This window comes from Metabacillus sp. KUDC1714 (genome assembly GCF_014217835.1).
Lineage (GTDB): Bacteria > Bacillota > Bacilli > Bacillales > Bacillaceae > Metabacillus > Metabacillus rhizosphaerae.
In genome coordinates this window covers 57672-173014 of the sequence record NZ_CP055263.1, presented here as the reverse complement: position 1 = coordinate 173014, position 115343 = coordinate 57672, and the positions used below count along the sequence as shown (strand labels likewise).

Below are 115343 nucleotides of genomic sequence, written 5' to 3'. Positions count from 1 at the left end.
CTTCTTAAAAGATATGGAACGATCATTTATATCGGGGATCGTATAGCAGATTTAGAATTAATGGAAGAAGAGATAAAACAATTGTATCAATCAACTCTAATAGAACCAAAAGACTACCAAATGGCAATTCTTCTGTTAAGACAAGAAGTACAGAGACTAAAAGGCAAAAATCAGTAAATTCGTAATCATTTGGCCAAAGTTGTTTGGGGTTTACCTCAATCGAAGGTCAGAGAAAACAGGTAAAAAACGCCTGAATGAAAACGATTACTAATTACATATATAATAGTAGAAAAAGGTGATTTTTATGAATGAGCAATGGTTAGTTGGTATTGATTTAGGTGGAACTACAATTAAAATGGCATTTATTAATTACTACGGTGAAATTGTTGAAAAATGGGAAATCCCAACAGACAAATCCGGAAAGCAAATTACAACTGATATCGCTAAAGCAATTGATGCAAAGCTTGATGATTTAGGATATCCTAAATCAAAACTTGCAGGGATAGGAATGGGTGCCCCAGGACCAGTAGACTTAGCTAATGGTCTCATTTATGAAACTGTAAACTTAGGGTGGAAAAATTACCCACTAAGAGACCATCTAGAAATGGAAACTGGTTTGCCAGCTGTTATTGATAATGATGCAAATATAGCTGCAATTGGTGAGATGTGGAAGGGCGCAGGAGATGGAGCGAAAGACTTAATTTGTGTCACGCTGGGAACAGGTGTTGGTGGTGGACTTATCTCAAACGGTGAGGTTGTTCATGGTGTTAACGGAGCAGGTGGTGAAATTGGTCATATTACTGTAGTACCAGAAGGCGGGGCTCCATGTAATTGTGGGAAAACAGGCTGTATTGAAACGATCGCATCTGCTACAGGGATTGTAAGAGTTGCTAAAGAAAAGCTTGCTTCAACTAATCAGGAGAGTATCCTACATCAATTTTTAGAAAATGATAAAGAATTAACATCAAAAGATGTTTTTGACGCAGCTGACCAAGGCGATGTCATTGCTGAGGAAATCATTGATTACATTACTTTCCACCTAGGTTTAACACTTGCCAACGTATCAAATGGATTAAATCCAGAAAAGATTGTAATTGGCGGTGGCGTTTCTAAGGCTGGAGACCGATTATTGAAGAAAGTAGACCACTATTTTAAACGCTTTTCATTTCCAAGGGTAGGTGCTGCTGCTACAATTACTGTGGCAACACTAGGAAATGATGCAGGTGTAATTGGTGGTGCATGGTTAGCGAAAACTAAGCTACTTAATAAATAAAGTCTATTTCGCATCGTTTGAAAATTTTCACATAACGTCTTTTCCAGATTTAGCCTAGAATGGCTTCAGGAGTTTAAAAAACAATAAACTTTTAGAAAAGAGTCTAAATAAACAATTTAAAATCCGGGATAATAAGGAGGAGCCTCTAAAATGGAGTGCTCTTTTTTATTGATAATGGATGAGTTTTTTGGATATACCGAGAACACGTGTGAATGTAAACATGAGTTCACTGCAAAAGAACATCTACTTCCTTTTCCTAGAGCTGAGCAGGACGCTTGTACATTCCTTAAATTAGAGAAGGATTATTCGGAATATTTAAACTTTAATATAAACGAAACTTTTTGACGTTTCATACGTCTAATAATAGGGTAAAAAGAATAAGCTAAACATTATAATTCTATCATGCTATTGTTAGTACAATATTAAAAAGGATTGATTTTTTGTAAAAGAAGTATTAAGATATGTTTTAGCTGTTTCATTTTCAACCTAATAAATGGAAAAATATTAGAGATATAAAAAGCGCGATTGTCCCAAGGGATGAGGAGGTAAATGTATGCGTAAGAAATCTTTTTCTAAAATTTCATTTTTACTTTTAGCAACGTTATTTATGTGGATAAAAACATACATTGTCTATAAAACTAGCTTTGATATCAAAATTGAAAACTTCACACAAGAAGTTATCCTATTCATTAACCCATTAAGTTTCTTGCTGCTAATTTTTGGAATCGGGTTATTTATGAAAGAAAAGAATAGAAACCGCTATATATTTGGCGCAAGTATATTTGTAACAGGCCTATTATTAGCGAATATGGTTTTCTATCGTTTCTTTAACGATTTCTTAACAATTCCCGTTTTATTTCAGACAAGCAATATGGGAGATTTAGGAAGTAGTATTAGTGGTTTATTTTTACCTACGGATATATTAATGTTTGTTGACATTGCAATATTATTCTGGTTATTAAAAAAGCCAACGTTTAAGTCTTCTTCACAATTAACACGTAAAGAAAGATCTGCATATTTCTTATTAGTTGCAGCTGTATTTTTCTTTAACTTAGGACTTGCAGAAACAGAGCGCCCACAATTATTAACACGTTCATTTGACCGTGAAATGCTAGTAAAGAATATTAGTGTATATAACTTTCATATTTATGATGCATTTTTACAATCGAAGACATCTGCTCAACGTGCTTTAGCAGATAGCAATAGCCTAACTGAAATTGAAAACTATGTGAATGCAAACCGTAAGGAACCTTCAAATGACTTAAATGGAGTTGCTGAAGGACGAAACGTCATTTTACTATCGTTAGAATCATTACAGAGCTTTGTTATTAACGAAAAATTAAATGGGGAAGAAATCACTCCGTTTTTAAATGACTTAATTAATGAAAGTTATTATTTTGAAAACTTTTATCATCAAACTGGTCAAGGAAAAACATCTGACTCAGAGTTTATCGTGGATAACTCGTTGTATCCATTAGGTCGTGGAGCTGTATATTTCACAAACAGTAGCAATGAATACACTGCAACTCCTGAGCTTTTAAAGGATTATGGATACTATTCAACAATTTTCCATGCCAATAATAAAAGTTTCTGGAACCGCGATATTATGTATAATACACTTGGTTATGATCGTTTCTTTGATGTGAATGATTATGAAGTAACTGAAGAGAACTCTATTGGTTGGGGATTAAAAGATAAAGACTTTATGGAGCAATCTGTACAGCATATTGATAATCTTCCACAACCTTTCTATACAAGACTTATTACGTTAACAAACCACTTCCCATTTGAATTAGGTGAAGAGGATAAATTGATTGATGAATTTGATTCAAACAGTAAAACATTAAATCAATATATTCCAACTGTACGTTATATGGACGAATCCATTAAACATTTCTTTGAAAAGTTAAAGGAAACAGACGTATACGAAAACTCCATTATCATCTTATATGGTGATCACTATGGAATTTCCGAGAACCATAATGTAGCTATGGAAAAATTCTTGGGTAAAGAAATTACTCCTTTTGAAACAATTCAATTACAACGAGTACCATTTATTGTTCATATTCCTGGTGTCACTGATAAAGAACCACAAACTTTCTCAAAAGTTGCTGGCCAAATTGATATCAGACCAACAATTATGAGCCTACTTGGTATTGATACTAGTGAACAAATTCAGTTTGGAACAGATGTATTCTCTGATGAAAAGCTTTCATTTACTGTATTAAGGGACGGAAGCTTTATAACAGAAAATAACGTCTACACACGTGGTGTTTGTTATGACAAGGCTACAGGTGAAGAAGCAGATCAAGCTATATGTGAACCATATATGGAGAAAGCTAAGCAAGAGCTTAACTACTCAGATGAAATAATATATGGAGACCTTCTGCGGTTCTATGGTAAAGAAACCGAAGCTGTTGATGCAGAATCAGAAAATACAACAACTGAAAAAAATTAGCTAATAAAGCTGACTCGAGAAAAGGACCATTCCCCACCTCAGGGGAATGTCTTGCCGAGTCAGCTTTTTTGATTCTAGATAATTAAATGAATCTTCGTTTCATAACAACAATCTAATTCCTTCTACATAAGCTAGTAATAAATGGGCTTGAGGAGGATAATATGATGACGATCATTCGTACAAAGAAAGAAATTTCGTTGAATTTGCTTGCAAAACATTTAGAGATTAAAAAGGAATTAATAATTGATAGCAATGTAAATAAAAAGTTCGAAACAGATATTATTGAAGCGAATACACAGTTAAGCATTCCTTATAATTGTGAGTTAGTGCTTGAAAACAGTGAATTAGTAGAACTTATGAACAAATCATTACCAAGGGTGCATGAAAACAGTCAACGTGATACAATTCTTTATACAAAGAAGCCCTATGATTCAGAGAGCTTATATAAAGACATCGATCTCTTACTTAAAATTTATCCATTTGTTAAAAAAGAGATTATTGGGCATAGTGTTCTAGGTAGCCCACTCATTGAATTAACAATCGGCAAGGGACATAAAAAAGTCCATATGAATGGTTCCTTTCATGCTAATGAATGGATCACAACTAGCATTATGATGCACTGGCTTTCAGACTACTTGGGAGCGTTAGTCAAAGGTGAACAATTTGCAGGGCATGATTGTTTATCTTTATATAAAGATACGACACTTTCATTTGTCCCAATGGTAAACCCTGATGGTGTGGATCTTGTCTTAAATGGCGTGCCAAATCACTCGGAATATAAAGCTTCTCTTTATAAAATGAATGACGAAAGTCTTGATTTTTCTCAATGGAAAGCGAATATCAGGGGAATTGATCTTAATAACCAGTATCCTGTTAATTGGGAAATTGAAAAAGAACGTAAAGAGCCAAAATCACCGGCACCTCGTGATTATCCTGGAGATGGACCTTTAACAGAACCTGAAGCTATTGCACTCGCTGAGCTTGTTAAAAAGCATGGTTTTGACCGTGTACTTGCTTTTCATACACAGGGTGAGGAAATATATTGGGGCTACCTTAGAAAGGAGCCTGAAGAGGCAGGACGCATTGTAAATGAATTTGAGAGGTTAAGTGGCTATAAGGCTGTTCGAGATATTGACAGCCATGCAGGTTTCCGTGATTGGTATGTAAACGAATGGAGAAAGCCAGGTTTTACAGTTGAATTAGGGTTTGGACAAAATCCATTACCATTTTCACAATTTGATGAGATCTATCGGAAAAGTAAAGGTATTTTTTTATCAGCATTATATATGTAACGGGAAATTCAAATAAAGGTGTTGGCATTCACCAATACCTTTCTGAAATTAGTTTTATATGAAAAATCCCCTTGAAAAGTGAAACAAAATCTTCTTTAAAAACGTATGACTAATAGAGAGTATTTTTTCAAATGATACGAATAGAATTAATATAAATAAAATAGTACATTAGAGACGGGGTGAAAAGAGAGTTGATGAGATTAACTAAAATTATATCATTACTTATGTTAAGCCTACTTCTTGGTGCAGGCTGTAATCCATCTCATCAACCAGACCAAAAAAAAGAGCTTTCATCAATGCGGGAACTTCAACCTGAAGAAAAGTCAGTAAATCAATCTTTTGAAAAAGAAGCGAAAATTCCGCTAGAAATAAACGAAAGCTTATTTCATTCTGTTGCTGATTGGAAAGATGATGAAACTCTACTTTATATCACTAATGATGTAGATGGTTCTGAAATACATACATATAACTTATTTACAGGAAAATCCTCCTTATTTTTTGAATCACAAGCACCGATTGTACAATTTGAAGCAAATGCTAATCATACCCTTTTCTTTGTACATACTAGTCCCACAAGCTATGAGGCAGAATTGACTATTTTGGATACTGATGGAAAGGTGAAATTCAGTACAAAGATAGAATCATACGAGCTACAGTACACATGGAACCAAATTAACTTTAATCAGCTTTTTATTTCTAGCTTCAGTGAAGATTGGACATTTCAAACATATATGCTCAATGTTGATGAGAATGATATCACAAAGAATCCGGTTGATTTTCCATTTATCCAATGGCTTAACGATAAGGAAATATCTTATTTGAAGTGGGATCAAGAAACTCCATCAATAACTGCTCCCCTATATATTTACAATATTGAGAACCAAAAGGAAACACAGCTTGCGAATGGTGTAGTGTCAAACTCAAATTTTAATCAGGTAATGTCAACATTTGAACTAGTAGATGATAATGGTACAGCTGTCGTACGGTTTTATGATTTGAAAAGTAAAAGTAAACTAACGGAAATGCCTACAAGATTAGTTGCGTTGTATTCAGAATGGTCTATTCCTTATCATGATATGGATAGCAAGGAAAATATATTTTATATGTTTGAAGTAAATGAAGCAAAAACATCTTTTTCTCTAATCTGTTTTAATCTTGAAACACAAGAAAAGCAAACGATTATTGAAACTATTGAAAATTTACCGTTTAAGCTTTCACCGAACGGGGAGTACGCATTATATGGTGCTAGATATGAACATATAATTCATTTAGAAGATAAAGCAATTAAAGAACTAGTTAAATTAAATTAGAAGGGAAGTATTTAAGGTGGCAATAGTAGATGTAACAGTAATCCCAGTAGGGACAAATAATCCAAGCGTTAGCGAGTATGTAGCAGACATTCAGCATATATTAAAATCATTTGAAAATGAAGGTAAAATTAAATTTCAGTTAACACCTATGAACACAATCATTGAAGGGGAGCTACCTACTCTATTTGAGGTAATAACTGCGATCCATGAAGCTCCTTTCAATAAAGGAATACAAAGAGTAGCTACAAATATCCGTATAGACGATCGACGCGATAAAAAAACAACTATGGTGGGTAAGCTTGAAAGTGTACAGAAGCATATAACAGAAGAATAATTTAAAACCCCTTAGCAATTATGCTAAGGGGTTGTTTACATTATACTTTAGTGTGCAGTTGGGAAACCGTGATGTAAGACAGTCATGACTGCAAACCATCCGAATACAGCTAAAGTACCAAACGCAAAGAAAGCACCAAGAAGGTTCTTTTCTTTAAGTGAACGAATAAAGCCAAAAATTGCAAGAATGGTAACAAGTCCGAAAATAATAACTAAGCCCATTAAAAAAGCCCCCTTACTCTATGTAGATCATTTTCATTGTATCGCTTAGTAAATGTACAAGATACAAACAAGTCCTTCTAATATTTTAATCGGTTTCAAGACGTTTGTCGAGTTTATTTTCCATATAGTGAAAGACAAAATGTAATTAATTATGGAAAATTCACGGTACTTTACTAATCAATTTGATTTTAGCATGACCATTTTGAATAAAGTTCAATCATGGATATCAAGATATCCTATTACAAAAGAATAGTGTAAAATAATAGTTATTGAATAAAACTTGGAGGTATATAGATGAAGTGGAGACAATTACCATTAGGACCTCTTCAAACAAATTGTTATATTTATTCGAATGAAGAGAAAGAGTGCTTAATAATCGACCCAGGTGGGGATGCGAACAAGCTGACAAACATCTTGCAACAGCAACACCTAAAGCCAGTAGCTATTTTACTAACACACGCTCACTTTGATCATATAGGAGCGGTCGATGATATTCGTAATAAGTGGAAGTTACCTGTATATGTACATAAAAATGAAAAGGATTGGCTAACTGATCCATCATTAAATGGCTCGCAATTTTTTATGGCAGGAGCTGTGAAAGTATCTGCAGCTGATGAATTAATTAAAAGTGAAGGTACACTAACAATTGGAAATTTTTCATTACAGGTATATGAAACCCCTGGTCATTCACCAGGAAGTATCTCGTTTTACGCTGCTGAAGCAGGAATTGTCTTTTCTGGAGACGCCTTATTTGCAGGAAGCATAGGCAGAACAGATTTACCTGGGGGGAATCATGAACAATTAATTAAAAGCATACATGATAAACTTCTTACACTTCCTGAGGACACCCTAGTATTGTCAGGTCATGGTCCTGAAACGAGTATCGAATTAGAAATGGAGAGAAATCCGTTTTTGAATGGGTTTTGATTAGAAAGAAAAAACAGGTAGTCCCAAAAAGGGGCTACCTGTTTTTTAGTAATTAGTGTCCAACGCTTTGACCAGGAATCATCATAAATGTTGTCCAATACGTAAATCCGACAAAGAAAACCGTTAAGTAAGCACCAAAGATATAAATGTACATGCGCTCGGATAATTTTAAGTAAGATAAAAAGACGAAAAACCCAGTTTGCCCGAAAAATAGTAAGGAAGTAGTCTTCATGTCACCAAGATAAAACATAACAGCGAAGATTCCTGTCCAGAAACCTAATACTCGAAACATACGATCCATATGTATCCCTCCTTTGTTGGCTTTGCCACAAGCTGTATTAATGCCCTGTCATACAGGTTCAAAATCAAAATGATGTGATTTACAAATTACATCTTCATAATGATAGCTTTTGACAAATCATACTCGTGTATACAAGTCCATCACTCTAATTATTATAATGTACCTTTTACATACTTGTAAATAGCGTTTACAGTATACCTTCCACAAAGTAATAAAGAAAAACCTCTTGTAAAGAAATATTCAATATTTGATTGATAACAACTAATGAAAAAAGTCATCTGCGAAAGCGACAGATGACTCTTTAATAGCTGGGCTAGCTGGATTCGAACCAACGCATGACGGAGTCAAAGTCCGTTGCCTTACCGCTGGCTATAGCCCATTAATAATAAGCGTACTCAGTAAAAATTAAAAATAGATAAAGAGCAAATACATATTGGAAAAGAGTCATATGTTAGCCCTTGGCAAATCAAATGCTATGTAACAACATTTAGTATTATGTACGAATATTTTCTTTTCAAAACAAAATTCATCTATTTTTCATATGAATTTTTAAAAATGTGTTAATGAAAATAGAATAACTTAAAATACAAAATTCAATTTTCCTAATGTGATTTTCTGCTGAACATTTTATACAATGTTCTTACATGAAAAGAAGTGAGGAAGGGAGAAGATGAAATGCAAACCATTGAACAGCTGAGTGAACGACTAATAGAAGAAGCTTGTGCATTACGTGCTTCAGATATACACATTGTTCCTAAAGAACAAGAAACGTTAATTCATTTTAGGGTAGATGACGACTTAATCGAAAAACACTCGATGAAAAAAGAGATATGTGAGCGAATTATTTCTCATTTGAAATTTCTTGCTTCAATGGATATTGGCGAAAGGAGACGACCACAAAACGGAGCACTATCTATCTCAACAACAAATATTAATGTGCATCTCAGGTTATCAACACTACCTACCATTCATGAGGAAAGCCTTGTTATCCGAATTTTACCTCAAGAGAAAATTCCCCCAATTACACAATTATCCTTATTTCCTGCTACAACAAACAAATTGCTCTCAATTTTAAACCATTCTCACGGGTTAATGGTATTTACCGGTCCAACCGGCTCAGGTAAGACAACCACTTTATATTCACTTATCCACTATGCAAAGCGTCATTTTAACCGAAATATTATTACGCTAGAAGACCCAGTTGAAACAAAAAGTGCAGAAGTACTGCAAGTTCAAGTTAATGAAAAAGCTGGAATTACCTACGCTGCAGGGTTAAAGGCAATTTTAAGACACGATCCGGATATAATAATGGTTGGTGAAATTCGAGATCGTGAAACAGCCCAGATTGCGATTAGAGCTAGTCTAACAGGCCATTTAGTACTCTCTACAATGCATACAAGAGATGCAAAGGGTGCGATATACAGGCTACTTGAATTCGATGTAAGTCTATCTGAAATAGAACAAACATTGATCGCAGTTTCAGCTCAGCGCCTCGTACAGCTTAAGTGCCCATTTTGTGAAGGTGAATGTTCTCCTTTTTGTAAGAAATTAAGGAAAAAAAGACGTTTAAGTGTATATGAATTGCTTTATGGTAAAAACCTTACAGCGGTTGTAAAGGAAGCAAAAGGAGAAGTTTCAGCATATTCTTATCCAATGTTAAAGGATGTGATCAAAAAAGGCATTGCACTTGGATACCTATATCCTAATTCATATGACCGCTGGGTGTTTCGATATGAAGATTAACCAAAAATGGAGCTTAAAGGATCAAGCAATTCTCTTAAAAAGATTAAGTAGTATGCTTGAAAAGGGTTATACCTTAAATGAAGCATTGAATTTCCTGTATGTAAATGAAAACGGGAGCAAACAAGGTGACTTATTAGCTTGTTTAGAGCAGCTTTCTTCAGGACATTCATTTCGAAAAGCTTTAACAAGTTTACATTTTCATCGTGACGTCATAAGTTATCTTTATTTTGCCGAGCAGCACGGTGATATGGAATTTGCTTTAAGAGAAAGCAGTGAAATTCTCCATAAAAAAATGACACACCTAGAAAAACTATCTAAAATACTTCGTTATCCACTCTTTCTTATCATAACAGTTATTATGATCCTGTCGATCGTTCAATCCGTTATTACGCCACAATTTCAGCAGCTTTACGATTCAATGAATATAGAAGCATCCTTCTTTTCGGTATTTCTATTGTTTGTTTTCTCAGCATTAAAGTGGACCGGGTTTGGTGGATTAACTTTGGCGATCGCAATTCTTCTCTATTATTTACTCATCTATAAGAAGAAACCAATCGATGAGCAAATGAAAACTTTAATCAAAATTCCAATTGTAAAAAATACCTTTATTATGTTTCATAGCTATTTCTTTGCTCTACAGCTTAGCAATCTTTTGAGAGGAGGGATGTCGACATTTGAAAGCTTAAAAATATTTGAAAATCAAAATATTTTACCCTTTTATCGAATTGAAGCTAGCCATTTAATTGAAAGGTTAAAATCAGGTGCAAAACTTAATCAAATTATAGAAAATCGAGGATTTTATGAGAAGGAGCTTGCCCTTGTGATTTTACATGGACAGGCTGATGGACAGCTGGCAAGGGAGCTATATATGTATAGTCAATTTGTTATAGAAAAACTTGAACAAAAAATCGTCAAAGCTATGACAATCATTCAACCGACTATTTATGCCTTTGTCGGGATTGTCGTTTTATTTGTTTATTTATCCATGCTACTACCAATGTACAAAATGATGGAAAATATTTAGGAGGAAAAATGAAAAATCAAAAAGGTTTTACCCTAATCGAAATGCTAATTGTTTTATTGGTTATTTCTGTACTCTTATTAATCACGATCCCTAATGTGACAAAGCATAATTCAAGCATTCAAGAAAAGGGCTGTGATGGTTTAATTAATATGGTCCAGGCACAAGCAACAGCTTATGAGATCGACAACACAAATACACCAAGTGTTGCTGAACTTGTAGCTGAAGGTTACTTACGGGATACACCAGTATGTCCTAATGGGAATAGTGTTGTAATATCTGCAACTGGTGAGGTAACTGAGGGTGGAACAGCACCAGAAGCCCCATAAAAATGGATTTACACTTGTAGAATCACTTCTAGTACTTTCGATCGTTACCATTATGAGCTTTGTGCTCATCGTAAATATTGTGCCAATTTATCATGAAAAAGTGATCGAAACCTTTTTGGAGCAATTTGAAAAAGATATGATGTATGCACAGCAATATGCTTTAGTAAATGACGAACCTGTTTATATCTTATTTGCAGTTGAAAGAAACCAATATAAGATCGTAACAGGTGAATCAGCTAAAACCTTGTTAAGTAGTAATTATCAGCATAAAATTCAAATAGAAGGTGTTACTTTAAAGAATCGAGTAACCTTTAATAGCAATGGATCTATACAAAAAAGTGGAACAATGCTCATCACATATAATGGTAGTAGCTATAAAGTCATTTTTTATCTAGGAAAAGGGAGGATGAAAATTGAAAAATTGTAAAGGATTTTCCTTTGCAGAAACCATTGCTGCATTTAGTATGTGGAGTTTAATTGTCACGATTCTCATTCCACAGCTAGTCCTCTTAACACAAGAGAGGATGAATACTCAGGAATCCCTAAAGGCATATAAAATTCTTCATCAAAAAACGCAAGAGGTGGCACTTAACAATGCTCCTATGGTAAATGAGGAGTTTGTTCAAGAAGATGTACAATACAACCTATCATGGGAGGAGGAAGAAAAGTATAAAAGAGCTTGCTTGTATTGGACGAATTCGTTCAAAAAAACGAAATCAGTTTGCTTTCTTGTTTCATAACGAACGGGGCTATACCTTTTTGAATCTGCTTCTTTCCTTCTTTATCTACTCGATCATCATCTCTACTTTGACAATCATTCTCCACTTTTTACTTTCGCATTCCCAACATCCAGAAGATTTAAGGCCATATGAATGGGAACTATTTGTCATTCAATTACATAAAGATTTGAAAGAAGCAAGTAACATTACCGCTAATAAATCAGAAATAACCTTTATAAACAAACAAGGCCAATTAGTCAGAATTAGTCAATATAAGAACTTAATTCGCAGACAAGTTGATGGCAAAGGACATGAAATCTTTTTACTTAAAGTGAAAAATGTTGAATTCCAACAGGATCTCCTAGGCGTTCAACTATTTGTAGAAAGTATAGCAGGGAAGAACTATCGTCATACTTTCCGAACCTTTAAGGAAAGGTCAAATTAATGAGAAACGAAAAAGGATTTATTTTTCCAACAACCATGGTTATTGTCCTATTTTGCTTGTTAATTGTAGCGCATATCTCGACTTCACTTATTAGTGAAAAGCACTTCTATTCCGAAACAGAACAATATTATCTACTCGATAACTTAATGCAGCTGGCGGTAGATCAATCATTATTTGAAATTAAAAATAGAACAGCAAAAATAAATGAAGCTACTGTTACAAACACAATAAATGGTAGCTTCACATATGTTATCAGCGAAATCACCTCTAGTGTTTATGAAGTACAAATATCTTGTGAATCACCTAAAAACAAACAATATACGGCGAACTTTCAATATGATCTTATAAAAAATGAAATGATTGTATGGTCTGAATATTAGCAATTGTGTTATTGTATAAAGAAAAACGTGGAGGATATTTATTTTGAAGGCTATCTATTTAACCGGATTTATGGGAGCGGGGAAAACAACAGTAGGTGAACTACTAGCAGAGAAACTAAATCTACCTGTACTAGATTCAGACCAACAAATTGTAAAAAAGCTAAACATGACCATAAAGGAGATTTTTGACCAGCACGGAGAGAGCTTTTTTCGTGATGCAGAAACAGAGATGCTCAAAGAACTCCCAACTGAGGACGTAATCATCACAACAGGTGGTGGTATCGTAATAAAAGATGAAAATCGTGCTTTGATGAAAGAGAATGGACAAATCATCTTATTGCATGCAGACATTGACATTATATATGACCGTGTACACTCAGATACAAATCGTCCTTTAGCGAGTAAGAAAACAAAAGATGAACTTCATGCTTTATATCATTCACGTGTAGCTTTTTACCAGGATTGTTCATTCACAGTGGATACTTCGAATAAAGAGATTGAAGAAATTGTGAATGAAATTATTTCACGATTAAAATAACTAACTTATGGTAATAAATAGAGGTGAGAACAAAAGGTTAGAGGTGTTTTTACCTTGTCAACAAATGATTATGTTAAATATGTAACCCAACAAATCGTAAAGTATATGGACACACCAAAGGAAGCACGTAAACAGCAACGAGAAGAACGAAAGCATGTTGAAACGTCTTCAACATTTTATAGCAATAGATGGCTTGGAGTGCTTCCCTTTTCGCTTAAGCTAATTATGAATAAGCGGAAAAAATAAGTATTTCGGAACAGTACAATTTCTTAAATGAAAATTGTACTGTTTTTTACGTTACATTACCCCAAAATTATTCTTTCATTTATTCCCGTTAATCAAGTGATTTAGTATTTTAAATCTTATAAGAAGCTATAGAAAAAGGCTGACTTTTTAATTTTACACGTAATGTGTATCATCTAAAAAGTCAGCACTTCGTTTCACTTATGCTTCAGGTATAACCTGGATTTTTTTTATTTCACCAGAAGAAGAATCAAAGGTTATTGTTGTGTAAACCGCAAAATCCTCCATACCTTCTCTTAATGTTAAGCGATATTGTTTTACCGTTATATCCTTTTTTGCTTTGTCCCAAATCTTCTGTGAAAACAATACTTGTGATAATGGATATCGTTTTTTCGTCTCATTGACAGCGACATCCTCCCAAGTTTTTTGGGAAACAGCATGAACTTCAGGTGAAAATGAAACCTGCGTAGCTGTTAATCCGTATAGTATTGTAAGAAGAAATATCCATTTTTTCACCTAAAAACACCATCCTCGTTATGTATTTATTTCCATAATCATGAAAACTATACATGTTTGCAAGGTGTTATGCAGATAAGAAATAAGATAAACTCAACAATAAGTACAACCATGTAAAAGGTTTGGATGGTATCATAATATTATATCAATAGAGATTTTTAAGGGGGGAATTAGTATGGCTACATTTATTTCTACGATCTTTTTTATTACACTATTTTTTATTGTAATTGGCATAGTAGTAAGTACGAAGGGAAAGAAAAACGTAAAATCAAGAAAGCAGGATTCTACCTTTGTTCCACCTTATATAATCGGTGATTCAGATCATAGGCATGATCAGGATCATCATGATTCGAATGATTCATTTGGTGGTTTTGGTGGCGACTCAGGTGGAGATGGTGGAGGCGGTGGTGGGGGAGATTGAGGAAGCTTCTTATCATTGTATCTATTCTATTTCTAACAGCGTGTTCATCTGAGGAAATTACTTCATTAGATGAAATGAAAATTTCCCCAACAGATTTTTCAAAGAGAGAAATTAAATTGCTTGAAGGCTTAATGGGTCAAGAAGTATTAGGTTATGATGTAAAATCAATTCCAAATGAGCATTTATTAAATATCATCGTCGAACATTATCACGATGGTGTAAAACAAGAAAATGTTGTAGAAATGGCAGATTCTTTAGAAAATAGATTGGAGTCAATTGTTATAACAAAAGAAAAAACAGACAAAAGTTTTACCTTTAAGACCATAGTACTTTATGAAAATGGGTTTAATTCAATGGTTTCAAATGGTGTATATGAAGAAGTAAATGCCTCTTCACTTTTCAAAAAGCTTGAAGAAGAAGTTACATTTACACTGAATGAGGAAATTATCATTGGTTTGGCAATTGAAGATAATGGAAATAAACTGATGAACGGAACATTAAAAGAGGATGATCCTAGATTCCAAGAAATAATTGATTTGTATCAAGATGTGTTTGTTTACAAAGTGTCTGTTTCAAAGGAATAGAATTGCAAGAAGGACGTCAGATGACGGCCTTCTTGCTACTTCCAATCCTTACCATGGTGAAGAAACTGTTTAATTTCATCAAAGGACAATCCAAGCTTCTTTGCTTCCATCATTAATTCAATCCATTCTTGATCTAACTGGTTAAATTGGATTGTTTCCTTCACTTTACTCATGTAGCTTGTCCTCCTGGATAAGGTTTGTTGTTTGCCTTTTGGTTTCCTTCCACTTTCTAAACTTCAAGTAATCTCGGAATTCCCTGAAATCATTCTTGCTCATGCCTTCTTCAATCGCCTTGTTTAACAAACGACTCCATTCGTCATCAAAAACAAACTCCCTTGATTTAATTTCAGAAGAAGAAGGACCTAATAAAACTTCAACATCTATCTCAAGAGTTGAAGCAATCTTTCTTAAAAATTGAAGCGAGGGATTTTTTTGCACATCTCGTTCAATGTAGCTTAAGTAAGATTTCGAAACTCCTGCTAACTCAGCTAATTCACTAATCGAATATCCCTTTTCCTGCCTCAACTCCTTTAAACGTTCTCCAACCATGTAGACGTTCTCCTTATCCTCAATTACCAGAATATAGTCTTGCACCATTCATTATATGAAACAATTTGTTCTTAATAAAATGTCAAGATCATATGAGAATAAGAGAAAAAAGGAGATTATCAGGGGAAAGTGTTCTTTTTAACGAAAATATGGTAAATTTCAGTGTTTTAAAAAATAGTATAATTGGCATATATTGATAGTAGTTATTTAGGATACAATCAATAAAGAATCTTTTTAAAGAACGGGTTATTTGATAATACTGTAATAATCTTGATAGTAAATAAATATGATAATTGAGCATTAATTAACTAGTAAAAGTAGCATATAAAAAATAAAGGTTTATACATGGGAGAAGTACTATTAAGCATTTATTAGATTTATATAAAAATTGTAAATATTTCTTAAAAAATATTGACTTGTTCTTTATAGTGAACTATCCTAGTTTATAGAACAGAAAACAGTAAATTCAATTGAGAATATAAATACATATATGTTAGTGGAAATTTTTGTTCTTAATTAAGAATAAAATTTAATGAGTAGGTGAATTGAAATGTCTAGCTTTCATGAGCTTGAGGATAAACATTTAAGTGAACATAAGCAAGCAAAAGAAATTAATCTCAAAGAGGTTTTTCAAGTATTAAAAAGATATGTGTGGATCATCGTTCTCCTTACAATCCTTACAACTTCTGCAGGAACGTATTACTCAATGGCTACTTACACACCTATGTACCAATCCACATCCAGAATCATTATTGGAGCAGATAGCAGTTTAATTACAACGTTAAAGGTTATTATCCAAGATACAACGGTTTTAGATAAAGTAGTAAAAAAATTAGACTTGCCCTATCCACCTGAAGCATTAAGTAGCAAAATAAGTGTAGGAAGTATCGAAAATTCCCAGGTTGTAACAATCACTGTCTTTGATTCAAATCCAAAGCAAGCAGCGATTCTTGCCAATTCAGTAGCGGAAACGTATAAAGAGGAAATTCCGATTATTATGGATTTTAAAGAAGTAAAGCTCCTTTCCAAAGCAAAAGAAGAACCAATACCAATTAATCAAGACCAGAACAAAACAATTATCATCTCATTTATAGGTGGAATCGTTGTCGGTATAGGTTTAGCATTTTTACTAGATTCATTAAATAATAGTGTGAGAAAAGAATATGAGGTTGAGGAATTGCTAGGAATCCCAGTGTTAGGCTCAGTATCTAAAATGAAAAAGAAAAACATGCAAAAAAAGAAAAAAAAGCAAACTAAATTCGAATATAGGAGTGAGACACTTGGTTCTTAATCTGAATAAAAAGAAGTCTGTTAAGGAAATGACAAAACGCCATTTTGTCTCCTACACAAATCCTAGTTCACAAATAGCTGAACAATTTCGGACAATAAGAACCAATATTCAATTTTCATCAATTGATCAAAAGCACAAAACATTAATTATTACTTCACCATCATCAGGAGAAGGAAAAACAACATCAGCGATTAATTTGGCAATATCAATTTCTCAGCAAGGTGAAAGAGTATTGCTTATTGATGCAAATTTACGTAGACCCACCCTTCACACATCGTTTAACTTAAAGGATTCCTATGGTTTAACAGATGTGTTAATGGGACGCATTCCATTAGAAGAGGCAACATTCCAAACTCAAATTGGAAGATTAGAAGTATTAACAAGTGGCATAATTCCACCTAATCCAACAGAGTTGATTGGATCAAAGGCAATGAGCTTTTTCATAAAAGACATAAAAGAAGAATTTGATGTTATTATTTTTGATTGTCCACCAGTCCTTGAAACAACAGATACGAAATTATTAGCTGGCCAATGTGATGGAGTTGTTTTAGTCCTGAATAGTGGTAAATCAGATCGAGAGAAAGCAGCTGAAGCAAATCGATTGTTACACTTAGTTAGGGCAAAAGTGTTGGGAGTTATCTTGAACGAACGAGAATAATTTTTTAATATTTTGTTCTTTATTAAGAATTACTTGTGCATTATAGGTGATATCTCCTAGCCTTTATCAATGGAGGTACTCGGCCGTGCTGTGGGTTGAAAGATACCTTAGACGCTTTGTCGTCAAGAGTATGGTGTGAGGGCGGGTTAAATGCCCACATTATTAAAATAATTACTTATATATCTCGATTGTGAGATTTATAAGTAATCATTTTAATAGAAGGAGCTGAAAGCATGAAGGAGTTTGATCAATTTCCAAAGGTCATGAAAAAGCTCGTGCGTTACATAAAACAAGATGCATCTATTGATCAGCTTGAGCAATTTAAAAAGGTATTAGATTACGCCATTGAAAAACGAATGGTTATGCTAAAGAAAACGTCACAAAACTAGAAAGGAGTGAAAAAGAGTGTCCTATCATAGTCGGATCTGGTTATTAATTCTATTAGATTCAGGAATTGTTTTATCAACGATTTATTTTAGCCAAAAGTTAATTAATCCAAATCTTCAAACCTTAACAATGCCAATGTTTATTATTTCTATTACGTTATTACTTGGTCATCATCTATTTTCATTAATTTATAAGCTATATAAAAAAGCTTGGGAATATGCCAGCATTGGTGAATTGATAAGTATATTTAAGGTTATAACTTACACTATTATTTTAACTGGGATTGTTCAGCAACTTGTACAAAACCAGGTTGATTACAGAATTCTGGCCATTACGTGGATGATACATTTATTACTGATCGGCGGCTCACGTTTCTTTTGGAGAATTTACCGAGATACGTATTTAAAACAGACAATAAATAAGGAACGAACTCTTATCGTAGGAGCAGGATCAGCCGGAACGATGGTAGCAAGACAGCTAATAAATAATCATGATGGTGAATTACTACCTGTTGCATTTATCGATGATAATGTAAACAAACAGAAGCTAGATATTCTTGGGATACCAGTTATGGGCGGAGTCGAGCAAATTGAACAGATAACGAAAAAGTTAAATATCGCAAACATCGTTATTGCAATTCCTTCTTTAAGTAAAAAGCAGCTCAATCAAATCTTTAAAGAATGTGCAAAAACAACTGCAAAAACACAAATGATTCCAATGCTTGAGGACCTAATGACTGGAAAAGTCTCAGTAAATCAATTTCGTGACGTACAAGTTGAAGATCTTCTTGGTCGGGAAGCAATCGAGCTTGATATGACGAGTATTTGTGAATATGTCACAGACAAAGTTGTACTTGTTACAGGAGCTGGTGGTTCAATCGGATCAGAAATTTGTAGGCAAATCTCAAAATTCAACCCAAAAACACTGGTGTTGCTAGGACATGGTGAAAACAGTATTTATTCGATTGAAATGGAAATGAAGGAATCTTTCAAGGATACTAAGATCGATATCATAACTGAAATTGCTGATTTACAGGATTATGACAAACTGTTGAATGTAATGACTATCTATCAGCCGAATGTTGTGTATCATGCAGCAGCACATAAACATGTTCCACTTATGGAGCGAAGCCCAGAAGAAGCAGTAAAAAACAATATCATTGGTACAAAAAATATTGCTCAGGCTTCAAGTATTCATGGTGTTGAAACATTCGTGATGATCTCAACAGATAAAGCCGTAAATCCTACAAGTGTCATGGGCTCGACAAAGAGATTGGCTGAAATGCTTATTCAGCACTTTGATCAAATGAGTGCAACAAGATTTGTCGCAGTTCGATTTGGGAATGTCCTAGGAAGTAGAGGCAGTGTCATCCCATTATTTAAGAGACAAATCCAAAATGGCGGACCGGTTACAGTAACACATCCAGATATGGTCCGATACTTTATGACAATCCCGGAAGCTTCAAGACTAGTTATTCAAGCCGGGGCTTTAGCAAAGGGTGGAGAAATCTTTGTTCTTGATATGGGAGACCCAGTCAGAATCGTCGATCTGGCTAAAAACCTTATTAAACTATCAGGAAATAATATTGATGAAATTGGGATTGAATTTTCTGGAATTAGACCTGGCGAAAAGCTTTTCGAAGAGCTTTTAAAGAAAGAAGAGGTTCATGAAGAACAAATCTATCCAAAAATCTACATTGGTAAAACATCTAATTTATATATAGAAGAAATTGAATATATTATTAAAAACTTTAAGACGTTAGAACGAGATCATTTAAGAAAAACATTACTAGATCTAGCAAATGAACGAGTACCTTACCAGAAAAAATTAGTCTCAGTTTAATAGAGGAGAGTGTCGTCGGTGAAAGTAAGAAAAGCCATCATCCCTGCAGCGGGATTAGGAACAAGATTTTTACCAGCAACCAAAGCAATGCCAAAAGAAATGCTGCCGATCGTTGATAAACCAACAATCCAATACATTATCGAAGAAGCAGTTGAATCAGGGATTGAAGATATCATTATTGTAACGGGAAAAGGAAAACGCGCAATTGAGGATCACTTTGATCACTCGTTTGAGCTAGAGCATACATTAATGGAAAAAGGAAAGATTGAGCTGCTAAACGAGGTTCAAAAGGCGTCAAAACTAGTTGATATCCACTATATTCGTCAAAAAGAACCACGTGGATTAGGTCACGCAATATGGTGTGCGCGTAAGTTTATCGGCAACGAACCCTTTGCAGTCTTACTTGGAGACGATATCGTAAGAGCAGAGAAGCCATGCTTAAAGCAAATGATTGAACAATATGAACGGTACAATGCATCGATTATTGGTGTTCAGCATGTGAAAGATGAAGAAGTATCACGTTACGGCATTGTAGATGGATTCGAAATAGGCGAGCGTTTTTATAATGTTAGCAATCTAGTTGAAAAACCAAAGCAAGAGGAAGCACCTTCAAACCTAGCTATAATGGGACGTTATATTTTAAGTCCAAAAATCTTCGACTTGTTAGCTGAACAAAAGCCAGGTGCTGGTGGTGAAATTCAGTTAACAGATGCTATCGCTGCATTAAACGAGTTAGAAGCGATTTATGCTTATAACTTTGAAGGAAAAAGGTATGATGTTGGAGAAAAAATGGGCTTTATCCAAACAACGATAGAGCTTGCCTTACAACGTGAGGACTTAAAGTACGAACTGCTAGAATTTTTAAATAAAGTAATCGAAAAAGAAGTGACTGAAATTTAACACCCGCTTATGTTAGGGTGTTTTTTCATGCTTCAAAAAAGGGTGAAAATCCATGACAAATAAAGTGCTATTCTGTGCAACGGTTGACTATCATTTCAAAGCATTTCATCTCCCGATTTTGAAATGGTTTAAAGAGAAGGGCTGGGAGGTCCATGTTGCTGCAAGTGGTGAAAATGAGATTCCTTTTGTAGATGAAAAATACAATATACCGATCCAGCGATCTCCCTTTCACATTAAGAATGTAGCAGCTTATCGAGAGTTAAAATCAATTATTAACGAAAATGACTACAAAATCATTCATTGTCATACACCAATGGGTGGTGTACTTACAAGGCTTGCAGCCAAGCAAGCTCGAAAAAATGGAACAAAGGTGTTATATACAGCACATGGTTTTCATTTTTGTAAGGGAGCTCCGATCATGAACTGGATTTTTTATTATCCGATTGAGAAGGTACTTGCCAGGTATACGGATTGCTTGATTACCATAAACGAGGAAGATTACCAGCTAGCAATCTCGCATCGTTTTATGGCGGGGGAGATTGAACATGTACATGGTGTAGGGATTGATACGGAGCGGTTTAAGCCCATGAACTCAAACGAAAAACGTATGCGAAGAGAGAAATTAGATTACAAAGAAGAAGATTTCTTACTTTTCTTCGCTGCTGAGTTTAATAAAAATAAGAATCAGCAGTTTCTTATTAAAGCATTGGTTGAAATCAAGGACGAAGTTCCGAATGCAAAGCTTCTCTTAGCAGGAGATGGTGCTCTTCAAGGTGATTGTAGGAAACTGACCGCTGAGCTTGGTGTTGAAAAGATGGTAGATTTTTTAGGCTATCGAAATGACATTGTAGATCTTCTTCCGATGTGCGACGTGGCAGTGGCTTCTAGCTTACGAGAAGGGTTGCCTGTAAATATTATGGAGGCGATGGCTTGTGGGCTACCAGTAATTGCGACGGAAAATCGGGGGCATAATGAACTCATTCAAAATCTTTACAATGGTTGGACTGTTAATCCAGATAATGTAATTGATATGGCAAATAAAATTAAACAACTAGCGAATAAAAAGCATCTTATTACAACTCTAGGTGAAAATGGTCGAGAAAGTATAGAAAAGACCTACAGTATCAAAACAATATTAATTGAAAAGAGCCATTTATATGAGAAAAATATGAAAGAAATGGAGGGGATAAGGTGGGCAGCCAAATAAGAGTATTGCATGTGGTCGTTAATATGAATCGTGGTGGAGCAGAAACACTCATTATGAATTTATATCGAAACATTGATCGTTCGAAATTACAATTCGACTTTTTGACATGCAATGAAGGAGAATTTGATCAGGAGATTTTAGAGTTAGGTGGAAAGATCCACCGAATCCCTTACATTACTGATGGCGGACATTTTCATTACATAAAGAATTTAAACCAATTTTTCATAGCAAACAATCAATACAAAATTGTCCACTCACACATGGATAAAATGAGTGGATTTGTTCTGAGGGCTGCTAAGAAAGCTGGGATTCCAGTACGGATAGCGCATAGTCATAATACTGAAAGTGAAGGTGGTTTCGCTGCTAAGCTTTATAAATCATATGCAGGTAGCAATATAGAAAAAACAGCGACTCACTTTTTAGCATGTTCAAAATTAGCTGCAGAATGGTTATTTAAAAACAAAGCTGACTCATCGAAACTTTTGAAAAACGGGATTGAGACTGATAAATTTACATTTTCAAAGAACATACGAAACCAGATTCGAGATGAGCTTGGAGTAGAACATGACAGTTTAGTTTTAGGTCATGTAGGACGCTTTAATCACCAAAAAAATCATGCGTTTTTAATTGATATTTTTAATGAGTTAAATAAGGTGGTTCCTAAATCTTATTTAGTTTTAGCTGGGGATGGAAATTTACGATCTGATATTGAAGAAAAAGTTAAAAAATTGAGATTAGAAGAAAAGGTAAAGTTTCTTGGAATTCGTAGTGATATCAATAACTTGTTACAAGCATTTGATATTTTTGTTTTTCCATCATTTCATGAAGGCTTACCCGTAACTTTGATTGAGGCGCAGGGATCAGGATTACCATGTTTGATTTCAGAAAATATTACCGAAGAAGTGGATATGAGGATGGATCTTGTAAAATTTTTACCTATCGATAATAAAAACGAATGGTTAGAAGAAATAAGGAAAATCTCAGCTAAGGATGTAAGCCGAAATATTTCAAAGCAGACTCTATTTGAACAAGGATATGATATAAAAAATACTGCTAATTTTGTTAATGATTTTTACATGGAAATGGTGAGGTGAATTTGTTGAAGAAATTAACTGTATTCACTCCAACCTATAATAGAGCTTATTGTCTTCATGTTTGCTATGAAAGTTTACAGTCTCAGACAAACAAAGAGTTCATATGGCTAATTATCGATGATGGATCTACTGATAACACACAGGAATTAGTTGAACAGTGGAAAAGAGAAGGCGTTGTTGAAATAAGGTATATAAAACAAGAAAATCAGGGAATGCATGGTGCCCATAATACAGCATATGAGCATATTGATACAGAATTAAATGTATGTATTGATTCAGATGATTATATGCCGGTTGATGCAGTAGAAAAGATTCTCTCATTCTGGGAAGAGCATGGAAATGACCAAGTAAGTGGGGTGATTGGTCTTGATGCATTTAAGAATGGAGAAGTTATAGGCACAAAAATGCCAGAACATTTAAAAAAATCAACTCTTTTTGAGCTTTATAACAAGCAAGGCGTAATAGGTGATAAAAAGCTTGTATATAGAACCGAATTAACGAAAGAATACCCCTATCCTATTTTTGAAAATGAAAAATATGTTGGTCTGGCCTATAAATACCATAAGTTAGATGAAGAATATCCAATGCTATTAATGAATGAAGTCCTTTGTATTGTTGAGTATTTACCAGATGGTTCATCATTAAATATGCTAAAACAGTATCGAGTTAATCCAAAAGGTTTTGCGTTCTATCGTAAGGAGTTAATGAAACTACCATTTTCAGACATGAAATTCAAATTTAGGCAAGCAATTCATTATGTCTCTAGTAGTTTGATTTCAAAGAATAGAAGTTTTATTAAAGAATCTCCATTAAAGATATTAACATTGTTTGCAACTCCATTGGGATTATTCTTATATTTTTTGATTATGTCTAAAACAAAAACTTAGTTGAATTAGCAAAATTGAAAGGATAAAAAAATGACGGTACTATGGACTTTGATTCTTTTTGTGTTTATTTTTTCTTTTTTATCAAGGTATATTCCAGCTAAAAGTGCTGCACTTGGTTATACATATATAAGACCCAATAAATTTATGGTATTTCTTGTTTTAATATGTTTAGTACTAGTTTCTGGATTAAGAAACACAATTGGCGATACTTATTTCTATATGCAAACATATGCAGTAAAAGATTTTACCTGGGAATACATTCTAGAAAACAAAGATCCTGGTTTTGGTGTTTTGCAGATGTATTTAAAAAACATCTCAAACGACCCACAAATTCTTATATTGTTAACAGCCTTGGTGACAAATTTATTAATCGTAATTACGTTATATAAGTATACGAAGATGATTGAAATAAGTTTATATGTATTCATAACTTCTGGGATGTTTATCGTTTCTATGAATGGAGTTCGCCAATTTCTTGCAGCTTCTCTCATATTTTGTGCAACAAAGTATTTGCTAAATGGTAAATTCAAACACTACTTTTTTGTAGTACTTTTCGCTTCTACATTTCATGAAAGTGCCCTAATATTAATACCGATTTATTTTATTGTTCGTAGAGAGGCTTGGACAAAGGTTACGTTCTTGATATTGACGCTTGCGATATTTATTGTATTAGGTTTTGATCAATTCTCACAAATATTATTTTCTGCAATCGGAGATTCTCAATACGGTGATTATAGTAATTTCGGAGAGGGTGGAGCAAATAAAATTAGGGTACTTGTTGAGGCTGTTCCTATTGTAATAGCTTTTCTTGGTAGACATAAATTAAGAGAACTATGGCCTAAAAGCGATATTATCGTAAATATGTCAGTGATAGGGTTGCTATTTATGATCATTGCAACACAAAATTGGATATTTGCCAGATTTAATATTTATTTCAGTTTATACAACTTAATCTTAATTTCTTGGATTATCTATTTATTTAAAGAGAATAATAGAAAATTTGTTTATTATGGTTTATTAGTTTGTTACCTAATGTATTTTTATTATGAACAAGTAATTTCGTTAAGTCTTTATTATCGTAGCGATTATATTAATTTTTAAGAGGTAAGAATATGAATATTTTAGGGGAATTATCTGAGCAAAATTTACAAGAAATTCTAGAAAATGTTTATAGAAAAGGTCAAGAAACAGAAAATATTAGTGTTTTAGAATTAATTGAAGATATTAAACAGCAGTTTATGTCGTACACCACTAAGTGAAAGAGGGGAAAAAATGAAACGTATTTTTGATTTAGTTGTTTCGATAATTTTACTAATCTTGCTTTCCCCAATAATGCTCTCAATAGTAATACTTGTAAGAATTAAATTAGGTTCACCAATCTTTTTCAAACAACAACGACCTGGCTTACATAGTAAGCCTTTTTACTTTTATAAATTTCGATCTATGACAGATGAAAAAAATGAAGACGGTGAATTGCTACCTGATCAATTCAGATTAACTTCATTTGGTAAGTTCTTAAGGAAATCAAGTTTAGATGAGTTTCCACAACTAATAAATGTAATAAAAGGTGATATTAGTTTAGTAGGTCCGAGACCGTTATTAATGGACTATTTACAACTTTATACGAAAGAACAGGCAAAGCGTCATCAGGTAAGACCTGGTATAACCGGCTGGGCTCAAATAAATGGTCGCAATAGTATTTCATGGGAAGAAAAGTTTAAATTAGATGTTTGGTATGTAAATAACCGGACATTTTTATTAGATATAAAAATTTTATTTTTAACTATGTACAAGGTTTTTAAGTCACAAGGTATAAATCAGCCAGGGAATGCAACTGTCGAGAAGTTTAAAGGTTCTAACATAAGAGAGGGTCAAGGATGAATATTGTCATTATAGGAAATGGTGGTCATAGTAAGGTAGTTAAAGATATTATTCTATCTAATAAGACTTTAAATATTGTTGGTTATTTAGATGACAAATTTGAAGATTATTTAATTAAAGATGAAATGTTTTATGGTCCAATATCAGCATATAAGTTTCTAATTGATAAATTTGATGAGATTAAATTTATAGTAGCAATTGGACATAATCAAACCAGAAAACAGATTGTTGAGAAAATTAATCTTGATGAGAATTTTTACATGACCCATATTCATCCCACAGCAATTATAAGTACTAGTGCAATGATTGGAAAAGGAACTGTTATCATGGCGAATACTGTTATTAATGCAGAGGCTGTTATTGGGGATCATGTCATCGTTAATACAGGTTCAATTATTGAACATGACAATAGAGTAAATGATTTTGCTCATGTATCTCCAAATGCAACGTTAGCAGGATGCGTTCAGTTAGGTGAAGGAGTACATATAGGAGCAGGTGCGACTCTTATTCCAAATGTAAAGATAGGGAATTGGGCGATAATAGGAGCTGGAGCAACTGTCATAAACTCTATTACAGCCAATACAACTGCGGTTGGTATTCCAGCCAAATCATCAATCAAGTAGGAGGTGTAATAATGGAGCAAAAAGGTCAACAAAAAAGAATTTTCCTTTCTTCCCCTCACATGGGTGGAAATGAGTTGAACTATATTAATGAAGCATTTGAAACAAATTGGATTGCACCAATAGGACCAAATGTTGATGCTTTTGAAAAAGAAATAGCAAGTTATGTAGGAGTCAGTGAAGCTGTTGCCGTTAGTTCCGGTACTGCAGCAATTCATTTGGCTCTTTCTTTATTAGATGTAAAAAAAGGGGACCAAGTATTTTGTTCTACTCTGACTTTTGTAGCAAGTGCAAACCCTATACTTTATCAGGGAGCTGAACCAGTATTCATCGATTCAGAGCCTGAAACATGGAACATGTCACCACAAGCACTGGAGATAGCATTTAAAGAAGCATTTATGGATGGTAGGATGCCTAAAGCAGTAATAGTTGTTAATTTATACGGCCAAAGTGCAAAAATGGATGAAATCGTTTCTTTATGTAACCAATATGATGTACCGATAATTGAGGATGCAGCAGAATCTCTCGGTTCTACTTATAAAGGTAAAGCGAGTGGAACATTTGGCAAGTTCGGTGTTTTTTCATTTAATGGGAATAAAATTATCACAACTTCTAGTGGAGGTATGCTTGTATCTAATGATGTTGAAGCTTTAAAGAAAGCAAGGTTTTTAGCTACTCAAGCAAAGGATCCAGCTCTCCATTACCAACATAGTACAATTGGTTTTAATTATCGAATGAGCAATATACTTGCTGGTATTGGTAGGGCACAATTAGAGGTATTAGAAGAGAGAGTACAAGCTAGAAGGTTATTATTTAATCGGTACACTCAAGAGTTAGGTTTTATACCAGGGATTAATTTCATGCCAGAATTAAAACATACACAATCTAATCGTTGGCTCACAGCATTAACCATTGATGAGAAAGTAATAGGAACTTCAGTATACTCTATTTTAAGTACCTTAGCAGAAGAAAATATTGAAGCACGTCCTGTCTGGAAACCACTTCATATGCAGCCTCTATTTGTAGGGGTTAAATACTATTATCATAGTGAAAATTCTAGTGTATCTGAACATTTGTTCAATACAGGTTTGTGCCTCCCTTCAGGATCGAATATGACGGTAGAAGAACAAATGAGAGTTATAGATTGTATTAAGAATGCTATTAGGGAGAAAGTGAAATGAAGGCATTGCAACAGAAAATTCCAAAAGTCATTCATTACTGTTGGTTTGGAGGTAAGGAAAAGCCTGAAATTGTAAAAAAATGTATCGATAGTTGGTATAGGAATTTACAAGGGTATGAAATAATTGAATGGAATGAACAAAACTTTGATATAAATTGTAATTCTTATGTTAAAGGAGCCTATGAATTTAAAAAATTTGCGTTTGTAAGTGATTATGTAAGAGTCTATGCCTTATATAACTTTGGTGGAATATACCTAGATACTGATGTTGAAGTATTCAAATCTTTTAATGACTTATTACATCACGATTCTTTTTGGGGTTTTGAACAAGAAAACTATATAGCTACAAGTACAATAGGTGCATCAAAGGGTAATCAATTAGTTAAGTTATTTTTAGATTCATATAAGGAAAAAGAATTTATAAAAGATGACGGTTCATACGATGATTTAACAAATGTCGCTGTAATAACTAAAATTATTGAAAATATAGGGCTTAAGAAAAATGGAGAATTACAAAATTTTGATAAAATGGGCACCTTTTATCCCCAAACATATTTTTCTCCATATGACTACATTAATTGTAGGAAACTCATCACTGAAAACACATATGCAATACATTATTTTTACAAAAGTTGGCTACCATTAACAGCAAGGTTAAAAACGAATATGAAGGTAGTCTTATCTAAGATAATAGGTGGAGAAAATATTTTGAAACTAAGAAAATTATTGTCTTCATTGCCAGGGGGAAATTAATATGGATTTAAGTGTTGTGTATTCGAGCGATAATAATTATGCACAGCATGTTGGAGTATCAATGTTATCACTTTTTGAAAACAATACTAAATTTAATAGTATAACAGTTTATCTGATAGAAAATAATGTTTCTCAAGATAATAAAAATAAGCTTAAACTAATTTGTGAAAATTATAGAAGATCCATTGTATTTATAGGTTTTAAAGAAATATCTAATAAATTACAGCTTAATATTGAAAATACTATTTCAATGAGTGCCTATGCTAGATTATTTTTACCTAGTGTTATAGATGAAAAAATTGAAAAAATTCTTTATTTGGATTGTGATTCTGTAATTAATAGCAGTTTAGAGGATCTATGGAATACAAACATATGTAATTATTATGTTGCTGGTGTAAAAGATACTGTAAGTGACGAGACAAAACAAAAAGTTTACATGGAAATAAATAAACCATATATTAATTCAGGTATGCTTTTAATAAATCTCAAAAAGTGGCGAGAGGATCATATTGAGAAAAGATTTATCGAGTTTATAAATTCATATAATGGTCAGGTATTTCATCATGATCAAGGAACTATCAATGGTGTATTACATGAAAAGTTTTTATTGCTGCATCCAAAGTATAATGCGATGACTACATTTTTCACGATGACTAGGGATGAAATAATGCAATATTATAGATTAAAAGATTATTATAGTGAAGCTGACATTAATGAAGCTATAATTAATCCTATATATATTCATTATACTCCTGCTTTTGTAAATAGACCTTGGATTAAAGGGTGCAAACATCCATTAGTATCATTATATAAGAAATATCTGGATATGACGCCATGGAAAGGTTCTAGTTTATTTGAAGATAAGAGGAGAAACGTTGAAAAAATGGTTGCATTCTTATACAACAATTTTCCATTTAAGCTGGCAAATAGTATATGTAATATTATTTTTAAGTAGCGTGGTTTTTGAAACGGGAGATGTAAAATGAAGAAAAAAGTCCTTATAAGTATGTATTCATTAAATATTGGTGGCGCGGAAAGAAGTTTGATTGGATTACTTGAAAGTTTTGATTTTAGTGAATTTGAGGTTGATTTATTTCTTTATAGACATGAGGGAGAATTTTTAAAATTCATACCAAAAGAAGTAAACTTATTACCTGCAGTATCACAATACACAACTTTTGAAAGACCCATTAAAGACATAATAAAAGAAGGCCATATCTATTTAGGATCTGCAAGGATTTTAGCTAAGATAAAAGCCAAGGCTAAGAATAAAGGACTAAAGAAAGAACAAAGAACATATAAACAAATGCAGTATACATGGCAATATTCCATGCCAAAGTTACCTCAAATTGATAAACAGTATGATGCTGGTATAAGTTTTCTTGGTCCCCATAATTTCATCAATGATAAAGTAAAAGCGAAAGTAAAATTAGGATGGAGTCATACAGATTATTATACAATTGTAAATCCTGATAAAAAGTTAGATGAGAAAATGTGGAGTAAATTAGATTATATTGTAAACGTATCACGAGATTGTGAGGATTCATTCTTAAAAGTATTTCCTAATCTAAAATCAAAAGCAATAGTCATTGAAAATATTATTTCAGCTACTTTTGTGAAAGAGCAATCAAAAATAAATATAGAAAATGAGATGCCAGATGATGGTTCAATTAAAATTTGCTCAGTAGGGAGATTTTCAAATCAAAAAGGTTTTGATATGGCAGTATTAGCATGTAAAGAATTAGTACAAAAAGGTTATGACATCAAGTGGTATATTGTAGGCTATGGTGGAGAAGAAGAATTCATAAAACAATTAATTATTGAACATAATATGAAAGATCGGTTTATTTTATTAGGGAAAAAAATAAATCCATATCCATATATAAAAAAATGTGATATTTATTGTCAACCTTCTAGATATGAAGGGAAAGCAGTTACTGTAAGAGAAGCACAAATACTCGCAAAACCTGTAGTGATAACAAACTTTCCAACAGCAAAAAGTCAACTTGAGGACGGAATAGATGGTTTTATTTGTGACTTGTCAATTACTGGGATAGCAGAAGGTGTTGAAAAATTATATAAGGATTTGGATTTAAGGCAGAAGTTAATCAATAACTGTAAAATAGGAGATTACACAAATATCTCTGAAATGGAGAAAATCTATAAAATGGTTGATTAAATTATTAAAGGTACAAAAGGTACACAGTATTAGGAGGTTAAGATGTTCCCCAAAGTTAGTGTAATTGTCCCTGTCTTTAATTGTGAAAAATTCCTTTATAAATGTATAGAAAGTATATGTAAACAAACATATTCAAACATAGAAATTATCGTAGTTAACGATGGTTCAACTGATAATACTGAAAAGATTGTTCTTAAAATGAAAGAACAAGAAAATCGAATTATTTATTATAAACAGGAAAATAGTGGACCATCTGAAGCTCGAAACAAAGGGATTTCACTTTCGAAAGGTGAATATTTGATATTTATTGATTCTGATGATACTGTCGAACCAAGCTACATTGAAATGTTATTAAATGAAATGTTAATTTCTAAAGCTGATTTGGTATGCTGTGGTTATAAAGATATTTCAGAATATGGGATTGTAAATTATTCAGATTTCCATTTTAATAACAGTGCAACTGTACATTCCATTATGGAAATGGTTTGTAATGGAACAGGAGGCGTATTGTGGAGTAAGATCTTCAAAAAAGAACTCATTAGTAAAAATTCGTTAAAGATGGATAAAGATATCTTTATGTCAGAAGATCTAATATTTGTACTACAATATGTTTCAAATTGTAACTCATTTGCTTTACTTAATGAGTATTTATATAATTATAACAGACTAAATCAGGGAAGTATAAGTTCTAATATTTCAATAGATTATTTACAAAACTACATAAGTGTATCTAAGCTTTTAGAAAAGATCTTTATAGAAGCAAACTTCGATAAACAAAAAGCAAAAGAAGTAATTACAAAAAGAATACAAGAGATTGTTATTAAGTTAGTTGAACAACAAAGTTATCATATTAAAGATATTACTAAAAAAAGTTCATTATTAAATGTATATCGAATTTTATCATTAAATTATATTTCCAAGTATATGGATGATTTTTCAACTAACAAATGGCGTTATAAACCGTTTGTTTTTTTTGTGAAGAAAAGATTTATTAGAATGAGTATTATTTATGGAGTCTACCTAAATGGTTTAAGATGTATCAAAAAGAAAATTACTAGTAGAAAGAAAGTGGGTCTATGAAAAAAAAATTACTATTTGTAATTGATTCACTTGAAATTGGTGGAGCAGAAAAAAGTTTAGTATCTTTATTAAATATATTAGATTCTTCAAAATTTGAAATTGATTTAATTTTATTTAAACAAGGCGGAGATCTTGAGAGGTATGTTCCAAATTACATAAATCTTTTTCCACCACCTGAGTACTATCGTTTTTTAAATAATGAAAAATTTAATTTTAGTAAAAATATGATGTTTTTCTACCATAGAATAAAAACATCTCTCAATTTGAGGTTAAATAATATTAAAAAACGTTTGTTGCATAGTGAACAAGTAGTATATAAAAGTATTAATAAAATAATGATAGCTCCTGAAAAAAAGTATGATATAGCAATCGCTTATAGCCAGGGAATGCCAACATACTTTGTAGCACATAAAGTAAATGCCATTAAAAAATTTGCTTGGATAAACACCGACTATGCTAACACTTTATATGATAAAAATATTGATTATGAATCATATAAAAACATAAATAAAATTATAGCTGTATCTAAGAATACAAAATATTCTGTTTCTCAGATTAGAGAAGAATATAATAAAAAGGTAGAAATAATTTTAGATATATTAGATCCAAATTTGATTAATAATATGGCGGCGGAAGAACATCAGGTAGTTGAATTTGATAAGTCAACTGTAAATATATTGACAGTCGGCAGATTAGTCTCAGCAAAAGCATATGAAAAAGCGATTGAAGTGGCTAATTTACTAAAAAAAGAGGGTTATAACTTCAAATGGTTTGCAATTGGAGATGGTCCAGATAGAGAAAAACTTCAGCAATTAATAAAAAAGTTTGATCTAAATGAGTATTTTGTATTACTTGGAAAAAAGTTAAATCCTTATACATATATGAAAAATTGTGACATCTATGTTCAAACATCTATTAAAGAAGGCTTTGGACTTACAGTTTGTGAAGCGAAGATATTAAAAAGGCCGATAGTTTGTACAAACTTCCCTACAGCAAAAGAAATCATCACTCACGAAGAAGATGGGTTAATTGTTGAGCATGATATTCAGAGTATATATTACGGAATAAAAAAATACTTAGATAATGATAATTTCAAGGAAGATATTTTGAAACAATTAAATTTAATAGAGTCTTATAGTTCTGTTAACGAGGTTGAAAAATTCTACGATTTAGTGAGAAATTAAGGTGGTGAATAAAATGAAAAAGGTATTTGTGGATATTTATTTGCAATTTAATTTTGGGGATGATTTATTCTTAGATATCCTAGCAACTAAATTCCCCAATTGTGAATTTACAGTTAACTACCTGGGTAATAATTATGACGAATTTCTCTCGAATTATAATAATGTAAAGAGAAGGAAATATTCTTTTTTTAATAAAATAGGGCAGCGACTTAGACTATCTGATTCGATAACAAACTATGAGAAAGTAGCGGAGGAACATGATGCTATACTATTTATAGGTGGTTCTATTTTCAGAGAAGAAGAATATCATCATACATTATATCAAGATCGATTGAAAATGGTTAAGGAATTTAAGAATCGAGGGAAATCAGTATTTGTTCTTGGGGCGAATTTTGGTCCATTTAAGTCAGAAGTATTTCTCAATGATTACAAAGAAATCTTTGAACTTTGTGACGATGTTTGTTTTAGAGATTTGTATTCGTATAATTTATTTAAAAGTTTTCCACAAGTAAGATATGCACCAGATATTGTATTTCAAATGGATGTTAGTGAATATTTGACTGTTACAGATAAAAAGAGGATTGGATTTTCAATAATAGATGTAAGACATAAACAAGGGTTATCGAAATTTCATGATGACTATATTAGAAGTACAGTAAGAGCGATAGAAATTTTTGTGAATAAGGGATATGAATGCTGTTTAATGTCTTTTTGTGAACACGAGGGAGATTTAAAGGTTATCAATGAAATTAAATCTAATCTATCTTCTGAAATACTAAAAAAAGTATCTATCTATGAGTATAAAGGGAATTTAAAAGAAGCTATTACATTAATGGCTTCTTTTACTATATTTATCGCTGCAAGATTTCATGCTAACATCCTGGCAATCTTACTGGGGATAGGAGTAATACCAATAATATACAGTGAGAAAACTACGAATATGTTAAAAGATATAAAACTAGATGGTATTTTAGTCAATATGAATAACCTACATACACAGTATGATGAAGCAACTTTTACTAAGTCAATTAATAATAAAGTGAACTTAAGTGAGGTTTCACAAGAATCTAAAAAACAATTCATTGTTCTTGAGAAATTAATAAATAAATAATATTAAATGCAGCTCTATGAAAATGAGGAACAGAAAAGAGGAGCAATTTGTGAAAAAAAAAATTTTAGTTAACGCTTATTTTGCAAAGAACTTAGGAGACGATTTATTTTTAAAAGTATTATTTGACAGGTATCCGGATGTAGAATGGTATTTGTTAACTTCAGATAAAAGTTATAAGGAAATATTTTCGCGATATAATAAAGTTAAAATTATTAAGTCTTTAAGTTTAAATATAGGGAAAAGAGAAATTAATTTATTTTATAAAATAAACGACATATTATTGAAATACAAAAAATATGATGCATATTTGATAATCGGTGGGTCAATATTTATGGAATTCCCTTCGTGGGAAGAAAAGTTAAAGCATAGGGAGTATTTACCGAATAAATTCAAGGAGTTAAACAAACAAACCTTTATAATTGGATCAAACTTTGGGCCATTTACTGATGATACATTTATTGAAAAACATAAAGAGTTTTTCAATAAATTCGATGATATTTGTTTTAGAGATAAATACTCTTATAATTTATTTAATGATCTAAATAATGTAAGGGTCTCACCTGATGTAGTATTTAATCTGGAAACTAAATCTAGTAATAAAAAAGAAAAAGTTGTCGGTATATCACTAATAGATATAGAAAAAAGAAAGAACCTTCAGGAATTCTACAATAATTATAATAAAAAAGTGATAGAGTTAATTGAAAAATTTATTGATGTTGGCTATAGTATAAAATTATTTTCTTTTTGTGAAAATGAAGGTGATTTAAGAATTAGCAATTATATTAAAAGCAAAGTTAAAAATAGTAATAATATTAAAGTTATAAATTATGATGGAGATATTGATGAATTTTTAAATCAATTTAAAACTTGTGAAGTAATAGTTGGGACCAGATTTCATTCTATAATATTAGGAATTTTATTTGATTTAAATGTATTTTCAATTATATATAGCGAAAAAACGTATAACGTCCTTAGAGATTTAAATTTAAATACCGAGAGTAACTATTGTTATATTAAAAATATTCAAGAACTTGATGTTGAAACAGTAATTTTTAAAGAAAATAAAATAGAAAATAGAGTAGTTTTAAAAAAGGCAGAAGAACAATTCAAAAGTCTAGATATACATTTAGGTTATTCTTAGTCGATTGAATAACTAACAATAGGTTAATATATTTTGATTATGTGACTAAGTTAAAAAATATACTATTCACTTTGAACATAATAGGAATTTTATGAAGAGTGTGTTAATAGTGTGGAGGATAAATGTGAAAAAGAAGATAATATTTATGATCATAAATATGAATATAGGTGGAACAGAGAAAGCTTTACTGAATATGATATCAGAAATACCGACAGATAAGTATGATATTACACTACTTCTTTTAGAGAAATATGGAGGCTTTTTAAATTACATTCCCAGTGGAGTAAATGTTAAATACTTAACGGAATATAAAAATATAAAAGATCTATATAACAATGCCCCAAATCAGAACATTAAAACTTACATAAGACAAAATAAGTTTCATAAAGCAATTCAGTTATTCTTTTCTTATTATTTATCAAAGTTATTAAGAAATAGAAGTACTTTTTTTAATTATATTTTAAAAGACATACAATCTGATGATATCAACTATGATATTGCTATCGCTTATGCTGGTCCTATGGATCTAATTTCCTATTTTGTATTAAATAAAATAAAGGCAAAGAAAAAATTTCAATGGGTTCATTTCGATGTTTCAAAGATAGCTTTCAATGCAGATTATGAATATAAAATGTATAAAAAATTCGATAAAATTTTTATTGTATCTCAACAAGCTAGGGAAAAGTTTATTAAATTATTACCTTCTTTGAAGGATAAAACAGAGGTAATTCAAAATATAGTTTCACAGCGTTTGATATATAAAGAAATGAAAAGCGCTAATGGATTTTTAGATAATTTTAAAGGAATTAGAATTTTAACAATTGGAAGATTAACATCTGAAAAAGGTCAAGATTTGGCAATAAAAGTGTTATCAAGATTAATTAAGAATGGATATAACATAAAATGGTATTGTATTGGAGATGGAAATTCTCGTAAAAAATACGAACAATTAATAAACGATTACAATCTGAAAAATAACTTTGTACTTTTAGGGTCTGATCCTAATCCTTATCGATATTTAGATGAGTGTGATATATATGTTCAACCATCTAGACATGAAGGGTTCTGTATAACTTTAGCTGAAGCTAAGTGCTTAAATAAGCCTATTGTAACCACTAATTTCTCAGGAGCTAAAGAACAGATAGATCATGGCAGAACCGGTTTAATTGTAGATATAAATGAAAATGATATTTATAATGGTGTGGTTAAATTAATTGAAAATACAAATTTAAGAATAATATTTGAAACTAATCTAAAAAATGATAGTAAATTATCTAAGAGACCTTTAGATAGATTTTATTACTACGCTAAATAATTATTAAGGAAGGGAAAAATATGTCTAAAATAAGTGTGATTGTGCCAGTATACAATGTAGATGAATTTTTACCTAACTGTATTAGTTCGATTTTAGAGCAAACTTATAAAGACATTGAACTCATTCTAATAAATGATGGATCAACTGATAAATCTGGAGAAATATGTAATGAATTTGCTGAAAAAGATGATAGAGTTAAAGTACTTCATAATAAAAATTCGGGCCCTTCTTCAGCACGAAACGCAGGAATTAAATTAGCGCAAGGTGAATTTATTGCCTTTGTAGATGCAGATGACACGATTGAACCTAATATGTATGAAATATTACTAAAACATTCTTTAGAGCATAATGCTGATATAGTTGTTTGTCCTTTTAAAACAATTAACTTAGTTAATAATACCGAAGCTATATCTTCCATAATGAAAGATGCAAATATTATTTTTGATAAACATAAGATAGAGAAACAAATAATACCATCAATCTTAAATAATAAAACATACAGTTTAATGCCAATTTTTAATAAGCTTTATAAAAAATCATTGTTCTATTCCAATAACATAAAGTTTGATACTGAAAAGAGTCATAGTGAGGACGCAAGATTAAATTTCACATTATTAACAATAATTAATAACCTAGTTTATATAGAGCAGCCATTATACAATTACTTCATAAGAGAAAGAGATTCATTAACAAATAAAATTAGAAGTGATCTACATATATACGCTTTTGATAATAAAAATTTTTTGATAGCTCTGAGTAAAAAATATAGTTTAGATAGATATATCAATAATATTAGAGAACATTTTTCGAGAGTTGTTTTGTCTTATTTACAGGAAATTGTAAATAGTGATTTATCTCAAAATCAAAAATATAAAATAATATCGGATATTCTAGGAAATGAAGAATTTAAAAGTGACCTTAACTATATTAAAACATCTTCACTTTATCTGAATTTATTAAAAATTATTTGCAATATTAAAAATGAAAAAATTTGTCTATACTTTATAAAATTCAAACTTAAATTACAATTTTTTATAAATAAGGCTAGTTAAAAATGAGAATAAATAATTCACTTAAAAATATTTTTGTTAGCATACTAGGACAACTCATCTTAATATTTTTAGGATTTGTGTCTCGCAAAGTGTTTTTGGATAGTTTAGGAATAGAGTACTTAGGTATAAATGGTTTACTAACCAATGTTATATCCTTACTCGCATTGGTGGAAAGTGGAATAGGTGCTAGTATAGTATTTTTTTTATATAAGCCATTAGCTGAAAAAGATACTCCTAAAATAATTGCATTGGTACAGTTATATAAAAAGGCGTATATAATAATAGTTATTATTATTACTATCTTAAGTATTGGGCTCTATCCATTTTTAGAAAAGTTAATTAATATAAACGAGATAGATTTATCTTTCTCAATAATATACTTTCTATTTGTAGCTAAAAATATTATTTATTATTTGAATGCACATAGAGTAGCATTGATTAATGCAGATCAAAAGGAATATATACTTGCTCGAATAAATATCATATTCCAAGTAATTACAACAGTTGCAAAAATTTTAGTATTAATTGAAACTCAAAATTTCATATTCTATTTAACAATTGAATTAATAATATACATTATTCAAACAGTTTATAATGGAATGGTCGTAGAAAGAAAATATTCTTATTTAAAAACAAACGTAAAATATTCAATAAATAAAGAAGAAAAAGCGGGTTTAATTAAAAATATTAAAGCATTATTTTTACATAATATTGGTGGTTTTGTCTTACTTGGTACAGATAATATTTTGATATCTGCTTTCATTGGAATTGCTACAGTAGGTATTTATTCAAATTATACAATGATAATTGGACAATTAAATTCCCTATTATCTCCCATATTAAATGGTATTGGTGCAAGTGTTGGGAATTTAATTGCTACTGAAAATACGGAAAAAAGGTATGCAGTATTTAAAACAGTTTATTTAGTAAACTTTTGGGTCTATTCAATTAGTACTATATTCTTATTTAATTTGTTGGAACCTTTTATTAATTGGTGGCTTGGAAAAGGGCTTCTATTAGATAAATATATATTAATAATATTATTAATTAACTTTTACTTAACAGGTATGAGATCATCAATTTTTACTTTTAAAGCAAAAGGAGGAATATTTGTACAGGATAAATATATTCCATTGATAGGTGCTTTTATTAACTTAATTTTATCCATTGTGTTTGTAAGGATATTTGGTTTATTTGGTATATTTTTAGGTACAACTATTAGTACTTTAAGTGTCTTTTGGATAGGTCCGCGGCTGGTTTATAGAAATATATTTAATAAGCATGTTACTCCTTATTTTATTAAATATATTTACTATTTCTTATTAACTATTATTATGTGCTATATCACTAATTATATCTGTAGTAATCTTTTAACTGAAAATACTTTATTAACATTAGTCCTTAGGGGAACTGTCTGTTTGTTTATTGCTAATTCCTTCTACTTAATAATCTTTTATAGAAGTGAAGAATTTATATATATAAAAGATATTTTTCTTAGTAATTTATCAAGTATTAAGAAAAAGTTTAAATCTGTACGATGCTAGTCCCAAAAATACAAATGTGCTAAATGACAATGAAACTAAGAAAGGATTGTCAGACGTAGTGAAAGACTATTTTGTTTCACATTCACCTGATTTTAATCTAAAGTAGAAAAAAGGTCGAAAACCTCTGATTAGAACTAGAGGTTTTCGACCTTTTTTCAGTATACTCTTAATTATTATTGGGAATGTTTTGAAATAGTAAAATAATTATAGAATAGGAAAATTACAATATGACGAAAAGATTAGAAACAATTGATATAGTAAGGGGAATTACGATATTATTAGTTGTAGTTGGACATACTGAGGCTCCAGTATGGTTAAATGGTTTCTTAAAATATTTCCGGATGCCTTTATTTTTTTTAGTATCCAGGTTATTTATTTAGCACTACAAAGTATATTAACAATATTAGTAAGCTAATATCAAATCGATTTTGGACTTTACTTGTTCCTTATTTCTCTGCGGGGATTTTTTCTTTATTTTTCACATTTCTTTTACAGTATTTAGGCCGAGGTAATGTTAATTTGAATAACCAGTTATTTGGAATTCTATATGGTAATGGTGAATGGTTGGTGAATATTCCCGTATGGTTTTTGGTTTGCTTATTTTGTTCGCAAGTAGTATTTTGTTTTACATATAAACATATACAAAGATTTAATATATTTTTTCAAACTTTATTTTATTTGTTATTGGGGATAATTGGTTTTATTATTAGTAAAATTATATACTTACCGTGGGGTTTAGATATTGCACTGGTTTCACAACTCTTTTTATTTATTGGTTATAAATTCAAAGAACACAAAATAATAGAAAAAAGAGTTAGATTATTTAGCTCTTTTACAATTTTATTAACTGTTATATTCATGATTTCTATTCTTATTAATCCTCCAGTTGATATGAATACTAGAGAATACAACAATATCATATTGTTCTACCTAGGTGGAATTTCTGGAAGTATATTAGTTTTAAAATGTTGCGTATTAATTTCTCCTGTTCGTTCAGTAGTAAGCGCACTTAAGTATATTGGTAGAGATTCATTGATTATTTTAAGTTTTCATTTTGTATTTGGTTTTATTACAGTCGGATTAGTGTACTATTTATTTTTTGATAAATATCCTAGTTGGTATATTAATTGGATTTTCAGTGTATTAATTTCATTGTTAATAGGAGTTGGGATAAAAAAAATACCAATATTAAATATTTTGTTTTATGGTAAAAAATACGAATACAGTAGATTTTATAACAAAAAGATTCGATATAAATTTATAAATTTTAAGCGTTCAGTTTAAATTTCGCCGTATAATAAATATAGTTTAGATCCAAAGGATTAAATGGTAAGCATTGAAAAAGAATGCAAAAAAAATATCACTTATGAAGAAATAAGAATTTTTTGAAACTAATTATATTGTATGGATAACTCAGTCTTTATTTTCATAATTTATAATTGGGAGAGTGAGAAAATGTTTTGGATAAAATATCATCATCTCCCAACTATAATATTCAGGGTTTACTCATGGAAAAGTAGTTAGGTTCCTTAAATACTGGAACCTAACTGTAAATTTAAATTTTGAGTAAAAACAATATTAGACTTGATATTTTCATTATTTTGAGCAATCAATTTTGTTTTTGGTATAGCTAATGTTGAACCATTTTTTCTATATGCACCGTCAATAGTAAGAGTTCCTTTAGTATTATTTCCTGAATTGTTAGTTGTTACAATTGTATTATCGGATAGATTTAGATAATTTTCAGTAAAAACCCTTAATGTATACATACTACTAAGAGCAACACTTTTGTCTATTACACTAAAAGTATTATTAGTTATATCTAACCTCGGTATATAACTAAAAGAAACTCCAGGTCCTCTAGCTTCATGAACAGCTGTTCCTAAAGGAGCATCCCAAATAACTTTGTTGTTTATAAAACTATGAGCAACGTAACTATTATCTTTGGCCAACACTTCAGTTGGACTAAACAAACCTGCACCATCAAACCTAAGTGATAGATTATTAAAAATTGAATTTTCAACACGCATAGAATCGGTTACAACTATTGACGAATAGTTTATTTTATTACCACTATGAATAAATTTGCAATTTTCAATAACTAGATTTTTTGTTTTTACAAGATTTCCTCCGCCATTATCATATGTTAAAAATTTCACGTTTGAAAAGTGCACATTTTCAGAAGTATTCCCTGTTGCTACCCAACGATTACATCTTCTAATATCAAATAACGAATCATGTATTTCAAGATATTCACTACCGAAGGAAAATGAGTCAATTTTACCAGGATCATCGAAAGTAAACTTACAATTAATAATTTTTGTTGTCTCACCACCAAAATGAATACCAGATTTTGAAAATACACAATTCTCTAAAGTGGTGTTTCCTCCATTAATACTAAATGTATGGCCAAAGATAGAATCGTTTCTAAACGTACAAAATGTACCATCCTGTTCAACACCACTAGTTATAGATCTACCATTAATACTACCATAGTACATATTATTTAAAGAAAAATAATCATCTCCACTGCCAGAGAAAACAAATGGTCCTCTAAATTTATTATTTTCAACATGTACTCCTCTAGTGCTAATACAGACAAATGCTCCTGCTCTGTTGTCATATATATTACAGTTTCTAATCGTTATTTTTTGATTCGCCATGTAACCATCTTCAATATCGATTCCATATCCCGGATTGGTACCTGTTGATTTACTCATCGGATTGCTATTATTATAAATCTCACAACTATCAAATGTTACAAATCTTCCACCATTAATTGATGCACCTAGTCTTCTATTTTTATGTGATTTACAATTTGAAAAATTTATATACTGCGGAATTTTAGCGCACATGACATAATGTAAGTTACCGCTCATTAAATCGAAGTTCTGTAAAAATGAGAATCTTACTTTTGTTGTACCCTCGGGTAATGATTCTAAATAGATAAATTCATAAGAACGAGTATTTCTAAAACCTAGATAGGTATTATCGGCTTTGTAAAAATGCACTTTTATTACAGTTTTATTGAGGTTACTTCCGGTACCATATCCACCATAGCCATCACCAGAATAATAAAAGTATCCAACAGATTTTACTAAGTTGCCAGTAACATCAAAAAATTTTGAAACTGTAGTAAAGTCGGTCTTTGTATTATCAATATTTCCTTGACTATTAATATCTCCCTTTGCAAAATGTCCTGGATGTTGAGCTCCACCTATTGCAGAAAAATCCATTGAAGTTACAATTCCATCTCCAGTACATTCAAATGTTTCACAATCTTTTATTGAAATGTTATAACATGAATTTTTACATTCAATCCCATGTCCCCATTCATGAGTGCCACCACTTGAATAATTATGAGTTTCTCTATCACCTTTTACAGTAGCACCTTCAATTGTAACGTTTTTAATGCCATCACAAGTCAGAATAGAATATTTTGTGAGATTATTTGATTCTTTAATGAACAAACAATCATAAAATTTATAATGTGTGTTACTTCTCAGTAATATAGAAGAATTTTTATCAATAAGATACTGACCTTTTGGTACTACAACAGTATAAAGATTATTATCTTTTGCCCATAAAAATGCACTATTAATACCATTCGTCGTATTCAAAGCATCTGTTCCATCATTCTTAATACCCCAGCGATCAAGTTCTACTACATAGATTGCATTAGAACTAACCATAAAAAATATCATTCCTCCTATTTTAAAAATAATATTGCGTTTACTATATTAAATGCTAGTAATTATCAAAATGCTTGGACAAAATTGTAATAATAAAAATGGTTGTATATTAAAACTTACATATCTAATTGTTTCTTACGGGATTTATTAGTTAAATATCCCGAAAAGGTTGAATAATAATTAGCAGGAGTGTAATATGAAAATGTATTCTTTATAAAGAACATTTTTGGGAATCTTACAATTTTCCCCCTAAATGTGAAAATAAACTATTTTAATTATAGGGAAGGTGTAAGGAGTAGATATCAATCAAATTCATTCATATGTTACTGCGAATACATTCTTTATTAAGAATTAAGTTAGAGTTTTCCCACTACTCAATCATTACTATTAAGAATAAATCTTTCGGAGGTTAAATCTATGGCAATTCTAATCACAGGCGGAGCAGGTTATATTGGATCCCACACATGCGTAGAATTATTAAACGCGGGATATGAAATAGTTGTACTCGATAATTTATCCAACAGTAAAAACAATTCACTCGATCGAATTAGAGAAATAACAGCAAAGGATTTAAAATTTTATCAATCAGATTTGTTAAACAAGGAAGAATTACGAACTATATTTACTAAAAACAATATAGAAGCAGTCATTCATTTTGCAGGATTAAAAGCTGTTGGAGAATCAGTTTCGATACCTCTGCATTATTATCACAATAATATCACTGGATCATTAATTTTATGTGAGGTAATGGAGGAATTCGGGGTCTATAATATGGTATTCAGTTCATCGGCTACTGTTTATGGGATACAAGATCAAGTTCCACTTTCAGAGAAATTACCCCTTCAAGCTACGAATCCTTATGGAAGAACAAAATTAATGATTGAGGAAATCTTACGTGATATTTATATTTCGAATAATAATTGGAGTATAGCCTTGCTGCGTTACTTTAATCCAGTAGGTGCTCACCCTAGTGGTCTGATAGGTGAAGATCCAAATGGCATACCAAATAATCTTATTCCATATATTAATCAGGTAGCTGTTGGAAAATTAACTGATCTAAAAGTTTTTGGGGACGACTATGCTACACATGATGGAACTGGTGTTAGAGATTATATTCATGTTGTTGATCTTGCTGCAGGTCATTTGAAAGCATTAGAAAAGGTTATGAAGGTAAAAGGGGTGGATGCATATAACCTTGGCACGGGTAATGGTTATAGTGTTTTGGAGATGATTAAAGCTTTTGAAGATGTTTCTGGAAGAGATATTCATTATAAAATAGTAGAAAGACGACCTGGAGATATCGCAATAAGCTATGCAGATGTTACAAAAGCGGAAAAAGAATTACAGTGGAAAGCTGAAAGAGGATTAAAGGAAATGTGTGAAGACTCTTGGCGGTGGCAGGTAAATAATCCAAATGGATTTAATAGTGATATTAATGATAAGAAAAAGCTTATTTCTTTGTAGCATTACAGTTTCTTCTTGTTCGCATCTTTAACAGTATATTAGGTTTAAAAAAATTGTTAAATTACGCTATTGCGTTCTTAATAAAATTATAGTATTGTTCTTTATATAGTATTTATTTTATATAAATTCCGCTTATTTATATCCAATTGTTCTTTATTAAGAAGTTATAAAGGTTTTTTAAAGTAGGAATAAGTAATTCCCTCAATTTACTTATCTATTGAGATTTATAATATAGTAAGAAATTAGTTTAATTGTTTAGCTATAACCAAATTTACTTATAGCAGCTTTTGTGAACAATATATTATATCGTTCTTTATTAAGAATTAACTTTGTAATAAATTATTATGAATCCTGTTATATAGAAATTGGAAACTTCAATAGAGCTATAAGAGAGGTTTACGAAAATGTTCAAAAAAGTTTGTACTCGATGCTTAAATCAATCATTTAGCAGTACAAAAATAGACCGTTGGCAATGTCCTCACTGTGGGTTTGACCTTAAAGAGGTAAGAGCTTTTAGTGTTGATCACTCTTTTAATATTTTAGATACAAATAAACGCATTAACCAACATCGAGGCAGGATGAATTATAAAAGCAGAATAAACTAAAACATATTGGGATTTTGGAGGAACGACATGAGTGCAATTGCTGGCATAATTAATTTTAGTAACGAGCCTATCCCATATGAATATTGCAGAAATATTATGAAGTCACTAGAGAGATACCCAGCTGATGATGTACAACTTTTACAGAAGGAAAATGTTTTTTTGGGGTGTCACTCCCAATGGATTACACCTGAGTCAGTTGGAGAGAAGTTACCGTATTTTGATGCGGAGAGAAGGTTAGCGATAACTGCAGATGCCATAATTGACAATCGTGATGATCTGTTTGAGAGATTACAAGTTCCTCTGGAAAAAAGAAAAACTATTAAAGATAGTGAATTAATATTACTTTCCTACCATAAATGGGGAGAAAAGTCCCCAAAGTATTTACTTGGTGATTTTGCTTACATAATTTGGGATGAAAGAAGTAGAAAAATATTTGGCGCTAGAGATTTTTCGGGCAACAGGACCCTCTATTATCATCAAAACGGACAACAATTTTTATTTTGTACAGTAATGAACCCTTTATTGTCTGTACCCTGTATTAAAAAGCAATTAAATGAACAATGGTTAGCTGAATTTATTTCGAATCCTGGTATGCATGAATCTGTTGATATTTTCTCATCCGTCTATCAAGAGATAAAACAAGTGCCTCCATCACATTCAATATCCATCACGAATAATAACATTGTATTTAATAGATACATAACCCTGACAACAGAGGGGGAAAAACAAAAATTTAAAACTAATGAAGAGTACGAAACTGCCTTTCGTGAAGTATTTAAACAGTCAGTATCTTGCAGGCTACGCACACAACATAAGGTTGGAGCCCATTTAAGTGGTGGTTTGGACTCTGGCTCAGTTGTTAGTTTTGCTGCAAAAAGTTTAGAGAAAGAAAATAAAAAACTCCATACATTTAGTTATATACCACTTGAAGGTTTTATAGATTGGACTCCTAAAAGTAGGGTGGCTGATGAAACCCCTTTTATTAAATCTACTGTTAATTATGTAGGGAATATAAATGATCAATATTATCGCTTCGAGGGAAAAAGTGCATTTTCAGACATTGATGAATGGTTAAATATTCTTGAAATGCCATATAAGTTCTTTGAAAATTCCTATTGGATGAAGGGGATGTATGAGATTGCCCAAGAGCAAGGTATCGGAATACTCTTAAATGGAAAAAGAGGAAATTACACAATATCCTGGGGCCCTGCACTAGATTATCAAAGTGCTTTATTGAAGAAATTAAAGTGGATAAAACTTTATAAAGAATTGGATAAGTATAGTAAAAATCGTGGGATAAAAAAATCAAGGTTATTTTCGATCATTACTAAAAAGGCATTTCCTGTTTTAAGAAATAAAGATATTTTTTATTCAATTCCAAGTTTTATTAATCCAAGTTTTGCAAAAAGAACAAATGTTTTTGAAAGACTTAAAGATCATGGTGTAGATACAGATGGTTCCTCAGTTTCAGATGCATATGAAGGTAGAAGGAAACAATTTGATCAGTTGTTTTTTTGGGGGCTAACTGGAACTAACAGTACAAAATTATCTTTACAATATTCATTAATTGAAAGGGATCCTACCAATGATTTAAGAGTTATTAAATTTTGTTTAGGTGTTCCTGAAAATCAATATGTGCAAAATGGATTAGATCGAGCGCTAATAAGAAGATCAACGATGGGCTACCTCCCTGATAATGTTCGTTTGAATCAACGGAAAAGAGGAGTCCAGGGAGCTGATGGGATTCAAAGAATGGCTCATGACTGGGGATTATTTACAAAAGAACTAGAATTTTGTCTTAAAGATCCAGTGTTAACAGAGTTCGTGAATTCTGATGTTATCCAAGAAGCCTTGTCCAATATCAGACTTAATCCAAAACCAGAATTAATTTTTCATGAGGATTTTAAGATACTGATGAGAACGATAATCCTTTATCGTTTCTTAAAAAAACAATGAAGGGAGGTGAAAATAGTGAAAAAAAATTGGCAATCACCATTACTAGAAGTTCTTGATCTTAAAGAAACAATGGCAGGACCGGGGTTAAGATATGTTGATACTGAGCAAAACGATCCAGATCCAGAAGATGCAGATCATTACAGCTAGAATTAAAAGCTTATGGATTGCCCTTATACAAATATGTATGAGGGCCTTATTGCAAATGAAGCTTAGCGGAGTGAACTAAGATGACTATTACTAAAAAATATCAATTATTTGATTTAATTATAAAAAGTGATATGGGACTTCCAGAATTAAATGAGGTGGGAGTGTTCACCCATGGAAAAATGGATGAAATTCATATTAAAGTTACTGATTTATCAAATTTATGGGCTCAAGTTGCAGATTTTGAAAGAAGATATATCGTAAAAGATAATTTTGTAATGTTTCAGGTTACAAATACAGCTATCTTTTGTATCGAGAATGGTAAAAATATTCTTGTTTCCCCTATGATAGGAGTAGATGAAAACAAAATTCGCCTTTATATTCTTGGCTCCTGTATGGGAATCCTTCTTATGCAAAGAATGTTTCTTCCTTTGCATGGAAGTGTTATTAATGTGAATGGAAAAGCTTACGCATTTATTGGAGATTCAGGAGCAGGAAAATCTACTATAGCTTCAGCATTTATCAGCAAAGGCTATGATTTATTAACAGATGATTTGATAGCAGTCTCATTTTCTGAAAATAATGAAGTAATTGTTAAACCATCCTATCCACAACAAAAACTGTGGCAAAATAGTATCGATCATTTTGGCATGGAAGTAAGTAAATACACTCCATTGTTCGAGAGAGAAAACAAATATGCTATTCCTGTTACTAACAACTTCTATCATAAACCATTAATTTTATCAGGTGTTTTTGAATTAATCAGTGATCATGGAATAAAACAAGTAGAGATACATCCGCTTAACAAACTAGAAAGTTTAAGAACATTATATAAACATACATACCGAAACTTTTTAATCCAAAGGCTTGGTCTAGTTGATTGGCACTTTCAAACAAGTATCAAGCTCTCAAATCAGGTGATTATGTATCAATTAAAAAGACCAGCAACTGAATTTACCGCTAATGAACTAGTCCGAGTGGTGTTAGACACAATTGATAGGGAGGTAGGAGTCTATTGAAAGAGTTTAAATTCTCGTTAGAATCAATTATTGTTCAAGGGAAGGGTAACATTGTAAGTGATATGGATGGAGAAAAGGTGATGTTAAGTATTAAGAATGGGAAATATTATAACCTTGGAGAAGTGGGTAGTGTTATTTGGGGATTTATTGAATCCCCCATTACAGTAAAGCAGCTAATAATAAGTCTTATGGACAATTATGAGGTTGAAGAAAAAGTTTGTACAGAACAGGTTCTCTCTTTTCTATCGAGTCTGCTAGAAGAAAACATTATTCAAGTAGAAGAAAAGGTATCTCTGTAATGGAGTTCTTTAATAATTAAAATGAAATTGATTAATAGAATTCAAATTTTTTTAAGTCAAAAACCAAAAACGCAACTACTTTTTATTGAAGCGTTCATTCTTTTAGGTTGGGCAAGGAAAGTGAAGGAAAAACCATTTGCAGAGGTTGCTCCATTGTTAGGAATGAAAATGGATGAAACAGCTGTTTCAACTGTAATAGATAAAAAAGCAGTAAAAGAGGTTGCTAGTGCTGTTAATGTTATGAGTCGCTATACATTTTGGGAAAGTATGTGTTTAGTTAAGGCAATTGCAGCGATGAAGATGCTTGAAAGACGTAAAATTGAGAGTACATTATACTTGGGTACGGCTAAAGATGAGAATGGGAAGTTAATTGCCCATGCTTGGCTTAGAAGTGGTCCTTATTATTTAACAGGATCTGAGGAAATGAAGAGATTTACAGTTGTAGGAAAATTCGCGAAGAAAATAAGTAAAGCTCATGAAGGAGAAACCTATGAATAATAATCCCGGGCTTGGATTAGAAGAATTACCGAAGGAACTTAAGCTTATTCTTGAGCTTCTAAAAGAAAATAGTTTGATCACAAAAGGAATGTTTGAAGGTATCGATTGGGATTTATTCATTCGTCTTGCAATTCACCATCGAGTATACTCTACTCTATTTTTTAAGGTGAAAATCAATGAGTTAGTTCCCCAACAGGTTGTTAACAGATTTGCTTTTGAATATAAGAAAAACACTTTTAAAATGCTCTATTTAAGTGGTGAAATGGAACAAGTAAGCAAGTTATTTGATCAAAACAACTTAAAACTTATTCATTTAAAAGGTCCAATTCTTGCCAAGGAATTATACGGGGATGTTTCCCTTCGTACATCAAGTGATTTAGATGTGCTTGTTCCTATTTCAGATCTAAGTAAGATCGATGATTTACTAATAGAGCTAGGATATGAAAAAGATGAACTTGTTAGTGTGCTAAATGATTGGAAATGGAGACATCATCATATTGCCTATTTTCATCCTAAAAAGCAAATTAAGCTTGAAGTTCATTGGCGATTAAATCCTGGACCTGCAAAAGAACCAAGCTTTGAAGAGTTATGGAAACGGAAAAGGACTAGCTTGACCACTAGCAATCCAGTTTATTACTTAGGTCCAGAGGATTTGTTTTTGTTTTTAGTCTCACATGGTGCAAGACATGGATGGTCTAGGCTTCGCTGGTTACTTGATATTCATCAAATACTTAAACAATCACTTAACTGGAATAAGATAAATCATTTAATGAAAAAGTATCAATTTATGCAAGTTGCTGATCAATCACTTTTACTATGTTCAAGACTGTTTGGTACACCACTTAATGGTGAACTGAAACACAGGATTCAGAGCAAAAGATCTTGGGAGCTAGCTCGATTGTCGGTGTTTTATTATGAAAGAATGGTAAATTTACATAGTGAACCACTACCACTTGACGTTGCCAACTACCATAAACGCTATTTATATTCTATTAAATCTTTTCAGCATAAATTATTATTTAATTTAAGTTTTTTATATCCATACCCGATGGATATGAAGTTACTAAAACTACCAAAGTATCTCCACTTTTTGTATTTTCCATTACGGCCAATATTGTGGGCGTTTCGAAAATCAATGACAGATTAATAGGAGAGAGCATTGTATATGAAACAAATTCTCTATTTCACAAAAAAATTACACCAACATACGGGTAAGATTCTTTACTTAAACCTAGTTGGAATGATATTAATTAGTCTCTTTGAAGGAATAGGTCTCTTCTTAATCATCCCATTATTGGCTTTAACAGGTGTGGTGAATCTAGAATCATCTGAAGGTTCTACAATTACATTTATTAGCAAGATGTTTAGTAATATTCCTAATGAAATAGGTCTCCCAATGATTTTAGGAATTTATGTTGTGCTTTTGACTGGACAAAGTTACTTTCAGCGAAAACAGTTAATTTTGAATGCGAAAATACAACAAAGCTTTCTACGCCACTTAAGAGAGAAAACATATATTTCCCTTATGCAATCTAACTGGGGTTTCTTCTTAAACAAGCGAAAGACCGATATTAGTAATACGATGACTACCGAGTTAGCACGAGTTGGAACAACAACTAATTTATTTTTGCAATTTATTGCTTCACTTGCATTTACATGTATTCAAATTGGAATTGCTTTTTGGCTATCGGTAAAAATGACATTATTTGTGTTGTTTTTTGGACTCATATTAATCTATTTATCTAGAAAATTTATAAAAAAAGCATCCTCATTAGGTGGGGCAACTACAAAATTATCTCAAACATATCACGCTGGAATTATCGATCATTTTAATGGTATTAAGGATATAAAAAGTAATACCTTGGAGGAACCGCGTATCAAATGGTTCCGAAACTTATGTATGCAAATGGAAGAAAATGTTAATGAGCTTGTAAAATTGAAAACGGCCTCTCAATTACGATATAAGATTGCCTCTGCCTCTCTTATTACTGTATTTATTTATGCATCCATTCAGTTATTTCAAGCACAACCAGCTCAATTATTGTTAATTGTTTTAATTTTTGCTAGACTATGGCCCAGATTTTCAGGGATTCAATCTACTTTAGAAACGATGGGGTCAATGCTCCCAGCTTTCGATTCACTACTTAGGTTACAGGAAGAAAGTAAAGCATCAAAAGAAATAAAAGAAAACGTAACATACAATTCAACACATAAACTTTTTATTAAGGAAGAGATTGAATGTAATGGAGTATTCTTTCGATATTCAACTGATGAAACATCTTCATATGCATTAGAAGATATACATGTATCTATTCCAGCAAAAAAAATGACTGCTGTAGTTGGTCGATCTGGTGCTGGGAAAAGTACGCTAATTGATTTATTAATGGGATTAAATCAACCAGAGAGAGGGCAAATAATAATAGATAGGACACCTTTAACAGATGAAAATCTACTACCTCTGAGACGATCAATCAGCTATGTGTCACAAGATCCCTTCTTATTTAATACAAGTATTCGTGAAAATCTGACAATGGTTTTTCCAGATGCATCTGATGAAGAAATATGGGAGGCTTTAGAGTTTTCAGCGTCTGCTGAATTTGTAAGGAAGTTTTCTAAAGGTCTCGACACACTAATCGGCGACCGTGGCATAAGACTCTCTGGCGGAGAGCGACAACGATTAGTCCTAGCAAGGGCAATCTTAAGAAACCCATCTATCCTAGTACTAGATGAAGCTACTAGCGCCTTAGATACAGAAAATGAGAAGAAAATCCAAGAAGCTTTAGAGCAATTAAAAGGAAAAATGACGATCGTCGTTATTGCCCATCGTCTCTCAACAATTCGAAATGCTGACCAGGTAATTGTGTTAGATCAAGGAAAGGTCGTCCAAAGTGGTGGATTTAATCAATTAGCAAAAGAGAAAAGGAGTATGTTTAGTAATCTCTTAAGGAATCAACTGGAAGTAAATTGAGATTCTCATTAAATAGAAAAATTTTTCACATAAACACTCACTTTCATTTAGTGGGTGTTTTAATTTTAAATTGTCAATAACTTACTGGGGCGATGCATATGAGAAAAGCAGGAGGAAAGATATTCGTAGGCATTTTGTTACTTTTGATTGCTCTAATCTTTTATACTTCTTGGGACAACAACAGAGTAAAAGTAGTAAAGCAAGATATTATTATTGAAGATTTACCAGAGAAGCTAGATGGATATAAAATTCTCCAAATAACAGATTTACATGAAAAGGTGTTTGGATCTAATCAGAAAGATTTAATAAGCAAAATTAATTCAATTGATTATGATGCGATCGTTTTTACTGGAGATATGCTAGTTAGTGATGATAGTAGTAACTATAAACCTTATTACGATATAATAGATGGAATTAAAAAAAAAGAACATGCTTTATTTGTTTCAGGGAATTCAGACCCTAGTAATTATGTGTATGACAATGCAGGGAATGTCGGGAAACATGATTTTATAAAGGGGATGGAATCTAGAGGGGTTATGCTTCTTGAATCTGTTTATTCGATTCAAATTGATGCAGCTAAAATCCATTTTGTTGATTTTGAATTATCAACTTTAAATACAAAAATGAGGGATGGATTACCAAATATAATCGGTAAATCCCTGAGAAACATAGATTATCGTAATAAATTACTGGACGAGATAACAAAATTGGATAATGTTGATAACTCTGATATACTAATCGGTTTGAATCATTATCCGGTTGTCGATGCAAAAATAGATCAATTGAATAATCATGAATATCATGTGTTTCGAGACTATGACCTAATTATGGCTGGACACTACCATGGTGGCCAAATAAGACTACCTTTTTACGGTGCTCTTTTTGTTCCGGAACCGTACTATGAACGTAGCGGTTTATTTCCTCCACTAAATAGAGTAAAGGGACTTTGGGAATATAAGCAAACAAAGCAATATGTAAGTGCGGGATTAGGAAGTAGTCAAACAGTTTCATTTTTGAAGTTTCGATTGTTCAACACCCCTGAAATTAATGTTTTAACATTTAAGAAAAAAGGCTAGTTTTTCAGAAATATGTTAACTTGAGTAAAAATAGAAATATGTTCATATATTAATTGTTTAGCCTGTAGTATTTTGGATATATAGAAAACTCTTCCTTCTATTATTTATGAAGGAAGACGGATTTTAAAAATCCAAAGCATCTTTTATTATATAATGTTAGATAGTCTTTAAAACTAATCCTTTTCTCTGTCCTTAGTTCTAATGTTAAGTGATATTCTGAAGGTAGGAGCCATTCATTAATTGCAATCAATCGATGTTTAACGGTATCAAAACTAAAAAATAAATAATCAAAATAATCTATATACACTTTCACATTCCTAAAGCTAGAATCTCTTATCGCTTCATATTGCCAGTAAAAACCTTTTTGATATAGAAAGGGAAGTGTTTTAATTTCCTTTACATGAGGAAAGTTTCGATAAACAATTGATAACGTTCGTTTCATACGATTTAAGGTTTTATGTCGAGTAGCTACATTAAATAGATTAATATAGTCTATATGGTTACCCATTACATGAATCATCTGAGTGATATCTAAGAAATGCTTCATCGAATCTAAATTATGCCTCCAAGCATGAAGACAAATCATGTAAAACGTATGATAATCAGATAGTTGTTTGACATTTTCATAGTGTTTAAAAGGAGTTGACTGTTCCCAAAATTCTTTAATAGAAAACTCACTCGTATTTTCCTTTAAAATATCCCAATGAATCTCAACAACAAGCGGAACTGGTGAACCAGGTAATTCCTTACTCAAACTACAATGAAAATGACCTGGAGCACCTTCTTCTTCCATTATATATCCCAATTCCTTCACACACTCTGTTACACGGTCTAGATCATGCGGCTTTATTAATAGGTCAATATCTGAGGTTGATCTTGCAGCTATATGGCCAAAGTATTTTTCTGCAAACAACACACCTTTTAAAGGGATGGCTGGAATACCTAATTGATCCAAAATAGACAGAATCTTTTCTGTTTGATTCTTAATAAAGAGATTTTGTATTAGAACTTGATTAAACGTATTCTTCAGTCGATTTTGAAAGAAAGGGGGAGTAAGTTCTAGTCGATCTTGTTGTTTTAAGTGAAAATAAACTTGAGGAGATATTGAAAAGTATTCGATGTCATCAATTAATCTTTCATAATCACCAGCTTCACTTGGAAGTGAAGAGTTGTGATCATATAAGGATTGTAAAAAGTTTATTAACATTTTTTCTTCCCCTTTTCATTTGGAAACTACTGATAAATGTAAATCCCTACTTTGATTATTTAAAAACTGTGTTTGAGTAAGTTTTCTATAAAGTCCATCTTGTGACATAAGCTCTTGATGGTTTCCTTTTTGAACAATTCTCCCTTCATCCATTACAAAAATCAAATCTGCATGTTGAATCGTTGATAACCGATGAGCTATTACAAGTGTAGTCCTATTTTTCATCAGTCGATCCAACGCTACCTTAACCTGAAATTCTGATTCGCTGTCCAATGCAGAAGTCGCCTCATCAAGCAATAGAATTGGTGCATCCTTTAATATTGCCCTGGCAATACTCAACCGCTGTTTTTGTCCTCCAGATAATCGAACTCCGCGTTCTCCAATTTCGGTATCATATTGATCAGGGAGAGTTAAGATGAATTCATGAATGTTTGCATGAATCGTAGCATTTATCATTTCTAATTCCGTTATGTCAGGACGAGCTAATAAAAGATTGTCTTTAATCGTTCCACTAAATAAGAAGGTTTCTTGGGCAACGTAGGAAAAAGAACTTCTTAAAGTGGAGGGGGAGAGCTCGTTAATCAACATATCATTCAATAAAATCTGACCAGATTGAGGTTGATATAATCCTTGTATTAAATTAAATAAAGTAGTTTTTCCGGCACCGCTCGGCCCTACAAAGGCAACTATTTTACCAGTTGGAATATCTAAGTTCATTTGTTTAAGTATTTCTGTTTTTGGATCGTAGGAAAAGGTAACATTTTTAAATTTGATTGATTTAGGTTGAGTACTATTCTGCGTATAGGTCGGAAATTCTAATACCTCAGATTCTACATCTAACACCTTTGATATTCTTTCTACGGCAGAAGCTGAACTTTGGAAGCTTCCCCATAATCCTGCTAGTCCTGTTAAAGGATTAATGAGATGCTGCATAAGGGTGACAAAGGTTAGTAAAGAGCCAACTGTAATTTGTCCGTTTGATACGAAAAAAGCACCAAGACAAAGGCTAATGATATAGGCAATAGACGATATTGCTCCTCCAGCAACATAAAAGGTACCGCGTAGCTTCGCGTTCTTCATCTCTAAATGGAAGAACTCATGATTTTGACTAGCGAATTTCTTTGCAAAAAATCCCTCAAGAAGAAACGAACGTATAACTGAGAGACCTTGGAACGTCTCACTTAAGTTGCTATTAATATCCCCAATTTTATTGTAGATCGTTCTACTGTTATTTCTAATTAATATTCCGAATACACCACCAACTACTATTGCAATAGGAATAATTAGAAGACTAAGAACGGATAATTGCCAATTAATTTGGAGCATATAGAAAAAAACGGCCATTGAGATTAATGGCAGCTGGATGAGATAAATAAGATTGCTTCCAATGACGCCATCAATACAATTGATATCATTAGTAAAATGAGTTAATAGGTCACCTGAGCGTATTTTTGATCGTTTGTCTGTTGGTAATAACAAGATTTGTTTAAGCACATGTTCCTTTAAATCTCTTTTAATCTTGCTAGTAACATAGGATTGTAAGTAGGTATTGAAATAGGTTACGAATAAGCTAATCGTAATTAATGATAAAATGATCGGAATAAGTGATTTTAGTTTATCAAATTGACCTTGGACTGCGGCATCTGTGATCGTACCAAAGAACCAAGCAAATCCAATCGTTAGAAAGATTTCTATAAATAAAATAAGGATAAGTCCAGAATAAGCTTTCCAACTTTTAAGGATATAAGGTCCTAGCAATTGAAAAGTTTTTTGTATACCTTTAAGGTTGAACTCTTTTATTACTGAAGCTATTTTGAATCCAATCATATTGAAACTCCATATCGCGTCTTAATAGATTCCTTAAATGAAAGGTAGCTTTTTAATACTTTTGAGATATAGGGAACAGATACAATCATGTAACCCCATAAAATAGCTGATAAATCAGTTATGTACACTTTCTTTTTTTGTTTATTAATTGTAACTAGTTTGCCAATGATTTGATCTTGACTGATTAGTTCATCTGAACAAAGATTTGTATCACCTTTAAGCTCATATTTAAGTTGATCATTTACTTTTTTTTCTCTTAAAAATCGGTGAGCGATGAGTTGACCTGTTGAAGAATGATAGAGTAGGATATCACCTTTTTTTACTGTTTTTTCATTAAACTCAACAAATCGGCAAATGTTTCCCTTTTGAATAAATGGATACATACTTGTTCCATAAGAAGGTAGATCCATCCATCCATATTTTTGCATCGTTCTTATTAGAAGATCGACAGTATCTTTATTAAACTGCATGGTGCACCAATCCATATTCTATGAGTTCTCCTAAAAACTCTTCAATATCTGTTAGTAGAGATTCATTTTGCAAGTCGTATTTTTGTTTTATTGATTGACTTAGTGAGCCACTTGATTGCGGTTGCTCGAGCAATGTCCAACAAAATCCACCTATAGCATTCAGTTTTGTTACCGTGAAATTATCAGTATTCATAATAATCCACTCATCATCAAGATGAACTGTTTCATAATCACTTTTTTTGATATATTGTTTCATTAAGAGATCATCTCCCAAAAGCTGTTGTTTTTTTGAAAGTGTAGGTCATAGACAGGGACCTGATTCACTAACTTATTTAACAAATGAAATATTCTTTTTGTTTCATCAGGACTATTGGTCCAGTAAAACACTTTATCCATGAGCTGTAATAGTCCAGTTGATTTTGATAATTTGGTTCGTTCATTATTTACCGACTGGTGTAGCAGTTGAATACTTTTTAAGGTGTGAGTTTCAGAATGACATTTTCCCTCTAGTTCACTTCTAAATGGGGAGTCAAATACTTTGACTTCTTCAGGAGTGATTTTTATGATAGTTGCTTCATCAGATAGTAGCTCTCGAGGATAAGATAATTTAGCAACTGTTGATTTTCCAGCACCAGATTGACCTGAAAAGATATGTGCTCCACTGTTCTCGAGTACACATGAAGAATGCAATAAAATTCCCCAGTTGTTATGGACGAGAAAAGAACTATATAGATTCATTAAAGCGTGTTTTAAAGCTAGATCGTTATGTATGGAAATTGTAGATTTTTTGTATTCTAGGTCTACTTCTATTAAGTAATCTGCTCTTTTATAGGAAATTGCTCCGCTTGTTTTGAGAATAGAAACATGATAATCAACAAAAGAAATTCCATAACCTTCTATAATATGAATGGAGAAATCTGGTTTATCATTTATATTATCATCTATTAAAAAGAAATTTCGATTAAACATTTTCATTACTGTACTAGAATGACTTGAAATAAAAATAAGGTGTTCACCTATTTTTATCTGTTTTCTATACATGATAAATGACTCCTTATTTTATACAGAGGTCAACTGATTAATTGACCTCCCAATTTCATTATTTATTTTTGCCTTTCCCCTGTCCAGGGGCCCCAGCGCCACCTGGTGTAGGATTCGGATTGTTCGGTGGCCAATTTACACCATCATTCCCTGTTCCAGGATGGTTTAGATTTCCTCTACCCGGGTTCCAACTCTGCGCAGTCTCAAACCGAATCGCCTGATGCTCCAAAACCATCGGACGATTTTCACTAATTTTACCTGTCATTTTCTCACCTCCTCCGTTCATTTCTTTATAAAGAACAAACGGAGTAAAAAAATCACAAAATATAGTATATTCGTACTATTTTGTTCTCTATAACATTATAAAGCGTATAAGTTAATATGAAAAGGGGAAAGTTTCGACATAGAAATAGGAATTTTGACAATTGACATATTCATAAGTAGAAATAGGGTAGGGGGTGGTATTCAATAAAACGAACAATAACAAAACAAAAAGAGCATCATCGGCGATCAAAAATCACCAACCATGCCCTCATTTATCATTATCATTCTGTAGCTTCCATTTATTAAATTCCAAAAACTCGCGAAATTGATCTTTGGAGACACCTGATTTCATGGCGTCTTGAACGAGCTTTGTCCATTCGTTGTCAAGTTCCTGTGGGTTTGTTTCACTTTGTTCATCGAGAAGGGTGTTAACGGAAACGCCTAGAACGGATGAAACTTTTTCTAAAAATTGTACAGAAGGATTTGACTGGAGATTGCGTTCAATCGAACTTAGGTAGGATTTTGCAACTCCTGCTCTTTCAGCTAGTTCAGATAAAGATAAATTTTTTTGAGTTCTATATTTTTTAATTCGTGGACCAATCACGTCAAAGATCACCTTCCTTGTTAGCAATAGTATAACATATAAAGAAGGTTTTGTTTTATATGAAGAACATCTTATCAAAAAATTTACAAAGCCCTATTTTATTCATTTTACAGGGCTTCCCTTTTCAACTAAAAATTCTTTTATTTCCTCTACACTAATACCCACTTCAAGTGCCTCTAAAATCATCTCTACCCATTCGCGGTCAAGATGGCTTTCCTTTGTAATACGATCAATGATTTCAATATTCAACTTATACCCTCCTAAAATACTTGCCTGTATTTCAGGCAGTCCAGCCATCATAGTAAGAACGTTAGACCTGTGACTTTGCGTCCCTATTTTTCAATAGGTTTGCCCTTTGACTGAATAATTGTCATTATTTGATATTGGGAATTGATACAAAAGTCCTTTTTATGTATCTATCAATATATCTACTCTTATTATAAAAAGGAATTTAAAGGAAGTGTGCAGAACTATGTCGAGAGATAAAAATTTATATCAAAATGGTAAATGTAATATTAATGTAATGTTACATGGGTGTAAATGCCTATTTAACTGAGTTTAAACAAGTATTTTTAGCACATCTTTATTTAAACTTTAAGAAAACTTTAAGAAAAGTTAAAAATATAAAAATTAATTTTTGTCGAATTATCTATCTTTTTTGCAAAAATCATAAAAGGAGACAAAAAACAAGCAATTGTACCTACCAATTGCTTGTTTAACGGTAACCTATTTAAAGATTGCTTGAGGGGTTAAATAAAATATACCGCCATTTTGCACTGATACATTAATTTGTGGTTCATAAAGCTCGCGCAAAGCTTCCTTCTCTAAATGGTAGCAGTCAGGCTTTTCGTCTAAGTCTTCATAAAAGTGATCTAGAAGCTTTAGGTCTTCATTCCATCGTTGCCTTGCAGAGTCTGCCCATGAATGATCTTGTCTGCTAATGCTTTGTTCAATAAACTGTTCAATTCGTTTTAGTCCGCTTTGCGGTTTGATTAGTGGAGTCATATTAAAGCATAGATCAGGTATTTTTGGTGTGAGTTCGAGTTTTTCTAACTTTTCTTGAAAGTTTTCTACCAAGGTTCCACTTACGAGATGCAGACCGATTGAGTGTAGCTGATCTTTTTTCATATCACATTGATAAGATACCATGAAATTGGCGCAAAGCCAGGGGTGTAAAGGAATGCTCCCACCTGGAGAAGTGACTTTTTCAAATAAGCGAATGTAGCTACCTAGACGTGTAGTTGATTGAAAGATTTGATGTAGGCGTGGGGCGCCGAAATGCATGACCTCACCCTTTAGATCACCAGGAGCTTTTTGTTGATCTGTTATTAATGTTAGTTTCATTGGGTTTGGAACTCCATTTGTTTTTTCTAGATAATGCCAATAAAAAGGCCGATTCATTAACTCCTTATCCATGTTGATTGTTAATTGGACGGTCATATAGCCGGGTTCATTTTCGATGATGTCACAGGAATTTGCCTTGAAGAAGCTTTCTAAATAGCTATGAATTTTTTCCTGCTGCATGATGTTTCCACCTTTCAAACTAGCATATTAATTAAAAAATATTTTTTGTACTAAGTATTTGTGTCTAGCCACTAAAGGATTAGATATTCCTTTAGTGGCTTATACTTTTCGAAGCTGAATATTACTATTGATTTCCACTAGCAGCCTTTCTTTGCTCTTGAGAATGCTGAGCATAATCAAGGATTGAGGTTAAGTTTTCCATCTTGATTTTCATTTCGCCGTCACTTTTCGAATTGTACATAATGTCTTGGATGTGCTCTTCGAAATTTTTAATTTCTAATCTTGTTAAAATCTCATCTAGTTCACCAATGACTTTTTCAAACAAATGTATTTTTTCATATAAAAGCTTTAGGATGTGTTCTTCCATTGTGTTTCTTGTTGCCATATTGTAAATATGGACATCATGCTCTTGTCCTAGACGATGAATCCGGCCGATTCGTTGCTCAAGTCTCATTGGATTCCAAGGTAAGTCGTAATTGATGATGTTGTGACAGAATTGAAGATTGATCCCTTCACCGCCAGCTTCTGTTGCAATAAGAACTTGCACTCGATTTTTGAAGAGTTCCTTCATCCAGTCTTTTTTTCCACGTTTAAAGCCGCCACGGAAGGGAACAGAAGTAATGCCGTTTTGCTGTAAAAACCATTGTAGATAAAATTGAGTAGCTCTGTATTCCGTGAAAATGATTACTTTGTCGTTAATGTTTTTAATGAGCTCAACAACCTTTAGAGCTTTTGTATTTTGTGTGACACCATCGATCGCCATCATAATGTCTTTAATTACGTTATTAGGCAGAACGGCTTCTTCTTCCTCTGGGCGATCTAGCATTTTCTTTAATGTCATATAAACAGCTTCGCGACTGCTGCATGCTTCACGTTGAAGTGTCATGATTGAAAATGTATTTGCCGCATATTGAGAGGAAGTTTTTAATGCTGAAATCGTGTCATATAGATGTTGTTCTGTTTCTGAAAAGTCGATTGGCACGGTTTCAACATGGCGTTTTGGCCAATCGATTCCAGTGTCACCACGGCGATTTCGAATCATGACCTTATTTATTAACTCTCGTAAATGTTCATGATCCTCTAATGAACGTTCTTTTGCTGAAAAAACCTCTGTAAAGTATGCCTCATTCCCAAGGTGCCCTGGCTTTAGTAGGGACACGAGGTTGAAAATTTCTTCTACTCTGTTTTGAACAGGTGTAGCAGTTAACAATAAACAATATTTTTTCTTTAAATTTTGTACAAATTCATAGTTTTTGGTTTTATTATTTTTAAGCTTGTGAGCTTCATCAATGATCACAAGATCGTAGGATTGTTCATAGACTATTTCACGGTGTGGGCTGCGTTTTGCTGTATCAATCGAGGATACAACAACATCACATGATTCCCATACATAGCTTTTCTTTTGCTCAACAGCTGGAATGAAAAATTTTTCAGTTAGCTCTCGAGCCCATTGGGAAACAAGTGATGCAGGAACTAAGATTAATACCTTTTTTACAAGACCACGAATCATATATTCTTTTAAAATTAGTCCTGCTTCAATCGTTTTTCCTAAACCAACTTCATCGGCTAAAATGGCTTTTCCATTCATTTTTTCCACCACTCTTTGCGCAACCTCTAATTGATGAGGCAGCGGGGTGAAATGTGGAAGGTGCTTAGGTGCTTGTAAGCCTTCAAATGAAGGAACAGCTGTATGCTGCTGGACTTCATAGCTGAGTTTAAATAATTCCCAGTTTGACCATGGTCCATCACTTTCAAGCCTTTCAAAAAATCCTTCCTGCCAGGATGAATCAAAGTTTGTCTTTACATTCATAGTTATGACAGTCCTTTCGTAAACTAAGCTGCATTGAAATGTTCATCATTTAGGTATAAAAGTAGGGTATCTTTATAATAAAGTGTTTTCATTTTCTAAAACACGAACAATAATAGATAAAAAAACTTAATTGTTAGGTAAAAAAGTGATTGCCGAAACGATACCCTCATGGTAGGATGATAATGTAAGAAAGTTCAAAATATGCTTTTCTTTCATTATAGTAAGCATATATGTTTTATCTTTTTTTAAGATAAAAATTCTTGTACTAGGTATAAGCGCTTTGACATCCAGCTCCAGCGCCTAGCGCCTAGTGAACTTCACACTCCTCCTTACGATAAGTCAACATCGAATAGCTATCACTCTTCGTGTTTCCTTTATCTCATACGGAGTGCTCCAGTTCATACGTCGCTGATCAAGGCGCTTGCGCTTTTGTTTGTTCTAAATGTCGATCATAACTGTTTTACAAAGTATAACCAATTTGAAAACAAAATATGTGCGGATGAGAATAAGGGGAGAGACTATATGTATATAGCGCCGAAGGAGCAAACAACTGTGAATCTCTCAGGCAAAAAGACTCTTATTTGACGCGGCTCTGGAGAGTGTTTGCGCTCATGCAGCAAACTACCAAAGGGGAAAGCCTTATGAGGGCGGATTGTTTTTTACTAGATCTAGTTTAGATCATTAGTTAAAAACACTGCTTATCAATTTTACATAAGGTAAACTTTCAGGTAAAAAGGACAGGGACTTCTACTAATTTTGTAGGAGTTCCATGTCCTTTTTTTGATCCTTTTATTTAAAGGCTCTTTTCTAAAAGATTGTTGTTTTTGAACAAAACTGATTAGGTTGATTGGAACGGATATGCGAGACTCCTGTGGGAGTAGCGGGACAGATGAGACCCTGCAGGTGCTTTGCGCTGAGGAGGCTCATCGCCCGCCCCACGGAAAGCGAGCATCCTGGAGCACGAATCAACCAACCCAATACTATTTTAAAAGCAACAAAGTTTGGCGAGTCAGCCTATTTAAAAGAAATCTGAGAAGTTACCAAACATAGAGGGGGAGCTTATCCAAATGGCTGAGTTAAAGAGAACACCATTATTTGAAGTGTATAAAAACTACGGTGCAAAAACGATTGATTTTGGTGGGTGGGATTTACCCGTTCAATTTTCTTCTATTAAAGAAGAGCATGAGGCGGTCCGTACAAAGGCTGGTCTGTTTGATGTTTCACATATGGGTGAGGTAGAGGTTCGTGGAGCTGACAGTCTTGCATTTTTACAAAAGATTGCAACAAATGATGTTTCCCTTTTAAAAACTGGTGGTGCTCAATATACGGCAATGTGTTATGAAGATGGTGGCACAGTTGACGATCTCCTAATCTATAAAAAAGCTGACAACGACTATTTACTTGTCATTAATGCATCAAATATCGATAAAGATATCGATTGGCTTACTGCGAATATAAACGGTGATGTAACGATAAAAAACATCTCAAATGAAGTTGCGCTCCTTGCACTTCAAGGGCCAATTGCCCAACAAGTTCTTCAAAAACTAACTGATACAGATTTAACAGAAATTAAATTTTTTAAATTTCAAGATGGTGTAAAGGTAGCAGGTGTTAACAGTTTACTTTCAAGAACTGGATACACTGGTGAGGATGGCTTTGAAATTTATTGTGCTGCAGAAGATGCGATTGTTCTTTGGGAAAAAATTTTAGAAGTTGGAAAAGAAGATGGTGTTTTACCTTGTGGATTAGGTGCACGTGATACTTTGCGTTTTGAAGCCATTCTTCCATTGTATGGGCAAGAGCTTTCAAAGGATATAACACCAATCGAAGCTGGGATCGGCTTTGCTGTTAAACCGAACAAAGAAGCAGATTTCAATGGGAAAGCAGTGTTAAAAAAACAAAAGGAAAATGGACCTGCAAGAAAATTAGTAGGGATTGAATTAATCGATAAAGGAATTCCTCGCCATGGGTATGAGGTATTTGCTAATGGAGAGCAAATTGGTGTTGTCACAACAGGTACTCAATCACCAACATTAAAGAAAAATATTGGATTGGCTTTACTAAAAGCAGAGTTTACTGCGTTAGGAACCGAGGTAGAGGTCCAAATTCGTAAAAAGAGATTAAAAGCTAAAGTTGTCGCTACACCTTTTTATAAGCGACCGAAGAAATAATAACGCTCGTTTCTAAGAGGTTGTTGCTATTAAACGAAAACTGTTTCAGGTTGATTGGAGAGAAAGTGCGAGACTCCAGCGGGAGTAGCGGGACAGGTGAGACTCATGCAGGCGCTAACGCCGAGGAGGCTCACCGCCCGCCCCGCGGAAAGCGAGCAACTGGAGCGGAAATCAACCACACCGCAATACTTGGTAAATAGCAACAAAGTTTGGCGAGTCAGCCAATAATAAAAAACATCCAACTACGAGAGGGGATCACAAGCAATGAATCATCGATATTTACCAATGACAGAACAAGATAAGCAGGAAATGCTGCAAGCAATCGGTGTACCATCAGTTGATGAATTGTTTCAAGATATTCCAGAAAGTGTTCGTTTTCAGGGAGAATACAACATAAAAAAAGCGAAATCTGAAACCGAGCTATTAAAGGAGCTATCACAATTAGCTGCAAAAAATAAAGATTTACGTAGTCATGCATCATTTTTAGGTGCAGGTGTTTATGACCATTACATGCCTGTCATTGTTGATCATGTGATTTCTCGCTCTGAGTTTTACACAGCTTACACACCTTATCAACCAGAGATTTCTCAAGGTGAACTCCAGGCGATTTTTGAGTTTCAAACGATGATTTGTGAGTTAACTGGAATGGATGTTGCAAACTCTTCTATGTATGATGGTGGAACAGCTTTAGCGGAAGCTGCGATGCTAGCCGCAGGTCAAACGAAAAAGAAGAAAATCCTTGTTTCAAAGGCTGTTAATCCAGAATCTCGTGATGTTATTAAAACGTATGCGAAAGGTCAATACATCGAAGTTGTTGAAGTACCAGTGAAAGACGGTGTAACAGATCTTGAAGCACTTAAACTAGAAATGAATGAAGATGTTGCAGCAGTTCTTGTTCAATATCCCAACTTCTTTGGGTCTATCGAGCCTTTAAAAGAGATTGAGCCGATCGCACATACTGGTAAAAGCATGTTTGTTGTGTCTTCGAATCCATTAGCATTAGGCGCATTAACACCTCCTGGAGCATTAGGTGCTGATATTGTTGCTGGTGATGCGCAACCATTTGGAATTCCAACAGCATTTGGCGGACCACATTGTGGGTATTTTGCTGTAACGAATAAGCTTTTAAGAAAAGTGCCAGGTCGTCTTGTTGGTCAAACAACTGATGAAAATGGGAAACGCGGATTTGTTTTAACCCTACAAGCTCGTGAACAGCATATCCGTCGTGATAAAGCGACATCTAATATTTGCTCAAACCAAGCGTTAAATGCACTTGCAGCGTCTGTTGCAATGACTGCTCTTGGTAAGCAAGGAGTAAAAGAGATGGCGATTCAAAATATCCAAAAAGCAAATTACGCGAAAAATGCGTGTGTAAAAGCAGGACTGAATGTTCCGTTTTCACAACCAATTTTTAATGAATTTGTTGTGAAGCTAACAAAACCTATTCGTGAAGTGAATAAACAGCTTCTAGAAAAAGGAATAATTGGTGGTTTTGATCTTGGAAGGGTGGCTCCTGAGCTTGAAAACCATATGCTTATCGCAGTTACCGAGCTACGTACAAAAGAAGAGATTGACACACTTGTAAAGGAATTGGGGGATGGCAATGAATAATCAACAGGATCAAGCATTAATTTTTGAACTTAGCAAACAAGGCCGTGTTGGGTATAGCTTACCTGAGCTTGAAGTTGAGGAATTGTCATTAACAGAACTGATTCCTTCTGATTATATACGAGGTGAAGAGGCAGAGCTTCCAGAGGTTTCTGAATTAGATATTATGAGACATTATACCGCCTTGTCAAAACGTAATCATGGTGTTGACTCTGGTTTTTACCCATTAGGGTCTTGTACAATGAAGTACAATCCAAAAATCAATGAAAATGTAGCACGTATCGCTGGCCTTGCACATCTTCATCCATTACAGGAAGAAGAGACTGTACAAGGTGCGATGGAATTATTATTTGATTTACAGGAGCATTTGAAAGAAATCACAGGTATGGACGAGGTTACCCTACAACCTGCAGCTGGTGCTCATGGAGAATGGACAGGGTTAATGATGATTCGTGCGTATCATGAGGCGAATAATGACACGAAACGAACAAAAGTAATTGTACCTGACTCTGCACATGGAACAAATCCAGCATCTGCGACTGTTGCTGGCTTCGAAACAATTACGGTTAAATCTGATGAAAATGGGTTAGTTGATTTAGAGGATTTAAAGCGAGTTGTTGACGAACATACTGCAGCATTAATGCTTACAAACCCGAATACGCTTGGATTATTTGAAGCACATATTTTAGAAATGGCACAAATTGTCCATGATGCAGGTGGAAAGCTTTATTATGATGGAGCTAACTTAAATGCTGTTTTAAGTAAAGCAAGACCGGGGGACATGGGCTTTGATGTTGTTCACCTTAACCTTCATAAAACATTTACTGGGCCACATGGTGGTGGCGGACCAGGATCAGGTCCGGTTGGAGTGAAGGCTGATCTCATTCCATATTTGCCAAAGCCTGTGCTCGTAAAAAAAGAAGAAGGCTATTGTTTTGATTATAATCGCCCACAATCAATTGGTCGCGTTAAGCCTTACTATGGAAACTTTGGTATTAATGTACGTGCTTATACGTATATTCGTACAATGGGCCCTGATGGACTAAAGAATGTAACTGAATTCGCTGTGTTGAATGCAAATTATATGATGCGACGCCTAGCACCATATTATGATTTACCATTTGATCAGCATTGTAAACATGAATTCGTATTATCAGGAAAACGTCAAAAGAAGCTTGGTGTTCGTACGCTAGACATTGCTAAGCGTTTGTTGGACTTTGGCTATCATCCGCCAACCATTTATTTCCCATTAAACGTTGAAGAGTGCATTATGATTGAGCCTACAGAAACAGAATCAAAAGAAACTCTTGATTCCTTCATTGATGCGATGATACAAATTGCGAGAGAAGTAGAAGAAACACCTGAAATCGTGCAAGAAGCACCACATACAACAGTTGTAAAACGTTTAGATGAAACAACTGCTGCTAGAAAACCAATCTTAAGATATCAACGATAAAGTCGAAAAAACTGATTTGCTGTAAGGATTTTTCTTTACAGTAGGTCAGTTTTTTTATGCTTCTTTGCCGAAAAGCAGAAGAAACTTGAACATAATGACTAGTTTTTAGAACCTTTGTCGATGTGAAGGAATTTCATAGTGCCTTTGAAGAATTACTAGTTTAAGAAAAATATAAAAAGGTTGGTGGATAGATTGGCAACAAAATATATAACCATATCAAAGGCGGCTGCTCTTGTTGGTGAAAAAGCGTTTATTTTAAAAAATTGGGAAGAAGAATTTTCGGAGTTTATTAAAATTGAAAGAGATGAGAAAAACGCAAGACTACTTACTGCTGAAAATATTGAATTATTTCGGAAAATTAAATCGTTGAAAGATAGCCATATGGATGTGCAGACAATTAAGCAGTTATTGCAAAATCAAAATGGAACTGAACCTAAAATGAAATCACAAGTAGATGAAGAAGCAGTTACAGACATTAAAGAATCTCTTTCGAAGATTACTTCATTTATTGAATCAATGGAAGTTCAAGATGTTTTAAAATTAAATGATCGCTTAAAGCAGTTAGAGGAAAACGTTATTCACTCTGTAAATCAACAAATTGCAGAAACGTCAAAGCTGCAAACAGAGGTTGCGCGCATTGAATTTTCTGATGTTCAAGAAATGATTACAGCTTTATCTGATACGTCGGAAATCGAGCGTGAATTATATAAGGAAGAAGTTCGTAGAGAACGTGAGCTTGTCCTGAAACAAACTGATGAACGTGAGGAGCGCTTCTTAGCATTTATTAAGCAGCATCAAAACCGGCAAGAACGTATTAAACATGAACAAAGATCTGGCTTAGCTATGATTAAGCAAATAATGGGCTTTGCAAAATAAAAGAGGTTGACTCGGAAAGGGTCTGACCCCACACAACAATACCAATATATAGCACTTTCATTTCCATTAAGGGCTATATATTTGTATTAGTGGGGTCTGACCCTTTGGTTTTGAGTCATCCTCTTTATTCCTCACCAGCTGCAGTTTTTTTTGTTATCTTTATTTTTTTTAGCTTGTTTTCTTCAACTTTTTGAATATCGAAATGTAGGTGATGGTATTCATACGTTTCACCCTCATTTGGAAAACGTCCCAATTCTTTTAGTAGAAATCCGGTAAGAATGTCCTCATCTTCAGGTATTTTCGTTTTGAAAGCCTCGTTTAAGCGTCTCAGAGCTAGTTTACCGTTACAAATAACATGGGAATTTGTTAATTCATCAATCAAAACTTCCTCATCTTCATCTGTTTCATCATTAATATCTTGTCCAATCATGGCTTCGATAATATCTTCATGACTAATGATACCCTTTGTGCCGCCATACTCATCCAAAACAATGGCTAAATGTCTTCTTTTTTTAAGCATTAATTTAAAGACCTTTTCTATTGAATGAAATTCAAAAACAAAGAGAGGGTCATTATCAATAAAGTCTTCTAGTTTTTTAGATGGTTCTAATGACCATGTAAGTAAAGACTTTGAATGTAATACACCAACAATATGATCCATATTTTCCTTGTAGACTGGGTAGCGGGTATGACTTCCATTTAAAACAATTTCACGTGATTCCTCAAAAGTCGCTTCAGAGGGAATACCTTGAATTTCCGTTCTAGGTGTTTTTAATGCATCTCGGACATCTAGATCATAAAAATCAATAGCACCTTTAATTAATCGAGTTTCCTCATTTTGCAACGTACCCTCGGAAGTAGCGATATTGACCATTGTAATTAATTCTTCTCTAGATATAGAAGCAGATACTTTTCCATCCTTCGATAACATTTTTACGACAAGACGTGTAAACCTCGATAATAGAAATGTTAACGGTTTGAAAATGAAAAGGATAACCCTGATGACTGGAAAAACGATGTAGGAGATTTTGTCAGCAAAAGATGCTGCAATCGATTTTGGTAAAACTTCCGCAAAAATAATAAGTACAACTGTTAAGATACCAGTAGCTAAACCTACATTAAACCCATATTCAATCGCGATAATTGTAACGAGAGTAGGCAACATGATGTTTGCGATGTTATTACCAATCAGGATGCTTGTAATTAATTCATCTGGTTTAGACACAAGTTTAAGTAGAGCTTGAGACTTTTTATCATTGTTATCTGCTCTCGTTTTTAATTTCATTTTATTGACGGCGGTTAAAGCTGTCTCACTTCCTGATAAGAAAAAAGACATTAGTAGAAAAAACAGTATTGCAATGAACACTTAATACTCCTCCAATATAGATGATAAAATTTTTGAATAATTGTACTTTACCCTTAAGTAACTTTTTATATCTGAAAAGCGATATTATTACTTTGAAATATATTTAATGCTGACTATCGTTATGTTAGTAAACCTATTTCTATTCTCAAATCATCCATTTTCCTTTTAGATTCAAAACTCAAAAAAAGAAGCAGACTTTTTCACAGCTTATGAAAGTCATAAGAATGAATGATTTGCGTCTGCTTCGGTTTGTTTGTATTTAGTTGGTTAAGCTATTTCTTCTTTTTAACTTTTCCTGTCCAGCCTTTAAAGCCGCCTTTTAAACAATGTAAATTACTGTAGCCTTTTCTTTTTAGCATTTGTGCTGCACGGCCACTGCGAACTGTGTTTTGGCAGTAGAAGTAAACGGGTTGGTCTGTACGGATTTCTTTATGACGTTGACGTAATTGTGAAAGTGGAATGTTTCTTGCACCTAAAATATGACCGCCTTCAAATTCGTTAGGCTCACGAACATCAATTAATTGTGCTTTACGGTAGCCAGCACGGAATTCTTCTTCTGATAAATGTTTCATAATCTTACGTTGGTAGAAAAAAGTAAAAGCAGAGTAACCAATAATCGCTGCTAATAAAATAATAAGTAACCAAGTTGTTGTCAAAGTGCTCGACCCCTTTTATATATGTTATTCTTGTTTGTAAGCTCAAATGAACTCTAATGTAGACCATTCTTATTATATAAGAGCTTGTCTTAAATGTCATTAGATAACATGCAATATTATTTTCAACTCTCTAAAGTTCTGCTAGACTAAAATAGTAAAATTCATATACAAAGAAGGGTTACATATGACGAAAGAAGTTTGGCGATATATTGATTCTGGCAACTGCTCACCATCCTTTAATATGGCTTTGGATGAAGCATTATTAGAATGGCATAGTGAAGGGAAGATTCCCCCTACGATTAGATTTTACGGCTGGGATCCTGCAACACTTTCGATTGGATACTTTCAAAAGGTTGAAAAAGAGATAAATTTAGATGCTGTAAAAAAATATGGACTCGGATTTGTTAGAAGACCTACAGGTGGTCGAGGTGTACTACATGACAAAGAGTTAACATACAGTGTTATCGTTTCTGAGGAGCACCCAGAAATGCCAAAGACAGTAACAGAGGCATACAGAGTGATCTCTGAAGGAATTTTAGAAGGTTTTAAAAACCTTGGGCTAGATGCGTATTTTGCAATTCCACGTACTGAAGAGGAAAAGCAAGGGTTGAAATCACCGCGTTCAGCTGTTTGCTTTGATGCTCCTTCTTGGTATGAGCTAGTAGTGGAAGGGCGTAAAGTGGCTGGAAGTGCCCAAACTCGTCAAAAAGGCGTGATTTTGCAGCATGGATCGATTCTGTTAGATCTGGATGAAGATATGTTGTTTGACTTATTTAACTATTCGAATGACAAAGTAAAAGAAAGAATGCAGCGTGCATTCAAAAATAAAGCAGTAGCAACAAATACGCTTCGTGTTGAACCAGTGACGATTAATGAAGCGAAAAAAGCATTTAAAGAAGGTTTTGAAAAAGGCTTAAATATTGAATTAGAACCTTATGATTTAAATAAAGAAGAACTTGAATATGTTGAGAAGATAGCAAAAGAGAAGTATGAAAGTGAAGAATGGAATTTTAAAAGGTAAAGAATACTATTAGATGAGAGGGCGCAATCTTAACGGATGCGTCTTTTTGAATAGAGGAAAAAGAATATAACAGATGCTAAATTTTATTATATCTTCTATAATAGATATTTACTGTACAAGAAGGTCAGACCTGTAGAATTTTGACGAAAAGTAATTTTTTCGACAAAAACATAGGGGAACCTTAATTTATCAGCATTTTACGACAAGATTCATCATGCAAGTGACAAAATCCTTCAAAAAACATCCTTTTTAGTTCGAAAACTTATTCAAACTCAATTTTCCTTTGCTTTTTAATAAGTTATTGATTTGACAAATTGATAGGATGTTGACCTGAAAACTATATGTAGTATTGTGTGTAAAAAAACAGACACTATATATTGAATATTGTGGTGGGATATGATAAATTTAATCAGAACATTTAATAGAGAGATAGATAGAGGAGTTGTTACAATGACTGTTGGTACTGAGCAAAAGATGAGCATAAATGTGGAAAAGCTCAACAAGGATATCGCTGCATTTCCACAGGTTCATCCAGTTACAAAAGATATGAAGTTAACTCATAAGGGTGTTTCTAGACTTGTTATGCTTGATCGTTATACGTTTAAGGATACGGAGAAAATTACACTTTCTGAAGGGGACTTTGTTGTACTGACTATAAAAGAGGATCCTAAGTTCCCAGCAAGAGGACTTGGTTACATTAAAGATATTGATTGGCAAGCTAAATCAGCAAGCGTACTTATTGACGAGGAATATCGTCATTCTTTAGACAAACCTGAGGAAGTTGAAACAGGTATTGTAAAACGCTCGTTAGACGTCATTGAAAAACCACTTGAAATCTTTTACGAACAAATTGCAAAACGTAATGCAACGGGATTAGCATCGGTAGAAACAACTGAAGAAAAACGTAATGAATGGTTCGAGAAGTTCTATCAGGAACTAGTGAATCTAAACTTTATTCCTGCTGGACGTGTATTATATGGAGCGGGTGCAGGAACAGATGTAACCTACTTTAACTGCTATGTAATGCCATTTGTTAAAGATTCACGCGAAGGTATTTCAGAACATCGTAAACAGGTTATGGAGATCATGAGCCGTGGCGGCGGTGTTGGAACGAATGGTTCAACATTACGTCCAAGAAACACGCTAGCTCGTGGAGTTAATGGAAAATCTTCTGGATCTGTATCTTGGTTAGATGATATTGCGAAATTAACTCATCTTGTTGAACAAGGTGGAAGTCGCAGGGGAGCCCAAATGATCATGCTAGCTGATTGGCATCCAGACATCATCGAATTCATCATTTCGAAAATGCAAAATCCACGTATTTTAAGATACTTGATTGAAAACACAAACGACGAAGCGATTAAAAAATACGCTCAAGATAAATTAAAGTTCACTCCATTAACACAACAAGAAATTGATATGTACCAAGGAATTATCAATTATAAGCAAATTCCTGGATCTGGTGGATTTAGTGAGAAAATTATTAAAGATGCAGAGATAAAGCTTCGCACTGGCGGCACATATAGTGTTCATAATTCTGAGTTCCTAACAGGAGCAAATATTTCAGTTACATTAACAAAAGACTTTATGGATGCTGTTGAAAATGATGCTGACTATGAATTGCGTTTTCCAGATGTTGAAGGCTATAACGAAGAAAACATGAAAGCTTACAACGAAAACTGGTATAAAGTTGGCGATGTACGTGAGTGGGAGAGACAAGGCTACAAGGTTCGCACGTACCGTAAAATCAAAGCTAAGGAGCTTTGGAACTTAGTTAATATTTGTGCTACGTATTCTGCAGAGCCAGGTATTTTCTTCATTGATAACGCAAACGACATGACAAATGCAAAAGCATACGGTCAACAGGTTGTTGCGACAAATCCGTGTGGTAGAGTAGCTTAGTTTGCCTCACGTTAAAAATTGCGGAATAAAGCGGGAACCCTGAGATGGGAATCCGAACCGAAGGCTGAATGTAAAAGTTTAGTCAGGGGCAACGCATAGACGGTGAACCTGCATAGCAGAATATAATCCGTCCACGAGGCCGCAACATCATACGCTTAATGAACTTATAAGAACTGATTAAGTTTATGAAAGATGTGTGATGAAAAGATATGCTGAACTTACAGGAATTCAACTGTAAGAAGTAGAGGATAAAAAGCCTTTACGATAACAAAACTGGAACAGCCACTCGCGCCATATTCTGTTTGTAACTTAGCAGCAGTTAACCTAGCTGAAATGGCGAATAAAGATACAAAAACGGTTGACTTCGAAAAACTAATAAAAACAGTTGAAGTCGGTGTAAGAATGCAGGATAACGTAATTGATGCAACACCTTACTTCTTACCAGAAAATAAACACCAAGCACTTGGTGAACGTCGTGTTGGACTTGGTGTAATGGGCTTACATGATCTTCTTATTTACTGTGAAACTGAATATGGTTCTGAAGAAGGTAATGTACTAGTTGACAAAGTATTTGAAACAATTGCGACAACTGCTTACCGTGCTTCAATTGAATTAGCCAAAGAAAAGGGTAGTTTTCCTTTCTTGGAAGGTGAAGAAACAGCAGAAACAAATCGCCTTCGTGAAGCATTTACACAAACAGGCTTTATGAGTAAGATGCCTGCTGATATTTTAGATGGTGTTAAGGAATACGGTATTCGTAACTCACATCTCCTAACGGTTGCTCCTACTGGATCCACAGGGACAATGGTTGGCGTATCAACAGGGCTCGAGCCATACTTCTCATTCTCATACTTCCGTAGTGGACGTCTTGGGAAATTTATTGAAGTTAAAGCTGATATCGTTCAAGAATATTTAGATAATCATCCAGAAGCAGATCCTAACAACCTGCCAGCATGGTTTGTATCTGCGATGGAATTAGCACCAGAGGCACATGCTGATGTACAATGTGTCATCCAACGCTGGATTGATAGTTCAATTAGTAAAACTGTTAATGCACCAAAAGGTTATTCAGTAGATCAAGTTGAAAAAGTTTACGAGCGTTTATATAAAGGCGGTGCCAAAGGTGGTACTGTATATGTCGATGGAAGTCGTGACACCCAAGTATTAACGTTGAAAGCTGAAGATAACACATTTGATGAAACTGAAGAAGTCGAAACGAAAGAAAAGAGCAAAGTCGTTCTAGTTGATACAATTAACGACCTACGTTCTACAAATGTAACAATCGGAAATGAAGTAGGTAATACATGTCCGGTTTGTCGTGAAGGTACTGTTGAAGACCTTGGGGGCTGTAACACATGCACTAGCTGTGGCGCACAGCTGAAATGCGGACTATAAAAATTACTTTTTAGAAATGGGGTCTGGTTTATGCCAGATCCTTTTTCATGTCACGAGATTCTATTGCAGTAAGCTTGCCTTTCATATCCCTTGTAAAGCACGAAATTCTCATGTAAAATTGAAATGATTTCGTTTTAAAAGGTACGCAAAAAAACAATAACAGTAACAGTGAAAAAAAGCCATTGAAAAAGATCGGCAATTTTGGAGGGGACCGCATGCCAACACCAAGCATGGAAGATTATATAGAACAAATATATTTACTTATAGAAGACAAAGGATATGCGCGTGTTTCAGACATTGCAGAAGCTTTGGCTGTTCATCCCTCCTCAGTCACAAAGATGGTTCAAAAATTAGATAAAGATGAATATTTGATTTATGAAAAATATCGTGGACTTGTTTTAACGAATAAAGGGAAAAAGACTGGGAAAAGACTTGTCTATCGTCATGACCTACTAGAGCAATTTTTAAAAATTATCGGAGTAGACGAAGATAAAATATACAATGATGTTGAAGGAATTGAGCATCATTTAAGCTGGAATGCCATCGATCGTATTGGTGATCTTGTTCAATACTTTGAAGAAAATGAGCAAAGAGTGGATACATTGCGTAGCATCCAAAAAAATAATGAAGAGCAATAACATACGAACAATTAAAAATACCCCATTAAGTAGGTAGATCTACTTAATGGGGTATTTTTATTAGGGAATCAAAGAGCATTTCCTCTAGCCTTTTATTATATTAATGAAAAAACCCCTAATAATTACCTATAGTAGATTGAAGTGTAGGTAAATAATACCGACCTGAAATATATCGTTTTTACTATCCTGTATATTATTTTGAAAAAATTTTAAGGAGTGAATCACCATAAGGTCTTTTTTTGTGCTTATTGAAATGTAATTTACTCGCACCACTGATACGACGCTTTAAAGTTAGCTTACTTTAAAGTAATAAAAGGATTTATAAAGTTGTCGAAAAGTTATTGTACTCCTCCGACAAATTTTAGCAATGAGGAAATAAGTTGTATGTCATAATTGTCCATACTTGCATTCATTATACTTTGATAGTTTTAAATTTTTCAAAAAAACTAAAATGGGCAGGTGGAAAGATGAAGGAGAAACCGATTCTTCAAGTAAAAGATTTAAAAGTTTCCTTTCTTTCTGATAAAAGATTAATACCTGCAGTAGATGGGATTAGTTTCGAATTAATGGAAGGAGAGATATTGGGGATTGTCGGAGAATCTGGAAGTGGTAAAAGTGTTACCTCATTATCGACAATGGGATTAATCCCATGTCCCCCAGGAAAAATTGTAAATGGTTTGATTGAATTTGATGGGAAGGACTTGACGAAGTTAAAGGAAAGAGAAATGAGGAAGATACGGGGCAATCAAATCTCGATGATCTTTCAAGAACCTATGACTTCACTAAATCCTCTATTCTCAATCGGTAATCAATTAATTGAAGCGCTCCGATTACATACCACTCTTACAAAGAAAGAACTGAAAGCAAGGACAGTTGAATTGCTTACGTTAGTTGGAATACCCAGGGCTAGCGAAATAATTAACGAGCATCCTCATCAACTTTCTGGTGGTATGAGACAGAGGGTTATGATCGCAATGGCAATGGCGTGTAATCCTCAAGTTTTAATTGCGGACGAGCCGACAACAGCGCTTGATGTAACAATTCAAGCACAAATATTGTCGCTAATGAAAGAGTTAAATAAGAAAATGAACACCTCGATTATTCTTATTACACATGATTTGGGAGTTGTAGCGGATATTTGTGAACGGGTGCTAGTTATGTATTCGGGGCAAATCGTTGAACAAGGTGATGTGCGCACAATTTTAAAAGAACCTAAGCATCCCTACACAATAGGCCTCTTAAAGTCAGTACCCGATTTACGAGCGAAGAAAGATCGCTTATATAGTATTCCTGGAAATGTACCAAGACCTGGAAGTGTGATGAAAGGTTGTAGGTTTGCTGAAAGATGTGATGTAGCAGAAAGTCAATGCTATGAAGCATCTCCGCAATTATACAAAATGGATGATCCTAACCATGTAGTTCGATGCTTCTTGCATAGAGATAAAGAGGAGGCTAATCATCATGTCAGAGTTACTTCTGGAGGTTAATGGATTGAAGAAATACTTTCCAATTACAGGAGGTATTTTTGGAGGGAAAAAAGGTGAAGTAAAAGCAGTGGATGATGTGTCATTCTTCGTAAACAAGGGTGAGACGTTAGGAATTGTTGGTGAAAGTGGATGTGGTAAGTCAACCACTGGCCGTCTACTTATGCGCTTACTTGAAGCAAGTGATGGCAAGATTCGCTTCGAAGATAAAGAGATTACAAGGATGTCTAAAACAGAATTAAGGAAGACACGGAGAGATATTCAAATGGTTTTTCAGGATCCATATGCTTCGTTAAACCCTCGACATCCCATTGGAAAAATACTTGAGGAACCTCTCATCGTGCATCGAATTGGCTCAAAGGATGATCGGAAAAAAAGAGTACAAGAAATGTTAGAAATCGTAGGGTTAAGTAGTTATCATGCAAGACGATATCCACACCAATTCAGTGGAGGTCAGCGTCAACGGATAGGGATTGCAAAAGCATTGATGACAAAGCCGAAATTGATTATTGCAGATGAGCCTGTGTCTGCACTTGATGTATCTATTCAAGCACAAGTTCTCAATTTAATGAAGGATATTCAAAAAGAATTCCGACTTACCTACATCTTTATTGCACACGATCTTGGTGTTGTAAGACATATTAGTGATCGTGTCGGTGTGATGTATTTAGGGAGATTAATAGAGTTAGCAAATAGTGAAGTTCTTTATGATGATCCAAAGCACCCATACACGAAAGCTCTCCTCTCTGCAGTACCGATACCTGATCCTGATTATAAAAGTGATGCTATTCAAATCTCTGGTGAACTTCCAAGTCCTTCAAACCCACCTTCTGGATGTGCATTTCATACTAGATGTTCAGTATGTATGGATATCTGTAAAACGACTAAACCAGAATATCGCAGTTTAGATGGTCATTATGTTGCATGTCATTTATACAATAGGTGACCTGCAGCAATTATGATAAAAAATAACAAACGGGGGTACATATGCTAATGACGAAGAAGACATTAAAGCTGTTACTCGTTTCATTTTTAGCATTTAGTTTACTACTAGTAGGTTGCAGTAACTCGAATCAAGAAGCTAATACTGAAGAAAAACCATCTGAAAGCGGAACAAAGAAAGACACACTTGTATTTGGACGTGGTGGGGATTCAACATCCCTAGATCCAATAACGACAACTGAAGGTGAAACATTCAAGGTGACTGAAAATATTTTTGAAACCCTGCTTGAGTATGGGGAGCAAGATACGACGTTACATCCAGGTCTTGCTGAAGAATGGGAAGTTTCTAAGGATGCTCTTACTTACACACTTAAACTGCGCCAAGATGTGGAATTTCATGATGGGACTGTCTTTAATGCTGAAGCAGTTGTCTTTAACTTTAACCGTTGGATGAATGGTAATGCTGACGATTTTCCTTATTACACCATGTTTGGTGGTTTTAAAGGTGAAGAAGGCCATGTCATTGATGAAGTAAAGGCAGTGGATGAATATACTGTGCAGTTTGTGCTTAACAGACCGCAAGCTCCGTTTTTGAAAAATTTAGCAATGTCCCCATTTGGAATCGCAAGTCCTGCTGCTGTTGAAAAGCATGGGGATAAGTTTAGAGAAAATCCAGTTGGTACAGGTCCATTTAAATTTGTTGAATGGAAACAAAATGATCGTATTGTCCTTGAAAAGAATGAAAATTATTGGTTGAAAGATTATCCAAAATTAAATCAAGTTATTTTCCGCGTTATTCCAGAGAATACTGCACGTCTAAATGCTTTAGTGAATGGTGAAATTGACTTAATGGATGGTGTTAATAACTCTGATGAAGAAATGGTAACAGGGAATGATAAACTGCAATTAATCGAGCGTCCGTCAATGAATGTTGGTTACTTAGGATTTACAACTAATCGTCCACCATTTGATAATAAACTTGTTCGTCAAGCATTGAATCATGCCGTTGATAAACAAGCAATCATTGACGCTTTTTATGGTGGTAAAGCAGAAGTTGCCAAAAATCCGCTGCCTCCATCTATTGAAGGCTATAACGATGGTATTGAGGATTATCCATTTGATCTAGAGAAAGCGAAACAATTGTTAACTGAAGCAGGATATCCGGATGGCTTTGAAATGGATTTATGGGCAATGCCTGTTGCTCGTCCTTATATGCCTGAAGGAATGAAGGTAGCTGAAGTAATTCAAGCTTCATTTGCTGAAATTGGTGTTAAAGCCGAAATTCAATCTGTCGATTGGGCGACATATTTAGATAAGGCAGCAAAAGGTGAATTTGATGCATACATGTTAGGGTGGACTGGTGATAATGGTGACCCCGATAATTTCCTATATACGTTGTTAGATAAAGATAGCATTGGAAGTAATAACTATTCTCATTATAGCAATGACGAGCTACACGAAGTGCTCATCAAGGCTCAAACAGAAACAGATCAAGAAACTCGAAATGAATTGTACAAGAAATCTCAAGAAATTATTCATGAAGATGCACCATGGGTTCCTTTGGTCCACTCAACACCGCTATTAGCAGGAGCTAGTGACATAATAAACTATTTCCCACATCCAACTGGCTCTGAAGCTTTAACAAAGGTTGAATTTAAGTAGTTTTGTAGAAAGGGGGCAAAAGCCTCCTCTTTTGTTAACTAATAAGGAAAAGTGAAGTTTCTGATAAAGAGGTGAGTCGATGTTCTCATATTCTGTTCGACGCGTTTTTTCGTTAATACCCGTTTTGTTTGGAATGACACTCGTTGTTTTTGCAATCATTCATGCAATTCCTGGTGATCCGGCACAAGTGATTCTAGGACAAAAGGCGACAAAGGAGGCCATTGCTACATTAACAAGTGAATTAGGATTAGATCGACCATGGCATATCCAATACGTTGATTATATGAAAGGCCTCTTTTTAGGAGATTTAGGAACATCATTAAGAACGAGAGGACCAATTAATGAAGAAATCTGGCCATATTTAGCAGCAACCATTGAATTAACATTAGTAGCGATGATAATTGCCATTTTTATTGGAGTAAATGCTGGAATTATTAGTGCCTGGTTTTCAAATTCATGGTTTGATTACCTTGCTATGATCCTAGCGTTAGTTGGTGTCTCAATGCCAATTTTTTGGCTTGGGTTAATGGAGCAATGGGCGTTTTCGATCGAATTAGGCTGGTTACCTACTACAGGGAGAGAGGATGTCAGGGACCCAATAACGGCGATAACCAATTTATATCTAATCGATACCTTGCTGCAAGGTAGAATAGATCAATTTGGACAAGTGATCCAACATCTCATCCTACCTAGCTTTGCCTTAGCAACTATACCGATGGCCATTATCGCGAGAATGACACGCTCTACAATGTTGGAGGTTATGAAATCAGACTATATTCGTACAGCTAGAGCAAAAGGGGTAAGGATGTTTTGGGTTGTATACAAGCATTCCTTGAAAAATGCTATTATCCCGGTCTTAACAGTTATTGGTCTACAAACAGGTCTTTTATTAGGGGGAGCCATTTTAACTGAAACGATTTTTGGTTGGCCAGGTATTGGCCGATATCTTTATGATGCTATTGGGTATCGGGATTATCCTGTTATTCAATCAGGGATATTAGTCATTGCTACTATATTTGTCGTTATTAACTTAATAATAGATTTGTTATATGCAGTTGTCGATCCGCGAATAAAATATCATCAATAGTAAATAGCAAGGGGGGATAAAACGTGGCTGAACTTGCAAAAAACACATCTAAATTAGCATCGCAAAATGGAAATGAGGAGCTACCAGCACCATGGAAAGAGGCATGGCGATCTTTTTGTAAAAATAAATTAGCGGTTGTTGGACTAGGGATTGTGATCTTTTTTATTATTCTCGCTGCAATCGCACCTCTCATTGCTCCATATGGCTTCAAAGAACAAGAGCTATCCAATCGATTACTTGCGCCATCAGGTGAGCATTGGTTTGGAACAGATGATTTCGGGAGAGATATCTTTTCACGGATTGTATACGGTGCGAGAATTTCTATATGGGTCGGCTTTTTTTCAGTGTTAGCCTCAGCAGTTATTGGGACAATTTTGGGGATTGTTGCTGGCTACTATGGGAAATGGGTAGACACATTTATTTCACGAATCTTTGATATTATGCTAGCATTCCCAAGTATACTACTAGCAATTGCGGTAGTAGCGATTTTAGGCCCATCCTTACAAAATGCACTAATTGCGATTGCGATAATAAATATTCCAAACTTTGGACGTCTTGTCAGGTCAAAAGTTCTTAGTGTCAAACAGGAGGAATATATCATGGCGGCAAAAGCAGTTGGCATGAAGGACACTAGAATATTATTTCGACATATCCTTCCTAATAGTATGACACCAATCATTGTTCAAGGTACACTTGCTATTGCAACAGCAATAATTGAAGCAGCTGCACTTGGCTTCCTTGGATTAGGAGCTCAAGCACCAACTCCAGAATGGGGAAAAATGTTAGCTGACTCAAAGCAATATTTGGTTCAAGCACCATGGACTCTTTTCTTTCCCGGTCTTGCCATCATGTTAACCGTTTTAGGGTTTAATCTAATGGGCGATGGGCTACGTGACGTATTAGATCCAAAAATGAAACAATAAAAATGATAGTATGAAAAAATATGGATTGTCCCCTGAATCAAACACTCACTATTCAGGGGTTTTTGTTCATTCTCACAATTCTCAGCTTATCACTTGAATGGTCTATTTTCCCTTTTTTGATCTTACACTGATAAAGTAGGAGGTTAAAGGAGGGGAGACAATGTTGATTGATGGTGTATTATCAGGTGGTGGGATTAAAGGTTTTGCTCTTATCGGGGCCTATCAAGCGATCGAACAAAACGGTTTTAAATTTAAGCGCTTAGCAGGAACGAGTGCTGGTTCTATTATCTCTGCGTTTATTATAGCCGGGTATACAGCTGACGAAATCTTAGAGATGATGGATGAAGTTGACTTGGAAATGTTTTTAGATGAACGAAGAAGCTTTTTTCCGTTTTCTCTTACAAAATGGATTTCATTATATTGGAATCTTGGATTATATAAAGGGGCTAAGCTAGAAGAATGGCTTTTAGCGAAGTTGAAAAATAAGGGGATTTCCACGTTTGCAGATATTCCAGCAGGTTCATTACGGATTATTGCTTCTGATTTAACAAATGGAAGGCTGATCGTATTACCTGATGATCTTCATCAATACGGAATAAATCCAGAATCGTTTTCTGTTGCAAGAGCAGTACGGATGAGCTGTAGCTTACCTTATTTTTTCGAGCCAGTACGATTAGCAACATTAACAGGTAGTAATATTGTTGTAGATGGGGGTGTGCTAAGTAATTTTCCGATTTGGTTATTTTATCAAAGTAAGAAACCGTATAAGAAAAGGCCGGTCCTTGGTATTAAGCTAAGCTCAAATGATAAAGAACGGCCTAAAAGAAAGATTCAAAATGCGATTGACATGTATGGTGCTTTATTTGAAACAATGAAGGATGCTCATGATAGTAGACATATCTCCAGTAGGCATGAAAAGGATATTGTTTTTCTGCCTGTAGATCAAATTGTTTCAACTGAGTTGGATTTAAATGAAGAAAAAAAACTAGCTCTAATTGAGCTAGGACGAAGTCGAACGAACGAGTTTCTTAAGAGCTGGACGTTTTAGAAAAACGCTCGGTTTTTCTTTTTGCCTTTTTTTCCTTCAATCACTGTTAAATGTGATGGTTGTTTTTTCTTTTTAATTGCAGAGGTTTTTGTTGACTTTTTAGCATGTGTTATGTTTCTGACATTTGAACCACGAGTACTTCGATCATCGAAACGTCTTTTTGATTGCTTTGCCGCTTTGGCATAGGAAGTATTTTCCTGGCCCATTCTCTTTCTCATAAAAAGACGATAGATCAGATATATTCCAAAACCTATAGCAGCATAAATCGCGATTTGTTTTAAAAGCCACAACGGATTAGAAACTAAAGTTGTTATTAGTCCAACTGCACCTAATAAAATAATTGCAAAGACGAATCCATTCACCCCACGACGATTCATAAAACCACCTCCGAGAAAAGATACCAATCAAGATACAAAAATAATATGAAGTTTTTAAGTCTCCGTTTCCTTCATAAGACTAAATTAAACAATTTGTTCAGCTAATGCTGTCTCTGTTTCTTTTTCTTTTCGCATTAGCTCATTAAAGCTTGCAATGGCTACTTCAACTTGATCATCTGTTGGTTCTTTTGTTGTTAATAGCTGTAGCCAAAGTCCTGGGTAACCTAAAAACCGTAATACTGGAACATCACGAAGCTTATTTGTTATTTGCAATACCTCAAAAGAAATGCCTAGGACCACTGGTATGAGTGCTAAGCGATTTACAACTCGTAACCATAAAGGATCTAATGGTACAAGTGTGTACACGAAAACACCTACAATAACGGTAAATAGGATGAAACTGCTTCCACATCTGTAATGTAAACGAGAGCTGCTTTGTACGTTTTCAACAGTTAGTGGTAAGTTGTTTTCATAGGCATTGATAACTTTATGTTCAGCTCCGTGATATTGGAATACACGTTTAATCAATGGTGTAAAGGCTATAGCATATATATATGCTAGTAATAACAATAGTTTGAAAGCGCCTTCTATAAGAATTTGCCCAAAATCAGATGGAACAAGTGGTTTCATAAACGCTGCTAAGAACACGGGAAGAAGTGTAAAGATTACTTTTCCGAAGAAAAAGGAAATAACACCAACTGCTGCGATACCGAGCCACATCGCTAGTTTGGAATCGGAGTTCTTTTTTTCTTCTAACACCTTTTCGTCATCCTCAGGATCAACTTCAAAGCGTTCAGTTGCAAAATTTAAATGTTTAGAGCCATTAGCACTAGCCTCAATAATGGCAATTATCCCTCGTAAAAATGGGATCTTTTTTAATTTTGATAAAACGGGTTGACTTTTTCTTGGTAAATGAAAATAATCAATCGATTGATCATTTCTTCGAATTGCAGTTACATAATGGTGCTTGCCACCGAACATTACACCCTCAATAACAGCTTGCCCACCATATGCAGGCTTTTTTTGAATTGACATGAGACACCAACCTATCTATTCTGTTTATCACTTAAGTAAACAACAATCACTACTGTGTTTAGCTATTACTTCTATAATACAGAATTTATTAGGAAACCTCTAGAGTGATATTTTAGAATAGCGCATATAAATAAGACATTTATTCACAATTTTTTATAATATCGTGTTTTCTAAAGAAAATCCGGCTGGAAATCATACCCTTATTTACATTATACCCATGCTTTCACTTACTAGACATGTAATTTTCATTCTCATAAAAAACTTGGTAAAAAACATGTCTTTTAAAAAAATGGACATAGTAATAATGGAGGTGTAGATAGATGGCAGATAAAAAAAATCAAAATGATGAACAAAAACAGGATAAAGATAATCCGAATTTAGAGCAGAACAAAAGAGAAAAACCAGTTTCGCAACTTGGCAAAGTTATCTCAACAGGTTTTATCGGTGGTGTATTTTGGAGTTTTTTAGCATACTTATCTTCACTATTGAATTTTACAGAAGTTAGTCCCAATCTTATCCTCCAACCGATTGCGTTAGGAGATTGGAAAAATGGTACGCTTGGAGAATTTATTAGTATTGTTTTAATAGGGTTACTATCGATTGGTGTTGCTTTGGCTTATTATGCTATTTTAAAACGATTCAAGTCAATGTGGATTGGGATTTTATATGGAGTTGCATTATGGGGTCTTGTTTTTTTTATATTAAACCCTATATTTCCAAATCTTAAAACTGTTTTTGAGTTATCGCGCGCCACGATTGTGACAACAGCATGCCTTTATATTCTGTACGGAGTTTTTGTTGGCTACTCGATTTCCTTTGATCACAATGAATTAAATACGAACAATGAGAATTAGATGAAAAACGTGAGTTAACGTCTAATGGATAAAGGTTAATCTAAGCTACTATTACGCGATCATTATTATATAGCGGTATTATCATGAAACCTATATAAATAGTTATTGCTGAGAAACTAGTCTTAGAATGTTTATAAGCATGAATTAGTGAGATTCCGCCCTCATTTGCTAAAGGAAAACATAGTATGAAAGCGATTAGTTATGATAGAATGTTCATTAGCTGAACATTCTTTTTTTATAGGCTCTTTTAAAGCTCACTGTTGTTGTTGGCACTTTGTTGATTGGGACGAACGCCCTCAGCGGAAATCAACAACCAAGTTTAACAGGGCAATTAAATAGTAAGATGATGATGGTTTCGCTTTTTTACTACGAAATGAGGTGCAAGAATTCATGAAGTTTTTAGTGATAAATGGACCAAACCTGAATAGACTTGGCTTACGCGAGCCTGCTATTTATGGGTCCAAAACATTAACTGATTTAGAAATGGATTTGTTAGCGTTTGGAGAAGTTGAACAAATTGAAGTCACTTGTTTTCAATCAAATCATGAAGGTGATATCATTGATGCCATCCATGAAGCCGAGGATCAATTTGATGGGATTGTATTGAACCCTGGAGCTTTTACACATTATAGCTACGCGATCCGTGATGCTATTGCAAGTGTATCATTCCCGGTTATTGAAGTTCATATTTCAAATGTTCATGCAAGAGAAGAATTTCGCCACACATCTGTAACTGCTCCAGTCACAATCGGTCAAATCATCGGACTTGGTTTTAAAGGTTATGAGCTAGCAATGCTCGCATTAAAGGAGAGAGTAGGGGGAATCCAACGATGAAATTAGAAAAAATCCGCAACCGATTTCAGGAATTATCTATTGATGGACTTTTAATTACGAGTGAATTCAATCGCAGATACATGACTGGATTTACTGGCACTGCTGGTGTTGCCGTTATTTCTGAGAATAAGGCTGTTTTCATTACAGATTTCCGTTATACTGAGCAAGCAGCAAAAGAAGTCGAAGGCTATGAGATTGTCCAGCATAAAGGACCTATACATGAGGAAGTTGCATCAATCGTTTCCAAATTAGGGATTAAAAAGCTAGGCTTTGAACAAGACCACCTTACATATCAAGCTTATTCTTTCTATAATAAGTCTTTAACAGGAGCCGAATTTGTACCAGTATCAGGTGCAGTAGAAAAGTTACGCTTGATTAAGTCTCCTGCAGAGATTAAGATATTAAAGGAAGCTACAGAGATTGCTGACGCAGCCTATAAGCATATTTTAACGTATGTGAAACCAGGCTTAAAAGAAATTGAAGTTGCGAATGAACTTGAATTTTTTATGAGAAAAAATGGTGCTGTATCTTCATCTTTTGATATTATTGTTGCTTCAGGTTATCGTTCTGCATTACCGCATGGGGTAGCTAGTGACAAAGAAATTGAAAAAGGTGATTTTGTTACGCTTGATTTTGGTGCATACTACAAAGGATATTGTTCAGACATCACAAGAACATTTGCTGTTGGGGAACCGAGTGAAAAGTTGAAGAAAATTTATTCGACTGTTCTTGAAGCTCAGTTACGTGGCATGAATGGAATAAAACCAGGCATGACAGGTAAAGAGGCTGATGCTCTTACACGTGATTATATTAGTGAGCAAGGGTATGGTGAGTATTTCGGACATTCTACAGGTCATGGATTGGGAATGGAAGTACACGAAGGACCTGCCTTATCACTTAGATCTGACACAGTTCTTGAACCAGGTATGGTTGTTACAGTCGAACCCGGTATTTATGTAGCAGGTCTTGGTGGAGTAAGAATTGAAGATGATACAGTTGTCACCAAATCCGGAAATGAGTCACTGTCTCATTCACCAAAAGATCTTATTATTTTGTAATAGGGAATACATGTTCTTTACATATAAGAATAGACACTATTTTTTAGAACCAATGAGGCCAAAAGAGGTCCCACGTTCTAAAATCCCTTATTTAAGTTATTTAGGAGGACTTTTTTCATGATTTCAGTTAACGATTTTCGTACAGGACTAACAATCGAGGTTGATAACGGCATTTGGCGTGTAATGGATTTCCAACACGTAAAACCTGGTAAAGGTGCAGCATTTGTCCGTTCTAAATTACGTAATCTTCGCACAGGAGCTGTTCAAGAGAAAACGTTCCGAGCTGGCGAAAAAGTTGCGAAGGCTCAAATTGAAACACGTAGAATGCAATATCTTTATGCAAATGGAGATCAGCACGCATTCATGGATACAGAAACATATGATCAAATCGAATTACCATCAACTCAAATAGAATATGAATTAAAATTCTTAAAAGAAAATATGGAAATTCAAATTATGATGTTTGGTACTGAAACTTTAGGTGTGGAATTACCAAATACAGTTGAGTTAGAGGTTACTGAAACAGAACCAGGTATTAAAGGTGATACTGCTTCAGGTGGTACGAAGCCAGCGATCTTAGAAACTGGTTTATCCGTTCAAGTTCCATTCTTCATTAACGAAGGCGATCGTCTAATCATTAATACGACTGAAGCTTCTTACGTTTCACGTGCGTGATATATAATGTCCTGTAAAAGAGGTGCTCTAATGCACCTCTTTTTTGCATGCTTTAAGAAAATCTACACGATTCCTTAATAATCGCCTTCATTAAAACTTTAGCTGCTTTTTTAACACCACTTCTATTATCCTCAACGTATTCCTCAGCAATTCCTCTAATTTCAAGAATACATGTCGGAGCATGCTTGCAAACATTTAATAATCCAGTTAGAATTCGCCCACGATGTTTCCCTTCCCATAAGGAAAGTGCTTCTTTTAATATTGGAAATGCAGCAAGTGCTTCAGGTTCACCAATCTCTGCAAAGTTACAAATTGTTTGGACAGAGTAATCTCTTACAATCGTACTTTTATCTGTACGAATCTGTTCGCTTATTGCTGGTAAAAGAGAAAAGATTTGCTCTGAAATATATGGAGTGAGTAACGATATTGTATGGGTTGCTTCCCAGCGAATACGTGTGGAATTAGATGCTAGTAAAGGGAGTATTAGACTTGTAAAAGGCACGACTAATTCAGGTTTTTCCTCGGAAACCTTTGTAAATACCTCTACACAATCACCAATTAACGCTTTGTTATTACTTGTAAATCCTTCTACTAGTTCATTTAGTAGTTCTGGGGTATGGATACATTCCTTTGCTACGATTCGATTGCCCTCTTCTGTTTTCTCTCCAATTTGAGATGATAGTTTAGAAAAAATTAACAGCGTTTACACCCCTTAACCAATAAGCATTTTTTCTTTTTATTATAAACCTTCCTTGTCTAAAATACCTACCTTTAGCATATGGTGTACAAACTGTACTTTAGGAGGACAACATGAAACGATTTTTTTCTCATATTGATTCAACTGTTTTAACAATGGCAGGCTTACGCTTTTTGTCTGCCTCAATCGAATTAACAGCAGCTATTTTAATGTTGGTATTCAATGATGTAAAAAAGGCCGTCACAATCAATTCACTCTTAGCAATCGTGGGTCCAGTAATTTTTATAGTTACGATGACTATTGGTATCTTCCATATTGCTGATCAATTATCCTATGCAAAATTGCTGTTTATTGGTCTTGGTGTGTTTTTTATTTTATTTGGAATTTATAAGTAGAAAGAAGAAGTTTAGAAAGGCAAAAATCATCAGGACAATTAAGTCATGAATGTGGTCAAGCATGCATACATTGAAAGTAACAATTGGCTAATAGGAGGAAGCGGTGTGAAGGAAATAATTGAGATGCTTCCGGAATCGATCAGTAACCAGATAGGGAAACTACATCCTGCAAGTTTGGGGCGAATTGAGGAAATCCGCATTCGTGTGATGAAACGGGTCGAAGTCATCATAATGGGGAAACCTGTTTTTCTATCATATGTAACGACATATGAAGACTCAATTAATCTACTAAACGAGCTAAGTCACTATTCGATTTATACATTAGAAGAAGAATTAAAAAAGGGCTATATAACAGTTCGTGGAGGGCATCGCGTTGGTCTTTCTGGAAGAGTTATTACGGAAAATGGACGAGTTAAGGCGATTCGTGATGTTACTTCATTTAATATCAGGATAGCTAGAGAAAAGATAGGTATTGCAGAGAATTATATTCCATATTTATATGCTGGAAAGTGGTTGAATACGTTAATTATTGGTCCGCCACAAACAGGTAAAACAACATTACTTAGAGATTTTGCGAGAGTAATAAGCAGTGGCTTTAAGCAGATCGAATCAAAAAAGGTAGGAATTGTTGATGAGCGATCAGAAATTGCAGGTTGTGTGAAGGGGGTTCCACAGCATCAGCTTGGTGAACGAATTGATGTTCTCGATGCTTGTCCAAAAGCGGAAGGCATGATGATGATGATTCGTTCAATGAGTCCTGATGTATTAATTGTGGATGAGATTGGTACGAAGGAAGATGCAGAAGCAGTGATGGAAGCCGTTCATGCAGGTGTACAGTTATTTGTTACTGTTCATGGGTATCAAGCTAGTGAGCTAACCAATCGCCCTACATTAAAGATGTTATTGCAAGCAAATGTATTTGATCGATATATGGAATTATCTAGAAAAGATGGACCTGGAACTGTTCAACAAATCCTTAATCAACATGGTGAGTATTTACAAATAGAAAGAAGTGGGATCAAATGATCAAGTGGATGGGTGCGTTACTCATAATTCTTGCAACAACCTGGGCTGGCTTCGAAGCTGCAAAACATTTAAGTGAAAGAACAAGGCAGCTTAGACAGCTTAAGGTAGCGCTGCAATCATTAGAAGCTGAGATTATGTATGGACATACATCGTTAATTGTTGCAGCTCAACATATTTCAAAGCAATTACCGAAACCCTTATCAATCTTTTTCGAGCAATTTGCAAAAAAGCTAGAAAAAGGTCATACGAGTGTTAAGGGTGCTTGGGAGGAAAGTCTTCAAGATGTTTGGCGTTTCACAGCCTTTAAACAAGGTGAATATGAAGTGTTAAAACAGTTTGGCGAAACACTTGGTCAACATGATAGAATCTCACAGCAAAAACATATAAAGTTAACGCTTTCGCACTTAGAGAGAGAAGAAGCAGATGCAATTGATCGGCAAAATCGTTATGAACGTATGATGAAAAGTCTAGGGGTACTAGCTGGTTTACTTTTAGTCATTTTATTGATGTAGAAGTGGAAGGGAGTCGTCGCAGGTGGGCGTAGATATAAACACAATCTTTCAAATTGCCGGGATAGGAATAGTCGTTGCATTCCTTCACACAATTTTAGATCAAATGGGAAAAAAAGAATATGCACAATGGGTAACACTCATTGGCTTTATTTATATTTTATTTATGGTTGCATCAATTGTAGATGATCTATTTAAAAAGATAAAATCGGTCTTTCTTTTCCAAGGGTAAGGGGGGCTTCTCATCGAAATTATTCAAATTGTAGGTCTAGGGCTGATCGCAACCTTTCTTGCCCTAATCGTAAAAGAGCAAAAGCCCACCTTCGCCTTTATGCTTGTCGTATTTGTTGGTTGTGTTATTTTTTTATTTTTAATCGATCAGGTATATGAAATTATTCGAATGGTTGAACGAATTGCGATACATGCGAACGTTAATCTCATATATGTTGAAACGATTTTAAAGATAATTGGAATTGCTTATATAGCAGAGTTTGGTGCGCAAATAACAAAGGATGCTGGACAAGGTGCAATCGCATCTAAGATTGAACTAGGCGGGAAGATTCTTATCCTAACGATGGCAATCCCGATTTTAACCGTCATTATTGAAACAGTTCTTGGAATGATTCCAGGTACGTAATAGTGTGATAGGAAATTTGTATAAAGTTTGGGGGTGTGTAAATGCGAACGTTTCTAGCTCTTATTCTTATTTCACTCTTTCTAGCAATCCCAATAAATGTACAAGCCTCTGAGACACCTCAGCAGACTGAAGAACCTGATACTCCTAATGCAAATATGATTGTCGATGAGCAGGTAGAAAAGCTCGAGATTAATGATATTAAAAACTATTGGGATGAAGTGATGACAGAATATGGTGGTTTTTTACCGGAAAGTCAGAAAGGTAGTTTGCTGCAATTTTTAAGTGGGGAAAAGGAACTTTCCTTTCAAGAATGGATGAAGGCGTTTCTGAAATTTTTATTTCATGAGCTACTAGCGAATGGGAAATTACTTGGTACATTAATCTTGTTAACTGTTTTCAGCATGTTGTTGCAGTTATTACAAAATGCATTTAATCAAAGCGCAGTAAGTAAGGTTGCCTACGCTCTCGTCTATATGGTGTTGATCATAATCGCTCTAAATAGTTTTCATGTCGCTATTCAATATACAAATAATGCCATTCAATCTATGACTAATTTCATCCTTGCGTTAATTCCCCTCTTATTAGCTTTAATGGCATCTTCAGGTGGACTAGCTTCAGCAGCCTTTTTTCATCCGGTTATTATCTTTTTAATGAATACAAGTGGATTGTTGATCCAAAATATTGTATTACCGCTACTGTTTCTCTCGGCCTTATTGAATATCGTGAGTACATTGACAGATCAATACAAAGTGACACAGCTTGCAGGATTACTTAGAAATATAAGCATTGGCCTGCTTGCATCGTTTTTAACTATATTCCTTGGTGTAATATCTGTTCAAGGTGCTTCTGCAGCTGTTACAGATGGGATCACAATTCGAACGGCAAAGTTTATTACCGGAAATTTCATCCCTGTTTTAGGAAGAATGTTTACCGATGCGACAGATACGGTCATTAGTGCATCGATTTTATTGAAGAATACAGTTGGAGTGATCGGTGTAGCGATCTTGTTGTTAATTGCTGCATTTCCCGCAATTAAAGTGTTATCGCTAGCGTTTATTTATAAATTCGCCGCGTCGATCCTACAGCCTCTAGGTGGAGGTCCGGTTATCGCGTGTTTAGATATTATTAGTAAAAGTGTTATCTATATTTTTGCAGCATTGGCAATTGTCTCTCTCATGTTTTTTTTAAGCTTAACTGTGATAATTGCCGCTGGTAATCTGACAATTATGATGCGGTAAAGCAGGATTATTCGGACTTTAATGAGGAGGGGGGAATCTACTTTGTCATTTTTAACAGAATGGATTACTAATATTATCGTATTTATTCTACTAGCTGTGGTTATTGATTTATTATTACCAAATTCATCGATGCAGAAATATGCAAAAATGGTTATTAGCCTATTATTAATAATTGTCATAATCAATCCAATCTTTAAATTATTCAACACAGATATGAATGTAATCCTCTCGGAATTCCAGTCTGTAGCACCATCAGAAGAAAATGAGGTAAAAAATTTAATAGAATTTCAGAAAAAAGAAATACAAGCCTCACAACGTGCATATATTTTAGAACAAATGGCTGTCCAAATGAAAACGATGGCAAAAGAGGAGCTGGTGCAAAACTATGACTTAACGATTGAAACAATCCTTCTTTCCGAATCTGAACAAGTAGACGACATAAACTCTCAGAATGATCTCCAGCATATCCGTGTAGTCTTACAACAAAATGAAGCTGAGGAAGTAGCAGGACAAGAAGCAGTTGAAGCTGTCCAATCAATATCGATTGACACCACAAAAGAACTTCCAACTGACGATCCAGAAGCACAGCTAAATTCAGAAGAGATTACCGCGTATTTAGCAAAAATTTGGGAAGTAGAAGAAGAAAAAATCACACTCGAATTGGAAGGGGGGGAGGAGTCATTAGATGAGCAATAAAGAAAGCTTCATCCAAAAGCTAAAGTCCTTACTTAGCCAGTCAAATTCTAAGAAACCATCAAAATTTCAATATTTTATTCTTGTTTTCGTATTAGGGATAGCGTTCATGCTTATTAGCAATCTTTTTACTACTGATGAAAATAAGAATAACGCTTTACCAACTACTTCTACAGCTACTGATGAAAGTACTGAAGTGTTTAAGCAAACAAAGGGAGATAGTACTGGCTCCATCTCTGACTATGAAGCCGAATATGAAAACCAATTAAAAGAAGTACTAGAAACAATATCTGGTGTAGGAAATGTTTCAGTTGTAGTGAATGTTGATTCAACTTCACAAAAGATTGTTGAAAAAAACAGGGTTACTGGGAGCCAGGTTACAACAGAAACCGACCGTGAAGGCGGCAAAAGAGAAGTGGAAGACCAATCAATAGATGAACAAGTTGTCATCATTCAAGAAGGCGAAAAAGAGGTTCCGATTGTCGTGCAAGTAAAAAAACCCGAGGTTCGTGGAGTCTTAATTGTCGCTCAAGGTGCTGACAACATTCATATAAAGCAAACAATTATAGACGCGGTAACACGTGCATTAGGTGTACCTAGTCATCGTGTAGCTGTGGAGTCGAAAAAAATGAAGGAGGATGAATAGATGATGTTGAAAAAACAAACGGTTTGGTTATTAACAATGTTAAGTTTAGTGGTGGTATTATCCGTTTATTATGTAACTTCTCCAGACGGTGGAACTAGCAACATAGTCATGACAGAAGAGAATCAAGAGGTTAGTGAAAATACTGCAGATGTTAATGAGCTAGCGGAGGAAAAACAGCCAGCAGCTGAAGAAGAACAGCCTGCACAAGAAGAAGAAAAACAGCCTGCAACAGAAGAAGAAAAACAGCCAGCTGAAGAAGGTAAAGACGGCAAAGACGGCAAAGACTCTGAAAAAGGAGAGTCTCAGGATGAAACTGGAGCCAACGCTGAAGAAGGAGAAGTACAAACAGAAGAGCTTGAGGATGGAACTGTAATTTCTAGTGTGACTAGCGATGAATTATTTGCAGAATTACGTATGGAATTAGAAGATCAGCGCAGCAAAAGAAAGGGTCAATTAGATACAATCGTTGCAAGTAATGATACAACTCCTGAAGAAAAGAACGAGGCGTATGACGAAATGGAAGCATTAGACGAAGCAGCACATAAGGAAACAGTTCTTGAGACGCTTATTAAATCACAAGGCTATGATGATGCACTTGTTCGTGCAGAAGGAAACAATGTAAAAATTACAGTAAAAGCATCAAAAGAGCATGACAAATCTGCTGCTAACAAGATTATGGTGCTTGTAAGAGATGAAATGGAAAATATGGAGAACGTGGTCGTTACATTTGAACAATAATTAAGCTTTAAATATATGAAGTGGTCAATCTGATTATTAATCGGATTGACTTTTTTATTTTGGCTGTAGTTAATGCTCACTGTTGATTGGAACGGATACGTGATGCTCCCGGACAAATCGCGGAAAGTGAACGCTTAAGCGTACATCAACAACCAAGTTTAACAGGGACTTCATTTTAAAGAAATTAAAGATAATACTATTTTTCATAGTAACTAATTAGGTACATGAATGACAAGATGGTAAACTATAAGATAGAATGTAAAATACGACTAGCAAAGCTGAATAAAAAGGAAAACAATCAAAAACACTTATGAAAATCAGTAGAAACCTGAGGAAATGGGTACAATTGTTGTTGAATTTCTTCAGTGATGTATCGTAAGATAATATTATGGGACTAAGTTTTAGTACTAGACTATAAATTAGTAGATCATGTTTTTACGTAAATGATCATATGATTAAAGGGGTGCCTAAGCATGCTAAAAATACAAGAAATCAGAGAAATTATTAAATTAATCGATCACTCATCAATTAATGAATTTTCATTTGAGCACGAAGGTTCAAAAATAAAAATGAAAAAGCAATTACCTGAAGTCGAAACGGTAGTACGTACTGTAGCCACTTCCCCTACGCTTGAGTCAGTACAAGCACAACCAGTACAAGCCCAAGCACCAGTTGTTGGAGCTCCAACACAGGAAACTGTTGAAGCACCTACAGCTGATACATCTCATTTACATAAGATTACGTCTCCAATGGTAGGTACGTTTTATGCAGCATCTTCACCTGAAGCTGGCAATTACGTAGAAGTTGGATCAAAGGTTACAAAAGAATCAGTCGTTTGTATTGTAGAAGCAATGAAGCTCTTCAATGAAATTGAAGCAGAAGTGAAGGGTGAGATCGTCGAAATACTCGTTCAAAATGGACAGCTTGTCGAGTATGGTCAACCTTTATTCCTTGTTAAGCCTGAGTAAGGAGCCAAAATGATGATAAAGAAATTACTAATCGCCAATCGAGGAGAAATTGCTGTTCGAATTATCCGAGCATGTAAGGAATTAGATATCGAAACAGTTGCTGTTTTTTCTGAAGCAGATCGTGAAGCATTACATGTACAGCTTGCAGATGAAGCGTATTGTATCGGTCCAACTGCTTCAAAAGATAGCTATTTAAATTTTACAAACATAATTAGTGTCGCAAAATTAACTGGAAGCGAAGCAATTCATCCAGGCTATGGTTTCTTAGCAGAAAATGCAGATTTTGCAGAGCTTTGTAAAGAATGCAATATTATCTTTGTCGGACCAAGTGCAGAAGCCATTTCAAAAATGGGCACAAAGGATGTTGCAAGAGAAACAATGCGTAAAGCAGGTGTCCCAATAGTTCCAGGTTCTAAAGGAATTATCGAAAACATCGAAGAAGCAAAAATGCTGGCAAACGATATGGGATATCCTGTTATAATAAAAGCAACTGCTGGTGGTGGTGGAAAAGGTATCCGCGTTGCTGTAGATGAGCAAGCACTAGTAAAAGGGATTGAAATTACCCAACAAGAGGCAGCTACTGCATTTGGTAACCCAGGCGTTTATATTGAGAAATACATTGAGGATTTCCGCCATGTTGAAATTCAAGTGTTAGCTGATTCACATGGAAATGTTATTCATCTAGGTGAACGTGACTGTTCCATTCAACGTAGACTGCAAAAACTCATCGAAGAAACGCCATCACCTGCGCTCGATGAAACAATTCGTGCACAAATGGGTGATGCCGCAGTTAAAGCAGCAGCGGCAGTAGCTTATACAGGTGCGGGAACGGTTGAATTTATTTTTGATCATATTAATAAAAAGTTTTACTTTATGGAAATGAATACACGTATCCAAGTAGAGCATCCGGTAACAGAAATGGTAACTGGAATCGACTTAATTAAAGAGCAAATCAAAGTTGCTTCAGGAGAAAAATTACCTGTGACTCAAGATGAGGTTACATTTAATGGCTGGGCAATCGAATGCCGAATTAATGCCGAAAATCCAGAAAAGAACTTTATGCCATCTCCAGGTAAAATTGAGATGTACTTGCCCCCTGGTGGTCTAGGTGTTAGAGTAGATTCAGCGGTATATCCAGGATACTCAATTCCACCATACTATGATTCAATGATAGCAAAGTTGATAACGTATGGTGCAACAAGAGATGAAGCAATTGCTCGAATGAAGCGTGCATTAAGTGAATTTGTTATAGAAGGAATTTCTACAACAATTCCATTTCATATGCGACTTCTTGAACATGAAAAATTTGTATCAGGTGATTTTAACACGAAATTTTTAGAAATGTATAAGGTCATGGATTCGTAAATTTATTCGGAGGTGCTGACCCTTGAAAGATACTAATAACGTTTTAGAAATGAATCAAGATTATAACGGTTTAGGCAAAGTAGAGATTGCTCCAGAAGTAATAGAAGTCATTGCAGGTATTGCAGCATCAGAAATAGAAGGTGTTGCGTCAATGCGTGGAAACTTTGCAGCAGGAGTAGTTGAGCGATTGGGTAAGAAAAATCACGGTAAGGGTGTAAAAGTTGAACTTACTGAAGAAGGCATCGTTATCGAAGTTTATTGTGTCATGATTTTTGGTGTATCTATTCCTACTGTGGCACAAAAAATTCAGGATAACATCCGTCAAGCTTTACTGAACATGACAGCTTTAGAAGTTAATGAAGTAAACATACATGTTGTGGGAATTCAATTCGAATCACGTACACAAGAAGTTGAAGTTGATCAAGAAATGTAATTTGAATTAATCTTTGATCAAGAGCAAAACCAGAGGGTTGGCCCCTTTGGTTTTCTTTTGTTTTTGAAAGTGTTTATAGATTTTCAGGCGACTGGTTATATTGTTATTATAGAAATAAAATAAACCACGAATGTTTTATAAAAATAAAGCCTTTTCATTCGGAAATACATAAAAACAATCGATTTTCGGCATGAATCTGACAGTTGGATATGGTATGATCACTTTATGACATTCGACTTTTAAACATTAAAGGAGCAAGTAAAGAATGAAACGAAGAACAGCAAGAGAAAAGGCACTACAGGCGCTATTTCAAGTGAATGTTAGTAATATAGAACCAAATGAAGCAATTGAGCATGTACTAGACGAGGAGACTCCAGATCAATTTATGAACAGTCTTGTTTTCGGAACAATCGAACACGAAAAGGAGCTAGACGAGTTAATTACGCCTCACCTAGTTAATTGGACAATTGATCGCTTAGCGAATATCGATAAAACGATCTTACGTATGGCTGCTTATGAGCTAAAATATGAGGAAGTTCCAGCAAATGTAACATTAGATGAAGCAGTGGAACTAGCAAAAGCGTTTGGGGATGATCATTCTAGTAAATTCGTCAATGGTGTCCTTTCTAAAATCAAAAAAGGCCTGTAAAGAGGTAATGCAAAGTTTGAGGAGGAATTAGAAATGACTGCAACTATTATTGATGGAAAAGAATTATCAAAAACAAAACGAAGTGAATTAGCAAAAGAAGTGGAACAAATTAAAGCAAAAGGCTTATTACCAAAGCTAGTCGTTATTTTAGTAGGGGACAACCCTGCTTCACTTTCCTATATTAGAGGGAAACAAAAGGCATCTGAGGAAATCGGTGTTGGCTTTAAATTAGAAAATTTCCCTGAATCTTTTACAGAAAAAGAATTGCTTGATGTAATTGAGCACTACAACAATAATGATGAATACCATGGGATATTAGTTCAACTGCCACTTCCTGCACATATTAACGAAACGGCTGTTGTTGAAAAAATTTCACCCTTAAAAGATGTTGATGGCTTCCATCCGATTAATATTGGTCGTATGATGACAGGTCAAGAAACATTTTTACCTTGTACACCAGCTGGAATTGTTGAAATGATTAAGTCAGTTGGCGTAGAAATGACTGGGAAGAATGTGGTTGTTGTTGGAAGAAGTAATATTGTCGGAAAACCAGTTGGACAACTTCTTTTAAACGAACATGCAACAGTTACTTACTGTCATTCAAAAACGAAGGATTTATCAGCTTTTACGAAAGAAGCAGACATTTTGGTAGCTGCTGTTGGCCGCGCTAATTTTATTAAAGGCGAGGACATTAAACCAGGAGCTGTTGTCATTGATGTAGGTGTTAACAGACTTGAAACTGGTAAATTATGTGGTGATGTTGTTTTTGATGAAGCGAAGGAAGTTGCAAGCTACTTAACACCAGTTCCAGGTGGAGTAGGTCCGATGACTATTACGATGCTAGCTCATAATACAGTTCAATCTGCGAAACAATTTCTAAGTACTAAATAAAACATACTTAAAAGCGGGACGGAGAAACGATCTGTATTACTCCGTCCCTATTCAGTCATTTTAAAGTTATTAGTTTAGTAAAGGAGGTTGTACTATGAGTGAAATAAAATATGTAACAGTTACAGCCTTAACGAAATACATAAAACGTAAATTTGATGTTGATCCTCATTTAACCGATATTTGGATAAAGGGTGAGATCTCAAATTTCAATTTACATAGTCGTGGTCATATGTATTTTACATTGAAGGATGAAAAGGCAAGAATTCAAGCCGTCATGTTCGCCGGTGCCAATAAATCCCTAAAGTTTAAACCGGAAAATGGTATGAAGGTTCTTATCCGTGGCGAAATCTCGGTTTATGAACAAAGTGGTGGCTATCAGGTTTATGTGAAGGAAATGCAGCCAGATGGTATCGGTAGTCTGTATTTAGCTTACGAGGAGCTGAAAAAAACTCTGCAAAAAGAAGGTCTTTTTGATCCAGTTCACAAAAAGCCAATACCAAAATATCCGGATCAAGTTGGGGTCATAACTTCACCTACAGGTGCTGCGATTCGTGATATTTTAACAACGATCAATCGTCGTTACCCACTTGCAAAGGTTATTTTAATACCAGCTCTTGTACAAGGAGTTCAGGCAGGTGCTTCTGTAGCGAAAGCAATAAAACAAGCGAATCAGCTAAATACATTAGATGTTTTAATTGTTGGTCGAGGTGGAGGCTCAATTGAAGAACTATGGGCGTTTAATGAAGAAATCGTAGCAAGAGAAATTTTCGCATCACAAATACCAATTATCTCTGCTGTAGGACATGAAACAGATTATACAATTGCTGATTTTGTAGCCGATTTACGAGCTCCTACACCAACAGGTGCTGCCGAACTAGCTGTACCTCATTTTTCCGAATTAATGGATCGCTTATTAGAACGTAAAAATAGGCTTAAAAGAACCATGCGGGAGAAAATAACCTCAAATAAAGACCGGTTAAACCATTATCAAACATCCTATGCCTTTAAATATCCAAAACAGCTTTATTTACAAAAGGAGCAACAATTAGATTTAATTGTTGAACGCCTTAATAAAGAAGGACAACGGGCCATCATTCATAAAAAAGACTCCTTCACACATGTGAAAAATCGACTAGCAAATGTACATCCAAAGGGTCAAGTGAAACGCTCAATGGAAGCGTATCAATTATTGTTTAAAAAGCTTAATCGAGAAATGAGTTCTGTACTAACCTATAAACATTCGCAATTTAATGAAACAATTGCTAAACTAAATGCATTAAGTCCGCTAAGAGTTATGGACAGGGGCTATAGCCTTGTTTATCATGAAAAAGAACTTGTTAAAAGTATTAATCAAATTGAGGCAGGACAGATGGTAAAAGTACAACTTAAAGATGGACAACTAGACTGTAAAGTACAGGGAATAGAGGAGAGATCCGTTCATGAGTAAGGAAGAGCAAAAAGCTAAGGAAGTATCCTTTGAACATGCCATGCAACAGTTAGAGGAAATCGTTGGGAAGCTTGAGGAAGGAGATGTACCACTTGAAAAGGCCATTGAATACTTTCAAAAGGGTATGGAACTTTCAAAGCTTTGTCATGATAAGCTACAGCATGTAGAAAAACAAATGGATTTTATTTTACGTGAAGATGGGGAATTAAAGCCATTTGAGCTGCAGGAGGAAGAAAAAGCGTGACCATACAGCTTAACGACTTTTTAGTTTCACGTAAACAAATCATTGAAAAAGCAATGCCTGAGTATATTGAAAAGCTTCAAGCACCAAAAACATTAAAAGACGCAATGCAATATTCATTAGAAGCAGGCGGGAAACGCTTGCGTCCAATTCTTGTTTTAGCATTGCTTCATACATACAAACAAACTGAAAAATTAGGTATAGCTACAGCTTGTGCGGTTGAAATGATTCACACCTATTCACTTATTCATGATGACCTTCCGTGCATGGATGATGATGACTTAAGACGTGGAAAGCCGACAAACCATAAAGTTTTTGGCGAAGCAATGGCCGTTTTAGCAGGTGATGGACTTTTAACACAAAGCTTTTCTCTAATTGTAAATGATCCTTATCCTTCATCGGAAAACAAGCTTCGCGTTGTTTCAGAACTAGTAAAAGCAGCTGGAGCAGAAGGCATGGTTGGTGGACAGGTTGCTGATATGGAAGGGGAAGCAAAAAATTTAACCCTTGAAGAACTTCAGTACATCCATGAAAACAAGACAGCTAAACTCCTCGGATTTAGCATCATTTCAGGTGCGATTTTGGCGAGAGCCCCTGAAGAGGATATCGAAAAACTACGTCAGTATGCTTATCATCTTGGTATTGCATTTCAAATTCGTGACGATATTTTAGATATTGAAGGGAACGAAGACGTTATTGGGAAGCCTGTGGGATCTGATACGACGAATGAGAAGACAACATATCCCTCCATTCTAACGATGCAAGGTGCAAAAGAAAAACTTAATGATCACATTGACCACGCAAAGACGATTTTAAATAGTTTATCTGTTTATTCAAATTTACTTGTACAAATGTGTGATTTAATAGCAAATAGGGATCATTAATCATGACGAAATTAAGTGTGAAGGATTTTACTAAAACCGTTTCCAATAGGTAGCGGTTTTTTGTCCTATTTACTCGATTTTTCAGAACTTCTCCACGCAGTGATGGACATAAAATATTGTAATTAAAGCTATTTTATGGTAAGTTTTTGCTTGCACATATTTGTCCTTTTAATAAGGGAAGTATTAGATGCTAAGATTAAATCTTAAATTGTTTTCAAATAAAAGAAGTTTACGTTAAAATATAAAGATAAGACTAAGGTATAAGAACAAATTATATACAAACACGAATATAGAATCAAACTGAACCCGAAAGTGAGTGATCCATTTGGATCTTCTATCCATTAAAGACCCAAGCTTTTTAAAAAAGCTATCGAATAACGACCTTGAAAAACTTAGTGCGGAAATTAGGCAATTTTTAATTGAAAAGCTATCAGAAACTGGTGGACATATTGGTCCAAACTTAGGTGTTGTTGAGCTAACAGTTGCCCTTCACAAAGTTTTTGACAGTCCTAAAGATAAATTTATTTGGGATGTAGGACATCAATCCTATGTTCATAAAATATTAACTGGAAGAGCGAATGAATTTGATACTTTGCGTCAATACAAAGGCCTATGTGGTTTTCCGAAACGCAATGAAAGTGAACATGATGTGTGGGAGACAGGTCATAGTTCAACATCATTATCCGCCGCAATGGGTATGGTCATTGCAAGAGATTTAAAGAAAACAAATGAACATATAATTCCCATAATCGGTGATGGAGCACTAACTGGTGGCATGGCTCTTGAGGCCTTAAATCATATCGGGCATGAGCAAAAGGATATTATCGTTGTTCTAAATGACAATGAAATGTCGATTGCCCCTAACGTTGGTGCGCTTCACAATGTTCTTGGCCGACTAAGAACAGCCGGAAAATATCAGTGGGTTAAAGATGAGCTTGAGTATTTATTGAAGAAAATTCCAGCTGTAGGCGGGAAACTTGCGTCAACAGCTGAACGAGTGAAAGATAGTTTAAAATATATGCTAGTCTCAGGTGTGTTTTTTGAAGAATTAGGTTTTACTTATTTAGGACCAATTGACGGACATAATTATGAAGATTTATTTGAAAATCTTCAATATGCTAAAAAAACCTCAGGACCAGTTCTTCTTCATGTGATCACGAAGAAAGGAAAAGGGTATAAACCGGCAGAAACAGATACAATTGGTACATGGCATGGCACTGGACCTTACAAAATTGAGACTGGTGATTTCTTAAAACCAAAAGTTGTTGGACCAGCTTGGAGTAAGCTTGTAAGTGATACAGTACTTAAGCTTGCTCGTGAGGATGAGCGAATTGTCGCTGTGACACCAGCAATGCCGGTTGGATCTAAGTTAGAAGCTTTTGCGCAAGAGTTCCCGGACCGAATGTTTGACGTTGGAATTGCTGAACAGCATGCTACCACAATGGCAGCTGGACTTGCTACCCAAAACATGAAGCCGTTTTTAGCAATCTATTCAACATTTTTACAACGAGCATATGATCAAGTTGTTCATGATATTTGCCGTCAAAATTTAAACGTATTTATTGGAATTGACAGATCTGGACTAGTTGGTGCCGATGGAGAAACCCATCAAGGCGTTTTTGATATTGCATTTTTACGACATTTGCCAAACATGGTACTTATGATGGCAAAAGATGAAAATGAAGGCCAACATCTTGTTAATACAGCTTTGAAATATAATGATGGACCTATCGCGCTACGCTATGCACGTGGAAATGGAATCGGTGTGAAAATGGATGAAGAGCTTAAAGAAATCCCGATTGGATCGTGGGAAGTTCTTAGAGAAGGTAGAGATGCTGTTATTCTTACCTTTGGCACGACAATTGAAATGGCAGTTGAGGCAGCTGAAACCTTAGCGAAACAAGGTAAATCGATTCGTGTGGTTAATGCACGTTTTATCAAACCTTTAGATGAATACATGCTTCATGATATCTTTGCTGAACATATTCCTGTATTAACCATAGAAGAAGCTGTTTTACAAGGTGGATTTGGAAGTGCTGTTCTAGAGTTTGCCCAAGAAAATAACTATTACGAATCAAAGATTTCCCGTATAGGTATACCAGATCAGTTTATAGAACATGGTAGTGTTTCTAAATTACTCGAAGAGATCGGTATGACAACAGAAGATGTTATTATCCAACTTAAAGCAATGATGCCTGAAAAAGAGAAAAAGGTACTTAGATCATGAGCAGTAAAAAGGAAAGACTAGATATTTTATTGGTTGAAAACGGTTTGTTTGAAACAAGGGAAAAAGCGAAGCGTGCGATTATGGCAGGAATTGTATACGGAAATGAAGAACGTTTAGAGAAGCCAGGAGAAAAGGTTTCCCGTGACCTTGTACTAACGATAAAGGGGAATACTCTTCCTTACGTAAGTCGTGGAGGCTTAAAGCTTGAAAAAGCAATGAAAGATTTTGATCTACATGTACGAGATAAAATCATGATTGATATTGGTTCTTCTACAGGTGGTTTTACAGATTGTGCTCTCCAAAATGGTGCTAAGCTCTCATATGCGGTAGATGTAGGCTACAATCAATTAGCATGGAAGCTACGTCAAGATGAGCGTGTAGTCGTTATGGAGCGGACAAACTTCCGCTATTCTACAGCTGCTGATTTTGAAAAAGGGTTACCAGAATTTGCATCGATTGATGTGTCCTTTATTTCGTTAAAGCTTATTTTACCTGTATTAAAAACAATTTTAGTTTCACATAGCGATATTGTGGCTTTAGTAAAGCCGCAATTTGAAGCAGGAAGAGAGCTAGTTGGAAAAAAAGGAATTGTTCGCGATCCAAATGTTCATGAGCTTGTTCTAAATGACATGGTCAGCTTTGCCCTAAAAGAGGGGTATGATATTTATAACTTATCATACTCACCGATCACAGGTGGAGATGGAAACATCGAGTTCCTTTTACATCTTCGCTTCGAAGGATTGCAAGAGGAAGGAACAAATCATTTTGGTATTCCTGCTAGTGATGTTGTTGAAGAAGCACATGCAAAACTAAAAGAGAATAAACTCAAAGAAAAGCAGGAAAATTAGCAATTGCTATTATCCTGTTTTTTTCTTGATGGAGAATACAGCTTGCTATCCTCTTTGGTTTTTCTAAATTATCTGGATATTCATGCAACTTATGAATTATTAGTTTTTTATCATTATAAGACAAAATAGCCCCGATAATCATTGTTTTATGCAGTTTAATCTAAATGATTTTTATTAAAACTGTACTTTTTAAGGGTTTTAATATAAGATGTAAGGTATAAACATGCAGAAAATGTATAAAAATGCATCATTGCAAAAAGGGGTGCTTTAATGAATAAAGGACAGAGACATATAAAAATTCGTGAAATAATATCAAACAATGATATTGAAACACAAGATGAATTAGTTGATTTATTAAAAGGAATGGGCTTTAATGTAACACAAGCAACAGTATCCCGTGATATTAAAGAGCTTCATTTAGTAAAAGTTCCAATGATGGATGGACGCTATAAATACAGCTTGCCTGCCGATCAGCGCTTTAATCCATTACAAAAGTTAAAACGTGCTTTAATGGATGCCTTTGTTAAAATTGACTCAGCTGGCCATATGCTTGTTATGAAGACTCTACCTGGAAACGCAAATGCAATTGGTGCTCTAATTGATAATCTTGATTGGGATGAGGTTTTAGGTACGATATGTGGAGATGATACGATTTTAATCATATGTAGAACTTCACAAGATACTGATTCAATATCAGAACGATTTTTGGACATGCTTTAAAGTTAGAAAAAACATGCGAAATAAGCCAAATTAAACAAGAGGTGTGATTTTGTTTGTTAGCGGAATTATCTATAAAAAACTTTGCCATAATTGAGTCGTTAACTGTTTCTTTTGAAAAAGGACTAACAGTGTTAACAGGAGAAACTGGTGCAGGTAAATCAATCATTATTGACGCAATTCATTTACTAGCTGGGGCTAGAGGATCTTCTGAATTTGTTCGCTACGGAGAGAAACGAGCAGAGCTTGAAGGGTTGTTCCTTTTAGATGATGAAAAACACCCTGTCTACACGAAATGTGACGAATTTGGCATTGATGTGAGCGACGGCATGATTGTTTTAAGACGGGATTTATCATCTTCAGGCAAAAGCATATGTCGGATTAATGGAAAGCTTGTTACTATTGCAATCTTAAGGGAGATAGGACAGTATCTTGTTGATATTCATGGACAGCATGACAATCAGGAGCTTATGAATGAAGAGAATCATTTAACACTGCTTGACCAATATGGTGGAAAAAAAGTAAAGCAAGCACTTGGAGAATATGTTGAAATTTATAAAAGCTTCGACTTGCTCCGGAAAAAAATCACCCAACTTTCGGAAAATGAGCAAGAGATGGCACATCGACTTGACCTCCTTCAATTTCAGTTAGAGGAAATAGAAAGTGCAAATTTACAACCAAAGGAAGATGAACTTCTACAGGAAGAAAAAACTCAGATTTCTAACTATGAAAAAATTTATGAATCATTGCAAAATAGCTACAATTCACTACATGGTGAGCACAAAGGACTAGATTGGGTCGGACATGCAATGAGTAATCTAGAAGATGTTGGTTCGATAAATTCTACCTTGAAGGAGCTCTCTGAAACAATTTCAAATGCATATTATCTACTTGAGGATCTTTCATATCAAGTTCGGAATGAATTAGAAGCACTTGAGTTTGATCCAGAGCGCTTAAATTTTGTAGAAAGTCGCTTAAATGAAATAAATCATTTAAAACGAAAATATGGGCAATCCGTTGAGGAAATATTAACTTATTCTGCTAAAATTGAAGACGAAATTGATACGATCAAAAATCGTGACAGTCATTTACATAAGCTACAAAAGGAGCTTGATTCTGTCCTTCAAGATCTAACGATTGAAGCAAATAATGTGACGAGCATTCGTAAAAATTTTGCAAAAGTGTTGATTGATGAAATACATCGTGAGTTAAAAGAGCTTTATATGGAAAAAACAACCTTTGATGTAAACTTTGCTAAAAAAAGAACTTCAACAAATGATCTGAAATATTCTCCTGCAGGTATTGATGAAGTGGAATTCTATTTGTCAACCAATCCTGGTGAACCATTAAAGCAGCTTAGTAAAACCGCTTCTGGTGGTGAGCTTTCAAGGATAATGCTTGCAATGAAAAGCATATTCTCGCAGCACCAAGGAATTACCTCAATTATTTTTGATGAGGTTGATACAGGTGTTAGTGGACGTGTCGCACAAGCGATCGCCGAAAAAATCTACCGTGTTTCAAACGGATCTCAGGTTTTATGTATAACACACTTACCACAAGTTGCGGCAATGGCTGACACTCATTTATATATAGCAAAAGAAACGAATACAGGCCGGACAAAAACAAGTGTTAAGCCGCTTGCTGAAGAGGAAAAAATTAAAGAAATAGGTCGCATGATAGCTGGTGTTGAAGTTACTGAGCTATCAAAGGAACATGCAAAAGAACTCCTAGCACTTGCACATACATCAAAAGGTTAACATAAAAAGCTGCCAATTAAGGTAGCTTTTTATTTGTATATGTTAGTCTTGAACCGAAATTATTCAATTATGCTTAAAACTTACAATAAAACCTTCAATTTTCTAGATATTCAAGTTATAAATGTGAGCTCAAAAGGCTAAATTAAAACTGTAGCCATATATAGTTTTGGTGTGTGTTAGGAGCGAGGAGAGTGAAAGTTATTGCAGACAGATAAAATCAGAAAAATAGTTGGTGTAATTCTCCTTGTTTCACTCATGAGTTTAGGATTTGTAAAAGAAGTGAAGGAATACGTGAAACTACCTAATAATATGTCGGTATTTGAGTCACAACATGTGAGCGTGCAAAGTTCGATTCCTGTAAATGCTACTCAAGACGCAGAAGAAGCATTTACAGTTCAAAAAAATAGTGATGGTAAGACACTTGATGTACATGGGAAAAAAGCGGGTGAAGGAGCAGTTGTTTTTGACCTAGCTGGCTTTCCAGTAAAAAAGATTGGTGTGAACGTCCTTCCTGATTTTAAGGTGATCCCTGGAGGACAATCGATTGGTGTAAAACTGAATACTCTTGGTGTATTGGTGGTTGGACATCACCAAATAAATACACCTGAAGGTAAAAAATCACCAGGAGAAATTGCTGGTGTACAGGTCGGAGATATCATTACAAACATCAATGGAACGAAAATTGAACAAATGAGTGATGTAACCCCTTTTATCCAAAATGCAGGAAAAACCGGTGAACCTCTTGATTTAGTTCTTACAAGAGAAGAAACAGAAGTAAAAACAAAGCTATATCCATTAAAGGATGAAAATGATCGATCATTTCGAATTGGCTTGTATATTCGTGATTCTGCTGCAGGAATTGGAACGATGACTTTTTATGATCCAAAGTCAAAAAAATATGGTGCATTGGGACATGTTATATCTGACATGGATACTAAAAAACCAATTGTTGTAGAAGATGGACAAATTGTCCGATCGACAGTCACTTCCATTGAAAAAGGAAGTAACGGAAATCCAGGAGAAAAACTTGCACGATTCTCAGGAGACCGTGAAGTAATCGGAAACATTACCCGAAACAGCCCGTTTGGGATTTTCGGAGAGCTTAATCAAGATATTAGCAATGGTGTAAATGATGAAGCATTGCCAATTGCACTTTCGAATGAAGTAAAAGAAGGTCCGGCAAAAATTCTAACTGTTGTTAACAATGATAAAGTTGAAGAGTTTGAAGTAGAGGTTGTTAGCTCAGTACCACAAAAATTCCCGGCTACCAAAGGGATGGTCATCAAAATTACTGATGAAAAACTATTAGATAAAACGGGTGGGATCGTTCAAGGTATGAGTGGTAGCCCAATTATCCAAAATGGAAAAGTAATCGGTGCAGTAACACATGTTTTTGTAAATGATCCAACAAGTGGGTACGGTGTTCACATTGAATGGATGTTAAATGAAGCAGGCATTGACATTTATTCAAAACAAAAACAGAAAGTAAGTTAATGAAAAGGCTGTCAAGGGAAATTTTCTTTCTTGGCAGTTTTTTTATTTTCTGCTTTTATTTTCATGAGGAATTATGTAAAATAGAAATGGAAAGATTTTTCGACAAAACTACCTTAGTCTCTAAAAGTCAAATGGCATATTTAGTCGAAAAAGGGAGCAAATTGAAGAGAGATTAAGATAATCTCCGATTTATAAAGTTTTTTTATAAAAATAAAGGATTTACACCCACATTGTCGAAATTGTTAGGTATAATCGTGTATAGATATAAGACATAATGGCAAAACGAGACTGAGGAGGAAGATTTGTGAAAAAAATTAAAGTTTGTATAGTTGATGATAACCGTGAACTTGTAGGTTTATTAGAGGAATACCTTTCAAGTCAAGATGATATTGAGGTTCTTGGTGTAGCGTATAATGGCCAAGAATGTATAGATATGTTAAAAGATAAGGAACCTGATGTTTTAGTATTAGATATAATTATGCCACATTTAGACGGCTTAGGCGTATTAGAAAAGTTAAGACAAATGGATCGTCCACAGCCAAATGTCATCATGCTGACAGCTTTTGGACAAGAGGACGTTACGAAAAAAGCTGTGGATCTGGGTGCTGCATACTTTATTTTAAAACCATTCGATATGGAAGGGTTAGCCAGTCATATCCGCCAAGTCAGTGGAAACGCTGCACCACTTATTAAACGAGCTAGTTCTTCAATTAGATCATCCAATGAATCTCATGGTAAGGGTAAAAACCTTGATGCAAGCATCACAAGTATTATCCATGAAATTGGCGTACCAGCACATATTAAAGGATATCTATATTTACGTGAAGCAATCTCTATGGTTTACAACGATATCGAATTATTAGGCTCAATAACAAAGGTGTTATATCCAGATATCGCGAAAAAATACAACACAACTGCTTCACGTGTTGAAAGGGCTATTCGTCATGCAATTGAAGTGGCATGGAGCCGTGGAAACATTGAATCGATTTCCTCTTTATTCGGGTATACGGTAAGCATGACAAAAGCTAAACCGACGAATTCAGAGTTTATCGCAATGGTCGCTGATAAGTTGCGTTTAGAGCATAAAGCTAGCTAAGTCAGTCGTACCAAGGGATGAGGACACTTCATAAATGTTGGAACACTGACACAAGTGACCAACGAATACAGTTTAGTGACCAACTAATTTTAAATTATATACCGGTTAATATAAGGTCTTCCTGTTTATTGGGTTAATCCAATAATTAGGGAGGCCTTTTGTTTTGTCTAAGATTGAATATCATTTAGATAACTTTATGCTTTACTGTGATTCAAAGAATTTATCAAGAAAAACATTATCTAGTTATGAACAGACTTTAAAACTTTTCCTAATTTATTTGGAAAAGGAAATTAAAATCACTGATATTAACAAAGTTAAGTCTGGTCAATATTCGACAGTATGTTAAATATTGACGTGAAAGAGGTAAATATACAGTCGTTTCAAGTGAGAAATCAAAGAAAATTAATCATCCTGATCATAGACATGACTTTAATAAGCCTATTAGTGAGACTACGGTAGCTAATTATTTAAGAAATATCAAAGTTTTCTTCAATTTTTTAGAATCTGAAAGGGAAATTAAGATAAATCCTGTAGCAAATATTGAAAATATTAAGCCAAAAAGAAAGCAAAAAGCATTGCTTGATGTTGAAGAAATTAGAAAAGTTTTAAATACTTTTGACCTTACTGTTTTTCATTCTTATAGGTCATGGGTTCAAACAAGATTAATTTTGGATACTGGCATACGCGCAGGAGAGTCTTGTGACTTACGTCCGGATAACATTGATTTTAAAAATAAGTCTATCCTAATTGAAAATCCTTTTAACTAACTGGAATACGAAATTTCAAGATTTAGCTTTATCCTATGGTGAATACATGAAAGCTGATTTAGTAGTTAGTATAAATAAGATATATCAAATGATGTTAATTGATGCAGCTAAAACTGGTGAGGCCGTTAATATTGCTTTTCCTATTCAAATGCATGGGAAGAGAATGAAGAAACCTTATTATATGTATTGGGTATATGGTGGTAAACGAGATGAATTTAGTAGTGATACAGATTCACCATTAAATCAGTATGTTAGATGGATTGAGAAACAAAAGGATAAGATTGATGATTTATACTTAAAGGATATTGACCCTGATTATTATCAATCAATTATTAATCCATTAGAGATTTTCCAATATAGAAATCAATTACCATATTTTAATTACATTAATGAAGTGATTGATAAATTAAGGCCTTTGTATAAGGATTACAAAGTGGAAAGAAGAGTTGTAAATAATGAAGTTAGGGATTTTGAAAATAAAGCTAAAATGAAACAAGATCCAGAAGAAAGAGATATTATTCGAGCTAAATACTCACTAATTAAAAAGAAATATCGTTTATTATGCCATCAAGTTGAGCCTAATCTTAGTATTTTAGCAACTGCTGTTGTTGAATTAACATATAGACAAGAAGATAATTATGACTTTGCCTGGGATGTTTGTTATGAAGGTATGAGATATAATGCTCTTGAAAATAAGTTAGATCTTAGAACGGTATTATATGATTTAGGACGTATTAATACAAAGGAAAATAATGCAGGCATTGCTGAAGTAAAAGATAATAAAATGACTATTAAACAAGTTGAGGTAAAACAGGAAAGAAACAAGTTTCCTAGATAATCCGATTGTAATAAGTACTGATTTAGTGAATGGTAAATATACTGTCTTATCTACGATGGGTAGAAATTATGCTATTTTAGATGTTGAAAATGAGCATTCTGAATACTTATGTCATTACTGGTATGAGAAGCAAGACGAAAATAAAATTGAACCGGTAAAGAATAAAAAGGTGAGAATTCTTTCTAGAAATAAAAAAGCTAAGGAAATTACAAATAATTTAATTGGTAAATCATTCACTTTAAAGACTGTACCTGATAAAGGATATGCAAATATTTATAGTGGTGACGATATGCTTTGTAGTATTGCCCCTGATTATATTGCTAAAAGTGGTATTAGTATGGGAATGAACGGATGGAAAGTGATATTTAATACTGTTACTACACCTGTTAAGGAAGATAAGAAAAGTTTTAGTGCAACTGTTACTATATGTGAGGTCTAACCGACCTCACTGGTGATAGTTATAGTTATAGATTAATAATTATCGAATTTTTATTATTAATTATTCTCCTTTAATTGACACTGACATTAATTTGTTGGTGTCTTTTTTTGTTTAATTTGCAATAGTTACCTGATCCATTTGGGAGAGGGTGAATTAGGTAACTATTGGAGTTTAAACGTCATGTCGTGAGACACACATTTCAATAATTAGCTGATGTAAAAAGAGAGGCACCGCCATTTCTCCAATGGTTGAAGGTGTCTTTTTTGTTTGCACTCAAATTAAATTATTAGGAGTGGAAATATAGATGAATGAAAAATTTGAACTATTAAAAGGTGAAATGACACCTGTTCCTGGGTTTTCGCAATACCTTTGCCATACACCTACAGGAAGAGTTTATTCTAAAGTTAGTTGCAAGTGGTTGCTTGATAGTGAGTTCTGTAAAGGCACAGGGGATAATGGACAATATTTAATGACACGTCTGATTCCAGATAATGGAGGTAAACCAGTTCCCATGTACAAGTATGAAATTGTACTCAGTTCCGCAATGGGTGTAACAAAGGATTACTGGTTGTCACAAGGCTTACAGATCGATCATATCGATAAGATCCACGTAATAATAAATTAGAAAATTTAAGATTGGTTACAGACCAACAAAATAAGCAGAACTCTAGAGACAGACATTGGAATAAAGTCAGATTGTCTTTGGATATTTCTAAACATCTTAGAGAAGAGTTTAAGAATCGTACATGTGCAAAAATAGAGTGGTATCGCCAAAAAGGAATTGAACTAGGTGTATCGGCTAGATCGGTGCAGAACATCATACTTTCAAATACATACAGAGAAGCAACAGAATGATTAAATACAATATACATAATAATGGTGTCACTGAATTTATACATAATGAAATGTCTGTAGCTGTAGAGGATATAGTTGAAACTTTACTTAAACAAGATTACATAATGGAATTATTTGAAGGGGATATGGAAGCAGCAGAAGAAGAAATTTTTATGGTTGCTGGAGACACCAAAGAAACGTATGAGTACATTGATGGTTATTTTAGAACATTACATAAAAGAATAAGAACCAATAACATATAGATATAAAGCACATTTTGAATGAAAATAGCCTTGTATACATAGCTCAATAAACATCACCTTGATATCATTAAATTAGATGAGGGGTGACGTTATTGAACTTCAGAGATGATGCAAAAAAGTGTTATGAACAATCATTGAGAGATATTGGCATTTCAGACAAGTCCATTAGAATTGCTTTAGCTGGATTTGATACTGGCTTTTCAGCAGGTATGTTAAATGAATCTAGTCTTCAAACTCAATTTGAGATGCTTAAAAAACTTCTCAATCAGAATGTAATCCATTAAGGAAATAAAAATATATTTACTGAATCATCTCATTGTCTTAAAGTGGTAATGAGGTGGTTTAAGTGAGAGATGAATTTATATTACATACAGATGAATTAGATAATTCAATTGATTATTTAGAAAAAGCAGCATTTTATTATAAAAATAGAAAAGATAAGTATTGTTTTAAATGGCTTATGATTTCGTTGCACGGTGCTTTATATGGTTTTGGAGTTTGTGCTGTTAAAGGGATTACTATTGAAAGAGTTCTTGAAATGAAATTAGGAAAGGCAAAATTTGAACAAAAGAAAAAAGAAACGGTTAAATATTATGAACAAATGGGATTTGTAGTAGAAAATGAATCAATTTTAGATCAAGTTGTCGATTACAATGCAAGTCAATTATTATCAATTTGGGATATTCTAGACTATTGTCAGGATGAGGGCATAATGACTCAAAGACTGGATAGCAAAGTCTTAAAAATGACAGATATGCAACATCAAGCTATAAAAAAAATGATTCATTACAGAAATGAATTTGCTCACTTCAAACCAAAAGCTTTAGGTATAACAAAGAGTGAACAATGGATTATTAAGGAAATAATTAATGTAATTAAATTTCTTGCTCTTGAGTCGGGTAACGTATTTTATAAAGGATCACATAATAAAGAAGATGTTGAAAAATTAATTTGTGAATTTAATACATAATTAGAAAAAGTCACTCGTTAGTCGTAACGTAAGTTAGACATTGAGTGACTTTTAGTGTTTATGAATTAATTAATTTGACCATTTTAAATATTGTACCTATAAATCATTGAGGGTGATATTTTGAAGTGGTTAAAAATTGTGTTATTAGTGATGTTAGTTCTTTTGTTTACTGCTTGTAATAATGTTGATGAAGATATTCCAACTGATACAGATAAAGAAATAACAGATGAAGTTGAATCAACAGATGAAGAAATAGAAACAGATCCCACTAACACAATAGCTGATTGAGACACTCATTTTTAGGGTGTCTTTCTCGTTTGTATGATTCTATATGTTCATCACGTAGATCCATCAAAATTTGCAACTGTTTCATTGAATTTTTAGCTTGTTTGGAATTCTTCCCATATATGTGATGACGATTATATTGCTCAAGAGTTAAATACATGATGCGTTTAAATAAATGATACCCTTGCTTTTTATATTCCCGTTTCATTATACTCACTCCTTTTGGTTTATAGGCCAATTATAATAAATTAAGTTTAGGAAAATTTGAATTTATTGTAAATTGTTTGTGGAAATAAAGGACTTTTGACATAACTTGTTGAATGTTTGATTGTAAAAATATTTGATGAGGATATGTTGGAAATGACTTGGAACAAGGAAGATTTGAGTAATTATAATACCAGTAAGTCACCTTGGTATAGTGTTCAGGACAATGGTGAGGTTGATATTGGAAACGAGATGGGAACAGGCGATAAAATAAGCTTACAACCATGGGGAATGTATAAATTGGTCAAAGAATGGTTGAATTCAGGTAATCAATTATCATTAGAGGAAAGAAAAGATCTAATTGACATCTTAAATAAGAAAATAAAGACAACATCCATTCTTGACGATGAAGAAAAAATGAAGGAAATTAGTGGTTTATTCTTGGAATATGTCAAAAATAATCCAGTTGACCCACTGAAAAATATTCGAGAATTCACAAGCCAAAATCAAAAAGAAATGCAAAGGATTATTGATAGTATAAATAAAAAATAATAAAGCAATCCTTCATCGAGGACTGCTTTTATTTTGCCTCGATTCTCCCTATTCAAAAAAGCGACTCGTTTTATTAATGTATTAATTTAACAGAAATATAGTTACTTTAGCAGAAGGATTCCTTAATGATCGTATCGAATTGTTATTCAAAGGAGGGATTCATAATGAGTGCTCAAAGTAAATCTGAAAGAGTATTTAATGAAGAAATGTCTCTAGAGAAAGTTAAAGAAACATTAATGGAGATTATGTTAATCCTAACTAACAATCAAAGAAGTAAAGAAGAGCAGTTTGAAGAAATTGAACAAATTTATTTAAATCGTATATTTAATAAACATATAGTTTAACAACAAAGCTCTCATTAATTTGAGAGCTTTTATTTTATTAGTTGAAAAATATGGTATCCTTTTATTGATCATTCAATAAGGAGATTGCAATGTTAGACTTACTATTATTTTATCTTAAAGAAATTGGACTTAAAGATACAACTGATTTATTTATTACATTTTTAGGCGTTGTTGTTACAGGGATTGGTATTATTGTTACAGGTGTTTTTAGTTGGTTGTTGTGGAAAGCTACGCAGCAGACAAATAAACTGGCTGAAGCTAATCATGAACTTGCTGTTGCAATTTCCAATGAGCAAAGGCAAGAGCACCAGAGACTTAAAGAGCGTTATAGGACTGAAATGTGGAAAAAAGCAGTTAAATTACGATACACATTGGAGTCTACTAACCAATTTAGCTATAAGGTATTGTTAGAGGAGCCTTTAAGTCATGAATTTAGTGACGAATTTTTAGGGAAGTATTTTGACGAGAGTGAGCAGTTTTTAATTGATTCTGTTTGGGCTACGTTTAAAAACTATATCGAAGAATATTGGTCAGATGATCATATAGTATTAGGCCGTTATAATAGCAGGAAAGTAGATTCCGATATGACTGAAATGCATAACCATTGTTCAAGCCTAGCAGATCAGTTATCAAAAACTTTGCTTGAAAATGATGAAAATGTTTAAAAGCTCTTATTAATTTGAGAGCTTTTATTTTGCTTAAATTTAGATGAAACGGAGATGATTAAATGCTTGAGTATGATAAAACCGGTGACATTTCTAATGGTATAGAGGCAGCACAGAAGAGTATTGAAGAGTCTATACGTATGAATGATAAGTTACAATTCATGTGGGAAATGTATAAGATGCAAAAACAAATAGATGGAGTGAATCGGAAATTAGATAAGTTGGAAGAAAGGTATAATGAACATGAACAGGGTTTGACAGGTAATGCTTAAATCATGTGTCTATTGTGGTGATATTCACGATAGGAAGTATGTATGTGATAAGAAGCCTAACAAGCAGAAGGTAATATCAAAGGCCGATAAGTTTAGGTGGACTAAAGCATGGCAGAACAAACGTAAGTACATAAGAGATAGGGATAGACACATGTGTCAGGTATGCTTAAGGGAACTGTATAACACACAGCAGAGGTACAACTATACTAACATACAAGTACATCACGTCGTACCTCTTGTTGAGGACTTTAGTAAACGATTAGATGACAGCAACCTTATATCAGTGTGTACATACCATCACTCAATGGCAGAACGTGGAGAGATAAGTAGGGAAGAATTATTTAATATTAAGTAAATATTAAATATGAATAGAGGAAGTTTGAAAATGGTATTTCTGTTAATAGCATGTATTATTGCTCTTTTAGGTCTACTATTACTAAGAAAAAGTGGATTAAATGATGAAAGTATGGGTAATGCTTTTAGCTTGTTTTTGTTAGGCTTACTTTTAGTTCTTTTATACTTTGGTAACTTTAAATGGAATCTAAACGTTGATGATAGAGGTATCTTTAACACTATAGTTGGCATAGTCTGTCTTTTTTTTATTCCTGGATCAATCCAATCAACTGTAAGCCTCTTTACAAATAATAAAGATGTAATGGAGAAAGCTTCCGGATATGGATGTTTCTTTATCATAATGGGTGGAATTTTATTCTTTATTATTGGTATTGGAGGAGCATTTTTTGACTTAATATTCAACCCTGAGCCAGATTGCATAGTTATGGAAAATGGACAGAGTAATTGTACAGATGTAGAAGGGGGACCGGGAGATTACAATAATCCTGGTATACATGAAGTTGAAGGACACTTT

General features: G+C 34.0%; 127 protein-coding genes, 1 tRNA gene, 2 pseudogenes and 2 riboswitches (2 of these 132 cut by a window edge). Of the genes and pseudogenes, 107 read left to right on the top strand and 23 right to left on the bottom strand.

From position 1 onward, the window contains the following. The 6 genes from HUW50_RS00880 to HUW50_RS00855 all read left to right on the top strand — a co-directional run. Positions 1-177: the 3' portion of a YqgQ family protein gene (locus HUW50_RS00880; RefSeq protein WP_066334876.1), read on the top strand. 27 nt of this gene lie to the left of the window's left edge; the window shows 177 of its 204 coding nt (coding positions 28-204); the start codon falls outside the window, past its left edge; it ends in the stop codon at positions 175-177. 127 nt (positions 178-304) lie between these two features. Beyond that, positions 305-1273, top strand: a complete 969-nt coding sequence (locus tag HUW50_RS00875) for an ROK family glucokinase (protein ID WP_185653626.1) — start codon at positions 305-307, stop codon at positions 1271-1273. Positions 1274-1826: 553 nt separating this feature from the next. Continuing rightward, on the top strand, positions 1827-3731 hold the full coding sequence (locus HUW50_RS00870; protein ID WP_185653625.1) for an LTA synthase family protein: 1905 nt from the start codon (positions 1827-1829) through the stop codon (positions 3729-3731). Between the two features lie 161 nt (positions 3732-3892). Then, positions 3893-5023, top strand: a complete 1131-nt coding sequence (locus HUW50_RS00865) for a M14 family metallopeptidase (protein ID WP_185653624.1) — start codon at positions 3893-3895, stop codon at positions 5021-5023. 194 nt (positions 5024-5217) lie between these two features. Further along, on the top strand, positions 5218-6333 hold the full coding sequence (locus HUW50_RS00860; protein WP_185653623.1) for a YqgU-like beta propeller domain-containing protein: 1116 nt from the start codon (positions 5218-5220) through the stop codon (positions 6331-6333). Positions 6334-6349: 16 nt separating this feature from the next. Beyond that, a complete protein-coding gene (locus HUW50_RS00855; protein ID WP_185653622.1) occupies positions 6350-6667 on the top strand; it encodes an MTH1187 family thiamine-binding protein in 318 nt (105 codons plus the stop codon). 47 nt (positions 6668-6714) lie between these two features. On the opposite strand, the gene HUW50_RS00850 is transcribed toward HUW50_RS00855, so the two are convergent. Beyond that, positions 6715-6888: a DUF2759 domain-containing protein gene (locus HUW50_RS00850; RefSeq protein ID WP_066334902.1), complete on the bottom strand. Its 174-nt coding sequence runs from the start codon at positions 6886-6888 to the stop codon at positions 6715-6717. A 294-nt stretch (positions 6889-7182) separates the two neighbouring features. Here HUW50_RS00850 and HUW50_RS00845 point away from each other — a divergent pair, with 294 nt between their 5' ends. Continuing rightward, positions 7183-7815 (top strand): MBL fold metallo-hydrolase, encoded by a 633-nt coding sequence (locus tag HUW50_RS00845; RefSeq protein ID WP_185653621.1) that lies wholly within the window; start codon positions 7183-7185, stop codon positions 7813-7815. 52 nt (positions 7816-7867) lie between these two features. Here the strand turns inward: HUW50_RS00845 and HUW50_RS00840 are convergent, their stop codons facing one another. After that, a complete protein-coding gene (locus HUW50_RS00840) occupies positions 7868-8116 on the bottom strand; it encodes a DUF2626 domain-containing protein (protein ID WP_066334907.1) in 249 nt (82 codons plus the stop codon). 308 nt (positions 8117-8424) lie between these two features. Further along, a tRNA-Gln gene (locus HUW50_RS00835) sits at positions 8425-8495 on the bottom strand. 296 nt (positions 8496-8791) lie between these two features. Between HUW50_RS00835 and comGA the strand changes: the two genes are divergently transcribed. From comGA to HUW50_RS00790, 9 genes are read left to right on the top strand one after another with little or no spacing between them, the layout of a single operon-like run. Beyond that, the gene (gene comGA, locus HUW50_RS00830; RefSeq protein ID WP_185653620.1) at positions 8792-9859 is read left to right on the top strand and encodes a competence type IV pilus ATPase ComGA; all 1068 of its coding nucleotides are present in this window, start codon (positions 8792-8794) and stop codon (positions 9857-9859) included. Then, on the top strand, positions 9849-10883 hold the full coding sequence (gene comGB, locus HUW50_RS00825; RefSeq protein WP_185653619.1) for a competence type IV pilus assembly protein ComGB: 1035 nt from the start codon (positions 9849-9851) through the stop codon (positions 10881-10883). The genes comGA and comGB overlap by 11 nt, the downstream gene beginning before the upstream one ends. Positions 10884-10891: 8 nt before the next feature. Beyond that, complete coding sequence (gene comGC, locus HUW50_RS00820) at positions 10892-11209, top strand: competence type IV pilus major pilin ComGC (protein ID WP_185653618.1); 318 nt, start codon at positions 10892-10894, stop codon at positions 11207-11209. Further along, entirely contained in the window at positions 11184-11636 is a 453-nt protein-coding gene (gene comGD / locus HUW50_RS00815) for a competence type IV pilus minor pilin ComGD (protein ID WP_185653617.1), read from the top strand. Before comGC ends, comGD begins: the two co-directional genes overlap by 26 nt. Continuing rightward, positions 11623-11949, top strand: a complete 327-nt coding sequence (comGE, locus tag HUW50_RS00810) for a competence type IV pilus minor pilin ComGE (protein WP_185653616.1) — start codon at positions 11623-11625, stop codon at positions 11947-11949. The genes comGD and comGE overlap by 14 nt, the downstream gene beginning before the upstream one ends. Then, a complete protein-coding gene (comGF, locus tag HUW50_RS00805; protein ID WP_260445640.1) occupies positions 11840-12373 on the top strand; it encodes a competence type IV pilus minor pilin ComGF in 534 nt (177 codons plus the stop codon). The genes comGE and comGF overlap by 110 nt, the downstream gene beginning before the upstream one ends. Further along, positions 12373-12753 (top strand): competence type IV pilus minor pilin ComGG, encoded by a 381-nt coding sequence (gene comGG, locus HUW50_RS00800; RefSeq protein ID WP_185653614.1) that lies wholly within the window; start codon positions 12373-12375, stop codon positions 12751-12753. Before comGF ends, comGG begins: the two co-directional genes overlap by 1 nt. A 43-nt stretch (positions 12754-12796) precedes the next feature. Further along, entirely contained in the window at positions 12797-13291 is a 495-nt protein-coding gene (locus HUW50_RS00795) for a shikimate kinase (RefSeq protein ID WP_185653613.1), read from the top strand. A gap of 54 nt (positions 13292-13345) precedes the next feature. Next, a complete protein-coding gene (locus HUW50_RS00790) occupies positions 13346-13537 on the top strand; it encodes a YqzE family protein (protein ID WP_066335042.1) in 192 nt (63 codons plus the stop codon). 198 nt (positions 13538-13735) lie between these two features. On the opposite strand, the gene HUW50_RS00785 is transcribed toward HUW50_RS00790, so the two are convergent. After that, positions 13736-14050, bottom strand: coding sequence for a DUF3889 domain-containing protein (locus tag HUW50_RS00785; protein WP_066335043.1), 315 nt, complete (start codon positions 14048-14050; stop codon positions 13736-13738). Between the two features lie 175 nt (positions 14051-14225). Here HUW50_RS00785 and HUW50_RS00780 point away from each other — a divergent pair, with 175 nt between their 5' ends. Then, positions 14226-14471: a hypothetical protein gene (locus HUW50_RS00780; protein WP_185653612.1), complete on the top strand. Its 246-nt coding sequence runs from the start codon at positions 14226-14228 to the stop codon at positions 14469-14471. Next, the gene (locus HUW50_RS00775; RefSeq protein WP_185653611.1) at positions 14468-15055 is read left to right on the top strand and encodes a hypothetical protein; all 588 of its coding nucleotides are present in this window, start codon (positions 14468-14470) and stop codon (positions 15053-15055) included. The genes HUW50_RS00780 and HUW50_RS00775 overlap by 4 nt, the downstream gene beginning before the upstream one ends. Positions 15056-15090: 35 nt before the next feature. Here the strand turns inward: HUW50_RS00775 and HUW50_RS00770 are convergent, their stop codons facing one another. Continuing rightward, entirely contained in the window at positions 15091-15228 is a 138-nt protein-coding gene (locus HUW50_RS00770) for an anti-repressor SinI family protein (RefSeq protein ID WP_083964678.1), read from the bottom strand. Then, positions 15221-15604, bottom strand: a complete 384-nt coding sequence (locus HUW50_RS00765) for an XRE family transcriptional regulator (RefSeq protein ID WP_066335058.1) — start codon at positions 15602-15604, stop codon at positions 15221-15223. The genes HUW50_RS00770 and HUW50_RS00765 overlap by 8 nt, the downstream gene beginning before the upstream one ends. A gap of 550 nt (positions 15605-16154) precedes the next feature. Between HUW50_RS00765 and HUW50_RS00760 the strand changes: the two genes are divergently transcribed. The 25 genes from HUW50_RS00760 to HUW50_RS00640 all read left to right on the top strand — a co-directional run bounded on the left by HUW50_RS00760 (position 16155) and on the right by HUW50_RS00640 (position 40194). Continuing rightward, on the top strand, positions 16155-16895 hold the full coding sequence (locus HUW50_RS00760; protein WP_185653610.1) for a YveK family protein: 741 nt from the start codon (positions 16155-16157) through the stop codon (positions 16893-16895). Further along, complete coding sequence (locus HUW50_RS00755; RefSeq protein ID WP_260445639.1) at positions 16885-17553, top strand: CpsD/CapB family tyrosine-protein kinase; 669 nt, start codon at positions 16885-16887, stop codon at positions 17551-17553. Before HUW50_RS00760 ends, HUW50_RS00755 begins: the two co-directional genes overlap by 11 nt. 233 nt (positions 17554-17786) lie before the next feature. Continuing rightward, positions 17787-17942, top strand: a complete 156-nt coding sequence (locus HUW50_RS00750) for a hypothetical protein (protein WP_157094428.1) — start codon at positions 17787-17789, stop codon at positions 17940-17942. Between the two features lie 16 nt (positions 17943-17958). Continuing rightward, positions 17959-19782 carry a polysaccharide biosynthesis protein gene (locus HUW50_RS00745; RefSeq protein ID WP_066335063.1) on the top strand — a complete coding sequence of 608 codons (1824 nt, stop codon included), beginning with the start codon at positions 17959-17961 and terminating at the stop codon, positions 19780-19782. Between the two features lie 18 nt (positions 19783-19800). Continuing rightward, complete coding sequence (galU, locus tag HUW50_RS00740; protein ID WP_185653609.1) at positions 19801-20682, top strand: UTP--glucose-1-phosphate uridylyltransferase GalU; 882 nt, start codon at positions 19801-19803, stop codon at positions 20680-20682. A gap of 52 nt (positions 20683-20734) precedes the next feature. Next, complete coding sequence (locus tag HUW50_RS00735) at positions 20735-21889, top strand: glycosyltransferase family 4 protein (RefSeq protein ID WP_185653608.1); 1155 nt, start codon at positions 20735-20737, stop codon at positions 21887-21889. After that, on the top strand, positions 21874-22983 hold the full coding sequence (locus tag HUW50_RS00730) for a glycosyltransferase family 1 protein (protein ID WP_185653607.1): 1110 nt from the start codon (positions 21874-21876) through the stop codon (positions 22981-22983). The genes HUW50_RS00735 and HUW50_RS00730 overlap by 16 nt, the downstream gene beginning before the upstream one ends. 5 nt (positions 22984-22988) lie before the next feature. Beyond that, a complete protein-coding gene (locus tag HUW50_RS00725) occupies positions 22989-23870 on the top strand; it encodes a glycosyltransferase family 2 protein (protein ID WP_185653606.1) in 882 nt (293 codons plus the stop codon). A 30-nt stretch (positions 23871-23900) separates the two neighbouring features. Further along, complete coding sequence (locus HUW50_RS00720) at positions 23901-24971, top strand: EpsG family protein (RefSeq protein ID WP_185653605.1); 1071 nt, start codon at positions 23901-23903, stop codon at positions 24969-24971. 11 nt (positions 24972-24982) lie between these two features. After that, positions 24983-25129, top strand: a complete 147-nt coding sequence (locus HUW50_RS00715; protein WP_185653604.1) for a YwzD family small protein — start codon at positions 24983-24985, stop codon at positions 25127-25129. A 13-nt stretch (positions 25130-25142) separates the two neighbouring features. After that, positions 25143-25751 carry a sugar transferase gene (locus HUW50_RS00710; protein ID WP_185653603.1) on the top strand — a complete coding sequence of 203 codons (609 nt, stop codon included), beginning with the start codon at positions 25143-25145 and terminating at the stop codon, positions 25749-25751. Further along, positions 25748-26374 (top strand): acetyltransferase, encoded by a 627-nt coding sequence (locus tag HUW50_RS00705; RefSeq protein ID WP_185653602.1) that lies wholly within the window; start codon positions 25748-25750, stop codon positions 26372-26374. The genes HUW50_RS00710 and HUW50_RS00705 overlap by 4 nt, the downstream gene beginning before the upstream one ends. Positions 26375-26385: 11 nt before the next feature. After that, the gene (locus HUW50_RS00700; RefSeq protein WP_185653601.1) at positions 26386-27552 is read left to right on the top strand and encodes a DegT/DnrJ/EryC1/StrS family aminotransferase; all 1167 of its coding nucleotides are present in this window, start codon (positions 26386-26388) and stop codon (positions 27550-27552) included. Then, entirely contained in the window at positions 27549-28304 is a 756-nt protein-coding gene (locus tag HUW50_RS00695) for a glycosyltransferase family 32 protein (RefSeq protein ID WP_185653600.1), read from the top strand. Before HUW50_RS00700 ends, HUW50_RS00695 begins: the two co-directional genes overlap by 4 nt. 1 nt (position 28305) lies before the next feature. Further along, on the top strand, positions 28306-29259 hold the full coding sequence (locus HUW50_RS00690; RefSeq protein WP_185653599.1) for a glycosyltransferase family 8 protein: 954 nt from the start codon (positions 28306-28308) through the stop codon (positions 29257-29259). A gap of 27 nt (positions 29260-29286) precedes the next feature. Continuing rightward, complete coding sequence (locus HUW50_RS00685; protein WP_185653598.1) at positions 29287-30483, top strand: glycosyltransferase; 1197 nt, start codon at positions 29287-29289, stop codon at positions 30481-30483. 42 nt (positions 30484-30525) lie between these two features. Then, positions 30526-31563, top strand: coding sequence for a glycosyltransferase family 2 protein (locus tag HUW50_RS00680; protein WP_185653597.1), 1038 nt, complete (start codon positions 30526-30528; stop codon positions 31561-31563). Then, the gene (locus HUW50_RS00675) at positions 31560-32747 is read left to right on the top strand and encodes a glycosyltransferase (protein WP_185653596.1); all 1188 of its coding nucleotides are present in this window, start codon (positions 31560-31562) and stop codon (positions 32745-32747) included. The genes HUW50_RS00680 and HUW50_RS00675 overlap by 4 nt, the downstream gene beginning before the upstream one ends. A gap of 13 nt (positions 32748-32760) precedes the next feature. Further along, complete coding sequence (locus tag HUW50_RS00670) at positions 32761-33858, top strand: polysaccharide pyruvyl transferase family protein (RefSeq protein WP_260445638.1); 1098 nt, start codon at positions 32761-32763, stop codon at positions 33856-33858. Positions 33859-33907: 49 nt separating this feature from the next. Continuing rightward, complete coding sequence (locus tag HUW50_RS00665) at positions 33908-34999, top strand: polysaccharide pyruvyl transferase family protein (protein WP_185653595.1); 1092 nt, start codon at positions 33908-33910, stop codon at positions 34997-34999. Between the two features lie 124 nt (positions 35000-35123). After that, positions 35124-36314: a glycosyltransferase gene (locus tag HUW50_RS00660; RefSeq protein ID WP_221629144.1), complete on the top strand. Its 1191-nt coding sequence runs from the start codon at positions 35124-35126 to the stop codon at positions 36312-36314. A gap of 20 nt (positions 36315-36334) precedes the next feature. Then, positions 36335-37366, top strand: a complete 1032-nt coding sequence (locus tag HUW50_RS00655) for a glycosyltransferase (protein ID WP_185653594.1) — start codon at positions 36335-36337, stop codon at positions 37364-37366. A gap of 2 nt (positions 37367-37368) precedes the next feature. Then, on the top strand, positions 37369-38910 hold the full coding sequence (locus tag HUW50_RS00650) for a lipopolysaccharide biosynthesis protein (protein WP_185653593.1): 1542 nt from the start codon (positions 37369-37371) through the stop codon (positions 38908-38910). 227 nt (positions 38911-39137) lie between these two features. Further along, the gene (locus HUW50_RS00645; RefSeq protein ID WP_185653592.1) at positions 39138-39290 is read left to right on the top strand and encodes a hypothetical protein; all 153 of its coding nucleotides are present in this window, start codon (positions 39138-39140) and stop codon (positions 39288-39290) included. A 13-nt stretch (positions 39291-39303) separates the two neighbouring features. Continuing rightward, the gene (locus HUW50_RS00640; protein ID WP_185654023.1) at positions 39304-40194 is read left to right on the top strand and encodes an acyltransferase family protein; all 891 of its coding nucleotides are present in this window, start codon (positions 39304-39306) and stop codon (positions 40192-40194) included. A 245-nt stretch (positions 40195-40439) separates the two neighbouring features. Here the strand turns inward: HUW50_RS00640 and HUW50_RS00635 are convergent, their stop codons facing one another. Next, complete coding sequence (locus HUW50_RS00635; protein WP_185653591.1) at positions 40440-42602, bottom strand: right-handed parallel beta-helix repeat-containing protein; 2163 nt, start codon at positions 42600-42602, stop codon at positions 40440-40442. A gap of 417 nt (positions 42603-43019) precedes the next feature. Here HUW50_RS00635 and galE point away from each other — a divergent pair, with 417 nt between their 5' ends. The 9 genes from galE to HUW50_RS00590 all read left to right on the top strand — a co-directional run bounded on the left by galE (position 43020) and on the right by HUW50_RS00590 (position 52631). Continuing rightward, positions 43020-44066 (top strand): UDP-glucose 4-epimerase GalE, encoded by a 1047-nt coding sequence (gene galE, locus HUW50_RS00630; RefSeq protein WP_185653590.1) that lies wholly within the window; start codon positions 43020-43022, stop codon positions 44064-44066. 632 nt (positions 44067-44698) lie between these two features. After that, entirely contained in the window at positions 44699-46627 is a 1929-nt protein-coding gene (locus tag HUW50_RS00625) for an asparagine synthase-related protein (RefSeq protein ID WP_185653589.1), read from the top strand. A 15-nt stretch (positions 46628-46642) separates the two neighbouring features. Then, entirely contained in the window at positions 46643-46774 is a 132-nt protein-coding gene (locus HUW50_RS00620) for a paeninodin family lasso peptide (RefSeq protein ID WP_185653588.1), read from the top strand. An 80-nt stretch (positions 46775-46854) separates the two neighbouring features. Next, complete coding sequence (locus tag HUW50_RS00615; protein ID WP_185653587.1) at positions 46855-47790, top strand: aldolase; 936 nt, start codon at positions 46855-46857, stop codon at positions 47788-47790. Beyond that, complete coding sequence (locus tag HUW50_RS00610) at positions 47787-48089, top strand: lasso peptide biosynthesis PqqD family chaperone (protein ID WP_260445637.1); 303 nt, start codon at positions 47787-47789, stop codon at positions 48087-48089. Before HUW50_RS00615 ends, HUW50_RS00610 begins: the two co-directional genes overlap by 4 nt. Positions 48090-48110: 21 nt before the next feature. After that, positions 48111-48587, top strand: coding sequence for a lasso peptide biosynthesis B2 protein (locus HUW50_RS00605; protein WP_185653586.1), 477 nt, complete (start codon positions 48111-48113; stop codon positions 48585-48587). Then, positions 48580-49734, top strand: coding sequence for a nucleotidyltransferase domain-containing protein (locus HUW50_RS00600; protein WP_185653585.1), 1155 nt, complete (start codon positions 48580-48582; stop codon positions 49732-49734). The genes HUW50_RS00605 and HUW50_RS00600 overlap by 8 nt, the downstream gene beginning before the upstream one ends. 18 nt (positions 49735-49752) lie before the next feature. Next, the gene (locus tag HUW50_RS00595) at positions 49753-51555 is read left to right on the top strand and encodes an ABC transporter ATP-binding protein (protein ID WP_185653584.1); all 1803 of its coding nucleotides are present in this window, start codon (positions 49753-49755) and stop codon (positions 51553-51555) included. Between the two features lie 98 nt (positions 51556-51653). After that, a complete protein-coding gene (locus HUW50_RS00590; RefSeq protein WP_185653583.1) occupies positions 51654-52631 on the top strand; it encodes a metallophosphoesterase in 978 nt (325 codons plus the stop codon). Positions 52632-52731: 100 nt separating this feature from the next. Here HUW50_RS00590 and HUW50_RS00585 read toward each other — a convergent pair whose 3' ends face one another. From HUW50_RS00585 to HUW50_RS00540, 10 genes are all read right to left on the bottom strand, one after another. After that, positions 52732-53838, bottom strand: coding sequence for a nucleotidyltransferase family protein (locus HUW50_RS00585; RefSeq protein WP_185653582.1), 1107 nt, complete (start codon positions 53836-53838; stop codon positions 52732-52734). Positions 53839-53853: 15 nt separating this feature from the next. Then, complete coding sequence (locus HUW50_RS00580; protein ID WP_066335191.1) at positions 53854-55665, bottom strand: ABC transporter ATP-binding protein; 1812 nt, start codon at positions 55663-55665, stop codon at positions 53854-53856. After that, positions 55662-56135, bottom strand: coding sequence for a signal peptidase I (locus HUW50_RS00575; protein WP_185653581.1), 474 nt, complete (start codon positions 56133-56135; stop codon positions 55662-55664). Before HUW50_RS00575 ends, HUW50_RS00580 begins: the two co-directional genes overlap by 4 nt. Continuing rightward, entirely contained in the window at positions 56125-56391 is a 267-nt protein-coding gene (locus HUW50_RS00570; RefSeq protein WP_066335198.1) for a PqqD family protein, read from the bottom strand. The genes HUW50_RS00575 and HUW50_RS00570 overlap by 11 nt, the downstream gene beginning before the upstream one ends. Next, positions 56391-57176, bottom strand: a complete 786-nt coding sequence (locus HUW50_RS00565) for a hypothetical protein (protein ID WP_066335201.1) — start codon at positions 57174-57176, stop codon at positions 56391-56393. The genes HUW50_RS00570 and HUW50_RS00565 overlap by 1 nt, the downstream gene beginning before the upstream one ends. A gap of 58 nt (positions 57177-57234) precedes the next feature. Then, a complete protein-coding gene (locus HUW50_RS00560; RefSeq protein ID WP_066335206.1) occupies positions 57235-57441 on the bottom strand; it encodes a hypothetical protein in 207 nt (68 codons plus the stop codon). A 267-nt stretch (positions 57442-57708) separates the two neighbouring features. Then, the gene (locus HUW50_RS00555; protein WP_066335209.1) at positions 57709-58044 is read right to left on the bottom strand and encodes a helix-turn-helix domain-containing protein; all 336 of its coding nucleotides are present in this window, start codon (positions 58042-58044) and stop codon (positions 57709-57711) included. A gap of 102 nt (positions 58045-58146) precedes the next feature. Next, on the bottom strand, positions 58147-58293 hold the full coding sequence (locus HUW50_RS00550) for an anti-repressor SinI family protein (protein WP_232329052.1): 147 nt from the start codon (positions 58291-58293) through the stop codon (positions 58147-58149). Between the two features lie 31 nt (positions 58294-58324). Continuing rightward, a riboswitch (cyclic di-GMP riboswitch) is annotated at positions 58325-58407 on the bottom strand. A 363-nt stretch (positions 58408-58770) separates the two neighbouring features. Further along, positions 58771-59568, bottom strand: coding sequence for a YqhG family protein (locus tag HUW50_RS00545; protein ID WP_066335212.1), 798 nt, complete (start codon positions 59566-59568; stop codon positions 58771-58773). Between the two features lie 124 nt (positions 59569-59692). Next, complete coding sequence (locus HUW50_RS00540) at positions 59693-61378, bottom strand: DEAD/DEAH box helicase (RefSeq protein WP_066335213.1); 1686 nt, start codon at positions 61376-61378, stop codon at positions 59693-59695. 499 nt (positions 61379-61877) lie between these two features. Further along, a riboswitch (glycine riboswitch) is annotated at positions 61878-61965 on the top strand. A 480-nt stretch (positions 61966-62445) separates the two neighbouring features. Between HUW50_RS00540 and gcvT the strand changes: the two genes are divergently transcribed. From gcvT to HUW50_RS00520, 4 genes are all read left to right on the top strand, one after another. After that, a complete protein-coding gene (gene gcvT / locus HUW50_RS00535) occupies positions 62446-63549 on the top strand; it encodes a glycine cleavage system aminomethyltransferase GcvT (RefSeq protein ID WP_185653580.1) in 1104 nt (367 codons plus the stop codon). A gap of 264 nt (positions 63550-63813) precedes the next feature. Beyond that, entirely contained in the window at positions 63814-65160 is a 1347-nt protein-coding gene (gcvPA, locus tag HUW50_RS00530) for an aminomethyl-transferring glycine dehydrogenase subunit GcvPA (RefSeq protein ID WP_185653579.1), read from the top strand. Beyond that, positions 65153-66613: an aminomethyl-transferring glycine dehydrogenase subunit GcvPB gene (gene gcvPB, locus HUW50_RS00525; RefSeq protein ID WP_185653578.1), complete on the top strand. Its 1461-nt coding sequence runs from the start codon at positions 65153-65155 to the stop codon at positions 66611-66613. Before gcvPA ends, gcvPB begins: the two co-directional genes overlap by 8 nt. 192 nt (positions 66614-66805) lie before the next feature. Continuing rightward, positions 66806-67489 (top strand): MerR family transcriptional regulator, encoded by a 684-nt coding sequence (locus HUW50_RS00520; protein WP_185653577.1) that lies wholly within the window; start codon positions 66806-66808, stop codon positions 67487-67489. A 124-nt stretch (positions 67490-67613) separates the two neighbouring features. On the opposite strand, the gene HUW50_RS00515 is transcribed toward HUW50_RS00520, so the two are convergent. Both HUW50_RS00515 and HUW50_RS00510 read right to left on the bottom strand, forming a co-directional pair. Then, a complete protein-coding gene (locus HUW50_RS00515) occupies positions 67614-68855 on the bottom strand; it encodes a hemolysin family protein (RefSeq protein ID WP_185653576.1) in 1242 nt (413 codons plus the stop codon). 272 nt (positions 68856-69127) lie between these two features. After that, a complete protein-coding gene (locus HUW50_RS00510) occupies positions 69128-69511 on the bottom strand; it encodes a rhodanese-like domain-containing protein (RefSeq protein WP_066335229.1) in 384 nt (127 codons plus the stop codon). 184 nt (positions 69512-69695) lie between these two features. On the opposite strand from HUW50_RS00510, the gene HUW50_RS00505 reads away from it, so the two are divergent. From HUW50_RS00505 to HUW50_RS00460, 10 genes and pseudogenes are all read left to right on the top strand, one after another. Beyond that, complete coding sequence (locus tag HUW50_RS00505) at positions 69696-70532, top strand: lipoate--protein ligase family protein (RefSeq protein ID WP_066335237.1); 837 nt, start codon at positions 69696-69698, stop codon at positions 70530-70532. Positions 70533-70982: 450 nt separating this feature from the next. Beyond that, positions 70983-72422: pseudogene (locus HUW50_RS00500) on the top strand (vitamin B12-dependent ribonucleotide reductase); the annotation flags it as partial. Between the two features lie 288 nt (positions 72423-72710). Beyond that, a pseudogene (locus tag HUW50_RS00495) lies at positions 72711-73829 on the top strand (hypothetical protein); the annotation flags it as partial. A gap of 215 nt (positions 73830-74044) precedes the next feature. Continuing rightward, complete coding sequence (mntR, locus tag HUW50_RS00490; protein ID WP_066335240.1) at positions 74045-74467, top strand: transcriptional regulator MntR; 423 nt, start codon at positions 74045-74047, stop codon at positions 74465-74467. 467 nt (positions 74468-74934) lie between these two features. Then, positions 74935-75954 (top strand): ABC transporter ATP-binding protein, encoded by a 1020-nt coding sequence (locus HUW50_RS00485; protein WP_185653575.1) that lies wholly within the window; start codon positions 74935-74937, stop codon positions 75952-75954. Beyond that, a complete protein-coding gene (locus HUW50_RS00480) occupies positions 75929-76897 on the top strand; it encodes an ABC transporter ATP-binding protein (protein WP_185653574.1) in 969 nt (322 codons plus the stop codon). Before HUW50_RS00485 ends, HUW50_RS00480 begins: the two co-directional genes overlap by 26 nt. Positions 76898-76944: 47 nt before the next feature. Beyond that, the gene (locus tag HUW50_RS00475; RefSeq protein WP_185653573.1) at positions 76945-78555 is read left to right on the top strand and encodes an ABC transporter substrate-binding protein; all 1611 of its coding nucleotides are present in this window, start codon (positions 76945-76947) and stop codon (positions 78553-78555) included. Positions 78556-78634: 79 nt separating this feature from the next. Then, positions 78635-79642, top strand: a complete 1008-nt coding sequence (locus HUW50_RS00470) for an ABC transporter permease (RefSeq protein ID WP_185653572.1) — start codon at positions 78635-78637, stop codon at positions 79640-79642. A 23-nt stretch (positions 79643-79665) separates the two neighbouring features. Further along, positions 79666-80565 (top strand): nickel transporter permease, encoded by a 900-nt coding sequence (gene nikC, locus HUW50_RS00465; protein ID WP_066335262.1) that lies wholly within the window; start codon positions 79666-79668, stop codon positions 80563-80565. Positions 80566-80725: 160 nt separating this feature from the next. Further along, positions 80726-81613, top strand: a complete 888-nt coding sequence (locus tag HUW50_RS00460; RefSeq protein WP_066335264.1) for a patatin-like phospholipase family protein — start codon at positions 80726-80728, stop codon at positions 81611-81613. On the opposite strand, the gene HUW50_RS00455 is transcribed toward HUW50_RS00460, so the two are convergent. Both HUW50_RS00455 and HUW50_RS00450 read right to left on the bottom strand, forming a co-directional pair. After that, on the bottom strand, positions 81610-81990 hold the full coding sequence (locus HUW50_RS00455; protein WP_185653571.1) for an SA1362 family protein: 381 nt from the start codon (positions 81988-81990) through the stop codon (positions 81610-81612). The genes HUW50_RS00460 and HUW50_RS00455 overlap by 4 nt on opposite strands. An 84-nt stretch (positions 81991-82074) precedes the next feature. Then, positions 82075-83025 (bottom strand): DUF1385 domain-containing protein, encoded by a 951-nt coding sequence (locus tag HUW50_RS00450; protein ID WP_185653570.1) that lies wholly within the window; start codon positions 83023-83025, stop codon positions 82075-82077. Positions 83026-83345: 320 nt separating this feature from the next. Between HUW50_RS00450 and HUW50_RS00445 the strand changes: the two genes are divergently transcribed. The 4 genes from HUW50_RS00445 to efp all read left to right on the top strand — a co-directional run bounded on the left by HUW50_RS00445 (position 83346) and on the right by efp (position 86446). Next, a complete protein-coding gene (locus tag HUW50_RS00445; RefSeq protein ID WP_066335279.1) occupies positions 83346-83879 on the top strand; it encodes a YqhR family membrane protein in 534 nt (177 codons plus the stop codon). A gap of 390 nt (positions 83880-84269) precedes the next feature. Then, positions 84270-84713 carry a type II 3-dehydroquinate dehydratase gene (aroQ, locus tag HUW50_RS00440; protein ID WP_185653569.1) on the top strand — a complete coding sequence of 148 codons (444 nt, stop codon included), beginning with the start codon at positions 84270-84272 and terminating at the stop codon, positions 84711-84713. After that, positions 84710-85771 carry a M24 family metallopeptidase gene (locus HUW50_RS00435; protein WP_185653568.1) on the top strand — a complete coding sequence of 354 codons (1062 nt, stop codon included), beginning with the start codon at positions 84710-84712 and terminating at the stop codon, positions 85769-85771. Before aroQ ends, HUW50_RS00435 begins: the two co-directional genes overlap by 4 nt. A 117-nt stretch (positions 85772-85888) precedes the next feature. Next, entirely contained in the window at positions 85889-86446 is a 558-nt protein-coding gene (efp, locus tag HUW50_RS00430) for an elongation factor P (protein ID WP_066335294.1), read from the top strand. Between the two features lie 52 nt (positions 86447-86498). On the opposite strand, the gene HUW50_RS00425 is transcribed toward efp, so the two are convergent. After that, a complete protein-coding gene (locus HUW50_RS00425; protein WP_185653567.1) occupies positions 86499-86948 on the bottom strand; it encodes a hypothetical protein in 450 nt (149 codons plus the stop codon). Positions 86949-87256: 308 nt separating this feature from the next. Between HUW50_RS00425 and HUW50_RS00420 the strand changes: the two genes are divergently transcribed. From HUW50_RS00420 to HUW50_RS00270, 31 genes are all read left to right on the top strand, one after another. Continuing rightward, positions 87257-87538: a YqhV family protein gene (locus HUW50_RS00420; RefSeq protein ID WP_066335303.1), complete on the top strand. Its 282-nt coding sequence runs from the start codon at positions 87257-87259 to the stop codon at positions 87536-87538. Between the two features lie 105 nt (positions 87539-87643). Beyond that, the gene (spoIIIAA, locus tag HUW50_RS00415; protein ID WP_066335310.1) at positions 87644-88564 is read left to right on the top strand and encodes a stage III sporulation protein AA; all 921 of its coding nucleotides are present in this window, start codon (positions 87644-87646) and stop codon (positions 88562-88564) included. Then, positions 88561-89076 carry a stage III sporulation protein SpoIIIAB gene (gene spoIIIAB, locus HUW50_RS00410; protein ID WP_066335315.1) on the top strand — a complete coding sequence of 172 codons (516 nt, stop codon included), beginning with the start codon at positions 88561-88563 and terminating at the stop codon, positions 89074-89076. Before spoIIIAA ends, spoIIIAB begins: the two co-directional genes overlap by 4 nt. A gap of 22 nt (positions 89077-89098) precedes the next feature. Continuing rightward, a complete protein-coding gene (gene spoIIIAC, locus HUW50_RS00405; RefSeq protein WP_026558844.1) occupies positions 89099-89305 on the top strand; it encodes a stage III sporulation protein AC in 207 nt (68 codons plus the stop codon). A gap of 12 nt (positions 89306-89317) precedes the next feature. Next, on the top strand, positions 89318-89710 hold the full coding sequence (gene spoIIIAD, locus HUW50_RS00400) for a stage III sporulation protein AD (protein WP_232329055.1): 393 nt from the start codon (positions 89318-89320) through the stop codon (positions 89708-89710). Between the two features lie 41 nt (positions 89711-89751). Next, positions 89752-90948 carry a stage III sporulation protein AE gene (spoIIIAE, locus tag HUW50_RS00395; RefSeq protein ID WP_066335323.1) on the top strand — a complete coding sequence of 399 codons (1197 nt, stop codon included), beginning with the start codon at positions 89752-89754 and terminating at the stop codon, positions 90946-90948. Between the two features lie 42 nt (positions 90949-90990). Further along, positions 90991-91644, top strand: coding sequence for a stage III sporulation protein AF (spoIIIAF, locus tag HUW50_RS00390; protein WP_066335328.1), 654 nt, complete (start codon positions 90991-90993; stop codon positions 91642-91644). Further along, positions 91634-92287 (top strand): stage III sporulation protein AG, encoded by a 654-nt coding sequence (gene spoIIIAG, locus HUW50_RS00385; RefSeq protein WP_066335333.1) that lies wholly within the window; start codon positions 91634-91636, stop codon positions 92285-92287. The genes spoIIIAF and spoIIIAG overlap by 11 nt, the downstream gene beginning before the upstream one ends. 3 nt (positions 92288-92290) lie before the next feature. Further along, entirely contained in the window at positions 92291-93025 is a 735-nt protein-coding gene (locus HUW50_RS00380) for a SpoIIIAH-like family protein (protein WP_185654020.1), read from the top strand. A 473-nt stretch (positions 93026-93498) separates the two neighbouring features. Continuing rightward, positions 93499-93993 (top strand): acetyl-CoA carboxylase biotin carboxyl carrier protein, encoded by a 495-nt coding sequence (gene accB, locus HUW50_RS00375; RefSeq protein WP_066335336.1) that lies wholly within the window; start codon positions 93499-93501, stop codon positions 93991-93993. Positions 93994-94005: 12 nt separating this feature from the next. Continuing rightward, positions 94006-95358: an acetyl-CoA carboxylase biotin carboxylase subunit gene (accC, locus tag HUW50_RS00370; RefSeq protein ID WP_066335339.1), complete on the top strand. Its 1353-nt coding sequence runs from the start codon at positions 94006-94008 to the stop codon at positions 95356-95358. A gap of 49 nt (positions 95359-95407) precedes the next feature. Beyond that, positions 95408-95791: an Asp23/Gls24 family envelope stress response protein gene (locus HUW50_RS00365; RefSeq protein ID WP_066335536.1), complete on the top strand. Its 384-nt coding sequence runs from the start codon at positions 95408-95410 to the stop codon at positions 95789-95791. A gap of 265 nt (positions 95792-96056) precedes the next feature. Further along, positions 96057-96440, top strand: coding sequence for a transcription antitermination factor NusB (nusB, locus tag HUW50_RS00360; protein WP_066335344.1), 384 nt, complete (start codon positions 96057-96059; stop codon positions 96438-96440). 33 nt (positions 96441-96473) lie between these two features. After that, positions 96474-97331, top strand: coding sequence for a bifunctional methylenetetrahydrofolate dehydrogenase/methenyltetrahydrofolate cyclohydrolase FolD (gene folD / locus HUW50_RS00355; RefSeq protein WP_066335349.1), 858 nt, complete (start codon positions 96474-96476; stop codon positions 97329-97331). Positions 97332-97425: 94 nt separating this feature from the next. Further along, positions 97426-98778 (top strand): exodeoxyribonuclease VII large subunit, encoded by a 1353-nt coding sequence (xseA, locus tag HUW50_RS00350; protein ID WP_185653565.1) that lies wholly within the window; start codon positions 97426-97428, stop codon positions 98776-98778. After that, a complete protein-coding gene (locus HUW50_RS00345; protein ID WP_066335363.1) occupies positions 98771-99022 on the top strand; it encodes an exodeoxyribonuclease VII small subunit in 252 nt (83 codons plus the stop codon). The genes xseA and HUW50_RS00345 overlap by 8 nt, the downstream gene beginning before the upstream one ends. Next, the gene (locus tag HUW50_RS00340) at positions 99019-99903 is read left to right on the top strand and encodes a polyprenyl synthetase family protein (RefSeq protein WP_260445635.1); all 885 of its coding nucleotides are present in this window, start codon (positions 99019-99021) and stop codon (positions 99901-99903) included. Before HUW50_RS00345 ends, HUW50_RS00340 begins: the two co-directional genes overlap by 4 nt. A 325-nt stretch (positions 99904-100228) precedes the next feature. Next, positions 100229-102130, top strand: a complete 1902-nt coding sequence (gene dxs / locus HUW50_RS00335; RefSeq protein WP_185653564.1) for a 1-deoxy-D-xylulose-5-phosphate synthase — start codon at positions 100229-100231, stop codon at positions 102128-102130. Further along, a complete protein-coding gene (locus tag HUW50_RS00330) occupies positions 102127-102978 on the top strand; it encodes a TlyA family RNA methyltransferase (RefSeq protein ID WP_185653563.1) in 852 nt (283 codons plus the stop codon). The genes dxs and HUW50_RS00330 overlap by 4 nt, the downstream gene beginning before the upstream one ends. A 270-nt stretch (positions 102979-103248) precedes the next feature. Further along, positions 103249-103698: a transcriptional regulator AhrC/ArgR gene (gene ahrC / locus HUW50_RS00325; RefSeq protein ID WP_066335377.1), complete on the top strand. Its 450-nt coding sequence runs from the start codon at positions 103249-103251 to the stop codon at positions 103696-103698. A 53-nt stretch (positions 103699-103751) separates the two neighbouring features. Then, the gene (gene recN / locus HUW50_RS00320) at positions 103752-105452 is read left to right on the top strand and encodes a DNA repair protein RecN (RefSeq protein ID WP_066335380.1); all 1701 of its coding nucleotides are present in this window, start codon (positions 103752-103754) and stop codon (positions 105450-105452) included. Positions 105453-105707: 255 nt separating this feature from the next. Beyond that, positions 105708-106946: a SpoIVB peptidase gene (gene spoIVB / locus HUW50_RS00315; RefSeq protein ID WP_066335539.1), complete on the top strand. Its 1239-nt coding sequence runs from the start codon at positions 105708-105710 to the stop codon at positions 106944-106946. A gap of 304 nt (positions 106947-107250) precedes the next feature. Beyond that, a complete protein-coding gene (gene spo0A / locus HUW50_RS00310; RefSeq protein WP_066335384.1) occupies positions 107251-108042 on the top strand; it encodes a sporulation transcription factor Spo0A in 792 nt (263 codons plus the stop codon). Between the two features lie 196 nt (positions 108043-108238). Further along, positions 108239-108388: a site-specific integrase gene (locus HUW50_RS26915; protein ID WP_232329056.1), complete on the top strand. Its 150-nt coding sequence runs from the start codon at positions 108239-108241 to the stop codon at positions 108386-108388. Positions 108389-108855: 467 nt separating this feature from the next. After that, positions 108856-109647 (top strand): hypothetical protein, encoded by a 792-nt coding sequence (locus tag HUW50_RS00300; RefSeq protein ID WP_066335402.1) that lies wholly within the window; start codon positions 108856-108858, stop codon positions 109645-109647. A 25-nt stretch (positions 109648-109672) separates the two neighbouring features. Then, positions 109673-110086: a hypothetical protein gene (locus HUW50_RS00295; protein ID WP_157094434.1), complete on the top strand. Its 414-nt coding sequence runs from the start codon at positions 109673-109675 to the stop codon at positions 110084-110086. A 304-nt stretch (positions 110087-110390) separates the two neighbouring features. Continuing rightward, on the top strand, positions 110391-110711 hold the full coding sequence (locus HUW50_RS00290; protein ID WP_185653562.1) for a hypothetical protein: 321 nt from the start codon (positions 110391-110393) through the stop codon (positions 110709-110711). A 226-nt stretch (positions 110712-110937) separates the two neighbouring features. After that, positions 110938-111183: a hypothetical protein gene (locus HUW50_RS00285; protein ID WP_185653561.1), complete on the top strand. Its 246-nt coding sequence runs from the start codon at positions 110938-110940 to the stop codon at positions 111181-111183. A 92-nt stretch (positions 111184-111275) separates the two neighbouring features. Continuing rightward, the gene (locus HUW50_RS00280; RefSeq protein ID WP_066335420.1) at positions 111276-111467 is read left to right on the top strand and encodes a hypothetical protein; all 192 of its coding nucleotides are present in this window, start codon (positions 111276-111278) and stop codon (positions 111465-111467) included. A 62-nt stretch (positions 111468-111529) separates the two neighbouring features. Further along, on the top strand, positions 111530-112153 hold the full coding sequence (locus tag HUW50_RS00275; RefSeq protein WP_066335422.1) for a hypothetical protein: 624 nt from the start codon (positions 111530-111532) through the stop codon (positions 112151-112153). A 120-nt stretch (positions 112154-112273) separates the two neighbouring features. Next, the gene (locus HUW50_RS00270) at positions 112274-112441 is read left to right on the top strand and encodes a hypothetical protein (protein WP_157094435.1); all 168 of its coding nucleotides are present in this window, start codon (positions 112274-112276) and stop codon (positions 112439-112441) included. Here HUW50_RS00270 and HUW50_RS00265 read toward each other — a convergent pair. Next, the gene (locus HUW50_RS00265) at positions 112422-112646 is read right to left on the bottom strand and encodes a hypothetical protein (protein WP_066335427.1); all 225 of its coding nucleotides are present in this window, start codon (positions 112644-112646) and stop codon (positions 112422-112424) included. The genes HUW50_RS00270 and HUW50_RS00265 overlap by 20 nt on opposite strands. 152 nt (positions 112647-112798) lie before the next feature. Here HUW50_RS00265 and HUW50_RS00260 point away from each other — a divergent pair, with 152 nt between their 5' ends. The 6 genes from HUW50_RS00260 to HUW50_RS00235 form a co-directional block, all read left to right on the top strand. Then, positions 112799-113194 (top strand): hypothetical protein, encoded by a 396-nt coding sequence (locus tag HUW50_RS00260; RefSeq protein WP_185653560.1) that lies wholly within the window; start codon positions 112799-112801, stop codon positions 113192-113194. A gap of 164 nt (positions 113195-113358) precedes the next feature. Continuing rightward, positions 113359-113538 (top strand): hypothetical protein, encoded by a 180-nt coding sequence (locus tag HUW50_RS00255; protein WP_066335433.1) that lies wholly within the window; start codon positions 113359-113361, stop codon positions 113536-113538. An 89-nt stretch (positions 113539-113627) separates the two neighbouring features. Continuing rightward, the gene (locus tag HUW50_RS00250) at positions 113628-114203 is read left to right on the top strand and encodes a hypothetical protein (RefSeq protein WP_185653559.1); all 576 of its coding nucleotides are present in this window, start codon (positions 113628-113630) and stop codon (positions 114201-114203) included. Between the two features lie 62 nt (positions 114204-114265). Next, entirely contained in the window at positions 114266-114475 is a 210-nt protein-coding gene (locus HUW50_RS00245) for a hypothetical protein (RefSeq protein ID WP_066335445.1), read from the top strand. Next, on the top strand, positions 114468-114830 hold the full coding sequence (locus HUW50_RS27365) for an HNH endonuclease (RefSeq protein ID WP_066335448.1): 363 nt from the start codon (positions 114468-114470) through the stop codon (positions 114828-114830). The genes HUW50_RS00245 and HUW50_RS27365 overlap by 8 nt, the downstream gene beginning before the upstream one ends. Before the next feature lie 30 nt (positions 114831-114860). Next, positions 114861-115343, top strand: the 5' portion of a protein-coding gene (locus tag HUW50_RS00235; protein ID WP_066335455.1) for a DUF3892 domain-containing protein. The gene runs 75 nt beyond the window's last position; the window shows 483 of its 558 coding nt (coding positions 1-483); its start codon is at positions 114861-114863; the stop codon falls past the right edge of the window.

Excerpts from the sequence above, each read along its gene's own strand:
- HUW50_RS00875 (WP_185653626.1), top strand. The coding sequence starts at position 305 with ATGAATGAGCAATGGTTAGTTGGTATTGATTTAGGTGGAACTACAATT.
- HUW50_RS00870 (WP_185653625.1), top strand. The coding sequence starts at position 1,827 with ATGCGTAAGAAATCTTTTTCTAAAATTTCATTTTTACTTTTAGCAACG.
- HUW50_RS00865 (WP_185653624.1), top strand. The coding sequence starts at position 3,893 with ATGATGACGATCATTCGTACAAAGAAAGAAATTTCGTTGAATTTGCTT.
- HUW50_RS00860 (WP_185653623.1), top strand. The coding sequence starts at position 5,218 with ATGAGATTAACTAAAATTATATCATTACTTATGTTAAGCCTACTTCTT.
- HUW50_RS00850 (WP_066334902.1), bottom strand. The coding sequence starts at position 6,888 with ATGGGCTTAGTTATTATTTTCGGACTTGTTACCATTCTTGCAATTTTT.
- HUW50_RS00845 (WP_185653621.1), top strand. The coding sequence starts at position 7,183 with ATGAAGTGGAGACAATTACCATTAGGACCTCTTCAAACAAATTGTTAT.
- HUW50_RS00840 (WP_066334907.1), bottom strand. The coding sequence starts at position 8,116 with ATGGATCGTATGTTTCGAGTATTAGGTTTCTGGACAGGAATCTTCGCT.
- comGA (WP_185653620.1), top strand. The coding sequence starts at position 8,792 with ATGCAAACCATTGAACAGCTGAGTGAACGACTAATAGAAGAAGCTTGT.
- comGB (WP_185653619.1), top strand. The coding sequence starts at position 9,849 with ATGAAGATTAACCAAAAATGGAGCTTAAAGGATCAAGCAATTCTCTTA.
- comGC (WP_185653618.1), top strand. The coding sequence starts at position 10,892 with ATGAAAAATCAAAAAGGTTTTACCCTAATCGAAATGCTAATTGTTTTA.
- comGF (WP_260445640.1), top strand. The coding sequence starts at position 11,840 with ATGTACAATACAACCTATCATGGGAGGAGGAAGAAAAGTATAAAAGAG.
- comGG (WP_185653614.1), top strand. The coding sequence starts at position 12,373 with ATGAGAAACGAAAAAGGATTTATTTTTCCAACAACCATGGTTATTGTC.
- HUW50_RS00780 (WP_185653612.1), top strand. The coding sequence starts at position 14,226 with ATGGCTACATTTATTTCTACGATCTTTTTTATTACACTATTTTTTATT.
- HUW50_RS00770 (WP_083964678.1), bottom strand. The coding sequence starts at position 15,228 with ATGAGTAAAGTGAAGGAAACAATCCAATTTAACCAGTTAGATCAAGAA.
- HUW50_RS00765 (WP_066335058.1), bottom strand. The coding sequence starts at position 15,604 with ATGGTTGGAGAACGTTTAAAGGAGTTGAGGCAGGAAAAGGGATATTCG.
- HUW50_RS00760 (WP_185653610.1), top strand. The coding sequence starts at position 16,155 with ATGTCTAGCTTTCATGAGCTTGAGGATAAACATTTAAGTGAACATAAG.
- HUW50_RS00750 (WP_157094428.1), top strand. The coding sequence starts at position 17,787 with ATGAAGGAGTTTGATCAATTTCCAAAGGTCATGAAAAAGCTCGTGCGT.
- HUW50_RS00735 (WP_185653608.1), top strand. The coding sequence starts at position 20,735 with ATGACAAATAAAGTGCTATTCTGTGCAACGGTTGACTATCATTTCAAA.
- HUW50_RS00720 (WP_185653605.1), top strand. The coding sequence starts at position 23,901 with ATGACGGTACTATGGACTTTGATTCTTTTTGTGTTTATTTTTTCTTTT.
- HUW50_RS00715 (WP_185653604.1), top strand. The coding sequence starts at position 24,983 with ATGAATATTTTAGGGGAATTATCTGAGCAAAATTTACAAGAAATTCTA.
- HUW50_RS00710 (WP_185653603.1), top strand. The coding sequence starts at position 25,143 with ATGAAACGTATTTTTGATTTAGTTGTTTCGATAATTTTACTAATCTTG.
- HUW50_RS00705 (WP_185653602.1), top strand. The coding sequence starts at position 25,748 with ATGAATATTGTCATTATAGGAAATGGTGGTCATAGTAAGGTAGTTAAA.
- HUW50_RS00700 (WP_185653601.1), top strand. The coding sequence starts at position 26,386 with ATGGAGCAAAAAGGTCAACAAAAAAGAATTTTCCTTTCTTCCCCTCAC.
- HUW50_RS00695 (WP_185653600.1), top strand. The coding sequence starts at position 27,549 with ATGAAGGCATTGCAACAGAAAATTCCAAAAGTCATTCATTACTGTTGG.
- HUW50_RS00690 (WP_185653599.1), top strand. The coding sequence starts at position 28,306 with ATGGATTTAAGTGTTGTGTATTCGAGCGATAATAATTATGCACAGCAT.
- HUW50_RS00685 (WP_185653598.1), top strand. The coding sequence starts at position 29,287 with ATGAAGAAAAAAGTCCTTATAAGTATGTATTCATTAAATATTGGTGGC.
- HUW50_RS00680 (WP_185653597.1), top strand. The coding sequence starts at position 30,526 with ATGTTCCCCAAAGTTAGTGTAATTGTCCCTGTCTTTAATTGTGAAAAA.
- HUW50_RS00675 (WP_185653596.1), top strand. The coding sequence starts at position 31,560 with ATGAAAAAAAAATTACTATTTGTAATTGATTCACTTGAAATTGGTGGA.
- HUW50_RS00670 (WP_260445638.1), top strand. The coding sequence starts at position 32,761 with ATGAAAAAGGTATTTGTGGATATTTATTTGCAATTTAATTTTGGGGAT.
- HUW50_RS00655 (WP_185653594.1), top strand. The coding sequence starts at position 36,335 with ATGTCTAAAATAAGTGTGATTGTGCCAGTATACAATGTAGATGAATTT.
- HUW50_RS00650 (WP_185653593.1), top strand. The coding sequence starts at position 37,369 with ATGAGAATAAATAATTCACTTAAAAATATTTTTGTTAGCATACTAGGA.
- HUW50_RS00645 (WP_185653592.1), top strand. The coding sequence starts at position 39,138 with ATGACGAAAAGATTAGAAACAATTGATATAGTAAGGGGAATTACGATA.
- HUW50_RS00635 (WP_185653591.1), bottom strand. The coding sequence starts at position 42,602 with ATGGTTAGTTCTAATGCAATCTATGTAGTAGAACTTGATCGCTGGGGT.
- galE (WP_185653590.1), top strand. The coding sequence starts at position 43,020 with ATGGCAATTCTAATCACAGGCGGAGCAGGTTATATTGGATCCCACACA.
- HUW50_RS00625 (WP_185653589.1), top strand. The coding sequence starts at position 44,699 with ATGAGTGCAATTGCTGGCATAATTAATTTTAGTAACGAGCCTATCCCA.
- HUW50_RS00615 (WP_185653587.1), top strand. The coding sequence starts at position 46,855 with ATGACTATTACTAAAAAATATCAATTATTTGATTTAATTATAAAAAGT.
- HUW50_RS00605 (WP_185653586.1), top strand. The coding sequence starts at position 48,111 with ATGAAATTGATTAATAGAATTCAAATTTTTTTAAGTCAAAAACCAAAA.
- HUW50_RS00600 (WP_185653585.1), top strand. The coding sequence starts at position 48,580 with ATGAATAATAATCCCGGGCTTGGATTAGAAGAATTACCGAAGGAACTT.
- HUW50_RS00595 (WP_185653584.1), top strand. The coding sequence starts at position 49,753 with ATGAAACAAATTCTCTATTTCACAAAAAAATTACACCAACATACGGGT.
- HUW50_RS00590 (WP_185653583.1), top strand. The coding sequence starts at position 51,654 with ATGAGAAAAGCAGGAGGAAAGATATTCGTAGGCATTTTGTTACTTTTG.
- HUW50_RS00585 (WP_185653582.1), bottom strand. The coding sequence starts at position 53,838 with ATGTTAATAAACTTTTTACAATCCTTATATGATCACAACTCTTCACTT.
- HUW50_RS00580 (WP_066335191.1), bottom strand. The coding sequence starts at position 55,665 with ATGATTGGATTCAAAATAGCTTCAGTAATAAAAGAGTTCAACCTTAAA.
- HUW50_RS00575 (WP_185653581.1), bottom strand. The coding sequence starts at position 56,135 with ATGCAGTTTAATAAAGATACTGTCGATCTTCTAATAAGAACGATGCAA.
- HUW50_RS00570 (WP_066335198.1), bottom strand. The coding sequence starts at position 56,391 with ATGAAACAATATATCAAAAAAAGTGATTATGAAACAGTTCATCTTGAT.
- HUW50_RS00565 (WP_066335201.1), bottom strand. The coding sequence starts at position 57,176 with ATGTATAGAAAACAGATAAAAATAGGTGAACACCTTATTTTTATTTCA.
- HUW50_RS00560 (WP_066335206.1), bottom strand. The coding sequence starts at position 57,441 with ATGACAGGTAAAATTAGTGAAAATCGTCCGATGGTTTTGGAGCATCAG.
- HUW50_RS00545 (WP_066335212.1), bottom strand. The coding sequence starts at position 59,568 with ATGCAGCAGGAAAAAATTCATAGCTATTTAGAAAGCTTCTTCAAGGCA.
- HUW50_RS00540 (WP_066335213.1), bottom strand. The coding sequence starts at position 61,378 with ATGAATGTAAAGACAAACTTTGATTCATCCTGGCAGGAAGGATTTTTT.
- gcvT (WP_185653580.1), top strand. The coding sequence starts at position 62,446 with ATGGCTGAGTTAAAGAGAACACCATTATTTGAAGTGTATAAAAACTAC.
- gcvPA (WP_185653579.1), top strand. The coding sequence starts at position 63,814 with ATGAATCATCGATATTTACCAATGACAGAACAAGATAAGCAGGAAATG.
- gcvPB (WP_185653578.1), top strand. The coding sequence starts at position 65,153 with ATGAATAATCAACAGGATCAAGCATTAATTTTTGAACTTAGCAAACAA.
- HUW50_RS00505 (WP_066335237.1), top strand. The coding sequence starts at position 69,696 with ATGACGAAAGAAGTTTGGCGATATATTGATTCTGGCAACTGCTCACCA.
- mntR (WP_066335240.1), top strand. The coding sequence starts at position 74,045 with ATGCCAACACCAAGCATGGAAGATTATATAGAACAAATATATTTACTT.
- HUW50_RS00485 (WP_185653575.1), top strand. The coding sequence starts at position 74,935 with ATGAAGGAGAAACCGATTCTTCAAGTAAAAGATTTAAAAGTTTCCTTT.
- HUW50_RS00480 (WP_185653574.1), top strand. The coding sequence starts at position 75,929 with ATGTCAGAGTTACTTCTGGAGGTTAATGGATTGAAGAAATACTTTCCA.
- HUW50_RS00475 (WP_185653573.1), top strand. The coding sequence starts at position 76,945 with ATGACGAAGAAGACATTAAAGCTGTTACTCGTTTCATTTTTAGCATTT.
- HUW50_RS00470 (WP_185653572.1), top strand. The coding sequence starts at position 78,635 with ATGTTCTCATATTCTGTTCGACGCGTTTTTTCGTTAATACCCGTTTTG.
- HUW50_RS00460 (WP_066335264.1), top strand. The coding sequence starts at position 80,726 with ATGTTGATTGATGGTGTATTATCAGGTGGTGGGATTAAAGGTTTTGCT.
- HUW50_RS00455 (WP_185653571.1), bottom strand. The coding sequence starts at position 81,990 with ATGAATCGTCGTGGGGTGAATGGATTCGTCTTTGCAATTATTTTATTA.
- HUW50_RS00450 (WP_185653570.1), bottom strand. The coding sequence starts at position 83,025 with ATGTCAATTCAAAAAAAGCCTGCATATGGTGGGCAAGCTGTTATTGAG.
- HUW50_RS00445 (WP_066335279.1), top strand. The coding sequence starts at position 83,346 with ATGGCAGATAAAAAAAATCAAAATGATGAACAAAAACAGGATAAAGAT.
- aroQ (WP_185653569.1), top strand. The coding sequence starts at position 84,270 with ATGAAGTTTTTAGTGATAAATGGACCAAACCTGAATAGACTTGGCTTA.
- HUW50_RS00435 (WP_185653568.1), top strand. The coding sequence starts at position 84,710 with ATGAAATTAGAAAAAATCCGCAACCGATTTCAGGAATTATCTATTGAT.
- efp (WP_066335294.1), top strand. The coding sequence starts at position 85,889 with ATGATTTCAGTTAACGATTTTCGTACAGGACTAACAATCGAGGTTGAT.
- HUW50_RS00420 (WP_066335303.1), top strand. The coding sequence starts at position 87,257 with ATGAAACGATTTTTTTCTCATATTGATTCAACTGTTTTAACAATGGCA.
- spoIIIAB (WP_066335315.1), top strand. The coding sequence starts at position 88,561 with ATGATCAAGTGGATGGGTGCGTTACTCATAATTCTTGCAACAACCTGG.
- spoIIIAE (WP_066335323.1), top strand. The coding sequence starts at position 89,752 with ATGCGAACGTTTCTAGCTCTTATTCTTATTTCACTCTTTCTAGCAATC.
- spoIIIAG (WP_066335333.1), top strand. The coding sequence starts at position 91,634 with ATGAGCAATAAAGAAAGCTTCATCCAAAAGCTAAAGTCCTTACTTAGC.
- HUW50_RS00380 (WP_185654020.1), top strand. The coding sequence starts at position 92,291 with ATGTTGAAAAAACAAACGGTTTGGTTATTAACAATGTTAAGTTTAGTG.
- accB (WP_066335336.1), top strand. The coding sequence starts at position 93,499 with ATGCTAAAAATACAAGAAATCAGAGAAATTATTAAATTAATCGATCAC.
- accC (WP_066335339.1), top strand. The coding sequence starts at position 94,006 with ATGATAAAGAAATTACTAATCGCCAATCGAGGAGAAATTGCTGTTCGA.
- HUW50_RS00365 (WP_066335536.1), top strand. The coding sequence starts at position 95,408 with ATGAATCAAGATTATAACGGTTTAGGCAAAGTAGAGATTGCTCCAGAA.
- nusB (WP_066335344.1), top strand. The coding sequence starts at position 96,057 with ATGAAACGAAGAACAGCAAGAGAAAAGGCACTACAGGCGCTATTTCAA.
- folD (WP_066335349.1), top strand. The coding sequence starts at position 96,474 with ATGACTGCAACTATTATTGATGGAAAAGAATTATCAAAAACAAAACGA.
- xseA (WP_185653565.1), top strand. The coding sequence starts at position 97,426 with ATGAGTGAAATAAAATATGTAACAGTTACAGCCTTAACGAAATACATA.
- HUW50_RS00345 (WP_066335363.1), top strand. The coding sequence starts at position 98,771 with ATGAGTAAGGAAGAGCAAAAAGCTAAGGAAGTATCCTTTGAACATGCC.
- HUW50_RS00330 (WP_185653563.1), top strand. The coding sequence starts at position 102,127 with ATGAGCAGTAAAAAGGAAAGACTAGATATTTTATTGGTTGAAAACGGT.
- ahrC (WP_066335377.1), top strand. The coding sequence starts at position 103,249 with ATGAATAAAGGACAGAGACATATAAAAATTCGTGAAATAATATCAAAC.
- spoIVB (WP_066335539.1), top strand. The coding sequence starts at position 105,708 with ATGAGTTTAGGATTTGTAAAAGAAGTGAAGGAATACGTGAAACTACCT.
- HUW50_RS26915 (WP_232329056.1), top strand. The coding sequence starts at position 108,239 with ATGCTTTACTGTGATTCAAAGAATTTATCAAGAAAAACATTATCTAGT.
- HUW50_RS00300 (WP_066335402.1), top strand. The coding sequence starts at position 108,856 with ATGAAAGCTGATTTAGTAGTTAGTATAAATAAGATATATCAAATGATG.
- HUW50_RS00290 (WP_185653562.1), top strand. The coding sequence starts at position 110,391 with ATGAATGAAAAATTTGAACTATTAAAAGGTGAAATGACACCTGTTCCT.
- HUW50_RS00285 (WP_185653561.1), top strand. The coding sequence starts at position 110,938 with ATGATTAAATACAATATACATAATAATGGTGTCACTGAATTTATACAT.
- HUW50_RS00265 (WP_066335427.1), bottom strand. The coding sequence starts at position 112,646 with ATGAAACGGGAATATAAAAAGCAAGGGTATCATTTATTTAAACGCATC.
- HUW50_RS00260 (WP_185653560.1), top strand. The coding sequence starts at position 112,799 with ATGACTTGGAACAAGGAAGATTTGAGTAATTATAATACCAGTAAGTCA.
- HUW50_RS00255 (WP_066335433.1), top strand. The coding sequence starts at position 113,359 with ATGAGTGCTCAAAGTAAATCTGAAAGAGTATTTAATGAAGAAATGTCT.
- HUW50_RS00250 (WP_185653559.1), top strand. The coding sequence starts at position 113,628 with ATGTTAGACTTACTATTATTTTATCTTAAAGAAATTGGACTTAAAGAT.
- HUW50_RS00245 (WP_066335445.1), top strand. The coding sequence starts at position 114,266 with ATGCTTGAGTATGATAAAACCGGTGACATTTCTAATGGTATAGAGGCA.
- HUW50_RS27365 (WP_066335448.1), top strand. The coding sequence starts at position 114,468 with ATGCTTAAATCATGTGTCTATTGTGGTGATATTCACGATAGGAAGTAT.